Annotated in this window: 109 protein-coding genes and 1 tRNA gene (1 of these 110 only partly in view); 61 read left to right on the forward strand and 49 right to left on the reverse strand. The window is 69.7% G+C overall.

Annotation, left to right across the window (positions count from 1 at the left end):
• The first annotated feature begins 299 nt into the window (after positions 1 to 299).
• From rnr to BLP95_RS07095, 9 genes are all read left to right on the forward strand, one after another.
• Positions 300 to 2,708, forward strand: a complete 2,409-nt coding sequence (gene rnr / locus BLP95_RS07055; protein WP_089677706.1) for a ribonuclease R — start codon at positions 300 to 302, stop codon at positions 2,706 to 2,708.
• Between the two features lie 54 nt (positions 2,709 to 2,762).
• Complete coding sequence (gene rlmB, locus BLP95_RS07060) at positions 2,763 to 3,557, forward strand: 23S rRNA (guanosine(2251)-2'-O)-methyltransferase RlmB (RefSeq protein WP_089677708.1); 795 nt, start codon at positions 2,763 to 2,765, stop codon at positions 3,555 to 3,557.
• Positions 3,558 to 3,702: 145 nt separating this feature from the next.
• Positions 3,703 to 4,071 carry a 30S ribosomal protein S6 gene (rpsF, locus tag BLP95_RS07065; RefSeq protein ID WP_023004507.1) on the forward strand — a complete coding sequence of 123 codons (369 nt, stop codon included), beginning with the start codon at positions 3,703 to 3,705 and terminating at the stop codon, positions 4,069 to 4,071.
• A gap of 34 nt (positions 4,072 to 4,105) precedes the next feature.
• Positions 4,106 to 4,333 (forward strand): 30S ribosomal protein S18, encoded by a 228-nt coding sequence (rpsR, locus tag BLP95_RS07070; protein ID WP_023004506.1) that lies wholly within the window; start codon positions 4,106 to 4,108, stop codon positions 4,331 to 4,333.
• Positions 4,334 to 4,345: 12 nt separating this feature from the next.
• Entirely contained in the window at positions 4,346 to 5,197 is an 852-nt protein-coding gene (locus BLP95_RS07075; protein WP_089677711.1) for a hypothetical protein, read from the forward strand.
• 15 nt (positions 5,198 to 5,212) lie between these two features.
• The gene (rplI, locus tag BLP95_RS07080; RefSeq protein WP_023004504.1) at positions 5,213 to 5,659 is read left to right on the forward strand and encodes a 50S ribosomal protein L9; all 447 of its coding nucleotides are present in this window, start codon (positions 5,213 to 5,215) and stop codon (positions 5,657 to 5,659) included.
• A 136-nt stretch (positions 5,660 to 5,795) separates the two neighbouring features.
• Positions 5,796 to 7,184 (forward strand): replicative DNA helicase, encoded by a 1,389-nt coding sequence (dnaB, locus tag BLP95_RS07085; RefSeq protein WP_089677712.1) that lies wholly within the window; start codon positions 5,796 to 5,798, stop codon positions 7,182 to 7,184.
• Between the two features lie 75 nt (positions 7,185 to 7,259).
• Positions 7,260 to 7,553 (forward strand): hypothetical protein, encoded by a 294-nt coding sequence (locus BLP95_RS07090; protein ID WP_023004502.1) that lies wholly within the window; start codon positions 7,260 to 7,262, stop codon positions 7,551 to 7,553.
• Between the two features lie 119 nt (positions 7,554 to 7,672).
• Entirely contained in the window at positions 7,673 to 7,975 is a 303-nt protein-coding gene (locus BLP95_RS07095) for a DUF6482 family protein (protein WP_089677714.1), read from the forward strand.
• A gap of 73 nt (positions 7,976 to 8,048) precedes the next feature.
• Here BLP95_RS07095 and BLP95_RS07100 read toward each other — a convergent pair whose 3' ends face one another.
• Both BLP95_RS07100 and BLP95_RS07105 read right to left on the reverse strand, forming a co-directional pair.
• Complete coding sequence (locus BLP95_RS07100; protein ID WP_089677716.1) at positions 8,049 to 8,453, reverse strand: thiol-disulfide oxidoreductase DCC family protein; 405 nt, start codon at positions 8,451 to 8,453, stop codon at positions 8,049 to 8,051.
• Positions 8,450 to 10,060, reverse strand: a complete 1,611-nt coding sequence (locus BLP95_RS07105; RefSeq protein WP_089677718.1) for a cryptochrome/photolyase family protein — start codon at positions 10,058 to 10,060, stop codon at positions 8,450 to 8,452. Before BLP95_RS07105 ends, BLP95_RS07100 begins: the two co-directional genes overlap by 4 nt.
• A 123-nt stretch (positions 10,061 to 10,183) precedes the next feature.
• Between BLP95_RS07105 and hemH the strand changes: the two genes are divergently transcribed.
• Positions 10,184 to 11,272 carry a ferrochelatase gene (gene hemH / locus BLP95_RS07110; protein WP_245678705.1) on the forward strand — a complete coding sequence of 363 codons (1,089 nt, stop codon included), beginning with the start codon at positions 10,184 to 10,186 and terminating at the stop codon, positions 11,270 to 11,272.
• 61 nt (positions 11,273 to 11,333) lie between these two features.
• Here the strand turns inward: hemH and BLP95_RS07115 are convergent, their stop codons facing one another.
• From BLP95_RS07115 to BLP95_RS07140, 6 genes are read right to left on the reverse strand one after another with little or no spacing between them, the layout of a single operon-like run.
• Positions 11,334 to 11,726 (reverse strand): Na+/H+ antiporter subunit G, encoded by a 393-nt coding sequence (locus BLP95_RS07115; RefSeq protein ID WP_089677720.1) that lies wholly within the window; start codon positions 11,724 to 11,726, stop codon positions 11,334 to 11,336.
• Between the two features lie 8 nt (positions 11,727 to 11,734).
• Complete coding sequence (locus tag BLP95_RS07120; RefSeq protein WP_089677722.1) at positions 11,735 to 12,004, reverse strand: K+/H+ antiporter subunit F; 270 nt, start codon at positions 12,002 to 12,004, stop codon at positions 11,735 to 11,737.
• Complete coding sequence (locus BLP95_RS07125; RefSeq protein ID WP_089677724.1) at positions 11,998 to 12,495, reverse strand: Na+/H+ antiporter subunit E; 498 nt, start codon at positions 12,493 to 12,495, stop codon at positions 11,998 to 12,000. The genes BLP95_RS07120 and BLP95_RS07125 overlap by 7 nt, the downstream gene beginning before the upstream one ends.
• Entirely contained in the window at positions 12,492 to 14,000 is a 1,509-nt protein-coding gene (locus BLP95_RS07130; RefSeq protein WP_089677726.1) for a monovalent cation/H+ antiporter subunit D, read from the reverse strand. Before BLP95_RS07130 ends, BLP95_RS07125 begins: the two co-directional genes overlap by 4 nt.
• Entirely contained in the window at positions 13,997 to 14,341 is a 345-nt protein-coding gene (locus BLP95_RS07135; RefSeq protein WP_089677728.1) for a Na+/H+ antiporter subunit C, read from the reverse strand. The genes BLP95_RS07130 and BLP95_RS07135 overlap by 4 nt, the downstream gene beginning before the upstream one ends.
• Positions 14,341 to 17,163 carry a monovalent cation/H+ antiporter subunit A gene (locus BLP95_RS07140; protein WP_089677730.1) on the reverse strand — a complete coding sequence of 941 codons (2,823 nt, stop codon included), beginning with the start codon at positions 17,161 to 17,163 and terminating at the stop codon, positions 14,341 to 14,343. The genes BLP95_RS07135 and BLP95_RS07140 overlap by 1 nt, the downstream gene beginning before the upstream one ends.
• 220 nt (positions 17,164 to 17,383) lie before the next feature.
• Here BLP95_RS07140 and BLP95_RS07145 point away from each other — a divergent pair, with 220 nt between their 5' ends.
• The 12 genes from BLP95_RS07145 to rloA3 all read left to right on the forward strand — a co-directional run bounded on the left by BLP95_RS07145 (position 17,384) and on the right by rloA3 (position 27,232).
• Entirely contained in the window at positions 17,384 to 19,714 is a 2,331-nt protein-coding gene (locus BLP95_RS07145; RefSeq protein WP_089677732.1) for a putative monovalent cation/H+ antiporter subunit A, read from the forward strand.
• A complete protein-coding gene (locus BLP95_RS07150) occupies positions 19,707 to 20,144 on the forward strand; it encodes a Na+/H+ antiporter subunit B (RefSeq protein ID WP_089677734.1) in 438 nt (145 codons plus the stop codon). The genes BLP95_RS07145 and BLP95_RS07150 overlap by 8 nt, the downstream gene beginning before the upstream one ends.
• Before the next feature lie 9 nt (positions 20,145 to 20,153).
• Complete coding sequence (locus tag BLP95_RS07155; RefSeq protein WP_089677736.1) at positions 20,154 to 20,501, forward strand: Na+/H+ antiporter subunit C; 348 nt, start codon at positions 20,154 to 20,156, stop codon at positions 20,499 to 20,501.
• Positions 20,498 to 22,015 (forward strand): Na+/H+ antiporter subunit D, encoded by a 1,518-nt coding sequence (locus BLP95_RS07160; protein ID WP_089677738.1) that lies wholly within the window; start codon positions 20,498 to 20,500, stop codon positions 22,013 to 22,015. Before BLP95_RS07155 ends, BLP95_RS07160 begins: the two co-directional genes overlap by 4 nt.
• A complete protein-coding gene (locus BLP95_RS07165; protein ID WP_089677740.1) occupies positions 22,012 to 22,485 on the forward strand; it encodes a Na+/H+ antiporter subunit E in 474 nt (157 codons plus the stop codon). The genes BLP95_RS07160 and BLP95_RS07165 overlap by 4 nt, the downstream gene beginning before the upstream one ends.
• 31 nt (positions 22,486 to 22,516) lie before the next feature.
• Complete coding sequence (locus BLP95_RS07170) at positions 22,517 to 22,786, forward strand: monovalent cation/H+ antiporter complex subunit F (RefSeq protein ID WP_023006670.1); 270 nt, start codon at positions 22,517 to 22,519, stop codon at positions 22,784 to 22,786.
• Positions 22,779 to 23,177, forward strand: coding sequence for a monovalent cation/H(+) antiporter subunit G (gene mnhG, locus BLP95_RS07175; RefSeq protein ID WP_089677742.1), 399 nt, complete (start codon positions 22,779 to 22,781; stop codon positions 23,175 to 23,177). The genes BLP95_RS07170 and mnhG overlap by 8 nt, the downstream gene beginning before the upstream one ends.
• A gap of 129 nt (positions 23,178 to 23,306) precedes the next feature.
• The gene (locus BLP95_RS07180; RefSeq protein WP_089677744.1) at positions 23,307 to 23,459 is read left to right on the forward strand and encodes a DUF2256 domain-containing protein; all 153 of its coding nucleotides are present in this window, start codon (positions 23,307 to 23,309) and stop codon (positions 23,457 to 23,459) included.
• Positions 23,456 to 24,817 carry a DASH family cryptochrome gene (locus BLP95_RS07185; protein ID WP_089677747.1) on the forward strand — a complete coding sequence of 454 codons (1,362 nt, stop codon included), beginning with the start codon at positions 23,456 to 23,458 and terminating at the stop codon, positions 24,815 to 24,817. The genes BLP95_RS07180 and BLP95_RS07185 overlap by 4 nt, the downstream gene beginning before the upstream one ends.
• 9 nt (positions 24,818 to 24,826) lie before the next feature.
• Positions 24,827 to 25,306 carry a DUF3429 domain-containing protein gene (locus BLP95_RS07190; protein ID WP_089677749.1) on the forward strand — a complete coding sequence of 160 codons (480 nt, stop codon included), beginning with the start codon at positions 24,827 to 24,829 and terminating at the stop codon, positions 25,304 to 25,306.
• 80 nt (positions 25,307 to 25,386) lie between these two features.
• A complete protein-coding gene (locus BLP95_RS07195) occupies positions 25,387 to 26,655 on the forward strand; it encodes a lytic murein transglycosylase (protein WP_089678245.1) in 1,269 nt (422 codons plus the stop codon).
• A gap of 19 nt (positions 26,656 to 26,674) precedes the next feature.
• Positions 26,675 to 27,232, forward strand: a complete 558-nt coding sequence (rloA3, locus tag BLP95_RS07200; protein ID WP_089677751.1) for a retropepsin-like aspartic peptidase RloA3 — start codon at positions 26,675 to 26,677, stop codon at positions 27,230 to 27,232.
• 41 nt (positions 27,233 to 27,273) lie between these two features.
• Here the strand turns inward: rloA3 and BLP95_RS07205 are convergent, their stop codons facing one another.
• Complete coding sequence (locus tag BLP95_RS07205; RefSeq protein ID WP_089677752.1) at positions 27,274 to 27,987, reverse strand: 16S rRNA (uracil(1498)-N(3))-methyltransferase; 714 nt, start codon at positions 27,985 to 27,987, stop codon at positions 27,274 to 27,276.
• Positions 27,988 to 28,102: 115 nt separating this feature from the next.
• Here BLP95_RS07205 and phaR point away from each other — a divergent pair, with 115 nt between their 5' ends.
• From phaR to BLP95_RS07230, 5 genes are all read left to right on the forward strand, one after another.
• The gene (gene phaR, locus BLP95_RS07210) at positions 28,103 to 28,582 is read left to right on the forward strand and encodes a polyhydroxyalkanoate synthesis repressor PhaR (RefSeq protein ID WP_089677754.1); all 480 of its coding nucleotides are present in this window, start codon (positions 28,103 to 28,105) and stop codon (positions 28,580 to 28,582) included.
• 93 nt (positions 28,583 to 28,675) lie between these two features.
• Positions 28,676 to 29,980, forward strand: a complete 1,305-nt coding sequence (gene purD, locus BLP95_RS07215; RefSeq protein WP_089677756.1) for a phosphoribosylamine--glycine ligase — start codon at positions 28,676 to 28,678, stop codon at positions 29,978 to 29,980.
• Positions 29,981 to 30,024: 44 nt separating this feature from the next.
• Entirely contained in the window at positions 30,025 to 30,465 is a 441-nt protein-coding gene (locus tag BLP95_RS07220; protein WP_089677759.1) for an acyl-CoA thioesterase, read from the forward strand.
• The gene (locus BLP95_RS07225; protein WP_089677760.1) at positions 30,465 to 31,337 is read left to right on the forward strand and encodes a phosphoribulokinase; all 873 of its coding nucleotides are present in this window, start codon (positions 30,465 to 30,467) and stop codon (positions 31,335 to 31,337) included. Before BLP95_RS07220 ends, BLP95_RS07225 begins: the two co-directional genes overlap by 1 nt.
• A 29-nt stretch (positions 31,338 to 31,366) precedes the next feature.
• The gene (locus tag BLP95_RS07230; RefSeq protein ID WP_089677762.1) at positions 31,367 to 31,708 is read left to right on the forward strand and encodes a histidine triad nucleotide-binding protein; all 342 of its coding nucleotides are present in this window, start codon (positions 31,367 to 31,369) and stop codon (positions 31,706 to 31,708) included.
• Between the two features lie 124 nt (positions 31,709 to 31,832).
• Here the strand turns inward: BLP95_RS07230 and BLP95_RS07235 are convergent, their stop codons facing one another.
• The 3 genes from BLP95_RS07235 to BLP95_RS07245 form a co-directional block, all read right to left on the reverse strand.
• Complete coding sequence (locus tag BLP95_RS07235) at positions 31,833 to 32,252, reverse strand: OsmC family protein (protein ID WP_023006681.1); 420 nt, start codon at positions 32,250 to 32,252, stop codon at positions 31,833 to 31,835.
• A 122-nt stretch (positions 32,253 to 32,374) separates the two neighbouring features.
• Positions 32,375 to 33,055, reverse strand: a complete 681-nt coding sequence (gene murU / locus BLP95_RS07240) for an N-acetylmuramate alpha-1-phosphate uridylyltransferase MurU (protein ID WP_089677764.1) — start codon at positions 33,053 to 33,055, stop codon at positions 32,375 to 32,377.
• Positions 33,052 to 34,074: an aminoglycoside phosphotransferase family protein gene (locus BLP95_RS07245; protein WP_089677766.1), complete on the reverse strand. Its 1,023-nt coding sequence runs from the start codon at positions 34,072 to 34,074 to the stop codon at positions 33,052 to 33,054. Before BLP95_RS07245 ends, murU begins: the two co-directional genes overlap by 4 nt.
• A 134-nt stretch (positions 34,075 to 34,208) precedes the next feature.
• Between BLP95_RS07245 and BLP95_RS07250 the strand changes: the two genes are divergently transcribed.
• The 8 genes from BLP95_RS07250 (at position 34,209) to BLP95_RS07285 (ending at position 42,030) form a co-directional block, all read left to right on the forward strand.
• Entirely contained in the window at positions 34,209 to 36,638 is a 2,430-nt protein-coding gene (locus BLP95_RS07250; protein ID WP_089677769.1) for an LPS-assembly protein LptD, read from the forward strand.
• Between the two features lie 44 nt (positions 36,639 to 36,682).
• Entirely contained in the window at positions 36,683 to 37,339 is a 657-nt protein-coding gene (locus BLP95_RS07255) for a SurA N-terminal domain-containing protein (protein ID WP_089677771.1), read from the forward strand.
• Entirely contained in the window at positions 37,339 to 38,385 is a 1,047-nt protein-coding gene (gene pdxA / locus BLP95_RS07260; RefSeq protein WP_089677773.1) for a 4-hydroxythreonine-4-phosphate dehydrogenase PdxA, read from the forward strand. The genes BLP95_RS07255 and pdxA overlap by 1 nt, the downstream gene beginning before the upstream one ends.
• Positions 38,386 to 38,405: 20 nt before the next feature.
• The gene (rsmA, locus tag BLP95_RS07265; protein ID WP_089677776.1) at positions 38,406 to 39,218 is read left to right on the forward strand and encodes a 16S rRNA (adenine(1518)-N(6)/adenine(1519)-N(6))-dimethyltransferase RsmA; all 813 of its coding nucleotides are present in this window, start codon (positions 38,406 to 38,408) and stop codon (positions 39,216 to 39,218) included.
• A complete protein-coding gene (apaG, locus tag BLP95_RS07270; protein WP_089677778.1) occupies positions 39,215 to 39,610 on the forward strand; it encodes a Co2+/Mg2+ efflux protein ApaG in 396 nt (131 codons plus the stop codon). Before rsmA ends, apaG begins: the two co-directional genes overlap by 4 nt.
• 48 nt (positions 39,611 to 39,658) lie before the next feature.
• The gene (locus BLP95_RS07275) at positions 39,659 to 40,489 is read left to right on the forward strand and encodes a symmetrical bis(5'-nucleosyl)-tetraphosphatase (protein ID WP_089677780.1); all 831 of its coding nucleotides are present in this window, start codon (positions 39,659 to 39,661) and stop codon (positions 40,487 to 40,489) included.
• Positions 40,490 to 40,570: 81 nt separating this feature from the next.
• Positions 40,571 to 40,891: a thiosulfate sulfurtransferase GlpE gene (gene glpE / locus BLP95_RS07280; protein WP_089677782.1), complete on the forward strand. Its 321-nt coding sequence runs from the start codon at positions 40,571 to 40,573 to the stop codon at positions 40,889 to 40,891.
• A gap of 2 nt (positions 40,892 to 40,893) precedes the next feature.
• Positions 40,894 to 42,030: a tRNA nucleotidyltransferase/poly(A) polymerase-related protein gene (locus BLP95_RS07285; RefSeq protein WP_089677784.1), complete on the forward strand. Its 1,137-nt coding sequence runs from the start codon at positions 40,894 to 40,896 to the stop codon at positions 42,028 to 42,030.
• Between the two features lie 71 nt (positions 42,031 to 42,101).
• Here the strand turns inward: BLP95_RS07285 and folK are convergent, their stop codons facing one another.
• Positions 42,102 to 42,620 carry a 2-amino-4-hydroxy-6-hydroxymethyldihydropteridine diphosphokinase gene (gene folK, locus BLP95_RS07290; RefSeq protein ID WP_031218422.1) on the reverse strand — a complete coding sequence of 173 codons (519 nt, stop codon included), beginning with the start codon at positions 42,618 to 42,620 and terminating at the stop codon, positions 42,102 to 42,104.
• Positions 42,620 to 42,985 carry a dihydroneopterin aldolase gene (folB, locus tag BLP95_RS07295; RefSeq protein WP_023006693.1) on the reverse strand — a complete coding sequence of 122 codons (366 nt, stop codon included), beginning with the start codon at positions 42,983 to 42,985 and terminating at the stop codon, positions 42,620 to 42,622. The genes folK and folB overlap by 1 nt, the downstream gene beginning before the upstream one ends.
• Positions 42,986 to 43,117: 132 nt before the next feature.
• Here folB and plsY point away from each other — a divergent pair, with 132 nt between their 5' ends.
• Entirely contained in the window at positions 43,118 to 43,705 is a 588-nt protein-coding gene (plsY, locus tag BLP95_RS07300; RefSeq protein WP_425402546.1) for a glycerol-3-phosphate 1-O-acyltransferase PlsY, read from the forward strand.
• Positions 43,706 to 43,736: 31 nt separating this feature from the next.
• Here the strand turns inward: plsY and tsaD are convergent, their stop codons facing one another.
• The gene (gene tsaD / locus BLP95_RS07305) at positions 43,737 to 44,765 is read right to left on the reverse strand and encodes a tRNA (adenosine(37)-N6)-threonylcarbamoyltransferase complex transferase subunit TsaD (protein WP_089677785.1); all 1,029 of its coding nucleotides are present in this window, start codon (positions 44,763 to 44,765) and stop codon (positions 43,737 to 43,739) included.
• Positions 44,766 to 45,023: 258 nt separating this feature from the next.
• On the opposite strand from tsaD, the gene rpsU reads away from it, so the two are divergent.
• Complete coding sequence (gene rpsU / locus BLP95_RS07310) at positions 45,024 to 45,239, forward strand: 30S ribosomal protein S21 (protein ID WP_016416934.1); 216 nt, start codon at positions 45,024 to 45,026, stop codon at positions 45,237 to 45,239.
• 148 nt (positions 45,240 to 45,387) lie between these two features.
• Positions 45,388 to 47,235: a DNA primase gene (dnaG, locus tag BLP95_RS07315; protein WP_089677787.1), complete on the forward strand. Its 1,848-nt coding sequence runs from the start codon at positions 45,388 to 45,390 to the stop codon at positions 47,233 to 47,235.
• Positions 47,236 to 47,256: 21 nt separating this feature from the next.
• On the opposite strand, the gene BLP95_RS16700 is transcribed toward dnaG, so the two are convergent.
• Positions 47,257 to 47,448 carry a hypothetical protein gene (locus tag BLP95_RS16700; protein ID WP_143004411.1) on the reverse strand — a complete coding sequence of 64 codons (192 nt, stop codon included), beginning with the start codon at positions 47,446 to 47,448 and terminating at the stop codon, positions 47,257 to 47,259.
• Between the two features lie 25 nt (positions 47,449 to 47,473).
• Between BLP95_RS16700 and rpoD the strand changes: the two genes are divergently transcribed.
• Entirely contained in the window at positions 47,474 to 49,306 is a 1,833-nt protein-coding gene (gene rpoD / locus BLP95_RS07320) for an RNA polymerase sigma factor RpoD (protein WP_089677789.1), read from the forward strand.
• A gap of 98 nt (positions 49,307 to 49,404) precedes the next feature.
• On the opposite strand, the gene BLP95_RS07325 is transcribed toward rpoD, so the two are convergent.
• Complete coding sequence (locus BLP95_RS07325) at positions 49,405 to 50,055, reverse strand: hypothetical protein (protein WP_089677791.1); 651 nt, start codon at positions 50,053 to 50,055, stop codon at positions 49,405 to 49,407.
• 276 nt (positions 50,056 to 50,331) lie between these two features.
• Between BLP95_RS07325 and BLP95_RS07330 the strand changes: the two genes are divergently transcribed.
• The 5 genes from BLP95_RS07330 (at position 50,332) to BLP95_RS07350 (ending at position 55,100) form a co-directional block, all read left to right on the forward strand.
• Positions 50,332 to 51,108: an ABC transporter ATP-binding protein gene (locus BLP95_RS07330; RefSeq protein ID WP_089677792.1), complete on the forward strand. Its 777-nt coding sequence runs from the start codon at positions 50,332 to 50,334 to the stop codon at positions 51,106 to 51,108.
• A complete protein-coding gene (locus BLP95_RS07335) occupies positions 51,105 to 51,863 on the forward strand; it encodes an ABC transporter ATP-binding protein (protein WP_425402547.1) in 759 nt (252 codons plus the stop codon). The genes BLP95_RS07330 and BLP95_RS07335 overlap by 4 nt, the downstream gene beginning before the upstream one ends.
• An 85-nt stretch (positions 51,864 to 51,948) precedes the next feature.
• On the forward strand, positions 51,949 to 53,169 hold the full coding sequence (locus tag BLP95_RS07340) for an ABC transporter substrate-binding protein (protein WP_089677794.1): 1,221 nt from the start codon (positions 51,949 to 51,951) through the stop codon (positions 53,167 to 53,169).
• Positions 53,170 to 53,224: 55 nt separating this feature from the next.
• The gene (locus BLP95_RS07345) at positions 53,225 to 54,112 is read left to right on the forward strand and encodes a branched-chain amino acid ABC transporter permease (RefSeq protein WP_089677796.1); all 888 of its coding nucleotides are present in this window, start codon (positions 53,225 to 53,227) and stop codon (positions 54,110 to 54,112) included.
• Positions 54,113 to 54,116: 4 nt separating this feature from the next.
• The gene (locus BLP95_RS07350) at positions 54,117 to 55,100 is read left to right on the forward strand and encodes a branched-chain amino acid ABC transporter permease (protein ID WP_089677798.1); all 984 of its coding nucleotides are present in this window, start codon (positions 54,117 to 54,119) and stop codon (positions 55,098 to 55,100) included.
• Between the two features lie 7 nt (positions 55,101 to 55,107).
• Here BLP95_RS07350 and BLP95_RS07355 read toward each other — a convergent pair whose 3' ends face one another.
• A complete protein-coding gene (locus tag BLP95_RS07355) occupies positions 55,108 to 56,052 on the reverse strand; it encodes a LysR family transcriptional regulator (RefSeq protein ID WP_089677800.1) in 945 nt (314 codons plus the stop codon).
• Between the two features lie 307 nt (positions 56,053 to 56,359).
• Between BLP95_RS07355 and BLP95_RS07360 the strand changes: the two genes are divergently transcribed.
• The 5 genes from BLP95_RS07360 (at position 56,360) to fdhF (ending at position 63,877) form a co-directional block, all read left to right on the forward strand.
• Entirely contained in the window at positions 56,360 to 57,469 is a 1,110-nt protein-coding gene (locus tag BLP95_RS07360; RefSeq protein ID WP_089677802.1) for an S-(hydroxymethyl)glutathione dehydrogenase/class III alcohol dehydrogenase, read from the forward strand.
• Positions 57,470 to 57,615: 146 nt separating this feature from the next.
• Positions 57,616 to 58,473, forward strand: a complete 858-nt coding sequence (gene fghA, locus BLP95_RS07365; RefSeq protein WP_089677803.1) for an S-formylglutathione hydrolase — start codon at positions 57,616 to 57,618, stop codon at positions 58,471 to 58,473.
• 110 nt (positions 58,474 to 58,583) lie between these two features.
• A complete protein-coding gene (gene mtgA, locus BLP95_RS07370) occupies positions 58,584 to 59,288 on the forward strand; it encodes a monofunctional biosynthetic peptidoglycan transglycosylase (RefSeq protein WP_089677805.1) in 705 nt (234 codons plus the stop codon).
• Positions 59,289 to 59,321: 33 nt separating this feature from the next.
• Positions 59,322 to 61,037: an NADH-ubiquinone oxidoreductase-F iron-sulfur binding region domain-containing protein gene (locus BLP95_RS07375; RefSeq protein ID WP_089677807.1), complete on the forward strand. Its 1,716-nt coding sequence runs from the start codon at positions 59,322 to 59,324 to the stop codon at positions 61,035 to 61,037.
• 11 nt (positions 61,038 to 61,048) lie between these two features.
• Positions 61,049 to 63,877 carry a formate dehydrogenase subunit alpha gene (gene fdhF, locus BLP95_RS07380; protein ID WP_089677808.1) on the forward strand — a complete coding sequence of 943 codons (2,829 nt, stop codon included), beginning with the start codon at positions 61,049 to 61,051 and terminating at the stop codon, positions 63,875 to 63,877.
• On the opposite strand, the gene BLP95_RS07385 is transcribed toward fdhF, so the two are convergent.
• Complete coding sequence (locus BLP95_RS07385) at positions 63,840 to 64,760, reverse strand: DMT family transporter (protein ID WP_245678707.1); 921 nt, start codon at positions 64,758 to 64,760, stop codon at positions 63,840 to 63,842. The genes fdhF and BLP95_RS07385 overlap by 38 nt on opposite strands.
• Before the next feature lie 444 nt (positions 64,761 to 65,204).
• Here BLP95_RS07385 and dctP point away from each other — a divergent pair, with 444 nt between their 5' ends.
• From dctP to BLP95_RS07410, 5 genes are all read left to right on the forward strand, one after another.
• Positions 65,205 to 66,362: a TRAP transporter substrate-binding protein DctP gene (gene dctP, locus BLP95_RS07390; protein ID WP_245678708.1), complete on the forward strand. Its 1,158-nt coding sequence runs from the start codon at positions 65,205 to 65,207 to the stop codon at positions 66,360 to 66,362.
• A gap of 135 nt (positions 66,363 to 66,497) precedes the next feature.
• On the forward strand, positions 66,498 to 68,693 hold the full coding sequence (locus BLP95_RS07395; RefSeq protein WP_089677812.1) for a TRAP transporter large permease subunit: 2,196 nt from the start codon (positions 66,498 to 66,500) through the stop codon (positions 68,691 to 68,693).
• 147 nt (positions 68,694 to 68,840) lie between these two features.
• The gene (locus BLP95_RS07400; RefSeq protein ID WP_089677813.1) at positions 68,841 to 69,227 is read left to right on the forward strand and encodes a DUF4168 domain-containing protein; all 387 of its coding nucleotides are present in this window, start codon (positions 68,841 to 68,843) and stop codon (positions 69,225 to 69,227) included.
• A gap of 143 nt (positions 69,228 to 69,370) precedes the next feature.
• Positions 69,371 to 71,284 carry a DUF294 nucleotidyltransferase-like domain-containing protein gene (locus BLP95_RS07405; protein ID WP_089677815.1) on the forward strand — a complete coding sequence of 638 codons (1,914 nt, stop codon included), beginning with the start codon at positions 69,371 to 69,373 and terminating at the stop codon, positions 71,282 to 71,284.
• A complete protein-coding gene (locus BLP95_RS07410; RefSeq protein WP_089677817.1) occupies positions 71,285 to 72,004 on the forward strand; it encodes a 3'-5' exonuclease in 720 nt (239 codons plus the stop codon). It abuts the gene before it with no gap.
• Between the two features lie 99 nt (positions 72,005 to 72,103).
• On the opposite strand, the gene BLP95_RS07415 is transcribed toward BLP95_RS07410, so the two are convergent.
• The 8 genes from BLP95_RS07415 to BLP95_RS07450 all read right to left on the reverse strand — a co-directional run bounded on the left by BLP95_RS07415 (position 72,104) and on the right by BLP95_RS07450 (position 82,186).
• Positions 72,104 to 73,777: a BCCT family transporter gene (locus BLP95_RS07415; protein WP_089677819.1), complete on the reverse strand. Its 1,674-nt coding sequence runs from the start codon at positions 73,775 to 73,777 to the stop codon at positions 72,104 to 72,106.
• Positions 73,778 to 73,860: 83 nt separating this feature from the next.
• Entirely contained in the window at positions 73,861 to 74,289 is a 429-nt protein-coding gene (locus BLP95_RS07420; RefSeq protein WP_089677821.1) for a universal stress protein, read from the reverse strand.
• 303 nt (positions 74,290 to 74,592) lie between these two features.
• Positions 74,593 to 75,468: a glycine betaine ABC transporter substrate-binding protein gene (locus tag BLP95_RS07425; protein ID WP_089677823.1), complete on the reverse strand. Its 876-nt coding sequence runs from the start codon at positions 75,466 to 75,468 to the stop codon at positions 74,593 to 74,595.
• A gap of 101 nt (positions 75,469 to 75,569) precedes the next feature.
• The gene (locus tag BLP95_RS07430) at positions 75,570 to 76,403 is read right to left on the reverse strand and encodes an ABC transporter permease (protein WP_089678253.1); all 834 of its coding nucleotides are present in this window, start codon (positions 76,401 to 76,403) and stop codon (positions 75,570 to 75,572) included.
• A gap of 5 nt (positions 76,404 to 76,408) precedes the next feature.
• The gene (locus tag BLP95_RS07435) at positions 76,409 to 77,659 is read right to left on the reverse strand and encodes a quaternary amine ABC transporter ATP-binding protein (protein ID WP_089677825.1); all 1,251 of its coding nucleotides are present in this window, start codon (positions 77,657 to 77,659) and stop codon (positions 76,409 to 76,411) included.
• Between the two features lie 192 nt (positions 77,660 to 77,851).
• Complete coding sequence (locus tag BLP95_RS07440) at positions 77,852 to 79,006, reverse strand: PQQ-dependent sugar dehydrogenase (protein WP_089677827.1); 1,155 nt, start codon at positions 79,004 to 79,006, stop codon at positions 77,852 to 77,854.
• 78 nt (positions 79,007 to 79,084) lie between these two features.
• The gene (locus tag BLP95_RS07445) at positions 79,085 to 79,963 is read right to left on the reverse strand and encodes an AEC family transporter (protein WP_089677829.1); all 879 of its coding nucleotides are present in this window, start codon (positions 79,961 to 79,963) and stop codon (positions 79,085 to 79,087) included.
• A gap of 84 nt (positions 79,964 to 80,047) precedes the next feature.
• Positions 80,048 to 82,186: a TonB-dependent receptor domain-containing protein gene (locus tag BLP95_RS07450; protein ID WP_089677830.1), complete on the reverse strand. Its 2,139-nt coding sequence runs from the start codon at positions 82,184 to 82,186 to the stop codon at positions 80,048 to 80,050.
• A gap of 201 nt (positions 82,187 to 82,387) precedes the next feature.
• On the opposite strand from BLP95_RS07450, the gene BLP95_RS07455 reads away from it, so the two are divergent.
• Entirely contained in the window at positions 82,388 to 84,208 is a 1,821-nt protein-coding gene (locus BLP95_RS07455) for an ABC transporter ATP-binding protein (protein ID WP_089677832.1), read from the forward strand.
• Positions 84,201 to 85,175 (forward strand): bile acid:sodium symporter, encoded by a 975-nt coding sequence (locus tag BLP95_RS07460; protein ID WP_089677834.1) that lies wholly within the window; start codon positions 84,201 to 84,203, stop codon positions 85,173 to 85,175. Before BLP95_RS07455 ends, BLP95_RS07460 begins: the two co-directional genes overlap by 8 nt.
• 1 nt (position 85,176) lies before the next feature.
• Here the strand turns inward: BLP95_RS07460 and BLP95_RS07465 are convergent, their stop codons facing one another.
• Positions 85,177 to 86,211, reverse strand: a complete 1,035-nt coding sequence (locus tag BLP95_RS07465; RefSeq protein WP_089677836.1) for a CNNM domain-containing protein — start codon at positions 86,209 to 86,211, stop codon at positions 85,177 to 85,179.
• A 153-nt stretch (positions 86,212 to 86,364) separates the two neighbouring features.
• Between BLP95_RS07465 and BLP95_RS07470 the strand changes: the two genes are divergently transcribed.
• Positions 86,365 to 86,441: transfer RNA gene (locus BLP95_RS07470), tRNA-Ile, on the forward strand.
• Positions 86,442 to 86,697: 256 nt separating this feature from the next.
• On the opposite strand, the gene BLP95_RS07475 is transcribed toward BLP95_RS07470, so the two are convergent.
• Positions 86,698 to 86,970: a hypothetical protein gene (locus BLP95_RS07475; protein ID WP_089677838.1), complete on the reverse strand. Its 273-nt coding sequence runs from the start codon at positions 86,968 to 86,970 to the stop codon at positions 86,698 to 86,700.
• A gap of 498 nt (positions 86,971 to 87,468) precedes the next feature.
• On the opposite strand from BLP95_RS07475, the gene BLP95_RS07480 reads away from it, so the two are divergent.
• Entirely contained in the window at positions 87,469 to 87,747 is a 279-nt protein-coding gene (locus BLP95_RS07480; protein ID WP_089677840.1) for a hypothetical protein, read from the forward strand.
• A gap of 17 nt (positions 87,748 to 87,764) precedes the next feature.
• Here BLP95_RS07480 and BLP95_RS07485 read toward each other — a convergent pair whose 3' ends face one another.
• The 5 genes from BLP95_RS07485 to BLP95_RS07505 form a co-directional block, all read right to left on the reverse strand.
• On the reverse strand, positions 87,765 to 88,562 hold the full coding sequence (locus BLP95_RS07485; RefSeq protein ID WP_089677842.1) for a ribonuclease H family protein: 798 nt from the start codon (positions 88,560 to 88,562) through the stop codon (positions 87,765 to 87,767).
• A 68-nt stretch (positions 88,563 to 88,630) separates the two neighbouring features.
• Positions 88,631 to 89,830: a chromate efflux transporter gene (gene chrA / locus BLP95_RS07490; protein WP_089677845.1), complete on the reverse strand. Its 1,200-nt coding sequence runs from the start codon at positions 89,828 to 89,830 to the stop codon at positions 88,631 to 88,633.
• Positions 89,831 to 89,924: 94 nt separating this feature from the next.
• Positions 89,925 to 90,245, reverse strand: coding sequence for an AzlD family protein (locus BLP95_RS07495; RefSeq protein WP_089677847.1), 321 nt, complete (start codon positions 90,243 to 90,245; stop codon positions 89,925 to 89,927).
• On the reverse strand, positions 90,242 to 90,949 hold the full coding sequence (locus BLP95_RS07500; RefSeq protein ID WP_089677849.1) for an AzlC family ABC transporter permease: 708 nt from the start codon (positions 90,947 to 90,949) through the stop codon (positions 90,242 to 90,244). The genes BLP95_RS07495 and BLP95_RS07500 overlap by 4 nt, the downstream gene beginning before the upstream one ends.
• A 30-nt stretch (positions 90,950 to 90,979) precedes the next feature.
• A complete protein-coding gene (locus BLP95_RS07505; RefSeq protein WP_089677851.1) occupies positions 90,980 to 91,174 on the reverse strand; it encodes a hypothetical protein in 195 nt (64 codons plus the stop codon).
• Positions 91,175 to 91,576: 402 nt separating this feature from the next.
• On the opposite strand from BLP95_RS07505, the gene BLP95_RS07510 reads away from it, so the two are divergent.
• Positions 91,577 to 92,248, forward strand: a complete 672-nt coding sequence (locus BLP95_RS07510; protein WP_089677853.1) for a cupin domain-containing protein — start codon at positions 91,577 to 91,579, stop codon at positions 92,246 to 92,248.
• Here BLP95_RS07510 and BLP95_RS07515 read toward each other — a convergent pair.
• The gene (locus BLP95_RS07515) at positions 92,208 to 93,131 is read right to left on the reverse strand and encodes a LysR family transcriptional regulator (protein WP_089677855.1); all 924 of its coding nucleotides are present in this window, start codon (positions 93,129 to 93,131) and stop codon (positions 92,208 to 92,210) included. The genes BLP95_RS07510 and BLP95_RS07515 overlap by 41 nt on opposite strands.
• 158 nt (positions 93,132 to 93,289) lie before the next feature.
• Here BLP95_RS07515 and BLP95_RS07520 point away from each other — a divergent pair, with 158 nt between their 5' ends.
• Both BLP95_RS07520 and BLP95_RS07525 read left to right on the forward strand, forming a co-directional pair.
• Positions 93,290 to 93,502 (forward strand): DUF3311 domain-containing protein, encoded by a 213-nt coding sequence (locus BLP95_RS07520; protein WP_089677857.1) that lies wholly within the window; start codon positions 93,290 to 93,292, stop codon positions 93,500 to 93,502.
• Positions 93,495 to 94,949: a sodium:solute symporter family protein gene (locus BLP95_RS07525; RefSeq protein ID WP_089677858.1), complete on the forward strand. Its 1,455-nt coding sequence runs from the start codon at positions 93,495 to 93,497 to the stop codon at positions 94,947 to 94,949. Before BLP95_RS07520 ends, BLP95_RS07525 begins: the two co-directional genes overlap by 8 nt.
• An 87-nt stretch (positions 94,950 to 95,036) precedes the next feature.
• On the opposite strand, the gene BLP95_RS07530 is transcribed toward BLP95_RS07525, so the two are convergent.
• From BLP95_RS07530 to BLP95_RS07595, 14 genes are all read right to left on the reverse strand, one after another.
• On the reverse strand, positions 95,037 to 96,416 hold the full coding sequence (locus tag BLP95_RS07530; RefSeq protein WP_089677860.1) for an L-serine ammonia-lyase: 1,380 nt from the start codon (positions 96,414 to 96,416) through the stop codon (positions 95,037 to 95,039).
• Positions 96,417 to 96,452: 36 nt separating this feature from the next.
• Positions 96,453 to 97,691, reverse strand: a complete 1,239-nt coding sequence (gene sstT, locus BLP95_RS07535; protein WP_089677862.1) for a serine/threonine transporter SstT — start codon at positions 97,689 to 97,691, stop codon at positions 96,453 to 96,455.
• Between the two features lie 133 nt (positions 97,692 to 97,824).
• Positions 97,825 to 98,940: a glycine cleavage system aminomethyltransferase GcvT gene (gene gcvT / locus BLP95_RS07540; protein WP_089677864.1), complete on the reverse strand. Its 1,116-nt coding sequence runs from the start codon at positions 98,938 to 98,940 to the stop codon at positions 97,825 to 97,827.
• A gap of 274 nt (positions 98,941 to 99,214) precedes the next feature.
• On the reverse strand, positions 99,215 to 99,529 hold the full coding sequence (locus BLP95_RS07545) for a monooxygenase (protein ID WP_089677866.1): 315 nt from the start codon (positions 99,527 to 99,529) through the stop codon (positions 99,215 to 99,217).
• Between the two features lie 32 nt (positions 99,530 to 99,561).
• Complete coding sequence (locus BLP95_RS07550) at positions 99,562 to 99,804, reverse strand: hypothetical protein (protein WP_089677867.1); 243 nt, start codon at positions 99,802 to 99,804, stop codon at positions 99,562 to 99,564.
• A 72-nt stretch (positions 99,805 to 99,876) separates the two neighbouring features.
• Positions 99,877 to 100,809: a hydroxymethylglutaryl-CoA lyase gene (locus BLP95_RS07555; RefSeq protein WP_089677869.1), complete on the reverse strand. Its 933-nt coding sequence runs from the start codon at positions 100,807 to 100,809 to the stop codon at positions 99,877 to 99,879.
• The gene (locus tag BLP95_RS07560) at positions 100,806 to 102,761 is read right to left on the reverse strand and encodes an aconitate hydratase (RefSeq protein ID WP_089677870.1); all 1,956 of its coding nucleotides are present in this window, start codon (positions 102,759 to 102,761) and stop codon (positions 100,806 to 100,808) included. Before BLP95_RS07560 ends, BLP95_RS07555 begins: the two co-directional genes overlap by 4 nt.
• Positions 102,754 to 103,275, reverse strand: coding sequence for a TRAP transporter small permease subunit (locus BLP95_RS07565; protein WP_089677872.1), 522 nt, complete (start codon positions 103,273 to 103,275; stop codon positions 102,754 to 102,756). The genes BLP95_RS07560 and BLP95_RS07565 overlap by 8 nt, the downstream gene beginning before the upstream one ends.
• An 11-nt stretch (positions 103,276 to 103,286) precedes the next feature.
• On the reverse strand, positions 103,287 to 104,333 hold the full coding sequence (locus BLP95_RS07570; RefSeq protein WP_089677873.1) for a TRAP transporter substrate-binding protein: 1,047 nt from the start codon (positions 104,331 to 104,333) through the stop codon (positions 103,287 to 103,289).
• Positions 104,334 to 104,423: 90 nt separating this feature from the next.
• Positions 104,424 to 105,713, reverse strand: a complete 1,290-nt coding sequence (locus BLP95_RS07575; RefSeq protein ID WP_089677876.1) for a TRAP transporter large permease — start codon at positions 105,711 to 105,713, stop codon at positions 104,424 to 104,426.
• A 10-nt stretch (positions 105,714 to 105,723) separates the two neighbouring features.
• Positions 105,724 to 106,914, reverse strand: coding sequence for a CaiB/BaiF CoA transferase family protein (locus tag BLP95_RS07580; protein ID WP_245678709.1), 1,191 nt, complete (start codon positions 106,912 to 106,914; stop codon positions 105,724 to 105,726).
• 54 nt (positions 106,915 to 106,968) lie between these two features.
• Positions 106,969 to 107,679, reverse strand: coding sequence for a GntR family transcriptional regulator (locus BLP95_RS07585; RefSeq protein WP_089677879.1), 711 nt, complete (start codon positions 107,677 to 107,679; stop codon positions 106,969 to 106,971).
• 228 nt (positions 107,680 to 107,907) lie between these two features.
• A complete protein-coding gene (locus BLP95_RS07590) occupies positions 107,908 to 109,641 on the reverse strand; it encodes an isocitrate/isopropylmalate family dehydrogenase (protein WP_089677882.1) in 1,734 nt (577 codons plus the stop codon).
• 290 nt (positions 109,642 to 109,931) lie between these two features.
• On the reverse strand, positions 109,932 to 110,358 hold the final stretch of the coding sequence (locus BLP95_RS07595; RefSeq protein ID WP_089677884.1) for a threonine ammonia-lyase. Its footprint extends 821 nt past the window's final position; the window shows 427 of its 1,248 coding nt (coding positions 822-1,248); its start codon lies beyond the right edge, outside the window — the gene reads right to left on this strand; its stop codon occupies positions 109,932 to 109,934.

Raw genomic sequence — 110,358 nt, forward strand, 5'->3', positions numbered from 1 at the left:
AGAGGACTTGAACCTCCACGTCCGTAAGGACACTAGCACCTGAAGCTAGCGCGTCTACCAATTCCGCCATCTGGGCAGGCGACGCGTATGGTACTCGATTCTCGGCACTTTGCAAGAGGGGCGGGCGGGGAGCGAGCAACTTTTTGCCCCGCGCGGGAGTCCGCCATGGTTGGGTGGCCGCGCCCGCGGCGCTATACTGGCGCCATGACCAACGAATCCCCAAGCGACACCCTGTTCCCGCGGCGCCCGAGCGCCCCCCTCCCCATGTCGTCCGCGACCCTGCCAAGGATGCTCTGCGCATGACCCACTGGACGCTCAGCGACGATCCGCACGCGGAACGCGAAGCCCACAAGTACGACAAGCCCGCCCCCAGCCGCGAGTACCTGCTCGCCCGCCTGGAGGAGGTCGGCAAGCCGATCACCCACGAGAAGATGAGCCGCCTGCTCGGCCTCGACGACGAGGAGCTGCAGGAGGCGGTACGCCGCCGCCTGGCGGCCATGGAACGCGACGGCCAGGTGCTGCGCAACCGCGCCGGCGCCTACGCGCTGATCGACAAGCTCGACCTGATCAAGGGCAAGGTGCTCGGCCACCGCGACGGCTTCGGCTTCCTGCTGCGCGACGACGGCAAGAAGCCCGACCTGGTGCTGCCGCCCCGGCAGATGCGCCGGGTCTTCCATGGCGACCACGTGCTGGCGCGCATCAGCGGCCGCGACCGCCGCGGCCGTGACGAGGCCACCATCGCCGAGGTGCTGGCGCGCAACACCCAGACCATCGTCGGCGTCTACCGCGAGAACACCCCCGAATTCGGGGTCCTGATCCCGGAGAACGCCCGCATCACCCAGGAGATCATCATCCCCCACAGCGCCTGCGGCGGGGCGAAGGATGGCCAGGTGATCTCGGCGCGCATCGTCAAGCAGCCCGAGACCCGGGTGCAGCCGGTGGGTGAGGTGATCGAGGTGCTCGGCGAGCGCATGGACCCGGGGATGGAGATCGACATCGCCATCCGCAGCTACGAGATCCCCGCCGAGTTCCCGCCCGAGGTGCACGACCAGATCGGCGAGATGTCCGCCGAGGTGGCCGAGGCCGACAAGGCCAACCGCATCGACCTGCGCCACCTGCCGCTGGTCACCATCGACGACGAGAGCGCCAAGGACTTCGACGACGCCGTGTGCGCCTGGAAGACCAAGTCGGGGAGCTGGAAGCTGCTGGTGGCGATCGCCGATGTCTCCCACTACGTGCGCCCCGGCACCCCCCTCGACCAGGAGGCGATCCGCCGCGGCAACTCGGTCTACTTCCCGGGGCAGGTGGTGCCGATGCTGCCGGAGCTGCTCTCCAACGGCCTCTGCTCGCTCAACCCGGCGGTCGACCGCCTGGCGCTGGTGTGCGAGATGAACATCTCCAAGAACGGCGCCATCAGCCGCTACCGCTTCTTTGAAGCGGTGTTCCAGTCCCATGCGCGACTCACCTACAACAAGGTGGCGGCGATCCTCGATGACGAGGGCGAGCACGGCGACGCCCTGCGCGAGGAGTATCGCGAGCTGGTGGGACCGCTCAAGGACCTGCATGGCCTCTACAGGCTGCTGCGCGAGGCCCGCGAGGCCCGCGGCGCCATCGACTTCGAGACCACCGAGACCGCCATCGTCTTCAACGACGAGCGCAAGATCGAGAAGATCGTGCCGCGCAGCCGCAACGACGCCCACAAGCTGATCGAGGAGTGCATGCTGGCGGCCAACGTGGCCACCGCGCGCTTCCTCGACAAGCATGACCTGCCGGCCCTCTATCGCATCCACGAGAAGCCCTCGCCGGAGCGCCTCGACAAGCTGCGCCTCTTCCTTGCCGAGCTGGGGCTCTCCCTGGGCGGCGGCGACGACCCGAGCCCCCAGGACTACCAGGAGCTGGCCGAGGTCATCCGCGACCGCCCCGACGCCGACGTCATCCAGACGGTGATGCTGCGCTCCATGAGCCGTGCGGTCTACTCGCCCCAGAACGACGGCCACTTCGGCCTGGCCTATCCGGCCTATGCCCACTTCACCTCGCCGATCCGCCGCTACCCCGACCTGATCGTGCACCGCGCCATCCGCTCGGTGATCCGTGGCCCGCGCCAGACCAACACCGTGCTGCGCGCCGACGGGGCCCCGGTGGAGCCGCCCAGCCGCTGGGCGCCCTACACCTTCGAGCAGATGCTCGAGCTCGGCGAGCACTGCTCGATGACCGAGCGGCGCGCCGACGACGCCACCCGCGACGTCGAGGACTGGCTCAAGTGCGAGTTCATGTCCGACAAGCTCGGCGAGGTCTACGACGGCACCATCGCCTCGGTGACCCAGTTCGGCATCTTCGTGCGGCTCGACGAGGTGTACGTGGAGGGGCTGGTGCACGTCACCTCGTTGCCCTCCGACTACTACCACTACGAGCCGGAGAAGCATCGTCTCAAGGGCGAGCGCTCGGGGATGAGCTACCGCCTCGGCGACGGCGTCACCGTGCAGGTGGCCCGGGTCGACCTGGACGAGCGCAAGATCGACTTCGCCCTGGCCGACGACAAGCCCCGTCCCAAGCGCGCGCCGCGCCGCCGCCGGGCGGTGGACGCCGCCCCCGACAAGGGGCGCGCCCGCGCCGGCGGCAAGCCGCCCAAGGCCGAGGCGGCCAGCGAGGAGGGCGCCGACAAGGGCGGACGCAAGCGTGGCGGGCGTCGGCGCCGCAGCCGGCGCTGACCCGCGGCGGCGGGCCACCCGGCCCGCCCGGGATTCCTGACGAAAGCGAGCGACATGAAGCAGAAGCGAAGCCGCCGGCCGCCCACGGGCAAGCCGGCCGTCCCCGGTGGGCTGGAGAGCGTGTTCGGCGTGCACGCCGTGCGTGCCCTCATCGAGCGCGGCGAGACGCCCCGCGAGCTGTGGGTCCAGGAGGGCAGTGCCGGCGAGCGGCTGGCCGAGCTGGTGGAGGCCGCCCGCGCCGGCGGCGCCCGGGTGCAGCGTCGCCCCCGCGACGAGCTCGACCGCCTGGCCCAGGGCGCCGCCCACCAGGGCATCGTCGCCTTCGCCGCGCCGCTCGCCTTCGCCGCCGAGAGCGAGCTGTGGTTCCGGCTGGAGGCCTGGCCCGGTGAGGCGCCCCCCCTGCTGCTGGTGCTGGACGGCGTCACCGACGTGCACAACTTCGGCGCCTGCCTGCGCAGCGCCGATGCCGCCGGGGTGGACGGGGTGATCGTGCCCAAGGACAAGGCCGCCCCGCTCAACGCCACGGTGCGCAAGGTGGCCTGCGGCGCCGCCGAGAGCGTGCCGGTCTACCAGGTCACCAACCTGGCCCGTGCCCTGGCCAGGCTCAAGGCGCTCGGCGTCTGGGTCACCGGCACCGCCGGCGAGGCCGAGGCGCTGGTCTTCGAGGCCGACCTCGCAGGGCCCACGGCGCTGGTGATGGGGGCCGAGGGCAAGGGGCTCCGGCGCCTGACCCGCGAGGCCTGCGACCATCTGGTCAAGCTGCCCATGGTCGGCAGCGTGTCGAGCCTCAACGTCTCGGTGGCCACCGGCATCTGCCTGTTCGAGGCCGTGCGCCAGCGCCGCGGCTGATACGCTTGCGCACCAGGCCCACACTCTTTAGAATGCTTGCGCCCGTTCGTCCCTCGAGCGGGCGTTCGTGTTTCTTCTATCACCTCCTTGCTTCCCCGGAGCGCCGAGTCCTCCCGTGGAAGCTGCCAAACCGCAAGGAGATCCCATGCGTCACTACGAGATCGTGTTCATGGTCCACCCGGACCAGAGCGAGCAGGTTCCCGCCATGGTCGAGCGCTACACCGGCCTCGTCACCGAGAACGGCGGCACCGTGCATCGTCTCGAGGATTGGGGCCGTCGTCACCTGGCCTACCCGATCAACAAGATCCACAAGGCTCACTACGTGCTGATGAACGTCGAGTGCAGCGGCGAGACCCTCGACGAGATCGAGAACATCTTCCGCTTCAACGACGCCATCATTCGCAGCCTGGTGGTGCGCTGCAAGGAAGCCGTCACCGAGGCCTCGCCGATGATGAAGCCGGTGGAAGAGAAGCGCGCGCGCCGCGACGAGAAGCCCCGCGCCGAGTCCGCCTGATACCACCCCATCGCACGTCTGAAGGAGTCTTCACATGGCACGCTTTTTCCGTCGCCGCAAGTTCTGCCGTTTCACCGCCGAGGGCGTGAAGCAGATCGACTACAAGGATCTGGACACCCTCAAGGCCTACATCACCGAGACCGGCAAGATCGTTCCCAGCCGCATCACCGGTACCAAGGCCCGCTACCAGCGTCAGCTGGCGACCGCCGTCAAGCGCGCCCGCTACCTGGCGCTGCTGCCCTACACCGATAGCCACCAGTAAGCGCCAGGCACGATGCTGACGATCGCCCGCTGGGTGATGCGCGGCACGCCCCACGCCGTCGGCGGGGCCGTGGTCGCCACCCTGATCCCCTGGCTGTTCTGGCTGGGGGCCGCCATCGCGGCCCTGGTCACCCTGCGTCGCGGGCTCTCCCCGGCGCTGCCGGTGATCGTGGCCGCCGCCGTGCCCTCGGGCTGGTGGTGGATGCAGGGGGATGTCATCCCGCTGGCCAGCGTGCTGCTGGTCACCTTGATGGCGGTGGTGCTGCGCGCCCGCCTGCGCTGGAGCGAGGCGTTAATCGCCGGCGCCCTGGCCGGGGCGGTGATGATCCAGCTGGGCATCTTCCTGCCGCCCCAGGGGACCGGCCAGATGCTTGCCGAGCTGCGCCAGGCCTCCCCCGAGGTGGAGCGCCTGCTCGCCGAGCTGACCCGCCAGGGGCTCGACACCGAGCAGCTGGCGGCGCTGCTGATCGGCGGGGTCACCGGCCTGATGGTGCTGATCGCCGCCGTGGCCTGCCTGGCCCTGGCGCGCAGCTGGCAGGCGGGGCTCTACAACCCCGGGGGCTTCCGAGAGGAGTTCCACGCCCTGCGCCTCTCGCCACGTGAGCTCGCCGTGCTGGTGGTGCTCGGGGTGGTCGGCGCCGTGCTGGGGCTGCCCGGGCTCGGCATGCTGCTGTGGGTGCCGCTGCTGGTCGCCGGCATCGCGCTGGTGCATGGTTTTATCGGACTGAAAGGGATGAACGGGCTGTGGCTGGTCGCCTTCTACCTGCTGCTGATCACCACCTGGCCCATGATTCTGATCGTGCTGCTGCTGGCCTTCATCGACGTCTTCGCGGACATCCGCGGGCGTCTGGCCAGCCGCGACTGACAAGAGGTTTACGAGATGGAAGTCATTCTGCTCGACAAGATTGGCAAGCTGGGCGGCCTGGGTGACCAGGTTACCGTCAAGCCCGGCTACGGCCGCAACTACCTGGTGCCCTACGGCCTCGCCGTGCCGGCCACCAAGGACAACATCGAGGCCTTCGAGGCCCAGCGTGCCGAGCTCGAGGCCCAGGCCGCCGAGCGCAAGGCCGAGGCCGAGGCGCGTGCCGCCCAGCTGAACGAGATCGAGCTCTCCCTGGTCGCCAAGGCCGGCGACGAGGGCAAGCTGTTCGGCTCCATCGGTCCCCGCGACCTGGCCGAGGCCATCTCCTCGGCCGGCATCGAGGTGGCCAAGAGCGAGGTGCGCATGCCCGAAGGTCCGCTGCGTGCCACCGGTGAGTACGACATCCAGCTGCACCTGCATGCGGAAGTCGACGCCACCGTGCGCGTGGTGGTCGTGGCCGAGTAAGCCGCGTCCGCAGCGCCTGACGAGGGGCGCGGGGAGAGATCCCCGCGCCCCTCGTCATGTTGGGGGAAGAGTCATGGGGCGATGGGGCCGACTGGGGTAGAATGGCCTCCCCGCAACGCCCAGGGTGATTCAGCGCATGTCCGAGATCCTCGAGCACGACCAGGAAACCGCCGCCCTCAAGGTGCCGCCCCATTCGCTGGAGGCGGAGCAGTCGGTGCTGGGCGGGCTGATGCTCGACAACCAGGCGTGGGACAACGTCGCCGACCGCCTGGTGGCCGACGACTTCTATCGCTACGAGCACCGCCTGATCTTCAACGTCATGGCGGAGCTCGCCGAGGGCGCCAGGCCGCTGGACGTGGTGACCCTCTCCGAGGCGCTGGAGAGGCGTGACCAGCTGGATACCGTGGGTGGGCTGGCCTATCTCGCCGAGCTGGCACGCAACACCCCCTCGGCCAGCAACATCCGCGCCTACGCCGACATCGTTCGCGAGCGTGCCACCCTGCGCAAGCTGATCCGCGCCGCCAGCCAGATCGCCGACGGTGCCTTCAGCCCCCAGGGGCGCCCCGCCGACGAGCTGGTGGACGAGGCCGAGCGGCTGGTGTTCCAGATCAGCGAGGAGCGGCCCAAGTCGGGCGGCCCGGTGGGCATGAGCGAGCTACTCGCCAAGGCGGTGGACCGCATCGACGAGCTGTTCAACATGCAGGGGGAGATGACCGGCCTCTCCACCGGCTTCCGTGACCTCGACGAGATGACCTCGGGGCTGCAGCCCTCGGACCTGGTGATCATCGCCGGGCGACCCTCGATGGGCAAGACCACCTTCGCCATGAACCTGGTCGAGCACGCGGTGATCGCCAGCGACAAGCCGGTGATGGTGTTCTCCATGGAGATGCCCGCCGAGTCGCTGATGCTGCGCATGCTCTCCTCGCTGGGGCGCATCGACCAGACCCGGGTGCGTACCGGCCAGCTGGAGGACGAGGACTGGCCGCGCCTGACCTCGGCGGTCAACCTGCTCAAGGACAAGCAGCTGTTCATCGACGACACCGCCGCGCTCTCGCCCAACGAGATGCGCTCGCGGATCCGCCGGGTGGTGCGCGAGCACGGCAATCTGGCGCTGATCATGATCGACTACCTGCAGCTGATGCAGATCCCTGGCTTCTCCGAGAACCGCACCGGCGAGATCTCCGAGATCTCGCGCTCGCTCAAGGGGCTGGCCAAGGAGTTCGGCTGCCCGGTGGTGGCGCTCTCGCAGCTCAACCGCTCGCTGGAGCAGCGCCCCAACAAGCGCCCGGTGATGTCGGACCTGCGCGAGTCGGGCGCCATCGAGCAGGATGCCGACATCATCGGCTTCGTCTATCGCGACGAGGTCTACAATCCGGATAACCCCGACAACCAGGGGCTCGCCGAGGTGATCATCGGCAAGCAGCGTAACGGCCCCATCGGTACCGTGCACATGGCCTTCATCGGCAAGTACACCCGCTTCGAGGACCTGGCGCCGGACAGCTACGGCGACACCTTCGGCGAGTGAGCGCGGCGCGGCTTGAGCCTGCGAGGCAGGGCCGTATAATCCCCACCCCTCGAACCCGGACAGGAAGGAGGCAGCATGGCAGGCGGATTTCGGCGCGGCAATCGACGCCGCACCCCCAAGCTGGAGGCGCGCGGCGAGCTCCAGTCGGTGGAGCGCGAGGGCCCGTTCAAGGAGTGGCTGGGCATGCCCGACCTCTACCGCTACCAGCTGGTGGTGGAGGGCGAGACCTACAGCTACCAGACCGAGGACGCCGAGCTGCCGGTGGCGGTGGGCGACCGCGTGGTGTTCCGCTACAAGGAGACCAAGGCCGGCAAGTGGGTCGATCGCAACTCCCTGGGCAAGGCGATCGACCCCTCCGACTACCAGTAGCGCCAGGAACTCCCCGGGGTGGCGGGGGTCACATTCCCGACACGCAGCCGTCACCGCCGCGTCATCGGGCGGCCTCAGGCTGCAGGGAATGTCACCTGCCAGATACCCCGGAGGGATCCATGGAATTTCACGAGCTCAAGGCCTTCGTGGCCCATCACGACAACTACGAGATCCGCGTCATCGGCCATGCCGGCAGCCGCTTCTACCAGGTGGAGCTGGAGGACATCGAGGGGCAGCGCCATATGCTGACCCGCCGCGGCAAGCCGGTGCTGTTCCGCGCCCTGGACGACGTCTATGTGGAGCTCAAGGGCGCCGGCATCCACCGCGCCTACCTGGTGCAGCAGGTGCCCCACGACGAGGTGATCGGCCGTGAGGCCCACTACCAGGACCCGCTGACCTCGCGCATGCCGCTGGTCTTCTAGCACGTCGCGGCGAGGTTCACCCCGAGGGCTCGGTGCCCCGCCTCATGCGCGGGGCCTCGTGTTCCGACGCCGGCTATTCCCCCCGCCGCCGGCCCCTGCGCGCCAGCCAGCGCCCCAGGCGTACCCGGCGCCTGGCGAACCAGCGATACCCCGCGTCCATCGGCCCCGCCACTCCCGGCAGGGTGCTCAGCCAAACCAGCCGCCGATAGCCCAGCACCGCGTAGAGCGCGCGGCTGGCGTCCATGCCGATGAACCAGCGCCCCGCGGCGTCGCGCAGGTGCAGCCGCCCCATCATCGCCTCGAAGGAGCTCCCCAGCGCCGCGGCGTCGAACCCCGGTGCCTGGATATCCACCAGTGCCACGCGCGCCCGGCGTGGATGGCGGGCTAGCCAGGCCACCTCGCGCTGGCACAAAGGGCAGTGGCCGTCGTGGTAGAGCGTGACCGGCGGCGTGGCGGCGAGGGCGTCGCGTCGGCTCATGGGGTCTCCTCCGAGGGCACGCTGACGTAGCCGGCCAGATGGCGGCGGCGCTCCGGCTCGTCGCCCGCCTGGCGCCAGGCCGAGCTGCGCGGCAGCGCCGCCAGGAAGGCCTCCGCCTGCTCGCGCATGGCCGAGCGCTTCGCGTCGCCCATCCTGGCCAGCGAGCCGTAGATCAGCTTCATGCGCGGGTTAGCCGAGAGGGTCTCGGCGTGGCGCTCCAGGAAGCGCCAGTAGAGGCTGTTGAGGGGGCAGGCGTCGGGGCCGGTGACCCGCCTGGGGTCGTAGCGGCAGTGGCGGCAGTGGTCCGACATGCGGTCGATGTACTTGCCCGAGGCGCAGTAGGGCTTGGAGCCCATCAGGCCGCCGTCGGCGTGCAGCACCATCCCCAGGGTGTTGGGCAGCTCCACCCATTCGCAGGCGTCGGCGTAGACCGCCAGGTACCAGTCGCACAGCGCCTCGGGAGAGACGTCGCAGAGCAGCGCCACGTTGCCGGTGACCATCAGCCGCTGGATATGGTGGGCGTAGGCGTTGTCGCGGGTCATCTCGATGGCGCGCGACAGGCAGCGCAGCTCGGTGTCGCCGCTCCAGTAGCAGGCCGGCAGGTCGCCCTCGGCGTTCAGGGCGTTGCCCCGCTTGTAGTCGGGCATGCGCGTCCAGTAGAGGCCGCGCACATACTCCCGCCAGCCCAGGATCTGGCGGATAAAGCCCTCCACCGAGTTGAGCGGGGCGCGCCCCTCGCGATACTCCCGCTCCGCCGCCTCGCATACCTCGCGGGACGAGAGCAGACCCAGGTTGAGCGCCGCCGAGAGGCGCGAGTGGAAGAGGAAGGGGGCGTCGTCGCGGATGGCGTCCTGGTAGCGGCCGAAGTCGGGCAGCAGCCGGGCGAGGAAGTGGCGCAGGTCCACCAGCGCCTGGCGTCGGGTCACCGGCCAGTGGAAGCCCTCGAGGCGTCCGAAGTGCTCGCCGAAGTGCTCCGCCACCAGCGCGAGGACCTCCTCGGTGACGGCATCCCGACGGTGGCGGGGCGGCTCAGGGATCTCGAGTGCCTCCGGCAGCGGTTCACGGTTGTCGTGGTCGTAGTTCCACCGCCCGCCGGCGGGCTGGCCATCCTCCATCAGCAGGCCGGTCCGGCGTCGCTGCTGCCGGTAGAAGTGCTCCATCCGCGGGGCCTTGCGCCCCTGCATCCAGGCGCCGAAGTCCGCCGGGGTGGTGAAGAAGCGGTCATCCTCGAGCAGGCGCCAGGGCAGGGCGGCATGCTCGCGCTCCCGCATCGCCTGCCACAGCCGCCACTCGCCGGGGCGCACCGCGCGGATCTCGTCGCAGCCGTAGAGGGCCGCCAGGCGCTCCGCCTCCGGGACCAGCGCCTGGGCGTTGTCGGGGTCATCCAGGGCGCTGTAGTGGACGCACAGGCCCCGTTCGCGCAGCGCCTGGGCGAAGTGGCGCATGGCGGAGAGCATCAGCGCGATCTTCTGGGGGTGGTGGGGCACGTAGCGCCCCTCGGCGGCCACCTCGCAGAGTGCCACCACGGCGTCCTCGGGCAGGTCGCGCAGGCTGGCAAGCGCCGGGGTGAGCTGGTCGCCGAGCACCAGGACCAGGGGGCGTGGCATGGGCTGACCTCAAGCTGTACAAATTTGTCTGATAGTACAACTTCATCCCGCCGGGGGCGAGGAGGCTGGTACACTAGCATCTCCCCAAGCAGTGCCCGAGCAGCGACCCAAGGAGCCCCGCCCATGACCACCCCGACCCAGGATTCGGCTCGCCCCGAGATGGACCGCCCCGGCGAGGGCCGCCTGGTCCATGCCCCATCCGATCATCCCGCCATCCCCCGTGCCCGGGTCGGGGTGGTGCTGGTCAACCTGGGCACCCCGGACGCCACCGACTACTGGTCCATGCGTCGCTACCTCAGCGAGTTCCTCTCCGACAAGCGGGTGGTGGACTACCCCAGCTGGAAGTGGCAACCGCTGCTGCAGCTGATCATCCTCGCGCGGCGGCCCTTCAAGTCCGGCGAGGCCTATCGTGGCATCTGGAACACCGAGAAGGACGAGAGCCCGCTGCTTACCATCACCCGGGAGCAGACCCGCAAGGTGGCCGAGGGGCTCGAGGCGCGCCATGGCGAGCGGGTGATGGTCGACTTCGCCATGCGCTACGGCAACCCCTCCACCGATAGCGTGCTCAGGCGCCTGCAGGCGGCGGGCTGCGAGAAGATCCTGTTCTTCCCGCTCTATCCCCAGTACGCCTCGCCCACCACCGCCACCGCCAACGACCATGCCTTCCGTACCCTGATGAAGCTCAAGTGGCAGCCGGCGATCCGTACCGTACCCGCCTACTTCGAGCACCCCCGCTATGTCGAGGCCCTGGCCCGCTCGGTACGTGAGGCGTATGACGCCGCCGAGACGCCGCCGGAAGTGCTGGTGGCCTCCTACCACGGCGTGCCCAAGCGCTTCCTGATGGAGGGCGACCCCTACCACTGCCAGTGCCAGAAGACCACGCGACTGCTGCGCGAGGCGCTGGGCTGGGAGGGCGACGCCATCCAGACCGCCTTCCAGTCGCAGTTCGGGCCCGAGGAGTGGGTGGGGCCCCAGACGGTGGAGCATGTGGCCGAGCTGGCCCGCCAGGGCAAGAAGCATATCGCGGTGGTCTCGCCGGCCTTCTCCGCCGACTGCGTCGAGACCCTGGAGGAGATCCAGGAGGAGATCCGCGATGCCTTCCTCGAGGCGGGCGGCGAGACCTTCACCTATGTGCCCTGCCTCAACGACCGCGACGACCATATCGACGCCCTGCTCGCCATCATCGACAACGAGCTGGGTGGCTGGGTATAGGACACGGCCCCTGCCGGCACGCCATAGCGATCGGGCCCGCCATCGGCGGGCCCGAGGCGTGTCAGCCATGGCCGCGGTCGGGGTGGGGTACCGGCTTCTCGCCGACCTCCTCGGGGCGCAGCTCCACCGGACGCCCGGCGGTCTTCTCCACGTGCTTCAGCTTGAGGTGCAGGCCGGTCTTGGCCAGCAGGTGGGCGCTCACCGGGGCGGTGATGAACAGGAACAGGGTGATCAGCATCTCTTGGATGTCCGGCTTGCCCTCGGTGACCCAGAAGTAGAGCATCGAGGCCACCAGCATGCAGCCGATCCCCAGGGTGGTGGCCTTGGTGGGGCCGTGCAGGCGCATGTAGAAGTCGGGCAGGTGGGCCATGCCCAGCGAGCCGATGAACACGAAGGCGCCGCCGGCGATCAGCAGCAGCGAGATCACGCCCTCCAAGATCACGTAGAACGTCATGACGCCTCCTATTCGATGATGTCGCCGCGCAGCAGGTACTTGCATACCGCCACGGTGCTGATGAAGCCGAGCATGGCGATCAGCAGGGCCGACTCGAAGTAGGTCTTGGTGTTGAGCCACAGCCCCAGCAGCCCGATCAGCGCGATGGAGTTGATGTACATGGTGTCCAGCGCCAGCAGGCGGTCGGGCATGTCGGGGCCGACGGCCAGGCGGTAGACGTTGAGCGCCAGGGCCGCGATGACCAGCGCCAGGGTGGTGAACAGGGCGACGTCTAGCATTCGTAGATCTCCTTCAGGGGGCGCTCGTAGCGCTCGCGGATGGTCGCGATCAGCGCCTCGTCGTCCTCCACGTCCAGGGCGTGGATCAGCAGCGACTTGCCGTCCAGCCGCAGGTTGGCCGACACCGTGCCCGGCGTCAGGCTGATGGTGTTGGCCAGCAGGGTGATGGTGAAGCGATTCTCCAGCATCAGCGGGTACTCCACGAAGTGGGGCCGCAGGCGCCGCCAGGGATTGATGATCAGCCAGGCCACCTGGACGTTGGCGACGATGATGTCGCCCAGCACCCGCAGCACGAAACGCAGCAGCAGCCGTGGCTTCTTCACGTGGGGCTGGGCGTCCCAGAAGCGGTGGGTCACCAGCGGTATCGCCACCGCCAGGGCGCCGCCCAGCAGGATATGGCCGAAGGCCACGCTGCGCACCATCAGCAGCCAGACGACCAGCAGCAGGATCGACAGCAGCGGGGTGGGCAGCCAGGGACGAGGCGTGATCATGGGGCGTCTCCCTCGGGGGTCAGCAGGGCGCGGGTCACCGCCTCGGGGCGTGCCAGCTGCTCGGCGGTGGCGTCGGTGTAGTCGGTGAGGGGCCCGGCGAGGAGGACCAGCAGCGGCGAGGCGCCGATCAGCCAGGCCACGCCGAACCACTGGCGGGGCGGCAGGCGCTGGCCGTCCGCCTCGCCGCTGCTGCGCCAGAACAGCGTCGAGCCGGCCCGGGAGAGGGCGACGATGGCGGCCAGCCCCGAGAGCAGCAGGACCGGCCACAGCCAGGCGCGCTGGCCGCCCTCGGCGGCGACCAGCAGCAGCGCCTTGCCGATCGCCCCGGAGAGTGGCGGCATGCCGGCCACCGCCACCGCGCCGGCGAAGAACAGCAGCGCCAGCCAGCGCCCCTGGCGCAGCGGCCGGCCCTTGACGATGCGGGTGCCCGCCTTGCCGCGCTGGGCGCCGATCATCTCGGCCAGCAGGAAGAGGCCGCCGGTGACCAGGGTGGTGTGGATCAGGTAGTAGAGCAGGGCCGAGACCGCCGCCGGGGAACCGATGCCGATGCCCGCCAGCAGGGTGCCCACCGAGACCAGCACCAGGTAGGCCACCAGCAGGCGCAGGTCGCGCGCCGCCAGGGTGCCGGCGCCGGCGGCCACCAGAGTGGCCAGCGCGAACCACCACACCCAGCCCTGCTCCAGGTCGGCCAGGGCGCCGGCGTCCTCGCCGAACACCAGCGAGTAGACCCGCAGGATGGCGTAGATGCCGACCTTGGTCATGATGGCGAACAGCGCCGCCACCGGTGCCGGCGCCGCCGCATAGGCCCTGGGCAGCCAGAAGTAGAGCGGCAGGATCGCCGCCTTGAGGCCGAACACCACCAGCAGCATCAGCGCGCCGGCCACCACCAGCCCCTCGCGCTCGGCGGGAAGCCCGGCGAGGCGCGTGGCCATGTCGGCCATGTTGAGGGTGCCGGTGGCGCCATAGAGGATGCCCACGCTGATCAAGAACAGCGACGAGCCCGCCAGGTTGAGCACCACGTAGTGGACCCCGGCCATGATGCGATCGCGGCCGCCGCCGTGCAGCAGCAGGGCGTAGGAGGCGAGCAGCAGCACCTCGAAGAACACGAAGAGGTTGAACAGGTCGCCGGTCAGGAAGGCGCCGTTGAGGCCCATCAGCTGCCACTGGAAGAGGCCGTGGAAGTTGCTGCCACGCTCGTCGTCGCCGGCGCAGGCGAACACCACCGCGCCCAGGGCGAGCACGGCGGTGAGCAGCACCATCAGCGCCGAGAGGCGGTCGAGCACCAGCACGATGCCGAAGGGGGGCTGCCAGTCGCCAAGGGCGTAGTAGGTCACCTCGCCGCCGGCAGCCCGGGCCACCAGGGCGACGCCCACCAGCAGCAGGGCCAGGGTGGCGCCGACGCCCACCAGGCGCTTGACGCGCACGCTGCCCTGGCGCTGGAACAGCAGCAGCAGGCCGGCGACCAGCGGCAGCACCACCGGCAGCACGATCAGGTGAGACATCATCGGCGACCCTCCCCGGCCTCATGCTTGCGGCCGTCGACGTGGTCGTTGCCCGCCTCGCTGCGCGCCCGCATGGCGAGGATCACCACGAAGGCGGTCATCGCGAAGCCGATGACGATGGCGGTCAGCACCAGGGCCTGGGGCAGGGGGTCGGCGTAGTCGCCGGCACCATTCACCAGGGCGGCGCCGTCGGTGGTCAGCCCGCCCATGGAGAACAGGAAGAGGTTCACGGCATAGGAGAGCAGGGTCAGGCCCACCACCACCGGGAAGGTACGGGCGCGCAGGGTCAGGTAGAGCCCGCAGGCGGTTAGCACGCCGGTGGTGATGGCGTAGAGGCTTTCCATCAGGAGGACTCCTTGGGAGTGTCGGAGGGCGGCGCGGCGGCGGACTCCTTGGCCGGACGGTGGGGGGTGGTGACCTTGCCCAGGTTGGCCAGGATCATCAGGGTGGCCCCCACCACGGCGAGGTAGACGCCGAGGTCGAAGAGCATGGCGGTGGCCAGCTCGAACTTGCCCACCAGCGGCAGTGAGAAGTAGCCGAACGACGAGGTCAGGAAGGGGTAGCCGAACAGCCAGCTGCCCAGCCCCGTGAGGGTGGCGATGCCGACGCCGGCCACCGCCACCGGCTGGTAGGGGAAGTCCAGGCGCCGCTGGGCCCACTCCACGCCGCGCGCCATGTAGAGCAGGATCAGCGCCACCGCGGTGACCAGGCCGGCGATGAAGCCGCCGCCCGGCTGGTTGTGGCCGCGCAGGAAGATGAAGGCCGAGACCAGAAGCGCCAGCGGCAGCAGGGCCATGGAGATGGAGGTGAGGATCGCCGGGTAGCGGTCCGGCGACCACACCCGTCCCTCGCCGTCGCTGTGGGGCATGAACACCCGCAGGCGGTTGAGCAGCTTGAAGATCGCCAGGCCGGCCAGCGCCAGCACGGTGATCTCGCCCAGGGTATCGAAGCCGCGGAAGTCGACCAAGATGACGTTGACCACGTTGTGGCCGCCGCCGCCGGGCACGCTGTTCTCCAGGAAGAAGCCCGAGATGGAGGCGTTGTCGCGGGTCAGCACCGCGTAGTTGAGGCTCGCCACCACCAGCCCCAGGGTCCCGGCCAGCACCACATCGCGCAGGTTGCGGCGGTTGGAGGACTCGGTGGGGGTCTTCTGGGGCAGGAAGAACAGCGCCAGCATCAGCAGGATCATGGTCACCACCTCCACCGAGAGCTGGGTCAGCGCCAGGTCGGGGGCGGAGAAGCGGGCGAAGGTGAGCGACACCACCAGGCCCACCACCGAGAGCATGATCAGCGAGATCAGGCGGTAGCGGTGGGTCACCGCGGTGGCGATGCCGCCGAACACCAGCAGGGCGGCGCCCAGCAGCACCACGCCGTCGATGGGCTGGTTGCCCAGTGCGCCGGTCAGTCCGCTCATGCGCGACAGTCCCAGGCCGCCCATCACCAGGGAGGCGACCAGCAGCCAGGTCATGTAGCGCTGCAGCGAGCCGCCCTCGAAGCGAGCGAGGCCCGTCCCGGCACGAGACGCCAGGCGCTGCACCGCGCCCTCGAACACCAGCCGGGCGTCGACGGGACGGAAGCCGCGATGGAAGTGGCGCAGGTCGGCATGGCGCCAGTAGGCCGCCGCCCCGGCGACCAGCGCCACCACGCTCATCCCCAGCGGCAGGTTGACGCCGTGCCAGATCGCCAGGTGGAACGCGAAGTCCTCGCCCAGCACCGCCGCCACGGCCAGGCCCAGCAGCCCCTCGGCCAGCACCGGCGCCAGACCCACCAGCACGCACAGCACCACCAGCAGCTCCACCGGGGCTCGCATCAGCCACGGCGGCTCGTGGGGTGCCTTCGGCGGCGACTGCCTGGCGGGCTTGAAGAACACCGCATGCACCAGGCGCAGGGAGTAGGCCACCGAGAGGATGCCACCGATCGTCGCCAGCACCGGCAGTACCCAGCTGAGCCCCGCCAGTACCGGCGTCTCCAGGGTCTCGGTGAAGAACATCTCCTTGGAGATGAAGCCGTTGAGCAGCGGCACCCCGGCCATGGCCGCCCCGGCCAGGCTGGTCAGCAGGGCGGTGACCGGCATGGCCGTCTTCAGGCCGCCCAGGCGGCCAAGCTCGCGGGTGCCGGCCTCGTGGTCGATGATGCCGGCGCTCATGAACAGCGCCGCCTTGAAGGTGGCGTGGTTGAGGATATGGAAGAGCGCGGCGAGCACCGCCATGGGGCTGCCGATGCCCAGCAGCACCGTGATCAGCCCCAGGTGGCTCACCGTGGAGAAGGCCAGGATGCCCTTGAGGTCGGTCTTGAGCAGGGCGAACCAGGCGCCGTAGAGCAGGGTCGCCATGCCCACCAGAGAGACCACCACCGACCACAGCTCGCTGCCGGCGATGGCGGGGTGGAGGCGCGCCATCAGGAAGATGCCCGCCTTGACCATGGTCGCCGAGTGCAGGTAGGCGGAGACCGGGGTCGGTGCGGCCATGGCGTGGGGCAGCCAGAACTGGAAGGGGAACTGGGCCGACTTGGTGAAGGCCCCCAGCAGCACCAGCGCCAGCATGATCGGGTAGCGCGGATCGGCCAGTATCGCCTCGCCACCGGCCAGGACGTCGTCCATGGCGTAGCTGCCCACCATGTCGCCCAGCAGCAGCAGGCCGGCGAGCAGCGCCAGGCCGCCGGCGCCGGTCACGGTCAGCGCCATGCGCGCCCCCTTGCGGGCGTCGCTGCGATGGGACCAGAAGCCGATCAGCAGGAAGGAGGAGAGGCTGGTCAGCTCCCAATAGAGCCACAGCAGGATCAGGTTGTCGGCCATCACGATGCCGACCATGGAGGCCATGAACAGGATCAGGTAGGCGTAGAAGCGCCCGAAGGGCTCCTCCGGCGCCAGGTAGAAGTGGGCATAGAGCAGGATCAGCAGGCCGATGCCCAGGATCAGCAGGTTGAAGAGCAGCGAGAGGCCATCCAGGCGGAAGGCCAGCTCGAGCCCCAGGGTGGGTATCCAGGGGACGGAGGCGCGCAGCGCCTCGCCGGCGGAGAGGGCCGGCAGCTGGGCCAGCATCAGCACCAGCGCCAGCGCCGGCAGCGCGGCGCTGGCCAGGGAGCAGTAGCGCCGGCCGCGACGGGCCGTGGCGATCGGCACCAGCATGCCCGCCAGCGGCAGCAGGGCTATCCACATCAGTGTCATCGGTCGCTCATCCTGCGAGGGTGATAGAGGGGGAGGGGCGCAGGATGCCCGCTGGGCCGGGGGATGCAAGCGACATCGGGTCGCATCCCGTCCCTGGGGCGCTGGCCCGTCCACGGCGATGCCGTTCATCCTAACGCAAAGCGTTCTTTCTCGCCCTATCCTTGAGTTTCAACACCTTGTGTGGCTAATGTGATCCGGTCGACCGACGGGAGGGCGCACGATGCAACTCGCCGTGCTGGGAGGTTTCGTGGTGGCGGCGCTGGTGCCGCTGCTGCACCAGTGGTTCGGGACGCGCACCGCACGGGTGCTGGCACTGCTGCCGGCGGCCATCGCCGCCTGGTTGCTGGCCCAGTGGCCGGTCATCGCCGCGGGCGAGACCCTGTGGCTCGAGTGGGCCTGGGTGCCGGGCCTCGATATCACCCTGACCTTCCTGATCGACGGTCTGGCGTGGCTCTTCGCCATGCTGATCTCGGTGATCGGCACCCTGGTGCTGCTCTACGCCGGCGACTACCTGCACGGCCACCGCGACCTGCCGCGCTTCCTGGTGGTGATCACCGCCTTCATGATGTCGATGCTGGGCCTGGTGCTGGCCGACAACCTGGTCGCCCTGTTCGTGTTCTGGGAGCTGACCAGCATCACCTCCTACCTGCTGATCGGCTTCAACCACACCGACCTTGCCGCCCGCAAGTCGGCCCAGCAGGGGCTCTTTGTCACCGTGGGCGGTGGCCTGGCGCTGCTCGCCGGCTTCGCCATGCTGGCCCTGGCCGGCGACAGCTGGTCGCTGGCCGAGCTCACCACGCAGGGCGAGGCGCTCAAGGCCCACGCCCTCTACACGCCGCTGCTGATCTGCGTGCTGCTGGGCGCCTTCACCAAGTCGGCCCAGTTCCCCTTCCACTTCTGGCTGCCCAACGCCATGGCCGCGCCGACCCCGGTCTCGGCCTACCTGCACTCGGCGACCATGGTCAAGGCCGGGGTCTACCTGCTGGCGCGGCTGCATCCCGCGCTGGGCGGCACCGAGCCCTGGGTGATCACCCTCTCCCTGGTGGGGGCGCTGACCATGGCCACCGGTGCCTTCCTGGCGATCCAGCACACCAACGTCAAGAAGCTGCTGGCCTACTCCACGGTGATGGCGCTGGGCACCCTGACGATGCTGCTGGGCATCGGCAGCGAGTACGCGCTGACCGCCTTCGTGGTCTTCCTGCTCGCCCACTCCCTCTACAAGGGCGCGCTGTTCATGGTCGCGGGCATCCTCGACCACGAGGCCGGGACCAAGGACGTCACCGCCATGGGCGGGCTGCGCCACCTGATGCCGCGTACCGCCCTGGTCGCCGCGGTGGCGGCGCTGTCGCTGGCCGGGCTGCCGCCGCTGCTGGGCTTCCTCGGCAAGGAGCTGATGCTGGAGGCGGTGCTGGGGGCGTCCCACTACCGCGGGGTGATCCTGCTGCTGGCCTTCGTCGCCGCCTTCCTGACCCTGGCGGTGGCGGCCATCGTCGCCCTGCGCCCCTTCTTCGGGCCGGTGCGCGAGACGCCCCGGGTGCCCCATGAGGCCCCGGCCGGCATGCTCGTCGGTCCCGCCCTGCTGGCCACGCTGTCGCTGCTCTTCGGCCTGGTGCCGGGGCTGCTCGACCCGCTGGTCGACGCCACCCTGGCGGGGCTCGGGGTGCCCGAAGCCGAGACGCACCTGGCGCTGTGGCACGGCATCAACCTGCCGCTGCTGCTCTCCTTGGCGAGCCTGGCGCTGGGGGGCCTGGTGGCCCGCCGCTGGGATCGCCTGCGCGGCCAGCTGGCGCGCCTCGAGCCGCTGATGGCGCGCGGCCCGGAGGCGGGCTACGAGGCCTTGATGGCCGGCATGGTGCGCCTCGCCGAGTGGCAGACCCGCTTCCTGCAGAACGGCTACATCCGTAACTATCTGGTGATGACCCTGCTGGTGCTGGTGGGGCTGGTGGGCCACGCCCTGCTGGTGCGCCACACGCCGAGCCTCTCCTTCGCGCTGGACGTCTACCTCCACGAGGCGATGGTGGCGGGGCTGATGGTGGCCGGGGCGGTCGCCGCCTGCGTGATGCGCTCGCGGCTGGCGGCGGTGGCCGCGGTGGGGGTGATGGGCTTCTCCATCGCCCTGACCTTCGTGCTGTTCAGCGCACCGGACCTGGCCATCACCCAGCTGCTGGTGGAGACCCTCACGGTGATCCTGCTGGTGCTGGTGCTGTTCCGGCTGCCGCGCTTCGCGACCCTCTCCACCCCGGCGGAGCGGCTGCGCGACCTGGCGGTGGCGGGGCTCTCCGGCGGGCTGGTGACGCTGCTGATGCTCGCCGTGCTCTCCGGCGAGCGGTTGCCGCGCATCTCCGACTACATGGTCGCCAACAGCCAGCCGCTGGGCCACGGCCACAACATCGTCAACGTCATCCTGGTGGACTTCCGCGCCCTGGACACCCTGGGCGAGATGTTCGTGCTGGCGCTGGCGGCCATCGGCGTCTATGCGATGCTGCGTTTCCACGCCGAGGCGTACGAGGCCAGGGATGCCGCCAACACCCGGAGGAGCGACGATGGTTAGATCGGGCACCTTGATCCTCAATGTGGCGGCGCGGCTGCTGCTGCCGCTGCAGCTGCTGTTCTCGCTGTTTCTGCTGCTGCGCGGCCACGACGAGCCGGGTGGCGGCTTCATCGCCGGGCTGGTCGCCGCGGGGGGCTTCGCCCTCTACCTGTTCGCCTACGGGCGGCGCGCCCTGGGCGCCATGCTAAAGGTCTCGCCGCGGGACCTGGTGGGGGTCGGCCTGCTGCTGGGGGTGGCCTCCACGCTGCCGGCCTGGTGGCATGGCCAGCCCTTCTTCACCGCCCAGTGGTGGACCATCCCGGTGATCGACTTCAAGGCCTCGACGCCGCTGATCTTCGATATCGGGGTCTACCTGGTGGTGCTGGGCTCGGTGCTCACCGCCATCACCGCCCTGGTCAAGACCGACCATGAAGAGGACGCCAGACGCTGAGGAGGTGTCATGGAACCCTTGCTGGCCGTGGCGATCGGCACGCTGTTTGCCGCCGCCATCTACATGATGCTGCGCCGCTCCATCGTCAAGCTGGTGATCGGCCTGATGCTGCTCTCCAATGCCGCCAACCTGCTGATCTTCGCCACCGCCGGCCTGACCCGAGGCGCGCCGCCGCTGGTCCCGGAGGGGCTCACCGCCCCCGAGGGAGTGGTGGCCGACCCGCTGCCCCAGGCGCTGGTGCTCACCGCCATCGTCATCGCCTTCGGGGTGCTGTCGTTCGCCGTGGTGCTGGTGCGGCGTGCCTGGGAGATCGTGCGCGCCGATGACCTGGACCGGATGAAGGAAACCGACACGTGAACCCCGAGATCGCCCTGCCCATCCTGATCCCGCTGATGTCGGGGGCCGTGTCGCTGGTGTTCTGGCGCTCGCGGCTGATGCAGCGGCTGGTCGCCGTGGGCGGCACCGCGGCCCTGCTGCTGACCAGTGTCTGGCTGCTCGCCTCGGTGAACCGCGAGGGCATCCTGGTGATGCACATGGGGGGCTGGACGGCGCCCTTCGGCATCAGCCTGGTGGCCGACCTGCTGGGCGCCATCATGGTGGTGCTCACTGGCATCATCGGCTTCGCGGTGGCCCTCTACTCGCTGGCCACCGCCGGGCGCGGCCACGAGGCCTACGGCTACTTCCCGCTGATGCACCTGCTGCTGGCCGGGGTGGCCGGCGCCTTCCTCACCGGCGACATCTTCAACCTCTACGTGTGGTTCGAGGTGATGCTGGTGGCCTCCTTCGCGCTGCTGATCCTCGGCAGCGAGAAGCCGCAGATGGAGGGGGCGATCAAGTACGTGACTCTGAACCTGCTCTCTTCGGTGATCTTCCTGATCGCCGTGGGGCTGCTCTACGGCATGGTGGGCACCCTCAACATGGCCGATATCGCCCGGCGCCTGGCCGAGGTGGAGGAGCAGGGCATGGTCGACGCCCTGGCGATGATGTTCATGGTTGCCTTCGGCATCAAGGCGGCGGCCTTCCCGCTGTTCTTCTGGCTGCCGGCCTCCTACCACACCCCGCCGGTGGCGGTGTCGGCACTGTTCGCGGGGCTGCTGACCAAGGTCGGGGTCTATGCGCTGTTCCGGGTGTTCACGCTGATCTTCCACCACAGCCCCGGCTATACCCACGAGATCCTGCTGTGGGGGGCGGGACTGACCATGCTCACCGGGGTGCTGGGCGCGGCGGCCCAGTTCGAGTTCCGCCGTATCCTGTCGTTCCATATCGTCAGCCAGATCGGCTACATGATCCTGGGGCTGGCGCTGTTCACGCCGCTGGCGATCATCGGCGGGGTCTTCTACATCATGCACCACATCATCGTGAAGACGAACCTCTTCCTGGTCAGCGGGATCGTCCATCGGCTGCGTGGCAGCTACCAGCTCAAGCGTCTGGGCGGCTTCTATCGCAGCCATCCGTGGCTCGCCGTGCTGTTCCTGATTCCGGCGCTGTCGCTGGCCGGCATCCCGCCTCTCTCGGGGTTCCTGGCCAAGTTCATCGTGATCCGCGCCGGCATCGAGGCCGAGGCCTACGGGGTCACCGCCATCGCCCTGCTGGTGGGACTGCTGACCCTCTACTCGATGATCAAGATCTGGGCCGAGGTGTTCTGGAAGTCGGTGCCGCCGGAGGGGGATGTCGACCCCTACCCCGAGGTGCGCCAGCGCGAGCTGTGGCTGATGGTGGCGCCGGTGGCGGGGCTGGCGCTGTGTACCCTGTTCATCGGCCTCTACCCGGCGCCGATCCACGCCCTGGCCGAGGCCTCGGCGGCCCAGCTGCTGGACCCCGAGGGCTACATCCGGGCGGTGCTGGGCGCCCAGGGGGAGGGAACGCCATGATCGGTGCGGCCTGGAACCTGCTGCTGGGGGGCGCCTGGGTGGTGCTCACCGGCGACTTCAGCGGCCTCAACCTGCTCGCCGGCCTGGTCTTCGGCTACTTGGTGCTGGCGTTGATCCAGCCCCAGGTGCCGGCGCTTTCCGGCTATGCCCAGCGCTTGCCGCGGCTGCTGGCCTTCATCGGCTTCTTCCTCAAGGAGCTGGTGATGGCCAACCTCAAGGTGGCCTTCGATATCGTCACCCCGCCCTGGTACATGAAGCCCGGGGTGATCGCCATGCCGCTCCAGGCCCGCAGCGAGTTCGAGATCGCCCTGGTCGCCAACCTCATCTCGCTGACCCCGGGAACCCTGAGCCTGGATGTCTCCGACGACCGCCGGGTGCTCTATATCCACGCCATGTTCCTGGACGACGAGGAGGCGCTGCGGCGCGACCTGGCGGAGCTGGAGCGCCGCGCCCTGGAGCTGTTCCATTGATTCCCCTGTCGAGCCCGAGAGGAGGGTGTCCATGTCGCCCATCATCCTGCTGAGCCTGGCGCTGATGGCGCTCGCCCTGTGCCTGGCCTTCGTGCGCCTGTTCCGGGGCCCCAGCCTGCCCGACCGGGTGGTGGCCCTGGAGCTCTTCTCGTCGATCCTGGTGGGCATCATCGGAGTGGTGGCCATCGCCACCGACGTCGCCAGCCTGCTCGACGTGGCCATCGTCATGGCGCTGATGGCCTTCATGGCCGCGATCGGCTTCGCGCGCTTCCTGGAGCGGGGAGGGCCGCGCGATGACTGAATTGCTCACCGAGCTGCTGATCCTGGTCGGGGCCGTGTTCATGCTGCTGGCGGCGCTGGGGGTGGTGCGCCTGCCCGACCTGCTCACCCGCATGCACGCCACCACCAAGGCGGCCACCCTGGGCGCCACCCTGATCATGCTGGCGGTGGCCCTCCACTTCGCCCAGGTGGCGGTGGTGGCCCGCGCCCTGGGGGTGATCCTGTTCATCCTGATGACCGCCCCGGTGGCCGCCCATGTGATCGGCCGTGCCGGCTACTTCGTCGGCTCGCGGCTGTGGGAGGGCACGCTCAAGGACGAGCTCAAGCCCAACTACGACCCCCTCACCCACGAGCTCAAGAGCGGCCGCGAGGATCAGGGCAAGCCTCGCCCCGACGAGTCCGACGCCCCCTGATCACGCGCCTTGCCAGCGCCATGAGGCCGCCCGCGGGCGGCCTCCTGCGTTGCGGGCAGGTGGTTGGTTTTATTTGTACAGAAGCTGTACTAATATTTGTATTGTGTTAATGATTGCCGAGGCATCGCCATGCACCGCAAGCCCCACCTGCCGCAGAAGCCCTGCCGGCACTGTGCTCGGCCCTTCGCCTGGCGGCGCAAGTGGGCGCGCTGCTGGGAGGAGGTGCGCTTCTGCAGCGAGCGCTGCCGTCGCGAGGCCCGCCGCGGCGGAGCGGCGTCGTGAGCCGCGTGCTGGTGTGGCTGCGCGCCGACCTGCGCCTGGCCGACAACCCCCTGCTGCGCTTCGAGTCGCCGCCCGAGGCCATGCTCTGCGTCCATGTGCTGGATCGCCGCTGGCTCGAGCCGGAGCCCGCGAGTCGGCCCCGCATCGGTCCGGCGCGTCTGCGCTTCCTGTGGGAGAGCCTGATCGCCCTGCGCGGTGAGCTGCTCAGCCGCGGCAGCGACCTGCTGGTGCGGGTGGGGGACCCGGTGGCGGAGGTCGCCGAACTGGTCGAGCGTCACGCCATCGACGAGGTACGGGTGCGCCGCGACGCCGGCTGGGAGGAGAGCCGCGGCGTGGCCCGCCTGGCCGAACGGCTGGGAAGGGGCGTGAGCCTGTGGCACCCGGACGGCGGCATGCTGCTGGACGAGGCGCACCTGCCCACCCCGATCGAGGGGATGCCGCCGAGCTTCTCCGCCTTCCGGCGCCGCGCCGAGCGCGACTGGGCGGTACCTGCCGCCATGCCCGCCCCGGTGACCCTGCCGCCCTGGCCGGAGGGCGCCTCCCGTGGGCTGCCGCCGCTTGCCCGGGTGTGCGGCGAGGCCGCCGACTGGTCGCCGGATGATCGCGGCGAGTTCCGCTTCGCCGGTGGCGAGGCGGCGGGGCAGGAGCGGCTGGAGCACTTCCTGGCGCGGGGCGGGCCCGGCCACTATAAGCGCACGCGCAACGCCCTGATGGGTTCGGACTTCTCCACCCGTCTTTCGCCCTGGCTGGCCCACGGCTGCCTCTCGGCGCGCCAGGTCCATGATGCCGTCCGCGCCTGGGAGGCCGCGCATGGCGCCAGCGACTCCAGCTACTGGGTGACCTTCGAGCTGCTGTGGCGCGACTACTTCCACTGGGCGGCGCGCCAGGAGGGGGCGGCGCTGTTCGGTCGCCGGCCGCTGCCCGACGGGGACGCGGCCTTCGCGGCCTGGCGAGAGGGGCGTACCGGGATGCCGCTGGTGGATGCCGCCATGGGCGAGCTCGCCGCCACCGGCTGGCTCTCCAACCGTGCGCGGCAGAACGTGGCGAGCTACCTCGTCCATGCGCTGGGCGGCGACTGGCGTCTCGGCGCGGCCTGGTTCGAGCACTGCCTGGTGGATTACGATGCGGCCAGCAACTGGGGCAACTGGCGCTATGTGGCCGGGGTCGGGCGCGACACCCGCGGCCAGCGTTTCGACACCTTGTGGCAGGCCGAGCATTACGACCCCGAGGGTGAGTACCTGGCCCGCTGGCAGCCGGCGCTGGCCGAGCTCCCCTGCGAAGGTCGTCACCGCCCCTGGCGCCAGGCCCCCGAGCGCTTCCCGCCGCCCCTCGGCGGGCTCCCCGCCACCGACGCCTGAGGAGGTCCCATGCCGCTTCCCGGTCTCGCCACCGACGCCCACGGGCGTACCTCGCGCCTGCCGCTGCTGCTGGGGCTGGCCGGGCTGATCCCGTTCGTGGCGTGCGCCGCGGCCGCCTGGCTGGCGCCGGTGGCCTGGCAGGTGGTCGCCATCAATGCCTTCCTCGCCTACGCCGCGGTGATCCTCTCCTTCCTGGGCGGCATCCAGTGGGGGGTGGCGATGTCGCTGGAGGCCGCCGGTGGTCCCGGTTTCCGGGCCCGGCTGGTGCTCAGCATGGCCCCCAGTCTGATCGCCTGGCCGTCATTGTTGCTGCATCCGGCGACCGGGGCCTGGGTGCTGGCACTGGGCTTCGTGGTGGTGCGCCTGCACGAGCTGGGGCGCGACAGCCGCGAGCTGCTGCCGAGCTGGTTCCAGTCGTTGCGCCACCTGCTGACCACGGTGGTGCTGGCCTGCCATGGCGCGGTGATCTGGCGGCTCGCCGGTGCCTGACGGGGCTGGTCGCGGGGCGCCAACTGCGCGATGATCGCGACTCGTTGCCCGTTTCGCCAAGGAGAGCCCCCATGCAACGGATGACCCTGACCTGCTGCCTGGCCCTCGCCCTGCTGGCCGGCTGCCAGAGCGGCCCGGCCCGCGAGGCGCAGGCCGCCGATGACGCCGTCTCGGCACCCGCCGAGGCCGCCACCGAGGCTAACGCCGTCGCCGACGAGAGGCCGGCCGCCGGCGAGAGCTTCGACGCCTGGCTGTCACGCTTTCGCCGCGAGGCCCGCGCCGAGGGCATCTCGGCGGCGACCCTGGAGCGGGCCCTGGCCTCGCTGCGCTATCGCCCCCGGGTGATCGAGCTCGACCGCTCCCAGCCCGAGTTCGTGCGTCCCATCTGGCAGTACCTCGACAGTGCCGTCTCCGCCCGGCGGGTCACCTCCGGTCGCCAGCGCCTGGCCGAACACCGTGACACGGCGCGGCGCATGGAGGCGCGCTACGGGGTGCCGGCGGAGGTGATCGTCGCCATCTGGGGCATCGAGAGCAACTATGGCGGCAACTTCGGCGACTTCTCCACCCTCGAGGCGCTGGCCACCCTGGCCTACGACGGCCGTCGCCGCGACTTCGCCCGCGGCGAGCTGCTCGCCGCCCTGCGCATCATCGAGGCCGGCGACATCGCCCCCGAGCGCATGCTGGGCTCCTGGGCCGGCGCCATGGGCCATACCCAGTTCATCCCCTCGAGCTTCGCGGCCTACGCCGTGGATGGCGACGGCGATGGCCGACGCGACATCTGGGGCAGCATCCCCGACGTCATGGCCTCCACCGCCAACTACCTGGCGCGGGCCGGCTGGCAGGAGGGGCAACCCTGGGGCGTCGAGGTGACGCTGCCCGAGGGGTTCGACTACGCCCAGACCGAGCTCTCCCACCGCCGCCCCGCCCGGGAGTGGGCCGCGCTGGGGGTGCGCCCCGTGGGCGGCGGCACCCTGCCGGCCTTCGATGCCGCCGCGGTAATCACCCCGGCCGGGGCGGCCGGCCCCGCCTTCCTGGTGGGTCCCAACTTCCGCGCCATCCTGCGCTACAACAACGCCACCAGCTACGCCCTGGCGGTGGGCAGCCTGGCCGACGAGATCGCCGGCCGCGAGGGCATCGTCGGGGGCTGGCCCCGCGACGAGCAGCCCCTGGCGCGCACCCAGGTGCGCGAGATGCAGCGCGAGCTCAACGCCCGCGGCTTCGAGGTGGGCACCCCGGACGGCATCCTGGGGCCCAATACCCGGCGTGGCCTGCGCGAGTACCAGGCAGCGATCGGCGAGGTGCCGGACGGCTTCGCCACCCGTCGGCTGCTGGAGCGCCTGACCCGATGACTTCATCAAGGAGACGAGGATGACGATGCGATGCAAGGCCTGGGCCCTGGCGGCCGCCCTGCTGGCCGGCGCCGCGCCGGCCCTGGCCGAGGAGAAGGTATTCGGTTGGGTGGAGAAGGCCCTCGTCGAGCCCTGGGGCGTGGAGGTGAAGGCCAAGCTGGACAGCGGCGCGCTGACCTCGTCGCTGGACGCCCGTGACATCGAGCGCTTCGAGCGCGACGGCGACCGCTGGGTGCGCTTCCGCCTCAAGCTGGAGGACGAGGAGAGCGGCGAGGTGTTCAGCGAGCGCCTGGAGCTGCCGCTCTACCGCAGCCTCAGGCTGCGCGGTGCCGGCGGCACCGACCGTCGCCCGGTGGTGCTGATGAAGGTGTGCCTCGGCGATACCATCTATGAGGAGCAGTTCAGCCTGCGCGACCGCGGCGACATGAACTACCCGCTGTTGCTCGGCCGGCGCACCATCGGTCACCTGGGCCTGCTCGACGTGCGTGAGACCTTCCTCAGCGAGCCGCGCTGCGACGACGACTCGCCGCTGGTGGAGCACGACCCGGAAGAGGAGGAGGTCGTCGAGGAGCCCTGACCCACGGCCTGACTCCCGGTGAGTACCGGCGCAGAGCCGGCCTAGAAGAGCCGCGCCAGCAGAGCGGTGACCGCCGTCTCCACCCGCAGGATGCGTGGCCCCAGGTGGATGCCCTCGCACCCCGCCGCGAGCAGCCGCTCCACCTCCCAGGGGATGAAGCCCCCCTCGGGGCCCACCAGCAGCAGCGTCGGCTCGTCGAGCCCCCGCGGGCAGGTCGCGGGCATGCCTGGGTGGGCCAGCAGGCCCCGCCGACCCTCGAGCAGCCCGGGCAGGGTGTCCTCCACGAAGGGGCGAAAGCCCCGCGCCAGGGTGACCTCCGGCAGCTGGGTGTCGCGGGCCTGCTCCAGGCCCAGCACCAGGTGCTGGCGGATCTTCTCCGCCTCGAGCTCCGGCGACATCCAGTAGCTCTTCTCCACCCGTCGGGTGTGCAGCAGGGTGATGCGCTTCACCCCCAGGGCGGTGACGTGCTCCAGGGTGCGCGCCAGCATGCGCGGGCGTGGCAGCGCCAGCACCAGGTGCACCGGCAGCGCCGGCGGCGGCGCCTGGTCGAGCCCCTCCAGGGCGAAGGTGGCCGCCTGCGCGTCGAGGGAGAGCAGCTCCCCCCGGCCGATGGCGCCGTCCACCACGCCGACGGTCAGGCGGTCCCCCGGGGCGGCGCGGTGCACCTCGCGCAGGTGGCGCAGGCGACGCGGGTCGGTCACCCGGGCAAGGCCCTGATGCGCGATATCGTCGGGGGCTAGCAGGATCAGGTTCATCGGAGACTCGCCGCGTTGGTAATCGAAAGGGGGCTATGCCTTGCATGGCCGGTGTCGCGGTGCACAATGGTCCCACAGGGGCAGTCGTCCCCCATGCCGAATGAGGAGCAGCGCCGTGCGCGTGATTCGCAAGTATGCCAACCGCAGGCTCTATGATACCCAACAGAGCCGCTATGTGACCCTCGAGGACCTGCGCCAGCTGGTGCTCGACAGCGAGCCCTTCCGCGTCGAGGATGCCAAGAGCGGCGAGGACCTGACCCGCACCATCCTGCTCTCCATCATCATCGAGCAGGAGCAGGCCGACGGCGACGCCGAGGTCTTCTCCAACGACCTGCTGGCCCAGTTCATCCGCGTCTATGACATGGCCCAGCCGCTGCCCCTGGCACGCTACCTGGAGCAGGGCACCCGACTGATGATGGAGCAGCAGCAGCGCATGCAGGACCAGTGGCAGCAGGCCATGCGCCACTCGCCCATGGAGTTGATGCGCGAGCTCGCCGAGGAGAACATGAAGTTCTGGCAGCAGACCATCGGCCAGGCCACCGGCGCCGGCAGCCAGGAGGGCAGCAAGGACAAGGAGGGCGACGGCAAGGGCTGAGCCGGCCGTCACGCATCCGCCCCGGCTTTCTGACATAATGCCGCCTCGATTCGAAACGCCGCCCCGGCGGCCAGCAGCATGAAGGTGGATAGGATGAAGGTGCTGATCATCGGCGGCGGTGGCCGCGAACACGCCCTGGCCTGGAAGGTCGCCCAGTCACCCGCGGTGACGCTCACCTATGTGGCGCCGGGCAATGCCGGCACCGCGCGGGAGCCGGGCCTGACCAACGTCGACATCGCCGCCGACGACCTCGAGGGGCTGGTGGCCTTCGCCCGCGAGGCGGCCGTCGACCTCACCATCGTCGGTCCCGAGGCGCCGCTGGTGCTCGGCGTGGTGGACCGTTTCCGCGAGGCCGGCCTGACGATCTTCGGGCCCACCGCCGGCGCCGCCCAGCTCGAGGGCTCCAAGGCCTTCACCAAGGACTTCCTGGCCCGTCACGCCATCCCTACCGCCGAGTACCGCACCTTCACCGCCGTGGCCCCGGCCCTCGATTACCTGCGCGAGCAGGGTGCCCCCATCGTGATCAAGGCCGACGGCCTGGCCGCCGGCAAGGGCGTGATCGTCGCCATGACCCTCGCCGAGGCCGAGGCCGCGGTGCGCGACATGCTCGAGGCCAACGCCTTCGGCGATGCCGGAGCGCGGGTGGTGATCGAGGAGTTCCTCGATGGCGAGGAGGCGAGCTTCATCGTCATGGTGGATGGCGAGACGGTGCTGCCCATGGCCACCAGCCAGGACCACAAGCGGGTCGGGGAGGGCGACAGCGGTCCCAACACCGGCGGCATGGGGGCCTACTCGCCGGCGCCGGTGGTCACCGACGAGGTGCACGAGCGCATCATGGCGCGGGTGATCCGGCCCACGGTGGAAGGCATGGCCGCCGAGGGCTACCCCTACACCGGCTTCCTCTACGCCGGGCTGATGATCGACGCCGCGGGCAACCCCAAGGTGATCGAGTACAACTGCCGCTTCGGCGACCCCGAGACCCAGCCGATCATGCTGCGGCTGAATTCCGACCTCGCCGAGCTCTGCCTGGCCGGGGCGCGGGGTGAGCTCGCCGGCCACACCTGCGAGTGGGACACCCGCGCCGCGGTGGGCGTGGTGCTGGCGGCCGGCGGCTACCCGGGCAGCTACCGCAAGGGCGATGCCATCGAGGGCATCGAGGCCGCCGAGGCCACCGGCTGCAAGGTGTTCCACGCCGGCACCGCCGAGCAGGGGGGGGAGCAAGAGCCCCAGCTGGTGACCGCCGGCGGGCGGGTGCTCTGCGTCACCGCCCTGGGCGAGGGGGTGGCGGCCGCCGCCGCCAACGCCTACCGCGGCGTCGACGCCATCCGCTGGGAGGGCTCCTTCTGCCGCCGTGACATCGCCCACCGGGCGATCGCCCGGGAGCGCGGCGAGCGCTGAGCCAGGCCACGGCTCACCATAACAAGACCCACAAGGAGGCGAGCATGGAGCGCGTCAGGCTCGAGTTTCCCGAGGCGGCCATCGTCCACCGCCAGCCGCTGACGGTGCGCGTCACCGACATGAACTACGGCCGCCACCTGGGCCACGATGCCCTGGTGTCGCTGCTTCACGAGGCACGCATCCAGGCCCTGGCCGCGCTGGGGCTCAGCGAGTGGGACCTGGGCGGCTATCCCAGCGTGGTGGCGGATCTCGCGGTGCAGTACCAGTCCGAGGCGCGCTGGCCCGATGCCCTGGTGGTGGAGACGGCGATCCCCGCCCCGCAAGGCAAGGCGCTGACCGTCTTCCAGCGGGTGGTCCATGCCGAGGGCGGCCGCCCGGTGGCCACGGCGCGCCTCAACCTGCTGCTGGTGAACCCCGCCAGCGGCCGGCCGGTGGCGGTGCCCGAGGCGGTGAAGGCGGCCCTCGCCGTGGCGGGAGGGGCCTGATGTCCCGTGAGTATCCGATCATCGCCGTGACCGGCTCCTCCGGGGCCGGCACCACCACGGTGAAGCGTACCTTCGAGCGCATGTTCGCCCGCGAGGATGTGCACGCCGCCTTCGTCGACGGCGACGCCTTCCATCGCTACACCCGCGAGGAGCTCGGGCGGATCTTCCGCGAGGAGCCGGAGCGCAAGGACGAGCTCTCCCACTTCGCGGTGGAGGCCAACCTGCTCGAGGAGCTGGAGACGCTGTTCCATGAATACGGCGAGGGTGGCAGCGGCACCTATCGCCACTACATCCATGCCGAGGACAAGCAGATGATCGAGGCCGGCTACCGGGTCGGCACCTTCACCGAGTGGCAGCCGCTGCCCTACGGCACCGACCTGCTGTTCTACGAGGGGCTCCACGGCGGCCTGGTCACGCCGGAGCACGACATCGCCCGTCACGTCGACCTGCTGGTGGGGGTGGCGCCCACCATGAACCTGGAGTGGATCCAGAAGATCGATCGTGACACCAAGCTGCGCGGCTACTCCCAGGAGGCGGTGATCGACACCATCCTGGGGCGCATGGGTGACTATGTGCGCTATATCCAGCCACAGTTCTCGCGCACCCATATCAACTTCCAGCGGGTACCCACGGTGGACACCTCCAACCCCTTCGAGGTGCAGGACATCCCCACCGACGCCGAGTCCTTCGCGGTGATCCGCTTCCGTGACCCGGCCACGGTGGACTTCCCCTACCTGCTGGCGATGATCCAGGATGCCTTCATGAGCCGTCCCCATACCCTGGTGGTGCCCGGCGCCCGGGTGTCGCTGGCCATGGAGCTGATCCTGGGACCGCTGGTGCGCCACCTGCTGGCCCAGCGGCGCTTCCGTTGACCGCGACCCTGCCCACAAGGAGGCCCGAGATGGAGTGCCTGTTCTGCAAGATCATCAATCGCGAGATCCCCGCCGAGATCGTCCATGAGGATGACCAGGTGGTGGCCTTCGAGGACATCAACCCCCAGGCACCCACCCACCTTCTCATCATCCCCCGCCAGCATATCGCCACCCTCAACGACCTCGAGGAGGGGGATGCGGCGCTGGTGGGACGGCTGCAGCTCACCGCCGCACGCCTGGCCAGGGAGCGGGGCTTCGCCGAGGAGGGCTATCGGGTGGTGATGAACTGCAATGACCAGGGCGGGCAGACCGTCTATCATATCCACATGCACCTGATGGGCGGCCGACGCTTTACCTGGCCGGCTGGGTAGTCGGCATTCCTGCGGGCAACCGCGCGATCGACGGTGTTCGGCGCATCGGGTGCATCCCGCCTACCGACAAGACGACGGCGCCACCCTCCCGGGTGGCGCCGTCGTGCCTTGATACCGCGACGCGCTACGCCTCCACGATGGTGTAGGAGTGAGTCACCTCGACCCCGCCCTTGACCAGCATGATGGAGGCGCTGCAGTACTTCTCGGCGGAGAGCTCCACGGCGCGCGCCACCTGCTTCTCCTTGAGTCCCTTGCCGGTGACGGTGAAGTGGACATGGATCCTGGTGAACACGCTGGGGGTGGCATCGGCGCGCTCGGCCTCGATGCTCGCCACGCAGTCGCTGACCTCGGCCCGGGCCTTCTCCAGGATATTGAGGATATCGAAGGAGGTGCAGCCGCCCATGCCCATCAGCAGCAGCTCCATGGGGCGCGGGCCGGTGTTGCGGCCGCCGTGGTCGGGCGGCCCGTCGATGACCACGCTGTGGCCGCTTCCCGATTCGGCGACGAACTGACGGCCGTCGGTCCATTTCACGGTGGCTTTCATGTCTCGAGAGTCCTTGTCGTTCGCTGGATATGTCGCCGGGGCGGTGCCCGGCGCCCCTGGCGGTGTGCCTTTCGACGCAGCGGTGAAAACGATGAGCAGCATACCAGCTGCATCGTATGGGCTCAGCTGCGAGGGAAACCCGGGCTCAGTTCCCTGTCCAGTGCGTCGAGCCTTGCCGGCGTGCCCACGTCCACCCAGCGGCCACGGTGGTGGTGTCCTGCCACGCGCCCCTCGGCCATGGCGCGACGCAGCAGCGGCGCCAGGGCGAAGGCGCCTGGGGGTTCGCCGGCCACCAGCGCCGGGTCGAGCAGGCCGATGCCGGCGTAGGTGAGGCGTGGCTCGCCGTCGGCTCGGACGCGGCCGGCGGCGTCGAGGTGGAAGTCCCCTGCCGGGTGGTGGTCGGGGTTGTCCACCAGCACCAGCCGGGCCAGGTCGTGATCCTCGAGGTCGGACAGGCCGGCCGGGTCGAGGTCGCACCAGACGTCGCCATTGATCAAGAGGAAGGGGGCATCACCCAGCAGCGGTAGCGCCTGGCGGATGCCGCCGCCGGTCTCCAGCGGCGTCGCCTCGCGGCTCCAGGCGATGCGTATCCCGTGGTCGGCGCCATCGCCCAGCGCCGCGATGATCTGCTCGGCGCGGTAGCTGACGTTGATCACGATCTCGGTGATGCCCGCCGCGCACAGGCGCTCCAGGTGGTGGACGATCAGCGGTCGCCCTCCCACCGGCAGCAGCGGCTTGGGGCAGCGGTCGGTGAGCGGGCGCATGCGGGTGCCGAGGCCTGCGGCGAGGATCATCGCCTTCATGCCGCCTCCTCCAGGCGCGCCAGCAGGGCAGGGCGGAAGGTCTCGGTGAGCCAGGCCCGGAAGGCATCGTGGCCGGCGAGGCCCGCCAGGCTCTCCTCCAGGTGGGCGAGGAAGTGGGGCAGGCGCTCCAGGTAGCCGCGCTTGTGGTCGCGCAGGGTCAGGCGGCAGAAGATGCCCAGCACCTTGAGCGAACGCTGGGCGGCCATGGCGTCGGCCCAGGCCAGGAAGGTGGCCTCGCCGGTGCTCGCGGGCAGGCGGCCGTCGGCCACGGCGCGGCGGCGGAAGGCCTCGACCATGTCGGCGAAGGCCTCTCTGGCGAGGCGGCGGTAGCGCCCGCGCAGCAGCGAGACCAGGTCGTAGGTGACGGGGCCGGCCACCGCGTCCTGGAAGTCGATCAACACCAGCGCGTCGCCGCGCACCATCAGGTTCATGGCGTCGAAGTCGCGGTGCACCGTCACCACCGGCTGGGCCAGGGCCGACTCCACCAGGGCCTGGCGCAGCGCGGCCCAGCCCGGCGGCGGCGCGAGCCCCAGCCACTCGCCCAGGCACCAGTCGGGGAAGAGGTCGAGCTCGCGGCCGAGCAGGGCGGCGTCATAGCGCGGCAGCTCATCGGGTCCGGCGCGGTTCTGCAGCTCATGGATCAGCGCGATGGCGCGCCCGAGCCAGGCCCGCTGGCCGGCGGCGTCGTCGAAGCACTGCTGCAGCGGGGTGTCGCCGAGGTCCTCGAGCTCCAGGAATCCTGCCGCCAGGTCGTCGGCATGGAGGTGCGGCACCGGCAGCCCGGCGGCCTCCCAGCGCCGCGCGATGGCCACGAAGGGACGGGAGTCCTCCTGCTCGGGCGGCGCGTCCATCAGCATGCGGGTGCTGGCATCGGGCAGGGTCAGGCGGAAGTAGCGGCGGAAGCTGGCGTCGCCGGCGGCCAGGCGCAGGTCGAGGGCCTCGGGGGCCAGGCCGTGGCGCTCGGCGGCCCAGCAGGCGAGCCGTTCGCGGCGTGAGGCGTTGTGGGCGGCGTCGGTCATGGGGCTCCTGGAGGTGGCCGGTTGACGGTGGTGGGCGGGCGCCGCATGCTGGGCGCTGCATCGCTGGCGCCGGCAGCACAGGCCGACGGCGGCCTGTATAATAGCGTTTCACCCCGCCGAGGACATCGACCAAGATGGGCAAGCGACTCTCATGGATGACCCTGGCAGGCCTGGCGGCCACCACGCTCGCCGGCGGACCGCTGCTGGCGGCGCCCCCCGAGCCCCTTACCGCCGAGCGCCTCGACTTCGAGCCCTGGGGCAGCGAGCAGCCGGCGGATGCGCTGTGCCGCGGCCGCTACGTGATGCCCGCCTATCGCCTGCCGCCCCCCGAGCCCGGCAAGGTCGCCAGCGAGTCCCGGAGCGCCAGCTACGGCGAGGATGGCGAGACCCTGCTGCGCGGCGAGGTGGTGCTGCGCCGTGACGACGCCCAGCTCGAGACCCCCCAGGTGCGGGTGCCGGCCAGCCGTGAGCGCGCCTTCGCCGAGGGGCCCATGGCGCTGCGTGACCGGGGCCTGCTGGTGCGCGGCGACGCCGGCGAGCTCTCGCTGGTCAGCGATGCCGCCAGCATCGATCAGGCCCACTACGTCTTCCATGATCGCCACCTGCGCGGCGATGCCCAGCGCCTGGCGCGCCTGGAGGATGGCCGCTACCGGCTCACCTCGGCCGCCTTCACCACCTGCGATCCCGGCGACAACCTCTGGCGCCTGGTGGGGGGTGACGTGGTGCTCGACCGCGAGAGCGGCTTCGGCACCGCCCGGCATGCCCGCCTGGAGGTGAAGGACGTGCCGGTCTTCTACTGGCCCTGGGTACGCTTCCCCATCGACGACCGTCGCCATACCGGCTTCCTGTGGCCGGCGGTGGGCTTCTCCACCGACTCCCTGGACTACGCCCAGCCCTTCTACTGGAACATCGCCCCCCACCACGACGCGACCCTCACCCCGCGCTGGATCAGCGATCGCGGCCTGCTGCTGGGGGGCCAGTACCGCTACCTCTTCGCCGAGTCGGCCGGGCAGGTCGAGGGCGCCTGGCTCGGCAGCGACGACGGTGGCGACGGCGACAACCCCTATGACCCGGCGCGCCGCTACCAGGGCGAGGATCGCTGGTACCTCGACTACCGCCACGCCGGCACCCTGAGCCCGCGCAGCCGCTACCGGCTGCGCTACGGGGCGGCCAGCGATGGCCGCTACTTCGACGACTTCGGCAGCGACTTCGCCGAGCAGAACACCTCGGCCATGGAGCGCCTGGCCCAGGTCGACTACCGCGGCGACACCTGGCGCCTGGACGCCCGTGCCCAGGGCTTCCAGAAGCTCGACGACCCGCTGCTCGACCGCGACAAGCCCTTCTACCGCCTACCCAGCCTCAGCGCCGCGGCGCGCTGGCGCCAGGCGAGCGGCTTCTACCAGCAGTGGAACTCCAACTACAGCTATTTCTGGCGCGACGTGGAGGAAGACGAAATCCCGTTGGAGCGGGAGGCGGCCACCGGCTCGCGGCTGCATCTGTCGCCGGCCCTGGGCTGGCGCCTCGACGAGAGCTGGGGCCACCTGGAGCCGCGCCTGGAGTGGCTGGGCACCGCCTACGACCTGGACTACGGCGAGCGCGACACCGACCGCGACACCTCGCTGACCCGCAGCGTGCCGGTCAGCTCCGTGGACGCCGGCCTGGTGTTCGAGCGCGAGCTCGACCTGGGCGGGCGCGGCTACCGCCAGACCCTGGAACCCCGCGCCAACTACGCCTATGTGCCGGCCCGCGACCAGAGTGACTTCCCCGACTTCGACACCAGCGAGCGCGCCTTCTCCTGGGGCCAGCTGTGGTCGCCGCACCGTTTTTCGGGCAGCGACCGGGTGGGCGACCTCAACCGCCTCTCCCTGGGGGTGGAGTCGCGGCTGCTGGAGGACGACAGCGGCCGCCAGCGGCTCTCCCTGGGGCTGGGCCAGGCGCTCTACTTCGAGGACCGCACCATCGACATGGCGGGTGATCCCGACACCCTGCCGACCAACGGCGCGAACTTCTACCGCGCCACCCGGGATCGCTCGCCGCTGGTCACCCGACTCGACTGGCGGCTCACCGACCGCTGGCGCACCGGCTGGCAGTGGCTCTACGACGACCACCTGGAACGCACCGAGCGCGCCGGGGTCGACCTCCAGTACCGTTCGCCCGCGGGGCATGCGTTGAACCTCGGCTACCGCTGGGAGCTCGAGGGCTTCGACCCCTCGCTGGATCGCAGCGACGACGACTTCCGGACCTACGATCGCGAGGAGTACGACGTCTCCTTCGCCTGGAAGGCCGGCCAGCGTGTCGACCTGATCGGCCGCCTGCTCTACGACAACACCAACGACCGCGCCCTGGAGCAGCTCGCCGGGGTGCAGTGGAACGACTGCTGCTACGGTGTGCAGCTGGTGTGGCGCGAGTGGATCGACGACAACGACACCGGCTTCGTGGCCGATGACTTCACCGACCGCGGGGTCTTCCTGCGCTTCGTGTTCAAGGGCCTCGGCGGCGTCGGCCGCGAGGCGGACAGCTACTTCGAACAGGCCATCCCCGGCTACCGCAGTACCGCCTTCTGAGCCGGATGGCAGAGCACCCGACAACGATGAGAGGACCGCACAACATGCGCACCCGCCGCACCCCCCTGCTGGCCACCGGCCTGGCCATGGCCCTGGGCCTCGCCACCCTGCCCGTCGGGGTCCAGGCCCAGGAGTTCCCGTCCACCCAGCGTGAGGCCCTGGATCGCATCGTGGCGGTGGTCAACGAGGGGGCGATCATGCGGAGCCAGCTCGAGGATCGCCTTGCCCAGGTGCGCAGCCAGATGGGCGCGCAGCAGCAGGAGCTGCCGCCCGCCGGGGCCCTGCGTCGGCAGGTGCTGGAGCAGATGATCCTCGAGGAGATCCAGCTGCAGATGGCCGAGGAGGCCGGGCTCACGGTGGATGATACCGAGCTCAACCGTCAGGTGCGCGGCATCGCCGAGCGCAACGGCATGAGCCTGGAGCAGTTCGCCGACGCCCTGGAGGCCGATGGCCTGACACTCGCCAGCGTGCGCGAGGAGATCCGCCGCGAGCTGACCCTGCGTCAGCTGCAGCAGCGCCGTGTGGGCAGCCGGGTCAACCTCTCCGAGCGCGAGGTGGAGCGGGTGATGGAGCAGGAGGGGCTCGGGCGCGAGCAGGCCCAGCAGCGGCTCTTCCAGCGCCGCGCCAACGAGGAGCTCGACGCCTGGCTGCAGGAGATCCGCTCCCAGGCCTTCGTCGACAACCGGCTCGACGCGCGCTGATGACGGCGCAGGCCCCGGTGCTGGCGCTGACCTGCGGCGAGCCGGCCGGCATCGGACCGGAGCTCTTGCTGATGCTGGCCGCGGAAGGGGTGGCCGGCGCCCGGCCGGTGGCGGTGGGCGACCCCGGCCTGCTCGCCGAGCGCGCCGCGGCCCTGGGCCTGTCGGTGGAGCTCGTCGAGCTTTCCCCCGGCGAGGCGGTGCCCGATGCCACTCCCGGCCGGCTGCCGGTGTGGCCGGTGGCCCTGCGCACACCGTCGCGCCCCGGCGTGCTGGCGCGCGCCAACGCCGACCACGTGCTGGAGACCCTGGACGTGGCGATCCGCGCCTGCCGCGAGGGCCATGCCGCCGGGATGGTCACCGCGCCGCTGCACAAGGGGGTGATCATCGAGGCGGGCCATGCCGGCTTCACCGGCCATACCGAGTACCTGCGCGATGCCTGCGGGGTCGAGGAGGTGGTGATGATGCTCGCCACCGACGCCGCCCTGCACGCCGAGCGGCCCGGCTGGGCGGGCGGGCGCTCGCTGCGGGTGGCGCTCGCCACCACCCACCTGCCGCTGTGCCGGGTGGCCGACGCCATCACCGCCGAGGGGCTGACCCGGGTGCTGCGCATCCTCGATGGCGACCTGCGCCGCCGGTTCGGCATCGCCGCGCCGCGCATCGCGGTGTGCGGGCTCAACCCCCACGCCGGCGAGGACGGGCACCTGGGGCGCGAGGAGCTCGAGGTGATCACCCCGACCCTGGCGGCGCTGCGCGCCGAGGGGCTCGCCCTTGACGGCCCGCTCCCCGCGGATACCCTGTTCACCCCGCGCCACCTGGAAGGGGTCGACGCGGTGCTGGCCATGTACCATGACCAGGGCCTGCCGGTGCTCAAGTACGCCGGCTTCGGGCGTGCCGCCAATGTCACCCTGGGGCTGCCGCTGGTGCGCACCTCGGTGGATCACGGCACCGCCCTGGACCTGGCCGGCACCGGCCGCGCCGACCCCGGGAGCCTGCGGGTCGCCGTGGCGCTGGCCGCCGAGATGGCCGGCCGTGGCCCCACCCAATAGTGATAGAAGGACACCCTTGAATGGCATCTCGCCCCCCGGTCCACCGGGCCCGCAAGCGCTTCGGCCAGAACTTCCTGCGCGACCCGGGCGTCATCTCGCGCATCGTGCGGGCCATCGCGCCGCGCCCCGGCGAGCGGATCGTCGAGATCGGCCCCGGCCAGGGGGCGCTCACCGAGCCGCTGCTGGAGGCCGCCAGCGGCCGCCTGGAGGTGATCGAGCTCGACCGTGACCTGATCCCCGGGCTGCGGGTGCAGTTCTTCACCTACCCCGACTTCGTGATCCACGAAGGCGACGCCCTCAAGGTAGACTTCCGCGCCCTGCGCGGCGAGGGCGCGCCGCTCCGGGTGGTGGGCAACCTGCCCTACAACATCTCCACCCCGCTGATCGCCCACCTGCTGGAGGCGGGCGACGCCATCGCCGACATGCACTTCATGCTGCAGAAGGAGGTGGTGGAGCGCCTGGCCGCCGTGCCGGGCGGCGCCGACTGGGGGCGGCTCTCGGTGATGGCCCAGTACCGCTGCCGGGTGGAGTCGCTGTTCGTGGTGCCGCCGGAGGCCTTCGTGCCGCGACCCAAGGTGGATTCCGCCATCGTGCGCCTCACCCCCCACGCCGCGCTGCCCCACCCGGCCCGCGACGAGGCCCTGCTGGCGGCGGTGGTCAAGCAGGCCTTCGGCCAGCGCCGCAAGACCCTGCGCAACAACCTCAAGGGGCGCATCTCCGCCGAGGCGCTCGAGGCGCTGGGCATCGATCCCGGCCGCCGGCCCCAGACCCTCGACGTGGCCGAGTTCGTGCGCATCGCCAACCACCTGGCGGATGCGGAGGAGGCCTCATGAGCGAGGCGCTGGCGGGCCCCGTCGACGGGGTGAGCGTGGAGGTGGCGCCGGAGTTCCGGCCCGACGAGTCGTCTCCCGCCGAGGGGCGTTACGTGTTCAGCTACACGGTGACGGTGCACAACGCCTCGCGTCACAGCATCCAGCTGATGGCGCGCCACTGGACCATCACCCAGGGCAGCGGCAAGGTCCAGGACGTGCGCGGCAAGGGGGTGGTCGGCCAGCAGCCGGTGATCGGCCCCGGGCAGCGCTTCCGCTACACCAGCCGTGCCATCCTCGATGGCCCGGTGGGGGTGATGCAGGGCGAGTACACCTGCGTCGACACCGCCACCCAGCGCCCCTTCGAGGTGCCCATCGCCCCCTTCCGTCTGGCCTGTCCCAACCAGGTCCACTGACGCCGCCCGACCGCGCCACAAGCGCCGCGCCAAAGAACAGGAGAGCCCATGACCACCTATGCCATCGGCGACCTCCAGGGCTGCCATGCCGAGTTCGTCGAGCTGCTCGAGGCCCTCGACTTCGATCCCCGTCGCGACCGGCTGTGGCTGGCCGGCGACCTGGTCAACCGCGGCCCCGGGTCGCTGGACTGCCTGCGCGAGGTCGAGGCGCTGGGCGATGCCGCCCTGACGGTGCTCGGCAACCATGACCTGCACCTGCTGGCGGTGGCCCGGGGCGGGGCTCGGCTCAATCGCAAGGACACCCTGGACGCCATCCTCGCCGCCCCCGATCGCGAGCGGCTGCTCGACTGGCTGCAGGCCCGCCCGCTGACGGTGCGCGAGACACTGGCCGGCCGCGACACCCTGATGACCCACGCCGGCCTGCTGCCCCGCTGGTCCCTGGCCTGGGCCGAGGCGCTCGGCGTCGAGGTGGAGGCGGTGCTGAGTGGTGAGCGTGGCGGTGCCTTCCTCGAGCGCATGTACGGCAACGCCCCGGCGCTGTGGCGCGACGACCTCGACGGCATCGACCGCCTGCGCGCCATCGTCAACGTCTTCACCCGCATGCGCTTCATCGACGCCGAGGGGCGCCTGGACTTCGCCGCCAAGGAGGGGCTCGACAGCGCCCCGGCGGGCTACGCCCCCTGGTTCCGTTTCCCCCGCGACGACGATGCCCGGCTGATCTTCGGCCACTGGGCCGCCCTCCAGGGCGAGACCCCGGGCAGCCGCGTCGACGCCCAGGCCCTGGACACCGGCTGCGTCTGGGGCGGCAGCCTTACCGCCCTCGACCTGGAGAGCGGCGAGCGGATCTCGGTGCCGAGCCATCGGCGCCGGGCCTGCTAGGCTCTTTAGCTGGCGACACACAACTCATCGACACCCAACCGGGTCGGCCCCCCAGCCGACCGACTCCCTGACGAGGCGCCCATGAACTTCCAGCATCTCGATATCGCCACCCTCGCGGCCTGGCTCGAGGCGGGCGAGGAGCTCGCGCTGGTGGATATCCGCGACCCCCTGAGCTTCGCCCAGGGCCATATCCCCGCCAGCCGCCGGCTCGACAACGACAGCGTCTCCGGCTTCCTCGACGAGACCCCCGCCAAGCGGCCGGTGGTGGTTGTCTGCTACCACGGCCACTCCAGCCAGCAGGCCGCCGCCTGGCTGGCCGGCCAGGGCCTCGAGGCCGTCTATAGCCTCGACGGCGGCTTCACCGAGTGGCAGCTGCGCCATCCCGATCGGGTGGAGGCCTGAGCATGGCCCGCGACCCCGCCGTGGTGGGGCTCGCCGTCTACCGCGTGGGCGGGGCGGTGCGCGACGCCCGCCTGGGCTGGCCGGTCACCGACACCGACTGGGTGGTGGTGGGGGCGACCCCGGAGACGCTGCGCCGTCGTGGCTTCAAGCCGGTGGGGCGCGACTTCCCGGTGTTCCTGCACCCCGAGACCCACGAGGAGTACGCCCTGGCGCGCACCGAGCGCAAGGCGGGCCACGGCTACACCGGCTTCGTGGTCCACGCCAGCCCCGAGGTGACCCTGGAGGAGGACCTGGCGCGCCGCGACCTGACCATCAACGCCATGGCCGAGAGCCCGGAAGGGACCCTGGTGGACCCCTATGGCGGCCTGGCCGACCTGGAGGCGCGGGTGCTGCGCCATGTCTCGCCGGCCTTCGTCGAGGACCCGCTGCGGGTGCTGCGCACCGCGCGCTTCCTGGCCCGCTACGCGGGGCTCGGCTTCACCATCGCCGAGGAGACCCGGGGGCTGATGCGCGAGCTGGTGGCGAGCGGCGAGCTGGGTCATCTGGTGCCCGAGCGGGTGTGGGCAGAGACCGAGCGGGCCCTGGCCGAGCCCTGGCCCGAGGTCTACTTCCAGGCGCTCCACGACTGCGGCGCCCTGGCGGTGCTGATGCCGGCGCTGGCGGCGGATGGCGAGGTGCTGGACGAGGCGCTGGGCCGGCTGCATCGTCTGCCCGAGGAGGGGGAGGGCGAGGCGCTGGCGTGCTGGCGCTGGGCGCGGTTGGTGGAGCACCTCGAGGACGCGGACCGGCGTGAGCTGGCCGAGCGGCTGCGTCAGCCCAAGGCCTTCCTGGCCCTGGCGCGGCAGGTCGCCAGGACCCGCGAGCTGGTGGCCTCGGCGCGACTGGCGCCCCTCGACGGGGCCCGTATCCTGGCCTGGCTGGATGGCATCGACGCCTGGCGGCGCGGCGAGCGGGTGGCGCCGCTGATCAGCCTGGTGAGCCTGGAGGCCCCCGAACTGGCCGAGGCGCTGGCCGTGGCCTGGCGCCTGGCGGCCCAGGTACTGCCGGCGGCGCTGGTGGCGGAGGGGTTCAAGGGGCGCGAGCTGGGCGAGGAGCTCGCCCGGCGCCGCCGTGAGGCGATCGACGCCGCCCTGGGGTAGAGACAGGCCTGTCGCCGGGAAAGCCTTGAGCGAGCGGTGTTCCCTTGCGATCGCCCTGGGAGAGGGGCGGGTCAGTCGGGATGCGAGATCTCGCGCCCGGCCCAGGTGAAGGCCACCGGCCACAGGCGCTGCTCGCCGGCGTCGAAGGCGCGCCACAGGTCGGCGTAGGTCTCGCCGCTCGCGGGGTGGCGCGCCGTGGGCAGCAGCTCGGCCAGCGGCTGGAGCACGAAGGCGTGCCGGGTGATTTCGTCGCGGGGCAGCATGACCCCGTCGTGCTCGCCGGTGAGCTCGCCCACGGTGAGCAGGTCGACGTCCAGGGTGCGGGGGCTGAACTTGGGGCTGTCGGCACGGCGGCCGTTGGCGAACTCCAGGCGCTTGCACCAGGCCTGCAGCTCGCCCACCGAGGCCTCGCTGTCGAAGGCCGCCACCAGGTTATAGAAGTTGCGCCCATCCTCGAAGCCCACCGGCTCACTCTCGAACACCCGGGAGACCACGAGGCCCTGGAAGTCCGCCGCCAGGGCGTCCAGGCAGACGCGCACATGGCGCTCGCGCTCGATGTTGCTGCCGATGCTTACCGTGACCCGCGCCATCATGTCGTCTCCGGCCGCTGGCCGCGTTCGATCCGTACCCCCACCGCGGCGGCGGCCGCCACGGCGCCGGGCTTGCGCACGCTCAGCCGCAGCCAGGGAATGCCGAACTCGTCGCGCAGTGTCTCGGCCAGGTGCTCGGCGAAGGTCTCCACCAGGGCGAAGGCGTGCGCGGCGGCGAAGGCCTGGATGCGCTCGCTGATGGCGGCGTAGTCCAGCGTCAGGGCGATATCGTCGTCGGCCGCCGCCGGGCGGATGTCGGTGGCCAGCGCCAGGTCGAGCACCAGGCGCTGGGTGATGGTGCGCTCCCAGTCATAGACCCCGATGACGGTGTCGACGGCGAGGGACTCGATCAGCACTAGGTCCATGGCGGCTTCCGGGCGGGTCAGGGAATGGGGCGGGATTGTACGCGAGCCACGCCGCGCCGAACACCTTGGCGGCTGGGCAGCCCGGGGAGGGGCTGTCAGAATGGCCGGGTTCCTGTCGCAGGAGGGTCGGCCGTGGAGGCGCCACTGATCACGCTGCTGCCGCTGGCGCTGCTGGGCTACCTCAGCGGCAGCTGGCTCGGCGCGCTCACCGTCTGCCGGCTGGCTGGCGTCGGCGACCCCCGCCTGGCGGGCTCCTGCAACCCGGGGTTCTCCAACGTGCTGCGCCTACACGGGCGGCGCCTGGCGCTGGCCACCCTGCTGGTGGATGCCGCCAAGGGCATGCCGGTGCTGCTGCTGGCGATCCTGCTGGGAATGCCCCCCTGGGCCCAGGGCCTGGTGGGGCTGGCGGTCCTGCTGGGCCACAGCTACCCGCTCTGGCACCGCTTCCGGGGTGGCAAGGCGGTGGCCAGCGCCTTCGGGGTGATGCTGGTGCTGACGCCGGGGGTGGCGCTGGTATGCGCCGCACTCTGGTCGCTGCTGGCCTGGCGGGTGCGCACCGCCGCGGTGGCCTCGCTGGCCAGCGCCGCCATGGCGCCGCTGGCCAGCCTGTGGCTGGCGCCGGACTTCGTGATCGTGGTGATCGCCTTCACCCTGTTGGTGCTGGGGCGCCATGTGCTCAATATCCAGCGCTTGGGCCGCGGCGACGAGCCACACCTCTAAGCTAGAAGCGCGTCGCTGCGTTCCTGGAAGCTTACGGCTGCCGCAGGGTATCCATCGGCCAGCGCGGTACCGCTTTCATCACGCCCTGCTCGTCGCGCTCGCCGGCCAGCAGCCGCTGCGCCCCCACATAGGCGATCATGGCGCCGTTGTCGGTGCAGAAGCGCCCGCGTGGGTAGTAGGCGCGGGCCGCGCGCCTGGCGCACTCGCGCTCCAGCCGCTCGCGCAGGCGGGTGTTGGCGCTGACCCCGCCGGCCACCACCAGCCGCTTGAGGCCGGTCTGGTCCAGGGCGCGGCGGCACTTGATCACCAGGGTATCCACCACCGCCTCCTCGAAGGCGCGGGCCACGTCGGCGCGCGCCTGGTCGTCCAGGGCGCCTTCGGCCTCCAGCGTGCGGATGGCGGTGAGGGTGTGGGTCTTGAGGCCCGAGAAGCTGAAGTCCAGCCCCGGGCGGTCGGTCATCGGCCGCGGGAAGCGCAGGCGCCCGGGGTCGCCATGCTCGGCCAGGCGTGCCACCTGGGGGCCGCCGGGGTAGTCGAGGCCGAGCATCTTGGCCGCCTTGTCGAAGGCCTCGCCGGCGGCGTCGTCCACCGACTCGCCGAGCAGGGTGTAGCGCCCGAGGGCGCGTACCTCCACCAGCTGGGTATGGCCACCGGAGACCAGCAGGGCCACGAAGGGGAACTCGGGGCGATCCTGCTCCAGCATCGGGGCCAGCAGGTGGCCCTCCATATGGTGGACGCCGAGCACCGGGATCCCCAGGGCGCGGGCCATGCCGTGGGCGGTGGCGGCGCCCACCATCAGCGCGCCCACCAGGCCGGGGCCGGCGGTGTAGGCGATGGCGTCCAGCCCGTGGCGGCCTAGGTCCGCCTCGTCGAGCACCTGCTGGATCAGCGGCAGCAGGCGGCGGGTATGGTCGCGGGAGGCGAGCTCCGGTACCACGCCGCCGTATTCGGCGTGCATGGCGACCTGGCTGTAGAGGGCGTCGGCCAGCAGGCCGCGCTCGGTGTCGAAGAGGGCGACGCCGGTCTCGTCGCAGGAGGTCTCGATGCCCAGTACGCGCATGGTTCGGCTCGGTGGTGAAATCGGGCCGCCATTCTACCCGCCATGGGCGCGGAAAGCATTTGCAAAGGCCCGGTGCGGGGTCTAGACTGTCGTGCGCTGCAAGACTGGGTCGTGCACCCAGGGGCGGCATCCCGCGACCGATTGCCTCGTTTTCCGGCGCGCCACGGCGTTCCGGACGTTATTTCGTCGCGAAACGTGCCACCCGCAGGGGTGTGCGTACTAACCGAACTCTAGTTACCTAAGGTAGGTGAGTGCTTAATGCCTTCTGTCAAAGTACGTGATAACGAGCCGTTTGACGTCGCACTGCGTCGCTTCAAGCGTTCCTGCGAAAAAGCCGGTGTTCTCTCCGAGGTGCGTCGTCGCGAGCACTACGAGAAGCCGACCGCGGAGCGCAAGCGCAAGGCGGCCGCTGCCGTCAAGCGTCACGCCAAGAAGCTCCAGCGTGAGCGCAAGCGTTTCGAACGGCTCTATTGATCCGTACTGGAGACGCCGGGCCCCAGGCCCGTCGATCTCAGGAGGACGCCAAGCGGCCGCCATCCGGTGGCCGCTTGTTTTTTCGGGGTGACGGCCGAGGCCGCCACCCGCTGTGATCGCAGCGCCGATGCCGAGGTGATCCCGCTTCATGGCCGGACAGATTCCCCAGCGCTTCATCGATGACCTGCTGGCCCGCGTCGACGTGGTCGAGGTGGTGGGCGAGCGGGTCAAGCTGAAGAAGGCCGGGCGCAACTATTCGGGCCTGTGTCCCTTCCACCAGGAGAAGAGCCCCTCGTTCACCGTCAGCGCCGACAAGCAGTTCTATCACTGCTTCGGCTGCGGCGCCCACGGCAACGCCCTGCGCTTCCTGATGGAGTACGACAAGCTGCGCTTCCCCGAGGCGGTGGAGCAGCTGGCCGGGCGCCTGGGGCTCGAGGTGCCCCGGGAGGGGGCCGACGACCCGCGTGCCCAGGCCCGCGAGCGCAAGCGCAAGGCGGGGGTCAACCTTCTGGAGCTCTCGGCCAGCTACTTCCGCGAGCGGCTGAAGATGCCCGAGGCGCAGGGGGCGCGCGCCTATCTGGAGGGGCGCGGCCTGGCGCCGGAGGTGATCGACACCTTCGCCATCGGCTACGCCTCGGCGGGCTGGGAGCACCTCAAGCGCCACCTCGGCGAGCGCGGCATTGGCGAGGCGGTGCAGGTGGAGTACGGCCTGCTGGTGCAGCGCGAGGAGAGCGGGCGTACCTACGACCGCTTCCGCGACCGGGTGATGTTCCCGATCCGCGACATCAAGGGGCGCACCATCGGCTTCGGTGGTCGGGTGTTGGGCGATGCCAAGCCCAAGTACCTCAACTCCCCCGAGACCCCGGTGTTCCACAAGGGGCGCGAGCTCTACGGCCTCTACGAGGCCCGCCAGGCGGACCACCGCCTGGAGCGGGTGGTGATCGTCGAGGGCTACATGGACGTGGTGGCCCTGGCCCAGTTCGGCATCCGCAACGCGGTGGCCACCCTGGGCACCGCCACCACGGAGGAGCACCTGTCGCGGCTGTTCCGCCTGGTCAATGAGGTGGTGTTCTGCTTCGACGGCGATCGCGCCGGTCGCCAGGCCGCCCGGCGGGCGCTGGAGACGGTGCTGCCGCTGATGATCGACGGCCGCCAGGCGCGCTTCCTGTTCCTGCCCGAGGGGGAGGACCCGGACACCCTGGTGCGTCGCGAGGGCGCCGAGGCCTTCCAGGATCGCATCACCTGCGCCAGCCCGCTGTCGGAGTTCCTCTTCGACCAGGCGGCGGCGGGGCGCGACCTGGCGCGGCTCGAGGAGCGCGAGCGCTACGCCAGCCAGGTGCTCAAGGCGATCGGCCGGCTGCCCGAAGGGGTGCTGCGCTCGCTGATGCTCAGCGAACTGTCGCGGCGCACCGGCGTGGAGGCGGCCAACTTCTCGGCGCTGTTGGCGAAGGCCGAGGGCGCCCCTGGGGCGGGCGCGCCTTCGGGCGTCGGCCAGCAGAACCGGGAGGCTGGCAGGCCGCGCGAGGCGCCGCCGGGCCCCGGCGAGGCGCGGGGAGCGGCGACAGGCCGCACCGGGGCGCTGGGCCTCGCGGCGCGTGCCCTGCAGCTGTTGGTGCACGAGCCGGCGCTGGTCGAGGGGCTGCCCGAGGAGGATGACTGGTGCCCGGAGGAGGACCCCGACGGGGCCCTGTGCCGCGAGGTGATCCGCCTGCTGCGCGCCGGGGGCTACCGCAGCCCCCAGGTGCTGCTGGCGCACTTCCACGGCACCCCGGAGGGGGAGCGCCTGGCGGCGCTGGCACGGCGTGAGCTGCTGATCCCGCGGACGGCGCGGCGTGCCGAGCTGGAGGGATTGGTGGGGCACTTCCGGCGCCATCGCCGCCGGCGCTCGCCCCAGGAGGAGATCGACGCGCTGCTGGCCAGGGAGAGGGCGGGGGAACGGCTGTCGCGGGAGGAGAAGCAGCGCCTGATGGCGCTGATCACCGAACTGCACCGCTGACCGGGAGGTCAAAACGACAGTTCACATTGGCGCCGAGGTTGATTTCTCTCCTACCATCCCCACATAGGGATGAGCGCTCGGCACCGGCGTAACCTGACAACCTAACACACCTGAATGACCGCGCAAATAGATCGAACTGGCAGAAAGGTGCTTTCTGCCGCTATACTGTTCGGCTTCACGAGTTTTCTCCACCCAGCGCTTCAGGTGCTTCATTCTTCTTCGTCGAGATAGGGTTTCTATGGCTGGAAATGCGCAGCAGCAGTCGCGTCTGAAGGAGTTGATCGCGCGCGGCAAGGAACAGGGCTTCCTGACCTATGCCGAGGTCAACGACCATCTGCCCGAGGATATCGCCGACCCGGATCAGGTGGAAGACATCATCGGCATGATCAACGACATGGGCATCAGCGTCGTCGAGGAAGCCCCCGATGAAGACACCCTGATGATGTCGGATCACTCCACCGACGAGTCGGCGGCCGAGGAGGCCGTGGCGGCGTTGGCCGCCGTGGAGAGCGACGTCGGCCGTACCACCGACCCGGTGCGCATGTACATGCGCGAGATGGGCACGGTCGAGCTGCTGACCCGCGAGGGCGAGATCGAGATCGCCAAGCGCATCGAGGAGGGCACCCGCGAGGTGATGTCGGCGCTGGCCTACCTGCCCGGCGCGGTGGACTCCATCCTCGACGCCTACGACGCCACCCAGGACGAGGAGGCCCCCGGCCGCCTCTCCGACCTCTTCTCCGGCTTCATCGACCCCGACGAGGGCATTCCCGGCGTGGCCGAGGCGGAGGCACCCGAGGAGGAGCCCCAGGCATCGGACGATGACGACGAGGATGGCGAGGCCGAGGAGGAGAGCACCGGCGGTCCCGATCCCGAGGAGGCGCGTGCCCGCTTCGAGCAGATCCGCGAGCAGAACGCCGCCGCCAAGGCCGCCATCGAGGCCCATGGTCGGCACGCCAAGCCTGCCCAGGAGGAGCTCGCGCGCCTGGCCGAGCTGTTCTCGCCGATCAAGCTGGTGCCCAAGCACTTCGAGCGCCTGGTGAACCAGGTGCGCATCAGCGTCGAGCAGGTGCGCGCCCAGGAGAAGGCGGTGATGCAGCTGTGCGTCAAGAAGGCGCGCGTCCCGCGCAAGACCTTCATCAAGGCCTTCCCGGGGCATGAGTCCGATCCCGAGTGGCTCGACGCCTTCGCCGCGGAGCATCCCAAGTACGCCGACCGCCTGTCACCGCTGCGCACCGACATCCAGCGCGCCCAGCGCAAGATCGCCTTCGAGGAGGAGATGGTTCGCCTGCCGGTGCAGGAGATCAAGGAGGTCAACCGCCGCCTCTCCATCGGCGAGGCCAAGGCGCGCCGGGCCAAGAAGGAGATGGTCGAGGCCAACCTGCGCCTGGTGATCTCCATCGCCAAGAAGTACACCAACCGCGGGCTGCAGTTCCTGGACCTGATCCAGGAGGGCAACATCGGCCTGATGAAGGCGGTGGACAAGTTCGAGTACCGCCGCGGCTACAAGTTCTCCACCTACGCCACCTGGTGGATCCGCCAGGCGATCACCCGCTCCATCGCCGACCAGGCGCGCACCATCCGTATCCCGGTGCACATGATCGAGACCATCAACAAGCTCAACCGGGTCTCCCGGCAGATGCTCCAGGAGATGGGCCGCGAGCCCACCCCCGAGGAGCTCGGCGAGCGTCTCGAGATGCCCGAGGACAAGGTGCGCAAGGTGCTCAAGATCGCCAAGGAGCCGATCTCCATGGAGACCCCCATCGGTGACGACGACGACTCGCACCTGGGTGACTTCATCGAGGACGCGACCATGATCCTGCCCATCGACTCCGCCACCGGCGAGGGGCTGATCGAGGCCACCCGCAACGTGCTCGGCGGCCTGACCGCGCGCGAGGCGAAGGTGCTGCGCATGCGTTTCGGCATCGACATGAACACCGACCACACCCTCGAGGAGGTCGGCAAGCAGTTCGACGTCACCCGCGAGCGGATCCGCCAGATCGAGGCCAAGGCTCTGCGCAAGCTGCGCCACCCCAGCCGCTCCGAGCCGCTGCGCTCCTTCCTCGACGAGTAGGGTGCGCCGGCTCCGGCCGGCGCTGGCGCCATGAAGAAGCCCCGACAGGCCAGGCCTGTCGGGGCTTCTTGTGTTGTCGGCGGCCGTGCGCCGGAGGCTCAGCCCGCCTTGCGCGCGAGCGCCCAGCGGCGGGCCAGCAGCAGCAGCTCGATCACCGCGATCAACAGCAGGGCATAGCCGAACAGCTCCACCACCTCCTCGGCGGCGCTCTTGAAATCACGCAGGTAGTGCTCCTGCAGGATGGCGCGCCACATGTCCTGGCGCCCGTAGAGCCGCGAGAAGACGTAGGTGGTGAGGAAGCCCGCGGCGAACAGGCCGAAGGAGAAGCTGTTGGCGTAGGCGGCGAATTCGGCAACGAACCGCCGGCGGCGGCGGATCACCACGGCCAGGATCGGCAGCAGCGTCAGGCTGACCAGTAGCTGCCAGGCGCCATCGAAGACGTGGGTGTCCAGGTGGACGTCCTGCTCGCGGATCAGCGAGGCGACCAGCAGGCCGAACATCAGCAGGGCGACGAGGCGCAGCTCGCGCAGCGCGAGCAGCACGTAGAGCAGCAGGGCCGAGGCGATGGCCAGGAGGGCCGTCTGGGCCAGCTCGGTCAGGCCCCGCTCGGAGAAGTGGTCGGCGGGGAAGTGGAGGGCCTCGAGGTAGACGCCCTGGGCCAGGGCGCCCACCAGCAGGATATAGAGCGTGGCGCGCAGGCAGGTGGCCCCGAAGCCGATCGGCCAGGAGGCGGGAGGAGGAGATGACATGGTGAAGGGTCCGGCTTGACGTGTAAGCGCATCATTTTACCGGGCTTTGTGCGCCGCGGCGAACCCGGGTGGCGACTTGTTTGCAAGCTATTGATATTTCGGGTGTCTACACCATTAGTCGAGTTTGCACCTTGGGCCTATTGCCCCGCCGCGGGCTCTTCTCTAGCTTACGTTAACGTAAAGTGCTGGCGCGATGCCGGCGCCGTCCGAAGCGGATGGCACAACAACGACAACAAGCACCACGGCGGGTCCCACGGGGCCCCGAGAGGACGATCCATGACCCAGGAGTTCATACTGGAGACTCGCGGGTTGACCAAGGAGTTTCGCGGCTTTACCGCCGTGGACGACGTCAACCTGCAGGTTCAGGAGGGGCACATCCATGCCCTGATCGGCCCCAACGGGGCCGGCAAGACCACCGTCTTCAACCTGCTCACCAAGTTCCTGCCGCCGACCCGCGGCGAGATCCGCTATCGCGGCAAGCCCATCACGCGCATGAAGGCCAACGAGATCGCGCGCCTGGGCCTGGTGCGCTCCTTCCAGATCTCCGCGGTGTTCGGCCACATGACCGCGCTGGAGAACGTGCGGGTGGCGCTGCAGCGCAAGCTGGGCACCTCCTTCCACTTCTGGAAGCCCGAGAGCAGCCTCGATCACCTCAACGCGCGCGCCCTGGAGCTGCTCGACCAGGTGGGCCTCGCCGAGTACGCCGACGTGCTCACCGTGGAGATGCCCTACGGCCGCAAGCGCGCCCTGGAGGTCGCCACCACCCTGGCGCTCGAGCCCACGGTGATGCTGCTGGATGAGCCGACCCAGGGCATGGGCGCCGAGGACGTCGACCGCATCGTCGAGCTGATCCGCCGCGTCTCGAAGGGGCGCACCGTGCTGATGGTGGAGCACAACCTCAGCGTGGTCAGCCGGCTGTGCGACCGCATCACCGTGCTGGCCCGCGGCAGCGTGCTGGCCGAGGGCGACTACCAGGCGGTGTCGAAGAATCCCCAGGTGCGCGAGGCCTACATGGGCAGCGACGCGGCCGCGGAAGAGGAGGCCAGCGCATGAGTCAGGCAGCCGAGGCCCTGCGCGAGACCCGCGCGGCCACTCCCCAGCACGACGGCGCCGAGATGCTGCGGGTCAGCGACCTGCACGCCTTCTACGGCGAGTCGCATATCCTCCACGGCGTCGACTTCGACGTGAAGCGTGGCGAGCTGGTGACCCTGCTCGGCCGCAACGGCGCCGGGCGCAGCACCACCCTCAAGGCGATCATGAACATGGTCGGCCGGCGCACCGGCTCGATCATGATCAACGGCAACGAGACCCTCGGCATGAAGCCCCACCGCATCCCGCGGCTGGGCATCGGCTACTGCCCCGAGGAGCGCGGCATCTTCTCGAGCCTCGATGTCGAGGAGAACCTGCTGCTGCCGCCCACGGTGCGCTCCGACGGCATGAGCCTCGACGAGATCTACGCCATGTTCCCGAACCTCTACGAGCGGCGTCGCAGCCAGGGCACGCGGCTCTCCGGCGGCGAGCAGCAGATGCTGGCCATGGCGCGCATCCTGCGTACCGGAGCGCGGCTGCTGCTGCTCGACGAGATCACCGAAGGCCTGGCCCCGGTCATCGTGCAGGCGCTCGGCGAGGTGCTGGTCAAGCTCAAGGAGCATGGCATGACCATCGTGCTGGTGGAGCAGAACTTCCGCTTCGCCGCCCCGCTGGCCGACCGTCACTTCGTGATGGAACACGGTCGCATCATCGAGGAGATCAGTGCCGCCGAGCTGCCCTCGCGGCGTGACCACCTCAACGCCCTGCTGGGGGTGTGACGGCGCGCCCGTCGCCCGGCAGTTTCACCACCGCCAACCGTATCGACAACAACAAACCGCCCCTCTGTGGGCCACGGAGTCAACCATGAGCTTCCATCGCAAGACACTCGCCACCGGTATTGCCCTGGCCACCGCCACCCTGATGGCCAGCGGCGCCCAGGCCCAGATGAGCGACGATGCCGTGCGCATCGGCTACCTCGCCGACATGTCCGGCACCTACCGTGACCTCGCCGGTCCCGGCGGCCTCGCGGCCCTGGAGATGGCCATCGAGGACTTCGGCGGCGAGGTCAACGGCGCCCCCATCGAGGTGTTCAGCGCCGATGACCGCAACAGCGCCGACGTGGGTGCCAACACCGTGCGCGAGTGGTTCGATACCCGCAACGTCGACCTGGTCGCCGGCCTGGTGGCCTCCTCGGTCTCCATCGCCGCCACCAAGGTGATCGAGGAGAACGACGGCCTGGGCATCGTCTCCGGTTCCGCCGCCTCCAGCATCACCAACGAGCACTGCACGCCGAACCACATCCACTGGGTCTATGACACCTACCCGCTGGCCAACGGCACCGCCAAGGCGGTGGTGGAGCAGGGCGGTGATACCTGGTTCATGCTCACCGCCGACTACGCCTTCGGCCACGCCCTGGAGGGCGACGTGACCAAGGTGGTGGAGGAGAACGGCGGCGAGATCGTCGGTGGCGTGCGCCATCCCTTCCCGACCAGCGACTTCTCCTCCTACATCCTCCAGGCCCAGGGCTCCGGGGCCAAGATCGTCGGCCTGGCCAACGCCGGCGCCGATACCGTCAACGCCATCACCACCGCCAGCCAGTTCGGCCTGACCCAGTCCGGCCAGCAGCTCGCCGGCCTGCTGATCTTCCTCAACGACGTCCACTCCATGGGCCTCGAGGCCACCCAGAACCTGCTGCTCACCACCGGCTGGTACTGGGACATGGACGACCAGGCGCGCGAGTGGGCCGACCGCTACTTCGAGCGTGTCGGCACGCGGCCGACCATGGTCCAGGCGGGCATCTACTCCAGCACCATGCACTACCTGGAGACCGTGGCCGAGGCCGGCACCGACGACCCGGAGACCATCCGCGCGGCCATGGCCGAGCGCCCGGTGGAGGACTTCTTCTCGCGCAACGGCCGCATCCGCGAGGATGGCCGCATGGTCCACGACATGTACCTGGCACGGGTGAAGACCCCGGAGGAGTCCACCGGCGAGTGGGACGTCTACGAGATCCTCGCCACCATCCCCGCCGAGGAGGCCTACCGCCCGCTTTCCGAGAGCCAGTGTGACCTGGTCAACAACTGAGCGGATGCGGCATGGCGGCGGCTTCGGCCGCCGCCCCTGACGGGAGGTCCATGACATGACGATGATTTTCGGGGTGCCGTTGATGGTGTTCATGGGCCAGCTGATGCTGGGCCTGATCAACGGTGCCTTCTATGCCCTGCTCAGCCTGGGGCTGGCGGTGATCTTCGGCCTGCTGAAGATCGTCAACTTCGCTCACGGCGCGCAGTACATGCTGGGTGCCTTCGCCGCCCTGTTGGGGCTGCAGTACCTGGGCATCAACTACTGGGTGGCACTGCTGCTGGTGCCGCTGGTGGTGGGCGGCCTGGGTGCGCTGATCGAGCGCTTCATCCTGCGTCGCATCGCCCACCTCGACCATCTCTACGGGCTGCTGCTCACCTTCGGCCTGGCGCTGATCTTCGAGGGCACCCTGATCAACTTCTTCGGCGTCTCGGGCTCCAGCTACCCGACGCCGGCCGCCCTCGAGGGTGGCCATAACCTGGGCTTCATGTTCCTGCCCACCTATCGTGCCTGGGTGCTGGTGGCGGCCCTCGGCGTCTGCCTGGCCACCTGGTTCATCATCGAGCGCACCCGGCTCGGCGCCTACCTGCGCGCCGGCACCGAGAACCCGGCGCTGATGCAGGCCTTCGGGGTCAACGTGCCCCAGCTGATCACCCTGACCTACGGCTTCGGGGTGGCGCTCGCCGCCTTCGCCGGGGTGCTGGCCGCCCCGCTCTATCCGGTGTCACCGACCATGGGCTCGAGCCTGTTGATCGTGGTCTTCGCCGTGGTGGTGATCGGCGGCATGGGCTCGATCCTCGGCGCCATCCTCACCGGTCTTGGCATGGGCCTGATCGAGGGCCTGACCAAGGTGTACTACCCCGAGGCCGCCAACACCGTGATCTTCCTGGTGATGGTGGTGGTCCTGATGCTGCGTCCCGCGGGACTCTTCGGCAAGGAGGCATGACGCCATGTCGGCAACCCAGACCCTGACCCCGGCCATGCAGCGCCGCCGCCAGGCCAAGCTGCGCCGCAACACCCTCTACCTGGTGTTGATCGCCATCGGCCTGGCCGCCCCCTTCGTGGCCTACCCGGTGTTCCTGATGAAGGTGCTGTGCTTCGCGCTGTTCGCCTGTGCCTTCAACCTGCTGCTCGGCTTCGCCGGCCTGCTCTCCTTCGGGCACGCCGCCTTCCTGGCCACCGGCGGCTACTTCACCGGCATCATGCTGGCTAGCTACCCGGGGCTCACCCCGGAGCTCGGCATCCTGATCGGCACCTTCGCCGCGGTGGTGCTGGGGACCCTGTTCGGCGCCCTGGCGATCCGCCGCCAGGGGATCTACTTCGCCATGGTGACCCTGGCGCTGGCGCAGATGATGTTCTTCTTCTTCGTCCAGGCGCCCTTCACCGGCGGCGAGGATGGCCTGCACGGCGTGCCGCGTGGGGCGCTGTTCGGCCTCATCGACCTGAACAGCAACCTCAACATGTACTACTTCGTGTTCGCGGTGTTCCTGATCGGCTTCGCCATCATCCACCGCGCCGTGCACTCGCCCTACGGCCAGGTGCTCAAGGCGATCCGCGAGAACGAGCCGCGGGCGGTGTCGCTGGGCTACAACGTCGACGCCTACAAGCTGCTGGCCTTCGTGCTCTCCGCCGGCCTGGCCGGCCTGGCGGGCGCCACCAAGACGGTGGTCTTCCAGCTCGCCTCGCTCACCGATGCCCACTGGCACATGTCCGGCGAGGTGATCCTGATGACCCTGCTGGGCGGCGTCGGCACCCTGTTCGGCCCGCTGGTGGGGGCCGGGCTGGTGGTCAGCCTGCAGACCCAGCTGGCGCAGTCGCCCCTGGGTAACTGGGTGAGCGTGATCCTCGGCGCCATCTTCGTGATCTGCGTGCTGAGCTTCCGAAGCGGCATCGTCGGCGAGATCCAGAAGATCGTCAGGAAGAACTTCAAGTAGCAGAACGTCACGTAAGGCGCGTCGCGCCATCGTCCACCGAGGCGCCCTGCGGGGCGCCTCGTCGTTGCAGGCCGGGAAGGCGCTCCGGCAGGCGCGCCACCAGGTAGTCCAGGAAGCGGTGCAGCTTGGGGGAGCGCTGGCGGTGGCGGGGGAAGACCGCCCACACTGCGGTGTCGGCGTGGCGGTAGGCATCGAGCACCGAGACCAGGGCGCCGCTGGCCAGGTGCTCCTCGACGTAGTAGTCCGGCAGCTGGGCCAGCCCCAGCCCCTTGAGGGCCGCATCCAGCAGCGCCGGCCCCGAGTTGGCGCGCCAGCCGCCCTCCACGCGCACCTCACGGCGCACCCCGTCCACGGCGAAGCGCCAGTGGTCGCGGCTGCCGATCAGGCAGCGGTGGCGGGAGAGCTCGGCCAGGGCATGGGGCTGGGAGATATGGGTGAAGTAGGCCGGCGCCCCCACCACGTACTCGCGGCGCTCGCACAGGCGTCGGGCCACCAGGCTGGAGTCCTCCAGCCGGCCCATGCGGATCGCCACGTCGAAGCCCTCGTCGATGATGTCCACCCGCCGGTTGGTGAAGTGCAGGCGCACCTCCAGCTGCGGGTGCTCCAGCAGGAAGTCGTTGACCAGCGGGGCGATGTAGCGCTCGCCGAAGGTGGTGGCCGAGGTCAGCGCCAGCCGCCCCTGGGGGCGCTCCTGGAGGTCGCCGATCGCCACCTCGGCCTCGCGGAAGCCGTCGAACAGCTGGCGGCAGTGGCGGTAGTAGAGCGCGCCGGCGTCGGTCAGGTGGATCTGGCGGGTGGTGCGGTAGAGCAGGGCGGTGCCCAGCCGCTGCTCCAGCTGGGCCACCAGCCGGCTGACGTGGGAAGGCGACACGGAGAGTTCCCGCGCCGCGGCGACGAAGGTGCCCAGCCGTACCACCTCGACGAAGGCCTCGATGCGATCCCAGCGCTGCATGCCACCTCCGATGACGATTGTTGCTATGTGGCAATAATGTCGTGCCTTTGGTGCAGTTTATCTCGGATGGCGATCTTGCCTAGACTGTAAACAACAATTTCTACTCTGGCTCTCTTGATACCGTCTCCAGCGAGGGCGCCGGGGGCAGGCCGAAGAGGAGGTCCTACGCCAGGGATGGCGTCGGTAGCGCCCAGGGATGGGTTTACAGCGCCTCCTCGTCGGTCCGGCGCCCCGGGGCCTGCCGCCGGATCAGCCCCGAGCGGTGTCATTCGGTCCAGAGTTCTCATACCAAGCGAGGAGATCGATCATGAAGTCACGCGCCGCCGTCGCTCTGGAAGCGGGCAAGCCCCTGGAACTCGTCGAGATCGACGTCGAAGGCCCCAAGGCCGGCGAGGTGCTGGTGAAGATGGCCGCCACCAGCGTCTGCCACACCGACGCCTACACCCTCTCCGGTGCCGACCCGGAAGGTAACTTCCCGGCGGTGCTGGGCCACGAGGGGGCCGGCGTCGTCCAGGAGGTGGGGGAGGGCGTCACCAGCGTGCGCCCCGGCGATCACGTCATCCCGCTCTATACCGCCGAGTGTGGCCAGTGCAAGTTCTGTCTCTCCGGCAAGACCAACCTGTGCGGTGCCGTCCGTGCCACCCAGGGCAAGGGCGTGATGCCGGATGGCACCAGCCGCTTCTCCCTGGACGGCAGGATGCTGCACCACTACATGGGTACCTCCACCTTCAGCGAGTACACCGTGCTGCCCGAGGTCTCCCTGGCGGTGGTCTCCAGGGAGGCGCCCATGGACAAGATCTGCCTGCTGGGCTGCGGCGTGACCACCGGCATCGGCGCGGTGATGAACACCGCCAAGGTCGAGCCCGGCGCCACCGTCGCCGTGTTCGGCCTGGGCGCCATCGGCCTCGCGGTGATCCAGGGCGCGGTGATGGCCAAGGCGAGCCGCATCATCGCCATCGACGTCAATCCGGAGAAGTTCAAGCTCGCCGAGCAGTTCGGCGCCACCGACTTCGTCAATCCCAAGGAGTACGGCGACCCCATCCAGCAGGTGATCGTCGACCTCACCGATGGCGGCGTCGACTACTCCTTCGAGTGCATCGGCAACGTGAACGTCATGCGTCAGGCGCTGGAGTGCTGTCACAAGGGCTGGGGCGAGTCGATCATCATCGGTGTTGCCGGTGCCGGCGAGGAGATCAGCACCCGTCCGTTCCAGCTGGTGACCGGCCGGGTCTGGAAGGGCTCCGCCTTCGGCGGCGTGAAGGGCCGTACGGAGCTGCCGGGCTACGTGGAGCAGTACATGAACGGCGAGATCAATATCGACGACTTCATCACCCACGACATGCCTTTCGAAAAGATCAACGAGGCCTTCGAGCTGCTGCACAAGGGCGAGAGCATTCGTACCGTGCTGCACTATTGATCGATACGCGCTCGATGCTGCGCGTGATTGATTGGTACGCGCCCGTTACCGCGCGTGGTGATTGATAGGCGTCCGATGCTGAGGCATCGGGCGCCACTTTGTCGATCGGCGGCCGGAAGTTCCCGGCCGACAAGGAGAGTGAATTCATGACCATGACCGAGAACCTCGAACTGGTATCGGCCAACAAGAGCTTCGGCGGCTGGCACAAGCGCTACCGCCATCGCTCCCGGGCGCTGGATTGCGAGATGATCTTCGCCATCTACCTGCCGCCCCAGGCCGAGACCGAGCGGGTGCCGCTGCTGTGGTGGCTCTCCGGGCTCACCTGCACCGACGAGAACTTCATGCAGAAGGCCGGCGCCCAGCGACTCGCCGCGGAACTCGGCATCGCCATCGTCTGCCCGGACACCAGCCCGCGGGGCACCGACCTGCCCGGCGAGCATGACAGCTACGACTTCGGCTCCGGCGCCGGCTTCTACGTCAACGCCACCCGGGAGCCCTGGAAGCGGCACTACCGCATGTACGACTACGTCACCGAGGAACTCCCCTCGGTGGTGCGCCAGCACTTTCCGGTCAACGGCCGCGAGTCGATCAGCGGCCACTCCATGGGCGGCCACGGGGCCCTGGTGATGGCGCTGCGCCGCCCGGGCCACTACCGCTCGGTGTCGGCCTTCGCGCCCATCGTCAATCCCACCGAGTGCCCCTGGGGGCAGAAGGCCTTCTCCGGCTACCTGGGCGAGGATCGTGGCAAGTGGACCCAGTACGACGCCTGCGAGCTGGTGGCCCGCGGCGCCTCCAGCCAGCCGCTGTTCATCGACCAGGGCGAGGCCGACGACTTCCTCGAGGAGCAGCTGCGCCCCGAGCGCCTCGAGGCGGTGTGCGCCGAGCATGACCATCCGCTGACCCTGCGTCGCCAGCCCGGCTACGACCACAGCTACTACTTCATCGCCAGCTTCATCGAGGACCACCTGCGCTACCACGCCGAGCGGCTGCACAGGAAGCGCTGAGCCCCGCGCCTCCCCCCGCTGCCTCCCGGGCCCTATACTGGCCGCAGGCTAACGCGGGCCCGGGATCAGGGCCCACGACGCGGGGAGAGACGCATGCGACGAGGTCGGCGATGATCGCCAGGTGGAGACGACGACTGTGGGGCTGGCTATGGCGGGCGGCACTGGGCTTCGTGGCGCTCTCGGTGCTGCTGGTGCTGCTGTTCCGCCAGGCGCCGGTGTTCGGCTCCATGGTGATGGTGGAGCGCAAGGTGCACGCCTGGGTGGCCGGCGAGCCCCTCGACATCCAGCACCGCTGGCGGCCCTGGGGCGAGCTCTCCGACCATGCCAAGCTGGCGGTGATCGCCGCCGAGGACCAGCGCTTCCTGGAGCACCACGGCTTCGACCTGGTGGAGATCCGCCGCGCCTGGCAGGCGAGCCGCAACGGCGGCCGCCTGCGCGGGGCCAGCACCCTCAGCCAGCAGACCGCCAAGAACCTTTTCCTGTGGACCGGGCGCAGCTGGGTGCGCAAGGGGCTCGAGGCCTGGTTCACCCTGCTGATCGAGGCGCTGTGGCCCAAGCAGCGCATCCTCGAGGTCTACCTCAACATCGCCGAGTGGGATAGCGGCGTGTTCGGCCTGGAGGCCGCGGCACGACACTACTTCGGCGTCTCGGCGGGGCAGCTGAGCGCGGCCCAGGCCAGCCGCCTGGCGGCGATCCTGCCCGACCCGCGGGGACGCGACGCGGCGCGGCCCAGCGCCGCGGTGGCCGAGCGCAGCGCCTGGATCCGTCGGCAGATGAACAACCTGGGCGGCGTCGCCTACCTCGAGCGCTTCTAGGCCCGCCCTCATGACAATAACGACGAGGACGCCATGACCGTGCAGAGCCCCCCCTCCAAGCGTCGCCGCGGCCGCCCGCGTGGCCGCGAGCTGGCGCCGCTGGCGCTGAGCGGGCTGCGCGCCCTGCTCGGCGACGAACGCGCCGACCCGACGCTGCGCCGCCGCGACCGGCTGATCGAGCACCTCCATGCTCTCCAGGACGCCCACGGCCACCTGGCCATGGCCGAGCTGCGGGCGCTGGCCAGCTACATGGGCCTGCCCATGGCGGCCATCTTTGAAACCGCCACCTTCTACGCCCACTTCGACGTGGTCCACGACGACCAGGCGCCACCCCCGGCCCTCACCGTGCGGGTGTGCGACTCGCTCTCCTGCCGCCTGGCCGGTGCCGAGGCGCTGCATGCGCGGCTGGCGGCGGGGGCCGACCCCGCCGAGGTGCGGGTGCTGCGGGCGCCGTGCATGGGACGCTGCGACACCGCGCCGGTGGCGGCGGTACGGCACCACCATGTGCGCTACGCCACCGCCGAGGGGGTCGAGGCGGTGGTGGATACCGGCCACGTGCATCCCGAGGCGATCCTCTGGCAGCGCCTGGCCGACTACCGCGCCGCCGGCGGCTACCGGCTGCTGGCGGCGTGCCGCGAGGGCAGCGTCACCGTCGAGGCCCTCAGCGAGGAGCTCGAGCGCGCCGGGCTGCGCGGCCTGGGTGGCGCCGGCTTCCCCACCTTCCGCAAGTGGCAGGCGGTGCGCGCCGAGCCGGGCCCCCGCTACGCGGTGATCAACGCCGACGAGGGCGAGCCCGGCACCTTCAAGGATCGCTTCTACCTGGAGCGCGAGCCACATCGCTGCCTGGAGGGCGCCCTGGTCGGCGCCTGGTCGGTGGAGGCTCGTGCGCTCTATATCTACCTGCGCGACGAGTACCCCGGCCTGCACCGGGTGCTGGCCGAGGCGATCGCCGAGCTCGAGGCCGCGGGCCTTGCCGAACCGGGCTATATCGTGCTGCGCCGCGGGGCCGGCGCCTATATCTGCGGCGAGGAGTCGGCGCTGATCGAGTCCCTGGAGGGCAAGCCCGGCAAGCCGCGCCACCGCCCGCCCTTCGTCGCCCAGCGCGGCCTCTTCGACCGCCCCACCCTGGTCAACAACGTCGAGACCGCCTACTGGATCCCGCTGATCCACGAGCAGGGCGCCGACAGGTTCGCCGGCCAGGGCCGCCATGGCCGCAAGGGGTTGCGCAGCTTCTCGGTCTCGGGTCGGGTGGCGCGCCCCGGGGTGCATCTGGCCCCGGCCGGCATCACCCTGAACGAGCTGATCGAGGAGCACTGCGGCGGCATGGCCGAGGGGCACCGCCTGCTGGGCTACCTGCCCGGCGGCGCCTCCGGGGGCATCCTGCCGGCCGGCAAGGCGGACATCCCGCTGGACTTCGATACGCTTCAGGAGCACGGCTGCTTCATCGGCTCGGCGGCGGTCATCGTGCTCTCCGACCAGGATGACCTGCGCGAGGTGGCCACCAGCCTGCTGGCCTTCTTCGCCGACGAGTCCTGCGGCCAGTGCACGCCCTGCCGGGTGGGCACCGAGAAGATGCTGACCCTGCTGGAGCGCGAGCACTGGGACGTGGCGATGCTGGAGCGCCTCTCCCGGGTGATGGCGGATGCCTCCATCTGTGGCCTGGGCCAGGCGGCCCCCAACCCGGTGCTGAGCCTGCTGCGCGACTTCCGTGGCGAGCTCGAGGCCCGCCAGCTGATCGCCAGAGGCTAGGGAGACCGACCATGACCCAAGAGACCTTCACCCTGACCCTGGACGGCGTCGAGGTCGACGCCCGTCCCGGCGAGACCCTCTGGCAGGTGGCCCGGCGCGCCGGCGAGACCATTCCCCACCTCTGCTTCAAGGATGCCCCCGGCTACCGCGCCGACGGCAACTGCCGCGCCTGCATGGTGGAGGTCGAGGGCGAGCGGGTGCTGGCGGCGAGCTGCATCCGCGAGGCGGCCCCCGGCATGGTGGTCAAGAGCGCCGACTCCGCGCGGGCGCGGGAGGCGCGGGAAGGCGTCATGGAACTGCTGCTGGCCGACCAGCCGGCGCGCGAGGCGAGCCCCGACCGCTCGAGCCACCTCTGGTCCATGGCCGACCGGCTGGCCATCGACGCCGGCGCGGTACGCGAGCGGCTGCCCGCCCGGGCGGAGCGTGAGGCGCCCACGGTGCACCATGTCGCCGAACGCTCCGCCGCGCTGCCCCATGCCCACGGCCATGACGCCAGCCACTCGGCGATGAGCGTCAACCTGGACGCCTGCATCGAATGCGGCCTCTGTGTGCGCGCCTGCCGCGAGGTGCAGGCCAACGACGTCATCGGCCTGGCGCATCGTGGTGCCGCCGCCAAGGTCGTCTTCGACTTCGACGACCCCATGGGGGAGAGCACCTGCGTGGCCTGCGGCGAGTGCGTCCAGGCCTGTCCCACCGGGGCACTGATGCCCGCCACCCTGATCGACGAGGCGGGTCGAGGCGACTCCGCCGCGGCCGACCGCCGGGTCGACTCCATCTGCCCCTACTGCGGGGTGGGCTGCCAGCTCACCTACCACGTCAAGGACGAGCAGATCCTCTTCGTGGAGGGCCGCAACGGCCCCTCCAACCAGGGGCGGCTGTGCGTCAAGGGGCGCTTCGGCTTCGACTACCCCGGGCATCCGGCGCGCCTCACCCGGCCGCTGATCCGCCGGCCGGGGGTGCCCAAGGGCCTCGATCCCGACTTCGACCCGGCCCGGCCCCTCACCCACTTCCGCGAGGCGAGCTGGGAGGAGGCGCTGGATCTCGCCGCGCGCGGCCTCGTCGAGCTCAAGGCGACCCAGGGCCCCGACGCCCTGGCCGGCTTCGGCAGCGCCAAGTGCTCCAACGAGGAGGCCTGGCTGTTCCAGAAGCTGGTGCGCGTAGGCTTCGGCTCCAACCACGTCGACCACTGCACGCGGCTCTGCCACGCCAGCTCCGTGGCGGCGCTGATGGAGTGCCTGGGCTCCGGGGCGGTCACCGCCTCGTTCATGCAGGCGCTTCAGGCCGAGGTGGTGATCCTCACCGGCTGCAACCCCGCGGTGAACCACCCGGTGGCGGCCACCTACTTCAAGCAGGCGGCGAGAAACGGCACCAAGCTGATCATCCTCGACCCCCGCGGCCAGGCGCTGGACGCCTACGCCTGGCGCAGCCTGCGCTTCTCGCCGGGCGGCGACGTGGCGCTCTTCAACGCCATGCTCAACGTCATCATCGGCGAGGGGCTGTATGACCCGGCCTATATCGATGCCCATACCGAGGGCTTCGCGGCGCTCAAGGCCGGCGTCGTCGACATGACCCCGGAGGCGATGAGCCCGCTGTGCGGCGTGGCCCCCGAGGCCATCCGCGAGGTCGCGCGGGCCTACGCCGGCGCCGAGCGGGCGATGATCTTCTGGGGCATGGGCATCTCCCAGCATGTCCACGGCACCGACAACGCCCGCTGCCTGATCTCGCTGGCGCTGGCCTGCGGCCACACCGGTCGCCCCGGCACCGGCCTGCATCCGCTGCGCGGCCAGAACAACGTCCAGGGCGCCTCCGATGCCGGGCTGATCCCGATGGTGCTGCCCGACTACCAGCCGGTAGGCGACGCCCAGCTGCGCGCCGCCTTCGAGGCGCTGTGGGGCACCGAGCTCGCCCCCGACCCGGGGCTCACCGTGGTGGAGATCATGGACGCCATCCTGGCCGGGCAGATCCGCGGGATGTACATCCTCGGCGAGAACCCGGCGATGTCCGACCCCGACCTGAACCACGCCCGGGCGGCACTCGCGGCCCTGGAGCACCTGGTGGTGCAGGACCTCTTCGTCACCGAGACCGCCCAGTTCGCCGATGTCATCCTGCCCGCCGCCGCCTGGTCCGAGAAGACCGGCACGGTCACCAATACCAACCGCCAGGTGCAGCTGGGCCGCGCGGCGCTGGCGCCCCCGGGGGAGGCGAAGCCCGACTGGTGGATCATCCAGCAGATGGCCCGGCGCTTCGGGCTGGGCTGGGACTATGCCCATCCCCGGGAGGTGTTCGCCGAGATGAAGCGGGGCATGCACTCGCTCGACCACATCACCTGGGAGCGGCTGGAGCGCGAGGGCTCGGTGACCTATCCCTGCCCGGCGGACGATGCCCCGGGCCAGGACGTGGTCTTCGCCGACGCCTTCCCCCGGGCCGGCGGGCGGGCGAGGTTCTCGCCCACCCGGCCGCTGCCGCCGGACGAGCCGGTGGACGCCGCCTATCCCGTGGTGCTCACCACCGGACGTCTGCTCGAGCACTGGCACACCGGGGCCATGACCCGGCGCAGCCGGGTGCTCGACGAACGCGAGCCCGAGGCGGCGGCTTTCCTGGCGCCGGCGGAGCTGGGGCGGCTGGGCGTGGCGCCGGGGGGGGCGGTGCGCATCGCCACCCGGCGCGGCGCCATCACCCTGACGGCCCGGGTCGACCCGGGCATGCCCGAGGGCATGGTGTTCGTGCCCTTCGCCTTCGTTGAAGCGGCGGCCAACCTGCTCACCAACCCGGCGCTGGATCCCGACGGCAAGATTCCGGAGTTCAAGTACGCGGCCTGCCGGCTGTCGCCGGCGTCCTGACCACCAGCACCACCCCGGCGATGGCGATGGCCATGCCGGCGAGCGATATCGGCGGCAGCGCCTCGTCGAACAGCCACCAGGCCTGCAGGGCGGTGACCGGCGGCACCAGGTAGAAGAGGCTCGCCACCCGCGAGGCCTCGCCGCGCCGGATCAGTGCCATCAGCAGAAGGATGGCGCTGATCGACAGCACCAATACCAGCCAGCCCAGGGTCAGGGCGAAGGTGGTGGACCACTCGACCTCGCGGCTCTCGACCAGCAGGGCACCCAGCCCCAGCGCCGCGGCCGCCGCCAGGTACTGCACCACGGTGCCGGAGAGCAGTGGCATGCCGGTGCAGTAGCGCTTCTGGTAGAGGGTGCCGCCGGAGATGCCTAACAGCGCCACCAGCACCGCGCCCAGCGCCCCCAGGCCGAAGCCCTGGAAGAGCGCCTCGCCGGGATCCAGCTTGCCGCCCAGCACCAGCGCCACCCCGATGAGCCCCAGGGCCAACCCCAGCCACTGGCGCGTCGCCAGCCGCTCGCCGAGCAGCGGGCCGGCGAGCCCCGCGGTCAGCAGCGGCTGCAGCCCCACCAGCAGCGAGGCGAGCCCCGCCGGCATGCCCAGGTAGATGCCGTAGAAGACCCCGCCCAGGTAGGCGCCGTGCACCAGCAGGCCGGAGACCGCGATATGCCCCCAGAGCCGCGCTCCCCTTGGCCATTCACCGGAGAGCCAGTGGGCCAGTGGCACCAGCAGCGCCAGGGTCAGCACGAAGCGGATGAACAGGAAGGTGAAGGGCTCAGCGTAGGGCAGGCCGAACTTGGCACCGATGAAGCCGGTGCTCCACAGCGCCACGAACAGCAGCGGCATGGCGGCGAGCCATAGGCGGTGGGGGAGGTGCGGGGTCATGGGGGCATCCTTGCGAGGCAAAGCCCGCATCATGGCCCCCGCGGGGGCGCCTTGCCAACCGGCCAACCGCCGCAGACGTCGGCAGTGGGGTATCGGGTGGCCCGCCGGTGCTCGTGCTTTGGTCGTAGGGCGTGGCGCGAGTGGATAACTGGTCAGACCAGATTTTTTCCATTCTATCCAGCGTCTTGGTGCTCGAGGAGGCACATTGGTCTGGCCAGGTGGCGGTCGGATGCGTTGAAAGGGGGCGTTGGCCCGGGGAGCGCTTTTCGCTAGTTTTCAATCGTGAAGCGCCGATGCGCTGACGCCGCGCCGAGGGAAGCGAGCGCGATGCCGTCTCCGGTGGTCCTGCCGCCGAGTCGCGGCAACCCGGTCCAGGGAAGACAACAACAAGATCCCGTCGTGATCCCCGCGGGGAAGCGACCATCGCCATCTGGAGTCCATGCCATGCAAGACGACAAGCAGCCGTCACGCATCCTCACCTCCCCCGATGAGGCGCCCGCCCGTCGCGAACCCTCCCGCCGCCGCTTCCTGAAGGCTGCCGCCGCCGGCTCCGCCGCCGCCGTGGCCGCCCCCTGGATCGGCAACGCCCAGGCCCAGGAGGGGATCCGCATCCGCATGCAGTCCTCCTGGCAGCCGGGCACCACCGGCTACCGGATCTTCGAGGAGTGGGCCAAGGGGGTCTCCGAGGCGACCAGCGGTGAGGTCAACATCGAGCCGTTCCCGGCCGGCGCCGTGGCCGGTGCCTTCGAGGTCGCCGACGCCGTGCGCAACGGGGTGCTCGACGGCCAGAACTGGTTCACCGTCTACTGGCCCGGCAAGATGCCCGCCGGCGTCTTCCTGACCGCCTATCCCATGGGCCTCTCCGTGCCCCACCAGTGGGACATGATGTTCGGCGCCTACGGCGGCTTCGGCATCGCCAAGGACCTCTACCGCAAGCAGGGCCAGGAGCTGCTGGGCTACGTCCACCATGACCTCAACCTGATCCACTCCAAGGTGCCGCTGCGCAGCTTCGATGACTTCAAGGGGGTCAAGATCCGCATGCCCGGCGGCATCGTCGCCGAGACCTTCGCCTCCATCGGCGCCCAGACCACCCTGCTGCCCGGCTCCGAGGTCTACCCGGCGCTGGAGAAGGGCACCATCGACGCGGCCGACTACACCGGCGCCGCGGTCAACTTCGAGCTCGGCTTCTGGCAGGTCGCCGACTACATCATCATGGGGCCGCCCTCCACGCCCTGCCTGCACCAGGCCGTCGACCTGATGGATATCGCCGTCAACCGTCGCGTCTTCGAGCGCATGTCGCCGCAGACCCAGGACCTGATGCACGATCTGGTGGCGGCCTACTCCCGCGAGCACTATGCGGCGATCCAGAAGGCCAACGCCGAGGCCTGGCCCAAGTACCGCGAGAAGGGCGTGGAGATCATCCACCTCTCTGAGGACGACGCCAGCCGCTTCCGCGATGCCGCCATCCCGCTTTGGTTCAAGTGGGCCAACAAGGACCCGGATGCCGCGCGCATGTTCAAGGCGCACCTCGACACCATGATGGACCCGGCGGTGGCGCTGATCACCGAGGAAGACATCAAGGACTACGAGCTCAACCTCTAAGCCGCCAGCCCCGGGCCGGTGGCCGTCCCTGGACGGTCACCGGCCCGGCCGGTGATATCCCATGCATCCCGCCAACCCCTGACTCATTGATCCGTTGCCATCGCCGGGAAGTGATGGCGCAACGGAGGAGTGTCCATGAACCTCGATATCGAATTCGTCCTTCCCCACTGGCTCTACTGGTCCGTGCTGGCCCTGCTGCCGCTGGTGGTGATGTTCTTCGTCGACCGCAGCTTCCGCCGCGGCGCCGTGGTCAGCGGTGGCGATACCGCCGAGATCCCCGGCGAGGCCCCGGTGGAGCGCTACCACCCGCCGGGCAACCTGCTCACCGCCGGCGTCGACCGCATCTCCGGCTTCTTCGGCCGCTACGTCGCCTACTGGTCGCTGATCGCGCCCTTCGCCTTCGCCTACGAGGTGCTGGTGCGCTATGCCTTCAACTCGCCGACCAACTGGGTCCACGAGTCGATGACCCTGATGTTCGGCATGCAGTACCTGATCGCCGGCGCCTTCGCCCTGCGCGAGGGCGGCCACGTACGCGTGGACATCCTCTACCAGCGCGCCCGGCCGCTGACCAAGGCGGCCCTGGACCTGCTGACCTCGGTGTTCTTCTTCATCTTCACCATCGGCCTGATGGTGACCGGCTGGAAGTTCTTCTCCCAGGCGGTGAGCGACAAGTACTTCTTCGGCTCCAGCTACGCCAACGAGACCTCCTTCACCGAGTGGGCCATTCAGTTCTACCCGGTGAAGTTCATGCTGTTCTTCGGCGCCCTGCTGCTGCTGCTGCAGGGGATCGCCCAGCTGATCCGCGACTTCCAGGCCTTCCGCCATCACCGTGCCAGCGAGCGCCACGGGCGCGGCTTCGCCCACCTGCTGGTGGTGCTGGGCGTGCTGCTGGGCGCCTGGGTGGTGTTCGAGATGGTCAACATCGCCGTCACCGACTACCAGAGCCTGGCCGGCAGCCTCGAGAACAGCCTGAGCAGCGTCGGCATCGGCGGCCTGACCCTGGTGATGTTCGGCACCCTGATGGTGGTGCTGGTGGCAGGCCTGCCGCTGGCCTTCGTCACCGGCGGCCTGGGTGTGGCCTTCCTCTACCTGGTCGGCGACCAGAACATGCTCAACCTGATGCCCTCGCGCATCTTCCCGATGATGACCAACTACCAGCTCTCGGCCATCCCGCTGTTCATCTTCATGGCCTCGGTGCTGGAGAAGGCGGGGATCATCGAGGAGCTGTTCGACGTCGTCTACAAGTGGATGGGCGGTCTCAAGGCGGGCCTGGCCATCGCCACCATCATCGCCTCGACGCTGCTCGCCGCCATGGTCGGCGTGATCGGCGCGGCGGTGGTGACCATGGGCCTGATCGCCCTGCCGGCGATGCTCAAGCGCAACTACAACCCCGAGATCGCGCTGGGCTCGATCATGGCCGGCGGTACCCTGGGCATCCTGATCCCGCCCTCGATCCTGGCCATCATCTACGGCGTCATCGCCCAGCAGTCGGTGGGTGAGCTCTACCTCGGCTCGCTGATCCCCGGCCTGCTGCTGGCCGGCATGTACGCCGGCTACTGCTGGCTGCGCGGCACCCTGAACGTCAAGATGGCGCCGCCCATGCCGGTGGAGGACCGCGTCGACATGGGCGAGAAGCTGCGCCTGCTGCGCAACATGCTGGCGCCCATCGTGCTGGTGATCCTGGTGCTGGGCATCATCTTCACCGGCATCGCCACCCCGGTGGAGGCCGCCGGCATCGGCACCTTCGGCGCCCTGGTGGTAGCCGCGATGCACCGGCGCCTGACCTGGGCCAACCTGCACGCCGCCTGCATGACCACCCTGGTCGCCTCGGCGATGGTGATGTGGATCATCTTCGGTGCCAGCATCTTCGTCGGCTTCTACATCCTGCAGGGCGGCCAGACCTTCGTGCAGGAGCTGATCTCCGGCGCGGGCCTCGGCCCCTACGCAGTGCTGGCGCTGATGATGGTGCTGCTGGTGGCGCTGGGCATGTTCCTCGACTGGGTGGGCATCCTGCTGCTGGCGGTGCCGATCTTCGTGCCGCTGATCAAGGGCATGGCCTTCGACGGCGTCTTCGGCCTGCCGGGGGTCGACCCCGCCGACGTCTCGCTGTGGTTCGGGGTCATCTACCTGGTCAACATGCAGATGTCCTTCCTTAGCCCGCCGTTCGGCTATGCGCTCTTCTACATCAAGGGGGTGTGCCCGCCGCATATCACCATGGCGCAGATCTTCCGCTCCTCCTTCCCCTTCCTGGGACTGCAGGCGCTGGGGCTGCTGCTGGTGATCCTGTTCCCGGCGCTGGTCACCTGGCTGCCCAACCTGGCCTACGGCTGACGGGACGAGCCACCACCGACGAGGGCGCCTGCGGGCGCCCTCGTTACATTCCGACACAAGGTCGCCTGAACTCCCCCGGGCGCAGGTCGTCTCAGGGGGGCACATTCACGACGCACCACCCACGACGCAACACCCTTGGAGGTTTCGATGAAACGGATGACCGCCCTGTTCTCCGCCGCCCTGCTCAGCGCCGGCCTGATCACGGCCACCGCCCATGCCCAGGAGGACGCGGCCACCCAGTCCGCCGACCAGGCCCAGGCCACCGCCCCGGCCCAGGACTTCTCCGACGCCCAGCTCCAGCAGTTCGCCGATGCCTCCAAGGAGATCGCCGTGCTGTCCCAGGACTACACCAAGCGCCTGCAGGAGGCCGAAGGCGAGGAGGCCCAGCAGGAGGTGCGCATGGAGGCCAACGAGGAGATGGTCAAGGTGGTCGAGGAGAGCGGCCTAGACGTCGACACCTTCAACGCCATCGGCCAGGCCATCCAGCAGGACCCCGAGCTGATGCAGCGTGTTCAGGAGATGGCCCAGTCGTAAGCTGATGCCGCGACACGGCCGACTCCCATCGGCATTCGACGGCCACCCTGCGGGGTGGCCGTCGTCGTGTGGGGCAGGGCGCTTTACAGCGCACCGGCAAGCTTCCAGACTTGGCGCAAACGGCCAGGCTGCGGAGGGAACCCATGGAACCGGAATGGCTGGAGATACGCCAGCACATGGGGCGCTTCCCGCCCTTCGATACCCTCTCCGACGAGCGGCTCGACGAGATCGCCGGTCAGGTCGAGGTGGCCTACTACCGTGCCGAGAGCGATATCCACGTGCTTGACCAGGAGATCGACGCCCTGGGCTATGTGCGCAGCGGGGCGGTGGAGGTGATGCGCCGCAACGGTGACCTCTACGACCGCCGCGGCGAGGGCGACATCTTCGGCCACTTCAGCCTGCTGCGGAACCACAAGGTGCGCTTCCCGGTGCGTGCCCTGGAAGACAGCCTGATCTACTTCATCCCCGACGCGGTCTTCCAGCGCCTGTGCGAGGAGGACGAGGCCTTCGCCGACTTCGTCGAGCTGGAACGTCCGCGCCTCGAGTCGGCGGTGGAGCACCACAAGCAGCAGAACGACATGATGATCACCCGGGTGCGCAAGCTGCTCACCCGCTACCCGCTGATGCTGGAGGCGAGCACCACCCTGCAGGAGGCCGCCCGCCTGATCGGCGACTTCGGCGCCTCGGCGGTATTGGTGCTGGATGCCCCCGGCGACAACCCCCGCTACACCTTCCGCGACAGCGAGGAGCGTGGCTGGCAGGTGCGCGGCATCCTCACCGACAGCGACTTCCGCCGCACGGTGGCGGAGGGGCGGCCGCCGGAGACGCCTCTCGGCGAGGTGGTGAGTCACTACCTGGTGGCGATCCAGTCCGACGAGTCGGTGCACGAGGCGATGCTCACCATGCTGCGCAACAACATCCACCACCTGCCGGTGATGCACCGTCGCCGGCCAGTGGGCATCGTCCACCTCTCCGACATCATCCGCTACGAGACCCACTCCAGCCTCTACCTGGTCAGCAATATCTACAGCCAGTCCACCGCCGAGGGGCTCGCCAAGCTGGCGCCGGACGTGCGCGCCGCCTTCGTGCGCATGGTGGAGGACGGCGCCGATTCGCGGATGATCGGCAGTGCCCTCTCCACCATCGGGCGCAGCTTCACCCGGCGGCTGCTGGAGCTGGCCGAGGAGGAGCTGGGCCCGCCGCCGGTCCCCTACTGCTTCATGGCCATGGGCTCCATGGCGCGCAACGAGCAGACCCTGGTCACCGACCAGGACAACGCCCTGGTGCTCTCCGACGACTTCGACCCCGAGGCCCACGACGACTACTTCCTGGCCCTGGCCAGACGGGTCAGCGACGGCCTCGACGCCTGCGGCTACCCCTACTGCACGGGCGATATCATGGCCACCAACCCGCGCTGGCGCCAGCCGCTGTCGGTATGGAAGGGCTACTTCGCCGACTGGGTGCGCGACCCCACCCCGGAGCGCCTGCTGCACAGCTCGATCTTCTTCGACCTCGACGCGGTCTACGGCGAGAACCCTTTCGTGGAGCAGCTCCAGGACCAGGTGGCCGAGCAGGCGCCCAAGAGCAAGCTGTTCCTCGCCGCCATGGCGCGCAACGCCCTCAACCGCACCCCGCCGCTGGGCTTCTTCCGCACCTTCGTGATGGAGAAGGATGGCAAGCACAACAACTCCATCAACCTCAAGCGCCGCGGCACCGCCCCGCTCACCGACCTGATCCGCGTCCACGCCCTGGCCTGCGGCTCCCGCGCCCAGAACAGCTTCGAGCGCCTCGACGACATCGACCGTACCCAGCTGCTGGCGCCGGGGGTGAGCGACAAGCTGCGCCACGCCCTGGAGTTCCTGACCATGTCGCGGATCCGTCACCAGGTGATCGACATCCAGCACGAGCGCACCCCGGACAACAACATCGAGCCGGAGAACGTCAGCGACAGCGAGCGCCACACCCTCAAGGATGCCTTCCAGGTGCTGAGCAACGCCCAGAAGTTCCTCAAGTTCCGCTATCCGCTGCCGGCCGCCGCCGAGCGGAGGCGGCGCTAGGTGGCCCTGCGTCGTTCGCGGGCGCCGGCGCCGGGCTGGCCGGAGTACCTGGCCGATCGCGCCGGACGGGTCAGCTATCCGCCGTTGCAGGCCTTCTTCGCCGCCGGCTGTCCGGCCCCCGACACCCCCATCGCCGAGGCGCCGCTGGTGGCGCTGGATATCGAGACCACCGGCCTCGACCCGCGCCGCCACGCCATCGTCAGCATCGGCGCGGTGCCCTTCAGCCTGGCGCGCATCCCGCTGCGCCAGGCGCGTTACTGGCTGCTCAAGCCCTATCGCGAGCTCACCGCCACCTCGGTGACCCTGCACCACATCACCCATCAGGAAGTGGAGAACGCCCCGGACCTGGTGGAGGTGCTGCCCGAGGTGCTTGGCCTGCTCCAGGGGCGCCTGGCGGTGGTGCACTATCGCCATATCGAGCGCGGCTTCATCGACGCGGCCCTCCAGCATCGACTGGGGGAGGGGATGCGCTTCCCGGTGATCGACACCATGTCGCTGGAGGCGCGGCTCCATCGCCAGTCGCCCTGGGCGCGCCTGCGTCGCTGGCTGGGACGCCCGCCGGTGTCGATCCGCCTGCAGGCGAGCCGCGACCGCTACGGCCTGCCGTCCTACCAGGGCCACCACGCCCTGGTGGACGCCCTGGCCACCGCCGAGCTGCTGCAGGCCCAGGTGGCCACGCGCTTCACGCCGCAGACGCCGGTCTCGGCGCTGTGGAGCTGACCCCGCGTCGATGTGGTCACCTAACGCAGCGAGGCGGCCCGCAGGCCGCCTCGCTGGGTCTTGCCGGCGGCTCGTCGCGAGCCGCCGTCTGTCGGCCGGTCACTTGGCCTTGGGTTCGCTCATCAGTCCCTTGACGATGGCGTAGCAGCCCACCAGCAGCACGATGGTGAACGGCAGGCCGGTGGTCAGCGCCGCCGTCTGCAGCGCGGCGAGGCCGCCACCCAGCAGCAGGGCGATGGCCAGTGCCCCCTCGATCAGCGCCCAGAACACGCGCTGGGGCTTGGGGGCATCCACCTTGCCGCCGGCGGTGATGGAGTCGATCACCAGCGAACCGGAGTCCGAGGAGGTGATGAAGAACACGATCACCAGCACGATGCCGACGAAGGAGGTGATGGCGGTCAGCGGCAGGTGCTCCAGCATGGTGAAGAGCTGCAGCTCCAGGGCGGCGTCCTGCACGTCGGTGATGCCGTCGCTGATCACCTGGTCGATGGCGGTGGTGCCGAAGGCGGTCATCCACACCACCGAGGCGAGGGTCGGCACCACCAGCACGGCGATCAGGAACTCACGCACGGTGCGCCCGCGGCTGACCCGCGCGATGAACATGCCGACGAAGGGGGACCAGGCGATCCACCAGGCCCAGTAGAAGGCCGTCCAGCCCTGGCTGAAGTTGGCGTCCTCACGCCCGAAGGGCATGGAGAGCGCCGGCAGGTGCTTGACGTAGCCGAGCAGGTTCTCGAACACGCCGGTGGCGATCATCAGGGTGGGGCCCACGGCGATCACGAACACCAGCAGCAGCAGGGCGAGGCCCATGTTGAGCTGCGACAGGCGCTGCACGCCCTTGTCGACGCCGAGCAGGATCGAGCCCAGCGCCACCACGGTGATGCCAAGGATCAGCAGGATCAGGGTGGCGTTGGTGTCGGGGACGCCGAACAGGTAGTTGAGGCCCGCCGACGCCTGGGTCGCTCCCAGCCCCAGCGAGGTGGTCAGGCCGAACAGGGTGGCGAACACCGCCAGGATGTCGATCACGTGCCCCGGCCAGCCCCAGACACGCTCGCCCAGGATCGGGTAGAAGATCGAGCGCATGGTCAGCGGCAGGCCCTTGTTGAAGGCGAAGATCGCCAGGGCCAGGCCGACGATGGCGTAGGCGCCCCAAGGGTGCAGGCCCCAGTGGAAGATGGTGGCGGCCATGCCCAGCGAGATGGCGCCGGCCTGGTCACCCTCGGCGGCGCCCAGCGGGGCCCAGTCGGTGCGCACGCCATCCTCGCCCATGCTGATGCCACCTAGCGAGGTACCGTAGTGGCCCAGCGGCTCCGAGACGCCGTAGAACATCAGGCCGATGCCCATGCCGGCGGCGAACAGCATCGCGAACCAGCCGGCGTAGCCGAAGTCCGGCGTGGCGTTGGCCCCGCCGATGCGTACCCGTCCCATGGGGGTGAAGATCAGCACCAGCGCGAGGATCACGAAGACGTTGGCACCGAGCAGGAAGACCCAGCTCAGCTTGGTGGTCAGGAAGCTGAACATGCTGTTGAAGATCGGCTCCATCTGGGCCTGCATGGCCAGCGTGAGGATCACAAACAGCAGGATCACGATGGAGGAGAACATGAAGACCTTGCCGTGCAGGTCCACGTCGATCCCCATCGGCGAGGCGGTGATGTTGTCCTGGCCGATCACGTAGTCCGTGTCGATCAGGTTGGCGGCCCCCTCCGGGGCCGGAATTCCCTGGGAACCGGCATCCGGCTCCTGGGGCTTGTCGTCGTTGGTCGGATTGGCCACGAGACGTCTCCCTTGCGTTTATCGATTGACGATCGACTTGCTCTTCTGGGGTTCTGTCGTTACGAGGTTCTGTCGTGCCGGGGTCAGTCGCCGGCGCCCGGGCGCACCAGGAATACCGAGGCCTTGGTGTGGGTGGCCACCTTGCCGCCGTGGGACGGCATGATGACGTCCACATGCTTGGGCGGGTGGGTCGGCATCACCACCAGGTCGGCGCCTACCTCGTCGATGGCCTTGATGAGGTCGTCATCGAGGTCGGCGATGGGGTCGGGACTGACGATGGTGTGGGTGCTCACCGGTTGGCCATGGACCTCGGCGCGTTCCTGGGCGAAGGCCTTCAGCTTCTGGGTGAACTCCTCCGGGGTGCGGGCGACGCTGCCCGGGGTGTTGGCGGTGATGCCCACGTAGCACACCTCGGCGCCATAGTGCTGGGCCAGATCGGCCACCGTCTGCAGGGCGGGCTCGATCACCTTCAGGTGCGCCAGGTCGACCGGAACCATGATCTTGCGATACATCGCGCATCTCCTCGTGGTGGCGAATAGGGGGGCGAGGCGATCGGCGAAACGGGCAGCATCGGCAGCCCGTCGCGCCGCGTCCTGATCAAGAATGGACCTATTGAGCGTAGACGCTGGTCGGCGACGCCACTTCAACGCATCCGCAATCTTGTACGCGAACTGTACACCATGTGGCGGACATCTGCCGAACGCAAACCTGTCCGGGCACAGTTCATCACGCCCAGCATGCGGCCCAACACGCGACGGGGGAGCCACCCGGTGGCTCCCCCGTCAGGGCGCGGCGAGCGCCGCGCGACAGCCGGATCAGCTGGCGGCGTCGAGCCACTCCTGCACCTGCTCCTGGTTCTCCTCGACCCACTGCTTGGCGTTCTCGTAGGGGTCGGCGTCCTCTTCCTGGTTCATGAGCATGACCTCGCCCATGTCCTCGGCGGTCCAGGCGAAGGCGTCCAGGATGGCGTAGGCCTCCGGCATCTCCTCCTTGAGACCCTGGCGGACGATGGTGTGGATCTGCTCGGCGCCGCCGTAGACGTTCTTCGGGTCCTCGAGGTACTTGAGGTCCCAGCGGGCAAACATCCAGTGCGGGGTCCAGCCGGTGACCGCGATCGCCTCCTCGTTGTCGATGGCCGTCTTGAGCGCTGCGCTCATGGTGGCACCGCTGCCGGTCTGCAGGTCGAGGTCGAGCTCATAGGCGTCGATGACGTCCTCGGTCAGGCGCATGATGCCGGCGCCCGGATCGATACCCACGATCTTGCCGTCGAAGTCGTCGGCGTACTCGTTGAGGTCCGCGATGCTCTCGACTTCCACGTAGCTGGGGACCACCAGGCCCAGCTTGGTGCCGTCGAGGTTGACCCCGGTATCGACCAGCTGGTCCTCGAGCTGGGCGTAGTAGTCCTCGTGGGTGGTGGGCAGCCAGCCGGCGAGCAGGGCGTCGGTGTCGCCGGAGGCGACCGACTGCCACATGGCAGCGGCGGAGAGCGAGGAGGTTTCCACCTCGTAGCCGGCCTGCTCGAGCACGGCCCGCATGACGTTGGTGGAGGCCACGGTGGAGGACCACTCGACGTAGGCCAGGTGGACGGTGCCCTTGTCCTGCGCCTGGGCGGCGCCGGCGGTCAGGGCGGCGCCGGTGGCCAGCGCGAGGCCGGCGAGACGGATACGACGGTACAGCGGATGCTTCTTCATCGGGTACCTCTTTTCCAAGTGTTCAGTGCAACACCATGCAGACCATGGTGATGGTTTTCAAGGAACGCCCTCAACGGGCGCCCCTGGTTCCGCGTATGCGCTTAGGACTTGCGCTGCTTGCGAAGTGACTGGGTCAGGCGGTCGAGGAGCATGGCCAGGATCACCACGGCGATGCCCGCCTCGAAGCCGTCGCCCGGGCGCAGGCGCTGGATGGCGCGCCATACCTCGCTGCCCAGGCCGTCGGCACCGATCATGGCGGCGATCACCACCATGGAGAGGGCCAGCATGATGGTCTGGTTGATGCCCGCCATCACCGTGGGCAAGGAGAGCGGCAGCTGCACCTTGACCAGCTTCTGGCCGCGGGTGGCGCCATAGGCGTCGGCGGCCTCGATCAGCTCGCCCGGCACCTGGCGGATGCCCAGGGTGGTGAAGCGGATCGCCGGCGGCATGGAGAAGATCACCGTGGCGAAGATCGCCGACACCGAGCCGATACCGAAGAAGGGGATCGCCGGGATCAGGTAGACGAAGGCCGGCATGGTCTGCATGAAGTCGAGCACCGGCATGATCATCCGGTAGAGCCGCTCGGAGAGCGCCGCGGCGATGCCCACCGGCAGGGCGATCACCACCGCCACCAGGGTGGCGATCACCACCAGGGTGAGGGTCTCGATCATCGGGTCCCACAGGCCCAGGTTCCAGATCAGTGCCATGCCGGCGGCGGCGCCGATCGCCAGGCGCATGTTGGCGACCCACCAGCACAGGCCGACGATGATCAGCAGCAGGCCCCAGGGCGGCAGCCACATCAGGGCATCGTTGAGGCCATCGATGCCGGTCTGGGTCACCTGGGAGATGCCGCGGGTGACCATGGAGTACTCGCTGGTCAGCCAGTCGAGGCCGCCCTCGATCCACTGGCCGAGGGGAATGCTTGGAATCTCGATCGCCATCACTGTTCTCCTGCCGCTGCGGTCTCGGTGTCTGCGTCTGCCGTGGTGTTCTCCTCTGCGGCCCGGGCCAGCTGGTCGAGCACGGCGCCCTTGACCACCACGCCGAGCAGGCGCTCGTCGTCATCCACCACCGCGATGGGGAAGCTCTTCTCGCTGAACATGGCGAAGAGGTTGTGCAGCGGTTCCTGGGGCCCGACCTTGCGGAAGTCCTGAGTCATGGCCGCACCGATGGTGTCGGCACCCTCCCGGGCCGCCTGTTCCGCGGCGTCGACCTCGAGCAGCCCCATCAGGGTGCGGTCACGGCGGGTCACGTAGATGGAGTCGAGGTTGTGCTCGTGCATCTTGCGCAGGGTGGTACGTGGGCCATCGCCCTCGCGAGCCACGGCGCGTACCTTGCGCATGGCGTGTTCGGCGGTAAGGATCTTGGACATGTCCACGCCTTCCACGAAGCGCTTCACGTAGTCATCCGCCGGGTGGGTGAGGATCTGCTCCGGGGTGCCGATCTGCACGATCTCGCCATCCTTGAGCAGGATGATGCGGTCGGCGATGTTGAGCGCCTCGTCAAGGTCGTGGGTGATGAACACCGTGGTCTTCTGCATGCGGCTCTGCAGCTCCTGCAGCTCCTGCTGCATGTCGCCGCGGATCAGCGGGTCCAGCGCCGAGAAGGCCTCGTCCATCAGCAGCACAGTGGAGTCGTTGGCCAGCGCCCGGGCCAGGCCGACGCGCTGCTGCATGCCCCCGGAGAGCTGGTTGGGGTAGGCGTCCTCCCAGCCGTCCAGCCCCACCTGCTTGAGGGCCTTGCGCGCGATCTCGGCGCGCTCGGCGCGCTCCACGCCGCGGATCTCCAGGCCGAACTCGGCGTTCTGCTGAACCGTGCGGTGGGGGAACAGCGCGAAGTTCTGGAACACCATGGAGAAGTGGCGACGACGGCACTCGAGCAGCGCCTTGTCGTCCAGTTGGGGGATGTCCTCGCCGTCGATGACGATCTCGCCCTCGGTGGGCTCGATCAGACGGTTGAGACAGCGGATCAGGGTCGACTTACCCGAGCCGGACAGCCCCATGATCACCAGCAGCTCGCCCTCGTAGACGTCGAAGTCGATGTTGGAGAGGCCCAGCGTCTGGCCGGTCTTGTCGAGGATCTCGGGGCGCTTAAGCCCCTGGTCGCGCAGTTCGAGCGCCTTCTTCGGGTTGTTGCCGAAGACCTTGCTCAGGTTGCGCACCCGTATCTTGACGTTTCGTTTCTCGTTCATTGGCTCTGCCTTTATGTCAGCCCCTGGCATGGCGCGTGGGCACGATGATGCCTGCCTGCGCCGCCTAGCTTGGCATGCGGGAGCGTTGACGGTTGCGAAAGGTCCTTTACCCTACGTTTTTTTGAATGGATGTTCAAACAAAAATCCCGACGCCAGGACGTCGGGATTCGCAGACAGGCCGGGGAGACTACGTCATTCGTCGGCGCGTGTCAGCCGGTAGAGGGCGCCGTCGGGGGCGTCCTGGAGCAGGTAGAGGGCGCCGTCCGGCCCCTGGCGCACGTCGCGGATGCGCCCGATCTGCCCCTCGAGGAGCACCTCGCGCTCGACCACCGCGTCGCCGTCCAGCACCAGGCGCACCAGCCGCTCGCTGGCCAGGCCGCCGGCCAGCAGTTGGCCCTGCCAGGCGGGGAAGGTGTCGCCGCTGACCTCGGTGAGCCCCGAGGGCGCGAAGCGCCCCGCGAAGACGTGTACCGGGTCGCGCATGCCGGGCGCGCTGTCGCGGCCGATGGGTTCGTTGGTGGCGTAGTCGTTGCCGCGGCTGACCACCGGCCAGCCGTAGTTCTCGCCGCCCACCAGGCGGTTGAGCTCGTCGCCGGTGCGCGGGCCGTGCTCGGTGGACCAGGCGCTGCCGTCGGCGGCGACCGTGAGCCCCTGGGGATTGCGGTTGCCCAGGGTGTAGAGCTCGTCGAGCACCGCCGGGTCACCGACGAAGGGGTTGTCCTCGGGCACGCCGCCGCTCTGCGTCAGGCGCAGCACGCTGCCGGCGTGGTCGCCGCCATCCTGGGCCCGGGAGGGATCGCGGCCGCGGTCGCCGATGCTCATCAGCAGGGTGCCGTCGGGCAGCCAGGCGAGCCGCGAGCCGTAGTGGCGGCCAGGGGCGGAGAAGCGGTCCTGCACGAACAGCGTCTCGACCTCCTCGAGGGCATCCTCGCTGAGGCGCCCTCGGGAGAGGGTGGTGGCGCTGCCGCCGTCCCCGGCCTGGCTCCAGGTGAAGTAGAGCCAGTCGTCCTCGCCCTCGCCGCTGCCGAAGCCGGGATGCAGGGCCAGGTCGAGCAGGCCGCCCTGGCCCCGGGTGCTCACCTCGGGCACGCCGTCGAGCCGGGTGATCCCACCATCCGCGTCGATGCGCGCCAGGCGTCCGGGGCGTTCGCTGACCAGGATGTCGCCGCCCGGCAGGAAGGCCAGCGACCAGGGGTGCTCGAGCCCGGTGGCGAGGCGCTCCAGGCGCAGCGTGTGGTGGTCGGTCTCGAGGCGTTCGATCAGCGTCTCGGCGGCGGTGGCCTGGCCGCCGAGGGTGAGTCCGCCCAGCAGCAGCGCGGTGGGCAGTCGGCGCAGGATGTCCGGCATGGCGTGTCCCCTCGTCTGGTGGTCAAGATAGGGACTTCGTCAGAGAAGCGGTGTTCCCCGTCACCATGGCGCGACGCGCTACATCAGCCAGGCCAGCAGCAGCGGCAGGTAGAGCAGCGAGAGCAGGGTCGAGCAGAACACCAGGCTCGCCACGTACTCCGGCTCGCGCCGCGCCTTCTGGGCGAAGAGGTAGTTGAACACGGCCACCGGCATGCTCATCTGCAGGATCAGGATGCCCTGGGCCAGGGGCGGCAGGTCGAGCAGGCTGCCGATGCCCCAGGCCAGCGCCGCGGCCACCGGGATGCGCAGCAGGCTGAAGCCGATGCCCGAGCGCAGGCTGCGTACCTGGATGCTCGCCAGCGAGACGCCCAGGGTGATCAGCATCAGCGGCACGGTGAAGCCCGAGATCAGGTCGACGCTGTTGGCAAGCCACTGGGGCAGGGCGGTGTCGGTGAGCAGCAGGACCAGCGAGATGGCGATGGCATAGACGGTGGGGGTGCGCGCCAGGGTGCGCAGCGGGTTGCCGCCGCGGCTGGCCATCACCGAGCCCAGGGTGAACTGGAACAGCGACACCGTGACCATCACCGTGATGCCGTAGGCGAAGCCGGCGCTGCCGAAGGCGTAGAGCACCACCGGCAGCCCCATGTTGCCGGTGTTGGGGTACATCGCGGGAGCCAGCAGCACCCGCCACTCCTTGCCCAGCAGGCGCGCCAGCGGCCAGGTCATCGCCGCCATGGCGCTGATCACCAGGGCCGTGGCCAGCATGGTGCGCCCGAAGCTGCCGGCGTCGATCTCGGCGCCGGAGAGCGAGGCGATCACCAGCGCCGGAGTGCCGATGTTGAACACCAGGCGGGTGACGAACTCCACCGGGTAGGGCTGGCCCAGGCGGATCCAGGTGAAGCCCAGGCCGGCGCCGGTGAGCACCGGCGCCATCACGGCGAAGAGTTCGGCAAGCATGCGGTCGTCCCTGAGGAAAAGAGCGGGCGACTATTGTCGGAAGCCGCGGCCGACCTGGCAAGGCGGCCGCCGGTTCACAACCCCTCAGAACTCGTATCGCGCGGAGAGCCAGAGGCGGCGACCTTCCTCGCTGTTGGCGTAGACGTTGCCGTACTCCGCGCCACCGTCGTAGGCGCGGTAGTCGACGAAGTCCTTGTCGAACAGGTTCTGGACGGTGGCGCTGACGGTGAAGGCGTCGGAGACCCGGTAGCTGCCGCCCAGATGGAAGAGGGCATAGGACTCGAAGTCGCCCAGGTCGTCGAAGGAGGGGGCGCCGCGTACCCGCTCGCGGTTGCGGTAGCGCTCGCTGCGGTACTCGCCGGAGAGCCAGGTACTCAGCCTGTCGGTGGCCTGCCAGCGCAGGGTGGCGTTGACCGCATGCTCCGGGGTATCGGTCAGCGGCTCGCCCTTCTGCTCACCGCTCTTCTGCTCGCTGTCGGTATAGGTGTAGTTGGCGCTCAGGTTGACGCGCTCTGCGAGTTGGATGCGGGTGGCGAGCTCGATGCCCCGGGTCTCGGCCTCGTCGATATTGATGTCCTGGGCGTAAGTGCCTTCCGGGATCCGCGGGTCGCCGCTGACGGTGATATCGGGGCCGGCGGCGATCTTGTCATCGAAGCGGTTGTGGAACAGCGTGGCGCTGGCCATGAAGCCCTCGCCATTGTCGTAGAGGGCAGCGAGCTCGCTGCTGGTGCTGGTCTCCGGCTGCAGGTCGGGGTTGCCGATGGTCAGGACGGTGCCCTGGCCGGTCACGCCGTTGATGCCATCATGCAGGTCATTGAGCGACGGCGTCTTATAGCCGCGGCTAACGCCACCCTTCAGGGTCCAGTCGTCGCTGGCGCTCCATACCAGGTAGCCGCGCGGGCTGAACTGGCTGCCGAAGGCGTCGTGGTGGTCGTAGCGCCCGCCCAGGGTCAGCGCCCAGTCATCGGCCAACCACCACTCGTCCTCGGCGAACAGCGCCCAGGTAGTCTGGGAAAACTCCTCGGTGGCCAGCCCATCGGTGAGCTCGGAATCCATCCACTGGCCGCCGACCGTCGCCATGTGGTCGCCCAGCGGCATCACGAACTTGCTGTCGAGCACGGTGTTGGTGGTCTCGAGCTCGCGGGCATCGCCGCCGACGATCCCGGGGAAGCCGGCATAGGGCTGCCCGAGGGTGCCGGGGATGGTGCGGCCCAGCGTCTCGGTGGTGTTATGCATCAGGCTGGATTCCCAGGTACCGGCGGCGAAGCGCCCGGTGTGGCCGATGGCGAGCTGGTCACGCTCGAAGCGCAGCTCGTCGCTGTAGCCGTTAGCCTCGCCCGGGGCGGGCTCGCAGCTGCGGGTGCGGCCGTCCAGGGTGCCCAGCTGACAGTCATCGTTGGCATATGTCTGGCGGCTGGTCTCGCCGTCGAGCCACAGCTCGTGATCCTGATGCGGGGTCAGGGTGAGCCTGGCGCCCAGGCTGTAGACGTCGCCTTCCACGGGGCTCGGGCCACGCTGGCTGACCGGGACCTCGGTGCCGTCCGCCTCGGTGTAGGTCAGGGTCGAGGCATCACGCTCATGGAAGCGGCCGCGCACCTGCAGGCCCAGGGTCTCCTCGACCAGCGGGCCGCTGGCATAGAGGCTGGTCTCGCGACTGTCGCCGAACTCGTCGTGTTCGTTGAGGGTGGTTTCGGCCTGTACCGAGCCGCTCCACGTGTCGCCCACCTTGCGGGTGATGATATTGATCACCCCGCCCATGGCATCGGAGCCGTAGAGGGTCGACATCGGGCCGCGGATCACCTCGATGCGCTCGATCGCCGAGACCGGCGGAAAGAAGCTGGTGGCGGTCTCACCGAAGCCGTTGGGCGTGACGCTGCCGGCGGTGTTCTGGCGTCGGCCGTCGATCAGGATCAGGGTGTAGTCGCTGGGCAGGCCGCGGATGCTGATGTTGCGTCCGCCGGTCTTGCCCACCTGGCCGCCCACGTCGACGCCTTCCACGTCGCGCAAGGCGTCGGCGATGCTGGTGACGCGCTTTTCTTCCAGCTCCTGGCGGCTGATCACCGAGATGCTGGCCGGTGCCTCGGCCAGGGCCTGCTCGTAGCCCGCGGCGGTGACCACGATGTCGTCCAGCTGCTGGCCCTGCTGGGCCAGGGTGGCAAGGGAGGAGGAGGCGGCGGCCAGCGCCACGGCGCCGGCCAGGGCATTGGGGGCAAAGCGGTTCATGTCGATCCTTGAATGAGTTTGATTATCAAGAGCGCAAGGATTCTAGTCGACAATGTGAAGCAAATGATAGTATTTCTCACAAATTTATTCGCCGCCTACCATTTGCGGCGCTGGTAAACCGCCCCGGCCACCGCAGAGGGGCAGGGTGGAGCGCGCCGCCGGGCGTCGCTATCCTGCCCGGGCCAACCACAAGGACTCGCCATGACCACCACCCCGGCCACCCCCAGCAGCTTCCAGGCGCTGGTGCGCCTGCTGCGCTACGCCCGCGGCTACCGCCGGCGCATCCTCGCCGCCAGCGCCTGCTCGATCATCAACAAGCTGTTCGATATCGCCCCCGAGATCCTGATCGGCGTGGCCATCGACGTGGTGGTCAACCAGGAGGCGAGCTTCGTGGCGCGCCTCGGCTTCACCTCGGCTCAGGAGCAGATATTCATTCTGGCGATCCTGACCTTCTTTATCTGGGCCGGCGAGTCGCTGTTCGAGTACCTCTACAAGATCCTGTGGCGCAACCTCGCCCAGCGCCTCCAGGCCGACATGCGCCTGGATACCTACGAGCATGCCCAGCGCCTGGACATGGCCTTCTTCGAATCGAAGAGCTCCGGCCAGCTGGTCGCCACCATGAACGACGATATCAACCAGCTGGAGCGCTTCCTGGATGGCGGCGCCAATGCCCTGATCCAGGTGGGGGTCACCGTGGTGGCGGTGGGGGCGGTGTTTTTCGTCATCTCGCCGCTGATCGCGCTGCTCGCCTTCACCCCGATCCCGCTGATCGTGTGGGGCGCCTTCTACTTCCAGCGCAAGGCGGGCCCGCTCTACGCCGATGTGCGCGAGAAGGTAGGCGACCTGGCCAGCCGGCTGGCCAACAACCTGGCCGGCATCGCCACCATCAAGAGCTTCACCAGCGAGGCCCGCGAGGCGGCGAGGCTGCGCGAGGTGAGCGAGGCCTACGTGGAGGCCAACCGGCGCGCCATCCAGGTCAGCTCCGCCTTCATCCCGGTGATCCGCATGGCGATCCTGGCCGGCTTCCTGGCCACCTTCACCGTGGGCGGCATGCTGGCGCTCAGGGGCGAGCTCAACGTGGGCGCCTACGGCGTGCTGGTGTTCCTCACCCAGCGCCTGCTGTGGCCGCTGACGGGCCTGGCCGAGGTGATCGACCTGTTCGAGCGCGCCATGGCCAGCACCCGGCGCATCCTCGACCTGCTGGCGGTGCCGATCCGCGTCCGCGACGACGCCAGCGCGCCGCTGGCCGAGCCCTTGCGGGGCGCGGTCAGCTTCGCGGGCGTGAGCTTCCGTTACGCGCAAGGCGGAGGGGGCGTGGAGGACATCAGCCTCGAGGTGCCGGCGGGCCATACCCTGGCCCTGGTGGGCGCCACCGGCTCCGGCAAGTCGACCCTGATCAAGCTGCTGCTGCGCTTCTACGACCCTGACGCCGGGGGCATACGTATCGACGGCCAGGCGATCGATGCGGTGAGCCTCGCCTCGCTGCGCGGCGCCATCGGCCTGGTCAGCCAGGACGTCTACCTCTTCGAGGGCACGGTGCGCGACAACATCGCCTACGGGAAGCCGGAGGCCGAAGAGGCGGAGGTGATCGAGGCGGCCAGGACCGCCGAGGCATGGAGCTTCATCCAGGCGCTGCCCCAGGGGCTCGATACCCCGGTGGGCGAGCGCGGCGTGCGCCTCTCCGGCGGCCAGCGCCAGCGCCTCTCGCTGGCCCGGGCGCTGCTCAAGGACCCGCCGATCCTGGTGCTGGACGAGGCCACCAGCGCCGTGGACAACGAGACCGAGGCCGCCATCCAGCGCTCCCTGGCGCGCATCGGCCACGGCCGCACCGTGATCATGATCGCCCACCGCCTCTCCACCATCGTCCACGCCGACGAGATCGTGGTGATCGAGGGCGGCCGGGTCACCGAGCGCGGCACCCACGCCACCCTGCTGGCGGCCGACGGCCGCTACGCCGCCCAGTGGCGGGTACAGACCGGGGCGCTGCTGGCCGCCGCCGAGGGAGCCACCCCCAGTGCGTGAGGCGCTGGAACGCCACCAGGTGTGGGTCTACCTGGCGGCGCTCCTGGCCGGCCTTGCCCTTGGCGGGCTACGCCCCGCGGCAGCCGCCGGCCTGGAGGGCGGGCTCTGGCCGCTGCTCGGCCTGTTGCTCTATGCCACCTTCACCCAGGTGCCGCTGGGCCGCCTCGGCCTGGCGGCGCGGGACTGGCGCTTCGCCGGCGCCCTGGTGCTCGGCAACTTCCTGCTGCTGCCGCTGCTCGTCGGCAGCCTGGTGGTGGCGCTGCCAATGGCGCCGGCCGTCAAGCTCGGCGTGCTGATGGTGCTTCTGGTGCCCTGCACCGACTGGTTCATCACCTTCAGCCACCTGGGGCGCGGCGACGCCGGGCGTGCCATCGCCGCCACGCCGCTGCTGCTGGCGCTGCAGCTGGTGACGCTGCCGAGCTACCTGTGGCTCTTCCTGGGGGCGGAGTGGTTGAGCCTCGCCATCGGCGGGCCGCTACTGGGGGCCTTCGCCGGGCTGATCCTGGTGCCGCTGGCGGCGGCCTGGCTGACCCGGCGGCTGGCAAGCCGCCGGGCGGGGGCGCATCGCCTGGTGGCCGGGCTGGGCTGGCTGCCGGTGCCGCTGCTCGCCGCGGTTCTGCTGCTGGTGGCAGCGACCCAGGTCGCCGGCATGGCGGGGGTGAGCGGGGTGGTGCTCCAGGTGCTGCCGCTCTTCATCGGCTACCTGACGCTGGCCGCGCTGCTGGGCGTGGGGCTGGGGCGGCTGTTCGGGCTCTCGCCGCCAGCGGCGCGCACTCTGACCTTCAGCCTCGGCACCCGCAACTCCTTCGTGATGCTGCCCATCGCCCTGGCGCTGCCCCAGGGCTGGCAGGCCGCGGTGGTGGTCATCGTCGTCCAGTCGCTGGTGGAGCTGTTCGGCATGCTCGCCTACCTGCGGCTGGTGCCCTGCCGGCTGATCCCCGACCGCCCGGGCACCCCGCCGGGCTGAGCTACTCCTCTGCCGGCCTGTCCTGTGCCTTCTTGAGCGACTTGGTCCAGCGCTGGCGGGCGTACTTGCGCAGGTTGGCGACGTTGTCGGTCTCGTCGACGATGTCCTGGCCGAGGATGGTCTCGATGACATCCTCCAGGGTGATCAGCCCCACCCAGGTGCCGAGGTCGTCATAGACCACGCACAGGTGCTGGCGGTCGTGGACCATCGCCATGAACACCTGCTCGACGCTCTCGCCGTCCAGCACCGTCTTGATCGGGTGCATCAGCGTCTTGAGGTCGACGTCGTCCTCGGCGTTGTAGGTGTCGGCCCGGTGCACATAGCCCAGCGCCTGCTCGCCGCCATCCATCACCGGGAAGCGGGTGAAGGGCGAGTCGCCGCACGCCGCGTCGAACTCCTTCACCGTCATGCCGGCCCGCGCCGTCACCGAGACGGTGCGCGGGGTCATCACGCTCCTCACGGTGATGTCGTGCAGGTTGAGGATGTTGACGATGACCCGGGTCTCCTCGGGGTCCAGCGCCTTCTCCTCCTGGCCGATCTGCGCCAGCGCCTTGATCTCGCCGCGCATGTCGGTGTCCATGGCGTCCTTGCCGATGCGCCGGGTGATCTGCTCCGACATCCAGATGAAGGGCTTCAGGCTCCACACCATGACCTTGAGGGTGGTGGCCAGCATGCCGGAAAGCTGGCGCCAGTAGGTGGCGCCGATGGTCTTGGGGATGATCTCGGAGACGAACAGGATCAGCAGCGTCATCAGCGCCGAGGCGATCCCCAGCCAGGCCTCGCCGAATACCACCGTGACCTGGGCGCCGACGCCGGTGGCGCCCACCGTGTGGGCGATGGTGTTGAGCGTGAGGATCGCCGCCAGCGGCTGGTCGATGTTGCGCTTCAGGTCGTTGAGCCTGGCGTGCAGCCGGGGGTTGGTCTCGCGCACCTGCGCCACGTAGCTCGGCGTCATCGAGAGCAGCGCCGCCTCGAGCAGCGAGCAGAGGAAGGAGACGCCGATGGAGAGGACAGCGAAGGCAATCAGCAGGAACATGAGGTCTCGCTGGGTGGCCAGGGGAATGCCGCCTTCGGCGGCCCCGGCATCTTCGCCGAAGGGCCGACTTCCCCGCAAGCCGCGCGGCTATGGCCTCAACCATCGGCATTCGCTATCATACGTCGCGGCGCCGTCCTGGCGCTCCCGCCGAAGGGGCCTATAGCTCAGTTGGTTAGAGCAGGGGACTCATAATCCCTTGGTCGCAGGTTCGAGTCCTGCTGGGCCCACCAAAAGACAACTTATGACGTTATTGCGGTTTTTTGTGGATGTACGCCTACGCCATTAACTCAAGACCCGCCGGGTGCCAGCACATGTCCTTTTGAGTTCGACCGCCGTGCCGTCTTCCGCAACAGCCACCTACGAGTGTCTGTTCGCATTTTCTTCTGCATGTCTCTGCACGATGGCGCGCATCCTTGGCGCTCCAGCCCCTCGCTACTTGGCGGCCTCGGCCCGACCTGGGAGCGAGGGGCAGGCCCTTGTCCCGGATCAGCGCCGTCGGTTTCGGGGACTGCGTTCCGGCGTGGGTTCCTGTATCGGCTCGTGAAGTTCTACTGACCCGGTGTCGAAGACGGCCATGGCCTCGTCCAGGCTGGTGGCTACCGCATTCCACGGCAAGGGCGAGCCGGCGAAGTGGCAGTGGTAGAGGGCCTCGTCGTCGATCTCGACACGATGTATGTCATTGCCCTGGTTGTCCTGCCACCAGTCGGCATGGATATGCTGCCAATGGGAAGTGAGCGGGGCGCGAAAGGCAGTGTTCATGATCGCCGTCCTTTCTTGGGCACGAGGCGCGACGCGAGACATGACGGCTTCGTGAAAGGGTAGGTAGAACTCCAGGGAGTTGCCGCTCTCGGTGATGCTTCGACGGTCACGGTGGTCACTACCCTTTCCGCGCCTTAGGCATAGTCCCCTTACGACACAGGTTAGTAGAAAAACGCTGTTTGTAAATATTTGTTACACTCTTTCTGTCGTCATCTTGCCGCCGGGGGAACGGCCTCGACCCCCCGGGGGCAGGGTGGCCGTGCTGAGCGGATATGACGGGTGCCACCTGGTCGCGACAAGGCCAGAAGTGTAGGATTACTGATAGCAAGCTACTGATCATGCTCCGCGACCCTGAGATGGGGTGCGATGTTCTGTGACTCACCCCATAACAAGAATCGCCCTGCCTCCCCTGACACAGCACCACGGCCTGCGACGTCGCCGGTGCGGTTTCACCGCGTCCGCAGACTCGGAACATGCCTTGTCAGAGGAGACCTTCCCATGCCTCGCCCCACGCGCCCGGATACCGGCACCGCCATGCACGCCCTGATCCGCGAGATCCGTACCCGCGTTCCCTTCGCCACCCCGGGGGCGAGCCTGTGTCGAGGGCCCTGCCGGGGCTGCTCGAAGAAGCTGCTGGAGTTCCTGGATACCGAGCTCGAGGAGTGGGAGGACCGTATGGAAGAGGGCGAGGTGCCGCGCTTCGGTGACCTCAAGCGACTGGAGAAGCTGGCCACCAAGGTGATGGCGGCGCTGCGCCGGAATGGCCTCGTCGCCTGAGCTTCTCCCGAGACGGCTCAGCCCCGTCTCAACTTGAGGACATCCGCGATGCTTTCGTCGACCGGGTAGCGAACGAAGTCGCGCTCCTTCCGGTCGGCGGCATACATCGCCATGCGGTCGGCCAGTTCGTTGCCCTCCACCCCGGCATGCCCCTTGACGTGGGCGATGGTCACCTTCGACTTCAGGCCTTCGTAGAGCGCGTAGGTGGGCTGGATGATCTCGGGGTTCTTGATCGCCTGGCCATCGGCCTTCTTCCAGCCGCGCCGCTTCCAGCCGCTGGCCCACTTGGTGATGGCATTGATGGTGTAGGTGGAGTCGCAGTGGATGCGCACGGAGGCGCCTTTGGCGATCTCCTGCTGGGCGACCAGCAGGGCCTGGCGCAGGGCGTTGAGCTCCGCCGTGTTGTTGGTGCCCGCGGGGTTGTAGAGGCCGTACCACAGCTCCGCAAGCTTGCCGTCACGGTAGATCGCCATGCCGGAGCCGGCATCGCCGGGGTTGGGCTCGCAGGCGCCGTCGCAGTAGATCTCGGTGTCGTAGCGCTTGCCCGGGGCGGCGGAGGGGCCCGCCGGCGTGGGCGTCTTGCGGTGTGCCGGCCGTTTCGCGGGCGCATCCGAGCCCTCTCCCTGCCTGGCGGGCGCCGCTGCGACCGGGCCCTTGGAGAAGGCCGCTTCGGCCGCTTCCCGGGAGGGGAAGGACTTGAAGCGTGCCTTGGGGTAGCCCTTCACCTGGCGGCTGCACTCCTCCCAGGTGGTGAAGATGCCGGTCTGGCGGCCGACCCAGACGACATAGAACTTGGGGCCCTTGCTGGCTGCCATGGCCTGCTCCTTGGCAATAATTCGGCTCGCCATGATACATGACTCGCCCCTTCACGGCGGCGCCTGCCTCACACCGAGATCAGCACCCCGCCACCCGCCAGCACGGCCACCACCGCCCAGGCGGGCAGCTTCCACACCGCGAGCAGCAGGAAGCCGCTGAGCGCCAGGGCGAACTCCCGGGGGCCGAGAATGGCGCTGGTCCACACCGGCTGGTAGAGCGCCGCCCCCAGGATGCCCACCACGGCGGCGTTGGCGCCGCGCATCAGCGCCTGGGCGCTGTCCCAGCGGCGGAACCGGTTCCAGTGGGGCAGCACCGCCACCAGCAGCAGCATGCCGGGCAGGAAGATCATCGCCAGCGCCAGGGCGGCGCCGAACAGGCTGGCGCCGAGTGGCTCCATGACGGCACCCAGATAGGCCGCGAAGGTGAACAGCGGCCCGGGGATCGCCTGGGCGGCGCCGTAACCGGCCAGGAAGTCGTCGGCACTCACCCAACCGGACTGCACCACCTCGGCCTCGAGCAGCGGCAGCACCACATGGCCGCCGCCGAACACCAGGGCGCCGGCGCGGTAGAAGGCATCCATCACCGCAAGCGTCAGCGAGGGCGTGGCCCAGGCCAGCAGCGGCAGGCCCACCAGCAGTGCGACGAAGGCGAGCCCCGCCAGGTGGCCGGCACGGCGAGAGACGGGCAGGGTCAGGGGGTGCGCCTCGCGCTCGGCGTGGCGTCGGCAGAACAGCATGCCGGCAACGGCACCGACCGTGATGGCGGCCACCTGGCCCAGCGGGCCGCTCACCAGCACCACGGTGAACACCGCGGCCAGGGCGATGCCGGCGCGGCGCCGGTCGGGGCAGAGGTTACGCGCCATGCCCCACACCGCATGGGCGACGATGGCCACGGCGGTGACCTTGAGGCCGTGGATCAGCCCCTGGCCGATGGGCCCCTCGAAGGCGGCGGCGCCCAGCGCGAAGAGCGAAAGCAGGATCGCCGAGGGCAGGGTGAAGGCCGTCCACGCCGCGAGTGCCCCCCAGGGGCCGCCGCGCATCAGCCCCAGGGCGAAGCCCACCTGGCTGCTGGCGGGGCCGGGCAGGAACTGGCACAGCGCCACCAGGTCGGCGTAGGCCTGCTCGGTGAGCCAGCGCCGGCGCTCCACGAACTCGCCGCGGAAGTAGCCGAGATGAGCGATGGGGCCGCCGAAGGAGGTCAGGCCCAGCAGCAGGAAGGCGCGGAATACCTCGCGAGTGCGGCCAGGGGTGGCGTGGTCGTCGCTCATGAGAGGCTCCTTCAGCCGGGTGGCAAGCCTGCCAGGCTGGGGGTAAGGCGTGACGATAGCGTGACGGCGCGCCGGGTGAGAAGGGGGCGGGCGATCATGCCCCGGGTAGGAACTGGCGGCACAGCGCCGCTACCAGGATGCCGCCGGCGATGGCGGGCAGCGGCTTCTTGAGCGTCAGCATGACCAGTGCGGTGGTGAGCAGGGCCAGGCGCGCGCCGGTGTCGCCGGTCACCGCCAGGGGCGCGAGCAGCGCCACCAGCACCGAGCCGGACATGGCGTGGATGAATTGCCTCACCCGGTAGCCGATGGGCACGAAGGACATCACGAAGACGCCGCCCCAGCGGGTCGCCAGGGTCACCAGCGCCATGGCCAGGATGATGAAGAGCGCGCCCAGGCCGCCGGTCTCGACACTCATTCCTGCTTCCCCCACACCAGGCCCACCAGCCCGCCGGCGATGGCACCCACCACCACGTGGCTGTTCTCCGGCAGGTAGTAGAAGGCGAGCAGCGAGGCGCCGGCGGCCACCGCCCAGATCAGCAGCATGCGCAGGTTCTTCTCGCCGCCCACCACCATAGCCAGCAGGAAGCAGCCCATCACCATGTCGAGCCCGAGGCGCGCGGGGTCCTGCACCGTGCCGCCGACGTGCAGGCCCAGCCAGGTGCCCAGCACCCAGAAGCCCCACAGCGCGATGCCGCCGCCCAGCATCAGCCCCAGCCCCGGCTGGCCGCGGTGGAAGGCCTGCATGGCCATGGCCCAGTTGGCGTCGGTGGCGACCAGCATGATGGCGTAGCGCCGCGCCGGCGGAAGCGGCTCGAGCCAGGGGTAGAGGGTGGCGCCCATGAGCAGGTGGCGGGCGTTGATGGCGAACACCGTCACCATCAGGGTGAAGAAGGGCACCTGGGGCCCCCACAGCTCCAGGGTGGCGAACTGCGCGGCGCCGGCGAACACCAGGGTGCTCATCAGCACGATGGCGGCATCGGTGAGACCCGCCTGGGTCGCCGCCAGGCCGAAGGCCACCCCGAACACGACCACGAACAGCGAGATCGGCAGCAGCGCCTTGAAGCCATCCCACACCAGCGCGCGGTCGAGGCGGTGGGGGGTCGCGTCCTTGCGGGTCATGCCGTGCTCCTCTGCGGGCTGTTCGTCGGGTCAGCCCTCGATACTAGCAGAGCGCGGCGCCGGTCGACGGTTGTCGTCCTGCCGGTGGAAGCGGCGGCGTGCGGCGCGACTACGGTCGGCGAGGATGGCGTCGTCGCGAAGCTCGGGGCGCACGATATCGTCCTGGCTCAGGTCGAGCACGGCGAGGCGAGAGCGGGCGGCGGTGGTCTGGGCAAGGCGTGTCATGTCGGTCTCCTATTCCCCTGTCTGGAGGTCGTGGTTCGGCAAGCGCCGACCCAGGGGAGTGGAGCCGTGCGCCGCTTTAGCTGCATTTCTATCCCGCCCGCAAGTTGGTGCTTAAATCGGCGGTGGCCTGAGGGCCAGATACACGAAACCCGCTTTGCAGGGGCTAAAGCGGGCTCTTGGCGTCGCTTTAGCGGCATTTGTAGAGCGCCCGCAAGCTGGGAGTCAAATCGGCGCCGGATTCACGGTACGGCGAGGCCGGGGTGGCTGTCAATCGCCGCCACGGCAGCCCGACTCGCGGTGATAGTGGCTGGCTATCGGCGGAAGAGACGCAGCGGCGCTTGCCGCGGCGCTGGAATCGGCCATCATGGGCGACCACTGTCCCCGAGCCCGAGAGGAGCGACCATGCGCATCAATGCCGATTTCACCCGGCGTGCCGCCGTCACGCCGGACCAGCACCAGTGGGTGGCCTCGCCCCAGGGCGGGGTCGAGCGGGTGATGCTCGACCGGGTGGGGGCCGAGAAGGCCCGCGCCACCAGCCTGGTCCGATACGCCCGGGGCTCCCACTTCCCGCCCCACGAGCATCCCGGCGGCGAGGAGATCCTGGTGCTCTCCGGCACCTTCTCCGACGAGAGCGGCGACTTCCCGGCCGGCTGGTACGTGCGCAACCCGCCGGGCTCCGCCCACCGCCCCGCCAGCGAGCCGGGCGCCACCATCTTCGTCAAGCTATGGCAGATGCCGCCGGAGGATCACCGTCAGGTGCGCGTCGACACTTACGACCCCGCCGCCTGGCGTCGCGAGGAGGAGGGGCGCGAGGTCTGCCCGCTGTTCGAGTCCGCCGCCGAGAGGGTCAGCCTGGAGCGCCTCGCGGCGGGCCAGGCGCTGCCGGTCGAGGCGACCCGGGGCGCGGAGCTGCTGGTGCTGGCCGGCGAGCTCGTCCTCGAGGATGACACCCTTACAGAAGGGAGCTGGTTGCGCCTGCCGCCCGGCGACACGCCGCGCCTGCTGGCCGGTGCCAAGGGCGTCACCTGCTACCTCAAGCGGGATCACCTGGGCGAGATTCGCGTGCCGGCGTGAAGCCCGCCTCCGCCAGCGCCACCAAGTTGTGCAGCGCCGGGGAGTCGTTGCCCGCCCGCCAGGCCAGCCACAGCGGCATGGCGCACTCGCGAAGCGCCTGCATGGCCACAAAGCGGATGCCGGGCATGGGGTGGCAGGCGCTGGCGGCGGGCACGATGGCCACGCCCAGCCCCGCGGCCACCATGCTGAGGATGGCGATGTTGTCGGCGCCGAACTGCACCACACGGGGATGGAAGTCCAGGCGCTGGAAGTGGGCCATCACCCGGTCGTAGTAGACCGGCGAGACGCTGCGGAAGCCCCAGATGAAGTCGGCCCGCTCGAGCTCCGCGAGCCGCCGGGGCGGCGACGCCGCCCAGGGGGAGTCGGCGGGTACCGCCAGGATCAGGTGGTCCCGCTGCAGCAGGCGGGTCTCCAGGCCCGGCTGGTCGCCGCTGTCCAGGTAGAGGATCCCGGCGTCCAGGGTGCCCGCGCGCAGTCGGTCCAACTGCGGCCCGGAGAGCAGCGGGAAGACCTCGAAGCCGACCTGCGGATAGCACTGGCGATAGCGACCCAGCAGGTCGGCCACCTCCGGCATCCACAGGTGGGTCACCGTCACCCCCAGGCCGAGCTTGCCGGTCAGTCCGCTGCCCAGCGCCGAGAGTCGCGCGCGCACCTGGATGCGTCGGTCGAGCAGCGTTATCGCCTCCTCGTAGAGGGCCTTTCCGGCCACCGTCAGCCGCACCCCCCGGGCGTGGCGCTCCAGCAACTGGGTGGCCAGGTCCTCCTCCAATAGTCGTATCTGGCGGGTCAGCGCCGGCTGGGCGACGTGCACCCGGCGACTGGCTGCGGAGATCGATCCGGTCTCGGCGACGGCCACGAAGTAGCTCAACTGGCGGAATTCCATGGGAGCGGGCCTGGACAGGGGGCGATGTCAGGCACTCTACCCATGCCGTAACAGCATGTCAGCTATCCAAAAGCGATATTTTTGCTATCGATTGCCCTGTTTCATAGTGGAAGAACAACCCACAACAAGTCTCGCCCCGCGCGAGCCGGAACGACCCCATGACCAAGACCTACCACCTGCTGACGGGGCTGCACTTCGCGCTGTGCACCCTGGCCATGATCTGGCCCGGCGCCCTGATCGCCAACCGCATCGAGCCCAGCGTGCTGGGCCTGCCCTTCCTGTTCTTCTGGTACACCCTGTGGATGCTGCTGCTGTTCGTGGGCATGTGGGTGGCCTTCGTGATCCGTCACGGAGGTGACCGCCATGAGTGATACCACGATCGTCATCGGCATCACCCTGGCCTACCTGCTGGTGGTGCTGGCGGTAGGGCTGCGTGCCCGGGGCCAGGCGAGCTCGAGCCTGGAGGGCTATGTCGCCGGCGGGCGCCACGTGGGCGTGGTGATCCTGTTCTTCATCCTCGGCGCCGAGATCTTCTCCGCCTTCGCCTTCCTCGGCACCCCGGGCTGGGCCTACCAGCACGGCGCGCCGGCCTTCTACATCCTCGCCTACCTGTCGCTGGTGCCCATCACCATCTGGGCGCTGGGGCCGCGGGTCGCCAAGCTGGGCCGCGAGCGCGGCTACCTGACCCAGGGCGACATGATCGCCGACCACTACCGCAGCAAGCCGCTGGGCATGCTGGCCGGGGTGATCGGCGTGGTGGCGCTGGTGCCCTACCTGACCATCCAGATCGCCGGCGCCGGGCTGCTGTTCCAGGCCGCCACCGACGGCGCGGTGCCCTTCTGGCTGGGCGGCCTTCTGGCCTTCCTGGTGGTGGCGGCCTATGTCTTCACCAGCGGCCTGAGCGGCATCGGCTGGACCAACCTGGTGCAGGGCGTGATGATGATCGCCATCGCCTGGTTCCTGGGCCTGGCCATCCCCGAGCGCCTCTACGGTGGGGTGGGGGAGATGTTCACCCAGCTCCAGCAGCAGGCGCCGGAGTACCTCACCATGCCCGGTGCCACCGGCATGGGCTGGGGCTACTTCAGCACCGCGGTGCTGGTCAGCGCCTTCGGCGGCGCCATGTGGCCGCACCTCTTCATGAAATTCTACTCCGCCGACAGCGGCAAGACCCTGCGCAAGGTCAGCGTCTTCTACCCGCTCTACGCCTACCTGCTGGTGCCGCTGCTGTTCATCGGCTTCGCCGGCATCCTGGCCTTCGCCGACTCTCCTCTGGAGCGCGCCGACACCGTGCTGCTGCAGATGGTGATGGACGTGGCCAACTTCTCGCCCTGGGTGATCGGCCTGATGCTCTCCGGCGCCCTGGCGGCGGCGATGTCCACCGGCGCCAACCTGGCCCATACCGCGGCCATCGTGCTGGTGCGCGACGTCATGGGGCCCACCGTGATGAAAGGTGCCAGCGAGAAGGCCACGGTGAGCGCCACCCGCTGGAGCGTGCTGGGGCTGTCGCTGGTGGCCTACCTGATCGCGCTGATGAACCCCGGCTCGCTGGTGATGATCCTGCTCACCGCCTATGGCCTGATCGTGCAGCTCTTTCCGATGGTGCTGGGCGCGCTCTTCCTGCCCAGGCTGCGTCGGGCCAGCGTGATGGCCGGCGCCCTGGCGGGCAGCCTGGCCTACCTGCTGATGGACTTCGTGTGGAGCTCGCCCCTGGGCTGGCACGCCGGCGTCTGGGCGATGCTGCTCAACGTGGCGGTGGTCGCCCTCTGGCAGCGGTTGCCTGCCCCCCAAGGTAACGGCCAGGCGGCCGGCGGCCGCTGATTCCCGAAGGAGACCATGATGCCATGCAGAAGGCCGACCCCGTGGGGTCGGCCTTCTGCGTTGTCTCCTGGGTGACGGGAGATGGACTCAGCACTCGATGGCGCTGACCGCGAGCCCGCCCTTGGAGGTCTCCTTGTACTTCTCCTGCATGTCGGCGCCGGTGTCACGCATGGTACGGATCACCTTGTCCAGCGAGATGAAGTGCTGACCGTCGCCGCGCAGCGCCATCTGGGTGGCGTTGATGGCCTTCACCGAGGCGATGGCGTTGCGCTCGATGCAGGGCACCTGGACGAGGCCGCCCACCGGGTCGCAGGTCAGCCCCAGGTTGTGCTCCAGGCCGATCTCGGCGGCGTTCTCGACCTGGTCGATGGTGCCGCCCATCACCTCGGTGAGGCCGGCGGCGGCCATGGCGCAGGCCGAGCCCACCTCGCCCTGGCAGCCCACCTCGGCGCCGGAGATGGAGGCGTTCTTCTTGCACAGGATGCCCACGGCGCCGGCGGCGAGCAGGAAGTCCACCACGTCGCGATCGCAGGCCCCCTTCCGGAACTGCATGTAGTAGTGCAGCACCGCCGGGATGATGCCCGCCGCGCCGTTGGTGGGGGCGGTGACCATGCGCCCGCCGGCGGCGTTCTCCTCGTTGACCGCCAGGGCGTAGAGGTTGACCCAGTCCATGGCCGACATGGTGGAGGCGATCAGCGAGTGGTCGTCGGTGCTGGCCAGCATGCGCTCGTGCAGGGCGCGGGCGCGGCGCTTGACGTTGAGCCCGCCGGGCAGCACGCCCTCGGCCTCGAGCCCCTTGGCGACGCAGGCCTGCATGGCCTGCCAGATCCGGCACAGCCCCTCGCGGATCTCCGCCTCGCTGCGCCACGCCTTCTCGTTCTCCAGCATCAGCTCGCTGATGCGCAGCTCGTGGTCACGGCACATGCGCAGCAGCTCGTCGGCGGTCTGGAAGTCATAGGGCAGCTCCGTGCGGTCGGTGTCCAGCGCCCCCTCGGCGGCCTGGGCCTCGTCGATGACGAAGCCGCCGCCCACCGAGTAGTAGGTGTTGCGGTAGAGCTCGTCGGCGTGGCCGTGGGCGACCAGGCGCATGGCGTTGGGGTGGCGCGGCAGGCTCTCCTCGAGCAGCTGCAGGTCGCGCGCCCAGATGAAGGGCACGCTGTGGCGGCCGGCCAGGCGCAGCGCCTCGGCCTCCTGCAGCTCCTCGATGGAGGGAGCGATGATGTCGGGGTCGATGCGGTCGGGCCGCTCGCCCATCAGGCCCATGATCACGGCGCGGTCGGTGCCGTGGCCGATGCCGGTGGCGGAGAGCGAGCCGTAGAGCTGCACCTCGACCCGGGCGACCCGGGTCAACAGGTCGCGGGCCTCGAGCTCGCCCACGAAGTCGCAGGCGGCCTGCATCGGCCCCACGGTATGCGAGCTGGAGGGCCCGATGCCGATCTTGAACAGGTCGAAGACGCTGATGGACATGGTCGTGAACCTCTTTGTTGTCTTGGCGACTCGGTACTATTGGGTCGCGACTCGCGCCTGCCGGCTCTCGGCGGCGCGGCAGGCGGCCGCGGTGAACAGCACGTCGGTGGAGGAGTTGAGCGCCGTCTCGGTGGAGTCCTGGACCACGCTGATCACGAAGCCGATCGCTACCACCTGCATCGCCACGTCGGTGGAGATGCCGAACAGGCTGGCGGCCATGGGGATCAGCAGCAGCGAGCCGCCGGCCACGCCGGAGACCCCGCAGGCGGCCAGTGCCGAGACCACGCACAGCAGCAGTGCGGTGGGGAAGTCCACCGGGATGCCCAGGGTGTGGGCCGCGGCCAGGGTGATCACCGAGATGGTGATCGCCGCGCCCGCCATGTTGATGGTGGCTCCCAGCGGGATGGAGATGGCGTAGGTATCGGGGTCCAGGTCGAGCTTCTCGCACAGCTCCATGTTGACCGGGATGTTGGCCGCCGAGCTGCGGGTGAAGAAGGCGGTGATGGCGCTGCCACGCAGGCAGGCGAACACCAGCGGGTAGGGGTTCGTGCGGGTCTGCCAGAAGACGATCAGCGGATTGGTGACCAGCGCCACGAACAGCATGCAGCCGACGATCACCCCCAGCAGCTGGCCGTACTCGAGCAGCGCGCCCAGGCCGGATTCGGCCAGGGTGTTGGCGACCAGGCCGAAGATGCCCAGCGGGGCGAAGCGGATCACCAGGTGGACGATGCCGGAGATGGCCGTGGAAAGGTCATTCAGGACGCCGCGGGTGGTCTCGCTGGCCTGGCGAAGCATCAGCCCCAGGCCGATGGCCCAGGCCAGGATGGCGATGAAGTTGGCCTCCATCAGGGCGCTGACCGGGTTGCTCACGGCATTGAGCAGCAGGTCGCGGAGGATCTCGATGATGCCACCCGGCGGGTTACCGCTGACCTCGGGCATGTCCAGTGTCAGGGTGGTGGGGAAGACGAAGCTGGCCACCACGGCCACCAGCGCCGCCACCAGGGTGCCGATGACATAGAGCAGCAGCACGCCGCGGATGTGGGTGGGCTGCCCCTGGCGGTGCCCGGCGATGGCCGCGGCCACCAGCACGAACACCAGGATCGGTGCCACGGCCTTGAGGGCGGAGACGAACAGCTGACCGAGCAGCGAGAACGAGGTGGCGAGCTCGGGGGCCAGCAGGGCGAGCAGCAGGCCGCAGACGATGCCGATGGCGATCTGGGTGATCAGACCCAGCCGTAGCAGCGGGCCGAAGAGGGCGTTCAGCGTGGAGGTCATCGAGGATCTCTCGGTGTTGGGGAAGTTGACATGCTGGGTGGCCGAGGCCGGATCGGGCGGCCTCGATCGTTTTGACCTGCTCCGGCGGGGTAGTGCCGGGGCAGGGTATTGCCCTTGCGTCGCGGCGGGGCGCTTACTTGCCGCGGTAGTAGCCCGGGGTGACGAAGGGGGTCTTGGTCACGGTCATCGGCAGGTGCTTGCCGCGTACCTCGGCGTAGACGGTGGTGCCCACCTCGGCGTTGGCGATGGTCACGTAGCCCATGGCCACGGGGGCGCCGACGCTGGGGCCGAAGCCGCCGGAGGTCACCTGACCGATGGCGTTGCCGTCGGCGTCGAGCAGCGGGGCGCCCTCGCGCACCGGGGCACGCCCCTCGCCGAGCAGGCCGACACGCTTGCGGCTGTGGTCCTTCTCGGCGACCTGATGCAGCACCAGGTCGGCGCCGGGGAAGCCGCCGGGGCGCTCGCCGTCGCGGCGACGCGGCTTGCCGATGGCCCAGATCAGGCCGGCCTCCACCGGGGTGGTGGTGGTGTCGATGTCGTGGCCGTAGAGGCACAGGCCGGCCTCCAGGCGCAGCGAGTCGCGGGCGCCCAGGCCGATCGCCTCGACCTCGGGCTCGGCCAGCAGGCGGCGGGCCAGGGCCTCGCTCTGCTCGGCGGCCACCGAGATCTCGAAGCCGTCCTCGCCGGTGTAGCCGCTGCGGCTGATCCACACCGGGATGCCGTCGATCTCGACGTGGCGGTGCTGCATGAAGACCATCTCGTTGGCCTCGGGGCAGAGGCGCGCCATCATCTCGGCGGTCTTCGGGCCCTGGATGGCGATCAGGCCACGGTCGAGCTCCTCGATGGTGTGGCCCTCGGGCAGGCCGCGGCGCAGGTGGGCGATGTCCTGGGCCTTGCAGGCGGCGTTGACCACCAGGTAGAGGTGGTCGCCGGCGTTGACCACCATCAGGTCGTCGAGGATGCCGCCCTCCTCGCTGGTGAACAGCGCATAGCGCTGCATGCCCTCGGGCAGGCCGACGATGTCCGCCGGTACCAGGGTCTCCAGCGCCTCGGCGGGGGAGGGGCCGCGCAGCAGCAGCTGACCCATGTGCGAGACGTCGAAGAGCCCGCAGGCCGTGCGCGTGTGCTCATGCTCCTTCTTCACGCCCAGCGGGTACTGCACCGGCATCTCGTAGCCGGCGAAGGGCACCAGCTTGGCGCCGAGTTCGACGTGCAGGTCATACAGGGGAGTGCGCTTCAGCTCGCTCATGGGGGCCTCCGGAATCAGGGGAATCGAAGCGGCTTGCCTCAAGGATAGCGGCAACCGGCGTCATGATGCCTAGAGTAGACGAAGTTTCCTATAAGAAACAATGGGGCCATGACAAGAAACCGCCGCCCGGTAGGCCGGGGGCGGCCGATATGCCGATCAATGGCTCAGGGAGCCGAGGTTGTCCCGCCAATGGAGGCGTGGTGGCGAGGCATCGAGGGGGCGTTCAGGCGGTCCGCGAGAGTGCCGGTTTTCCTATCGGAAACCGGCGTCCGGCTCAGCTGGCGTCGCCGAGGGGGCCGCCGTTGATCGCCGAGAGTGCCTCGTTGGCCTCGAGGATCTGTGCCTCGATGCCGGTGACGCCCATGCCTTCCAGGCGGGCGGTGTGCATCTGGCGGTAGGCCTCGGCGTCCTCGCGGGTGGCGAAGAGGTAGACGCCGCCGGCGCGCTGGCCGGCCTCGTCCTCGGTCCAGATCTTCCACAGCAGGCCGGGCTCGTCGTTGATGGAACGGGCCAGCGGCGTCATGGCCTCGACCATGGCCTCGCCGAAGGGTCCTGCGAAGGGGAAGTGGACCTGCAGAATCACGGCCATCGGGCGCTCCTTGTCATGGGGGTGGGGAAGGGTCAGACGACGTCCAGGGCATCGGTGCGGAAGAGGGTCGCCTCCTCGCCGGGCAGGGTGACGGAGAACTCGCCGCCGCCCAGGTAGCTGACCGGGTGCCCCTCGCGGGTGCGCAGGGCGGGCTCGCCGCTCACCGGCCCGGTGCGTGCCAGCTCACCGAGCTCCTTCACGCTGACCAGGATATCGATCATCACCTCGCGGCCCTGGTCGTCGAAGGCCATGACGGTGTGTTCGTGCTCGCTCATGGGGAGGCTCCGGCTGTCGTTGACTGCCCCCAGTATCGGCATTTCGGCGCCGCGATGCGAGCCCCGGCAGGCTCAGCCGAGGCGGTCGCGGGGCACCTGGCGCAGGTGGCTGGCGGTCTGGCCGCCGGGCAGGGCGGCGATCAGGTCGGCGGCGGCGAGCAGCCGCGGCAGGTCGATCCCGGTGGCCACGCCGCCGCCCTGCAGGGCGTAGAGCAGGTCCTCGGTGGCGGTGTTGCCGGTGGCGCCGGGGGCGAAGGGGCAGCCGCCGAGCCCGGCGCAGGCGCTGTCCACCGCGGTGGCGCCGTGGTGCACGGCGAACAGGGCGTTGGCGACGCCCATGCCGAAGGTGTCGTGGCCGTGGAAGGCCCAGTCGAGCCCGGGGCCGGCGTGACGCTCGCCCAGGCGGGTGAAGTGCTCCGCCACCTGGTAGGGGCTGGCACGCCCGGTGGTGTCGCACAGCGCCACCTCCAGCGGCAGGTCGCCGGCCAGCGCCAGTGCCTCGCCCAGCACGCGGTCGACCTGCTCCCAGCCGATGGTGCCCTCGAAGGGGCAGTCGAAGCTGGTGCCCAGGTCGAGCCGCAGCCGGGTGCCCTCGCTCTGGCGCAGCCGGGCGATCACCCGGCCGAGGTCGGCGAGGGACTCGTCGACGCCGCGGCGCACGTTGCTGCGGTTGTGGGACTCCGACACCGAGACCACGTAGACCACCTCGCGGATGCCGTGGTCGAGGGCCAGCTCGGCGCCGCGCAGGTTGGGCACCAGCGCCGAGAGGCGCAGCCCCGGGCGGTCGGCGAAGGCGGCGATAAGCTCGCCGGTGTCGGCCATCTGGGGGATCGCCTTGGGTCTCACGAAGGAGCCGATCTCCAGGCGGGTCACCCCGGCGTCCAGTAGCGCCTCGATGCAGCGCCGCTTGTCGGCGGTGGGCAGGGGCGTGGCGATCGACTGGAAGCCGTCGCGGGGGGCCACCTCGACGATCTCGACGCTCGCCGGCGGGGTCAGGGCGTTCATGCGGGGGTCTCCTCGGTATCCGGCTGGCGCCGGCGCAGCCAGTTGATCACCCCGCCGGCGGCGAGGATCGCCACCTGGCGCGGGCTCAGTTCGTGGGTCAGGGTCAGGGGCACGCCGTCGACGCTGGCGCGGATCTCGCCGCCGGCGGCGAGCTGGGCGGGCAGATCGTCGATGACCAGGGTCTGCCCCTCGGTGAGGCGCTCATGGTCGGCCGGGTCGGCGAAGGTCAGCGGCAGCACGCCGAAGCAGGGGAGGTTCTGCCAGTGGATGCGCGCGAAGCCCTTGGCCACCACCACCTGCAGGCCCAGCAGGCGCGGCACCAGGGCGGCGTTCTCGCGGCTCGAGCCCTGGCCGTAGTTGGCGCCGCCGACGATCACATGGCCGGCCTCGCCCTGCGCCCGGGCGCGGTCGACGTAGCCGGGGTCGACCGCCTCGAAGAGGTGCTCCGCCGAGGCGAAGACGTTGCTCCACAGCGGCAGCACCCGGGCGCCGGCGGGCATGATGTCGTCGGTGGAGACGTTGTCGCCCACCTTGAGCAGGATCGGCGCCGCGATGCGTTCGGGGAGCGGCGAGAGGGCCGGCAGCGGCGGGGTGTTGTCGGTGGCCAGCAGCGGCGGGCGGCCCAGCGCGGGTGGCGGCGGCGGCACGAACCAGTCGTCGTTGACCGCCATGTGCACCGGCTCTCGCACCCGGGGGTAGGCCATGTCGAGGGTGCGCGGGTCGGTGATCACCCCGTTGAGCGCCGAGGCGGCGGCGGTCTCGGGGCTGCACAGGAAGACGCTGTCCTCGCGGGTGCCGGAGCGTCCCGGGAAGTTGCGCGGCACGGTGCGCAGGCTGTTGCGCCCTGCCGCCGGCGCCTGGCCCATGCCGATGCAGCCGTTGCAGCCGGGCTGGTGCAGGCGGGCGCCGGCCTCCACCAGGGCGGCGAGGTGCCCCTCGTGGATCAGCGCGCTGAGTACCTGGCGGGTGGCGGGGTTGATGTCCAGCGAGACATCGTCGGCGACCCGCTTGCCCCACACGATCTCGGCGACCACGGCGATGTCACGATAGCCGGGGTTGCCCGAGGAGCCGATGTAGGCCTGGTAGAGCGGCTCGCCGGCGATCTCGGCCACCGGCACCACCCTGTCGGGGCTCGAGGGCAGGGCGATCAGCGGCTCCAGGGTCGAGAGATCGAGGTGCTCGTGGCGGTCGTAGCGGCAGCCCGGGTCGGCGGCGAGCGCACGCCAGTCGGCCTCGCGGCCGCGGGAGGCGAGGAAGGCCCGGGTCACCTCGTCGCTGGGGAAGACGCTCGCCGTCGCCCCCATCTCGGTGCCCATGTTGGCCAGCACGTGGCGGTCCATGGCGTCCAGGGCGGCGAGCCCCGGGCCGTGGTACTCGAGGATGCAGTTCTTGGCGCCGGCGACGCCATGGCGGCGCAGCAGCTCGAGGATGACGTCCTTGGCGCTCACCCAGTCGGGCAGCTCGCCCTCGAGATGGATGCCGACGATCGTTGGCATCGGCAGGTAGAGCGGCTCGCCGGCCATGGCCATGGCCACCTCGATGCCGCCGGCGCCGATGGCCAGCATGCCCAGGGCACCGGCGGCGGTGGTGTGGCTGTCGCAGCCCACCAGGCTCTGGCCGGGGATGCCGAAGCGCTCCATGTGCACCGGGTGGCTGATGCCGTTGCCGGGGCCGCTGTACCAGACGCCCAGGCGCTGGCAGGCGCTCTTCAGGAAGAGGTGGGCGTCGGCGTTGATGTTGTCCTGCTGGATCAGGGTGTGGTCGATGTACTGCACGCTGGGGGAGGTGGCCACCCGTTCGATCCCCATGGCATCGAGCTCGAGCATCACCAGGGTGCCGAGGATGTCCTGCAGCAGGGCCTGGTCCATGCGCAGGGCGATCTCCTCCCCGGGCACCATCTCGCCGCCTACCAGGTGCTCGCGGATCAGCTTGTGGCTCAGTGAATCAGCCATGGGCGGGGGCCTCCGGGTCGTGGCCATGGCGCAGGCGGAGCAGGGCGCAGGCGGCGTCGATCAGGAACTGCAGGCCCAGGGCCGCGAAGCCGATCGGCAGCAGGGCGTAGGGGTAGACCATGGGCGTGCCCAGCGAGCTGGAGACGCGCTCGCCGTACTCCAGCGCCTGCAGGGCCATGATGCCGCCGCGCCATGCCAGGATGGCGCAGAACACCATGCCCGCCAGGGCGGTGAGCAGGTCGATGGCGCCGCGCACGCGGGGCGGCAGCTGGTCCTTGAAGAAGGTGATGCGGATATGGGCGTCGTGGCGCTGGGCCTCGGCGGCGCCGAGCACGGCCAGGTAGACCAGCAGGAAGGAGTTGATCTCCAGGCTCCAGCTGGTCGGGGCCGCGAAGGCGTAGCGCATGATGGCGTCGTAGCAGATCGACGCCATCATGAACACCAGCACCGCCATCGACGTCCAGCGCAGGATGGCCAGCAGGCCGTCCCAGCCGCGCAGGACAGTTGCGGTCATGTCGCTCTCCCTCAGGCCTCGCCCAGGGCCAGCGCGATGGCGCGTTCGCCGACCTCCTCGCCGACCTCGCCCTTCCAGTGGTCCCACACCGCCTGGACGCCGGCGTTGAAGGTCTCGATGTCCTCCGCGGTGGGCTCGATGATCTCCACCCCGGCGGCCTCGACCTGGGGCCAGTACTCGTTGGGGTAGATGTCGTTGTTGCAGTGCTCGATGAAGTTGGCGTCGTACCAGTCGGCGGCCTGCTGCAGCACGGCACGCACATCGTCGTCGAGGCGATCCCAGGTATCGCGCAGCATGAAGGGCGCCACCGAGAACCCGGTGATCGGCAGCTGGTAGCAGTAGCGCAGCTGCTCCTGGAGGCTGCGGCCGATGACCGTGGAGATGTTGAAGATGCCAGCGTCCACGGTGCCCCGCTGCAGCGCCATGTAGGTCTCCGAGGAGGGGATGCGGGTGGCGCCCACGTTGTAGGGCTCGAAGGCCTGGGTGGCCTCGAAGCCGACGATGCGCACCTTCTTGCCGCGCACCTCGTCGAGGGTGCGGATGGGGCTCGCCTCGGTGCTCCACAGGTACTCCGGCTCGAGGATCCCGCCGCCGGAGGTGAGCATGTAGAGGTTCTCCTCGGCCAGCACCTCGTTGATCAGCTCCATCAGCGGGCTGCCCTGGCGCAGGCGCTCCGGGTGGCGGTAGAGCTCGCCCACCACCCCGGGCAGGCCGGTAATGCCGAGGATCGGGATCGAGCGGGTGATGTAGGAGAAGGTGTGGAACATGAAGTCGATGCTGCGTGCGCGCAGCGCCGGCAGCTGCTCGTCCACCTTGAGCAGCTGGCCGGAGTCGTAGAACTCCACCGACAGCGCATCGCCACCGTTCTCCTTGAGCATCTCCACGAAGCGGTTGGAGCCGTAGGTGAGCGCCTTGTAGGAGTCGGGCAGGTAGGTGACGCCGGTGAGGGTGGTGGCGGCACGGCTGTGCGGGGCCAGCAGGCTCTGGGTACCGAACAGGGTGGCGCCGGCGGTGGCGAAGGTGCCGTACTTGAGGACCTGGCGACGGGACAGTGTCATGGTGAGTCTCCTGCTTGTTGTTGTGACGGCGTGTTGTGCCGGATGGATCGTTCACTGACGAGGGTGACGGACGTTGCTACCACACCGGGGCTACATCAGCCCCGGCAACCACAGGCTGATGCCGGGGAATAACACGAACAGCATCAGCACGAGGAACTGCACGGCGACGAAGGGCAGGGCGCTCTTGATGATCTCCTCCACCGAGAGCTCGGGACAGACCCCGCGCAGCGCATAGAGGTTGAGCCCCACCGGCGGGGTGACCACGGCGATCTCCAGGTTGAGCACCATGACGATGCCGAACCACAGCGGGTCGTAGCCCAGGGCGGTGATCAGCGGCAGCAGCACCGGGGTGGTTACCACGATCAGCGACACGGCATCCACGATCATGCCCAGCAGGATCAGCAGCAGCATCACCGCGACCAGGATCGCCCAGGCCGGCAGGCCGGTGGCGGTGAGGGCCTCGGTGAGCAGCTGCGGGACCCGCACCATGTTGAGGTAGTCGCCGAAGATCTTGGCGCAGCCGATGATCAGCAGGATGGCGCCGCTGATCCGAGCGGTGGTGCCCAGTATCTCCAGGAACTTCCGCCAGCTGAGGCTACGGAACACCAGGGTGGCGATCAGGAAGGCGCCGGCGGCGCCGATGCCGGCCGCCTCGCTGGGGGTGGCCAGGCCCGAGTAGATGGAGCCCAGCACCGCCACCACCAGCAGCGCGGCGTGCCAGATGTTGGCGAGACTGTGGAAGCGCTGCTTCCAGGTGAAACGCTCGTCGCTGGTCGGTGCCTCGGCCGGGTTGAGCCGCACCCGGAGATAGATGAACAGTGACAGCGCCAGTGCCAGCACGATGCCGGGCACGATGCCGCCGATGAACAGGTCGGCCACCGAGACGCTGGAGACCGCCCCGTAGATGATGAAGGGCACGCTGGGCGGGATCAGCATGGCCAGCGCCCCGGCGCTGACCACCGCGCCGGCGGCCAGCGAGCGGCTGTAGCCGCGCTGGAGCATCTGCGGCACGGCGATGGAGCCCACCGCGGCGACCCCGGCGAGGCTCACCCCCGAGACGGCGCCGAACATCGCCGAGGCGCCCACCGAGGAGATCGCCAGGCTGCCGCGCAGCCAGTTGAGCCAGCGCACCGCGGCGGTGAACAGGCTCGAGCCCACCGGGGTGGCGCCCAGGAAGTTACCCATCAGGATGAACAGTGGCAGGGCGATCAGCTCGAAGGCGTTGAGCTGGCCGAACAGCGACGAGGGCGCGAAGAAGAACGCCAGTGAGCCGCGCGCCATGTAGAGGCCGACCAGGCCGGAGAGGCCCAGCGCCAGGAAGATCGGGAAGCCGATGGCGATCAGCCCCATCAGCACGATCACGACGATGACGGGATCCATGGCGGCCTCCTCAGATCACGCCGTCGGCGCGCAGCGCGTCGATGGCCTCGGGGGCCAGCCCCAGCCAGCCGGCGAGCAGCGTCTCGGTGTGCTCGCCGAGTGCCGGACCCACCTCGCGGACGCGGCCGGGGGTGTCGGAGAGGCGCGGGAAGACGTTCTGCATGGGCAGCGGCTTGCCGTGTCGGTCGGGCACCTCGACGATCGCCTCGCGGGCCCGGAAGTGCGGGTCCTCGAGCATGTCCGGGGCGCGATAGACCAGCCCCGCCGGGACGCCGGCCTCGGCCAGGATGTCCACCACCTGCTGGGCGTCATGCTCGCGGGTCCAGGCGGCGACCAGGTCGTCGATGGCCGCCTGGTGCTCGCCGCGGGCGCGATGGGTGGCGAAGTCGGGGTGGTCGGCGAGGCGCGGCTGGCCCATCGCCTCGCAGAGGCGGCGGAACACGGTGTCCTGGTTGGCGCCGATGATCACGTCGCGGCCATCGCGGGCCGGGTAGGCGTTGGAGGGGGCGATCTTGGGCAGGAAGCTGCCGCTGCGCTCGCGCACCTTGCCGGCGCGGGCGTACTCGGGGATCAGGTTCTCCATCATCGCCAGCACCGACTCGAAGATCGAGCTGTCGACCACCTGGCCGAGCCCGCTGCGGTCGCGCTGGTGCAGCGCCATCATGGTGCCCAGGGCGGCGTGCAGCCCGGCCAGGGTATCGCCGATGGAGATGCCCACCCGCACGGGGGGGCGATCGGGGTGGCCGCTCAGGTAGCGCAGGCCGCCCATGGCCTCGCACACCGAGGCGAAGCCGGCCCGCGAGGCGTAGGGGCCGTCCTGGCCGAAGCCGGTGACACGCACCATCACCAGCCTGGGGTTGTGGCGCGACAGCTCGTCGAAGCCGAGCCCCCAGCGCTCCATGGTGCCGGGTCGGAAGTTCTCGATGATGACGTCGGCCTGCTCGGCCAGGCGCAGCAGCAGCTCCTGGCCGCGGGGCGTGCGCAGGTCCAGGGTCAGCGACTGCTTGTTGCGGCCGATGACGTTCCACCACAGCGGCTCGCCGCTGTCGCGGTCGGCCTCGCCCCACTGACGCATGGCGTCGCCCTTGCCGGGCGGCTCGACCTTGATGACCTGGGCACCGAAGTCGGCCAGCACCTGGCCGCAGTAGGGGCCGGCGATCAGCTGCCCGAGCTCGAGCACCTTGATGTCGTCGAGGGGCATGGCAGTTGAGGGGTCCTGGGGAGTCATTGTTGTTGTCTGCCTCTTGGGTTCGCTCTAGTGGTCGGGGGTCTGGTCGCCGCCGGGCTCGGGGGGGCGGACATGCAGCGCCTGGGCCGCCAACAGGTGGGCGCGCATCACATGTTCGGCCCACTCGGGGCTGCCGGCGTGGATGGCCTCGAGGATCTCGCGGTGGTGGCGCATGCTGCGGCGGAGGTTGTCGAGGTCGTAGTTGCCGAAGTTGCGGCGGATCACCGAGGTGCGCACCACGCTCTCCAGCACGCTGGCCAGGCGAAGGTTGTCGCTGGCCTCCACCAGCAGGCGGTGGAAGTCGTGGTTGAGGAAGGCGATCTCGTTGCGCACCGCGGGGTCTGCCTCGACCCGCTCCACCAGCGCCTCCATGCGACCGGCCAGCGCCTCCAGGCGGGCGAGCCGCTCGGCGTCGATGCGCCCGCCGGCCAGCCGTACCGCCATGGGTTCCAGCACCAGGCGCAGCTCGAACACCTCGCGGGCGTCCTTCTCCGTCCAGGCGACGACGCGGGCGCCGTGGTGGGGGATCGCCTCCAGCCAGCCCTCCGAGACCAGCTCGCGCAGCGCCTCGCGCACCGGCGTGCGGCTCACCGCCAGCTCGCGGGCGATGCTCGCCTCGCGCACGTACTCGTGGGCGCGGTAGTGGCCATCGAGGATTCGCTGCTTGATCACGTCGTGCACCTCGGCGGTGGCGGTGCGCGGGACCGGCGACAGCGATGCGGAAGCGGGTCGGGTCATGGGGGCTCCGTAGATTGCATGCAATCTGGAATATAGGCGGCGATTTGTGTGCCGTATCACTAGACATTGGTCGAATATTGCATGCAACTTTTAGGAGCAAGGGGCAAGGGGCAAGGGGCAAGGGGCAAGGCGCGAGAAAGGAGAGGCGTGAGGGGCGCCACGGCGACACCCAAAAGCAACGGGGCCTGCACCTGGCAGGCCCCGTCGGGTCGGGAGGGCAGCGGGGGCTCAGAGCCGGCTGGCGACAGCGTCCAGGAAGCCCTGCATGTCGACCAGGGTCTCGTTCTCCGGGGCGTTGGTCTTGCCCTTGAGGTCGCCGGTGATGATGCCGGCGTCGACGGTGTCGATCAGCGCCGCCTTGAGGCGGTGGGCGTAGTCGACCAGGGTGGCGTTCTCCTCGCGCTCGCCCAGGGTCTCCAGGGCATTGGCCACGGCGTAGAGCAGGGCGGAGGAGTTGAAGTGGGCCTCCTTGCCGTCGCTCTCCAGGTACCTCAGGTAGAGGTCGTGGGCGGTGCCGTGGGGCGCCTCGAACAGCATGGTGCCGTCCTTGCTCTCGATGATGGAGCTGGCGGTGGCCAGGCTGCCGCCCAGCGCGGCGGAGATGTCCGAGAAGATGTCGCCGTCCAGGTTCTGCGCCGGGTAGAGGGCGTTGCGGGGCGGGTCGGTGATCATCTTGATGAGCTGGCTGGAGGGCCGCATGATCATGAAGGAGGGCGGCGGGGTGCCGGCCTCGGCGAGCTCCCGGCGCACGTCGGTGATCACGGTGCTGAACACCTCGTCGTACTCCATGTATTCGCGCTTGAGGCCGAAGTAGACCTCCTTGCTCTTGCGCGAGGCGTCGCGGAACACCTGCAGCACCCAGTCCTTGATCGCCTCGTGGTCGTTGGACATCAGCAGGATGGGATCGCCCTTCTTCACGTGGCGGGCGTGCTTCTCCTCGCCGTCGACGATCACCTTGAGGATGCCGTCCTCGTCGGCGGGGGCGTTGAAGCTGCCGTACTGGTCGCCGCCGCCGGCGCTCATGCGCGAGATGGAGACCTGGGCCTTGCGGTCGGGGATGCCGAAGCGCTTGAGCTGCTCCACCAGCTTGAAGAGCTTGCGCCCGGTGGTGTTGTCCGGCACGCCCCACAGCGCCCGCTCGGGCGGGTTGGCGACGAGCCGCGCGGCCTGGGCGTCGATCAGCTCGTAGAAGTAGTTGAGGCCCAGGGCCTCGACCTGCTCGCGGTAGTGCTGCTCGAAGATCCCCTCGATGGCGGCGCGCATCACGCCGTCGTAGCCGGAGATCACGGTGTCCTTGAGGCCCAGGTAGATGTCGCGCTTCTCGTCGATGGCGCGCTGGAAGAAGCGGTGGGCCCAGGCCTTGACGTCCTCCAGGTCGTTGGTGGCGAGCAGCCAGGGGTCGCCCTTCTTGACCTCGCGGCGGTGCAGCTCCACCGGGTCGCCGCTGGCGCCCACGAACATCAGCTTGACGATGCCGGTGGCGCGGGAGAGCTCGTTGTAGCTCTCCTTGATGCCGCCCACCTCCATGGTCTCCACCTCGATGTCGCGGCCGACCCACTCGGGACGCTTGACCTGGAGGTTGCGGAACTCGATGTCCTCGCGGGTGATGTTGCCGCCGATGCCCTTGCGGATGGCGCCGTTGGGCGACTTGGTGGCCAGCGGATGCAGCTTGGTGCCGTCGAGGTCGGGGTGCTTGGCGAGCAGCTCGCCGAGCTGGGCACGGTTGACCGTCATGCCGGCGTTCTTGATGCCCACGCCGTGGCGCTTGAGGGCCTCGACGGCGTCGACTACCACCTGGCCGTTGGTGACCAGGCGGTTCTCCGCGGAGAGGTCGATCTCCACCAGCGGGATCTCCAGCCGGGAGGTCACGAAGGTGTCGAGAATCTTCTCGAAGGCTACCTGGGCCATCTCGTCACCGTGGAGGATGACCAGGGGGGCGTCGACTGTGATCTTGCTGCTCATCGCCTCGTCTCATTTTCAGCACGCTGGGAAGTGCGCCTAGGGTACGCCGGAAGGCCGGGAGGCGCCATGCTTCCAAGGGGGGAGGCAGGGCCATCGCCGATGGCAGCATCGCTCAAGGCTGTTCCGGCGACAGGCCCCGGGGCGCCGGACCGTCGATGGGGCGCTACGAGTACGTCCTTGTAGGCTACCTCGGCCATCCCTGGTCCTCGGACCCCCTCTCCGACCTGTCCCCGGCGCCTTTCGCTATCGCCCTGTCGGTAACCGCGATAGCCAGCAGTGGGAGAGGGCCTTTACCCCTCGCTGCCGGCCCATCGCTCGTCGGGGTGGACCTCGTTGGCGGGCAGCACCGGGTCGTAGCCATCCTGGCGCAGCGCCTCGATCACCTCCCGGGTGTGGTCGCTGCCCAGGGTCTCCAGGGTGGCCTCGACCTCGGTGGCGCGCAGCGAGAGGTCGGTGAAGGTGCGGTGATGGGCGATATGGATGACGTTGGCGTGGCACTCGGCCAGGCGCCGGGTCAGCTCGGCCAGGGCGCCGGGCACGTCGGGGATCGCCACGCGCACCCGCACGATGCGCCCGGAACGCACCAGGCCACGCTGGATCACCGAGGAGAGCGCCAGCATGTCGATGTTGCCGCCGCACAGGATCAGTCCCACCTTGCGCCCCCGGTAGCGTTCCGGGTCGGCCAGCACCGCGGCCAGGCCGGCGGCGCCGGCGCCC

Source organism: Halomonas shengliensis (assembly GCF_900104135.1).
GTDB classification, from domain to species: domain Bacteria; phylum Pseudomonadota; class Gammaproteobacteria; order Pseudomonadales; family Halomonadaceae; genus Halomonas; species Halomonas shengliensis.

Bases quoted from the DNA above. Each gene is read 5' to 3' on its own strand.
- rpoD (WP_089677789.1), top strand. From the start codon at position 47,474: ATGGCTGGAAATGCGCAGCAGCAGTCGCGTCTGAAGGAGTTGATCGCG.
- BLP95_RS07190 (WP_089677749.1), top strand. From the start codon at position 24,827: ATGCCGCTTCCCGGTCTCGCCACCGACGCCCACGGGCGTACCTCGCGC.
- BLP95_RS07550 (WP_089677867.1), bottom strand. From the start codon at position 99,804: ATGAGCGAGCACGAACACACCGTCATGGCCTTCGACGACCAGGGCCGC.
- BLP95_RS07545 (WP_089677866.1), bottom strand. From the start codon at position 99,529: ATGGCCGTGATTCTGCAGGTCCACTTCCCCTTCGCAGGACCCTTCGGC.
- purD (WP_089677756.1), top strand. From the start codon at position 28,676: ATGAAGGTGCTGATCATCGGCGGCGGTGGCCGCGAACACGCCCTGGCC.
- BLP95_RS07145 (WP_089677732.1), top strand. From the start codon at position 17,384: ATGCAACTCGCCGTGCTGGGAGGTTTCGTGGTGGCGGCGCTGGTGCCG.
- BLP95_RS07275 (WP_089677780.1), top strand. From the start codon at position 39,659: ATGACCACCTATGCCATCGGCGACCTCCAGGGCTGCCATGCCGAGTTC.
- BLP95_RS07515 (WP_089677855.1), bottom strand. From the start codon at position 93,131: ATGGAATTCCGCCAGTTGAGCTACTTCGTGGCCGTCGCCGAGACCGGA.
- fghA (WP_089677803.1), top strand. From the start codon at position 57,616: ATGACCATGACCGAGAACCTCGAACTGGTATCGGCCAACAAGAGCTTC.
- BLP95_RS07445 (WP_089677829.1), bottom strand. From the start codon at position 79,963: ATGCTTGCCGAACTCTTCGCCGTGATGGCGCCGGTGCTCACCGGCGCC.
- BLP95_RS07350 (WP_089677798.1), top strand. From the start codon at position 54,117: ATGTCGGCAACCCAGACCCTGACCCCGGCCATGCAGCGCCGCCGCCAG.
- BLP95_RS07400 (WP_089677813.1), top strand. From the start codon at position 68,841: ATGAAACGGATGACCGCCCTGTTCTCCGCCGCCCTGCTCAGCGCCGGC.
- BLP95_RS07235 (WP_023006681.1), bottom strand. From the start codon at position 32,252: ATGAAAGCCACCGTGAAATGGACCGACGGCCGTCAGTTCGTCGCCGAA.
- BLP95_RS07590 (WP_089677882.1), bottom strand. From the start codon at position 109,641: ATGAGCAGCAAGATCACAGTCGACGCCCCCCTGGTCATCCTCCACGGT.
- BLP95_RS07475 (WP_089677838.1), bottom strand. From the start codon at position 86,970: ATGAACACTGCCTTTCGCGCCCCGCTCACTTCCCATTGGCAGCATATC.
- BLP95_RS07155 (WP_089677736.1), top strand. From the start codon at position 20,154: ATGGAACCCTTGCTGGCCGTGGCGATCGGCACGCTGTTTGCCGCCGCC.
- BLP95_RS07355 (WP_089677800.1), bottom strand. From the start codon at position 56,052: ATGCAGCGCTGGGATCGCATCGAGGCCTTCGTCGAGGTGGTACGGCTG.
- BLP95_RS07485 (WP_089677842.1), bottom strand. From the start codon at position 88,562: ATGGCAGCCAGCAAGGGCCCCAAGTTCTATGTCGTCTGGGTCGGCCGC.
- BLP95_RS07585 (WP_089677879.1), bottom strand. From the start codon at position 107,679: ATGACCCGACCCGCTTCCGCATCGCTGTCGCCGGTCCCGCGCACCGCC.
- BLP95_RS07255 (WP_089677771.1), top strand. From the start codon at position 36,683: ATGCGCACCCGCCGCACCCCCCTGCTGGCCACCGGCCTGGCCATGGCC.
- BLP95_RS07565 (WP_089677872.1), bottom strand. From the start codon at position 103,275: ATGACCGCAACTGTCCTGCGCGGCTGGGACGGCCTGCTGGCCATCCTG.
- pdxA (WP_089677773.1), top strand. From the start codon at position 37,339: ATGACGGCGCAGGCCCCGGTGCTGGCGCTGACCTGCGGCGAGCCGGCC.
- BLP95_RS07435 (WP_089677825.1), bottom strand. From the start codon at position 77,659: ATGAACGAGAAACGAAACGTCAAGATACGGGTGCGCAACCTGAGCAAG.
- tsaD (WP_089677785.1), bottom strand. From the start codon at position 44,765: ATGCGCGTACTGGGCATCGAGACCTCCTGCGACGAGACCGGCGTCGCC.
- hemH (WP_245678705.1), top strand. From the start codon at position 10,184: ATGACCACCCCGACCCAGGATTCGGCTCGCCCCGAGATGGACCGCCCC.
- BLP95_RS07075 (WP_089677711.1), top strand. From the start codon at position 4,346: ATGCTGACGATCGCCCGCTGGGTGATGCGCGGCACGCCCCACGCCGTC.
- BLP95_RS07360 (WP_089677802.1), top strand. From the start codon at position 56,360: ATGAAGTCACGCGCCGCCGTCGCTCTGGAAGCGGGCAAGCCCCTGGAA.
- fdhF (WP_089677808.1), top strand. From the start codon at position 61,049: ATGACCCAAGAGACCTTCACCCTGACCCTGGACGGCGTCGAGGTCGAC.
- BLP95_RS07495 (WP_089677847.1), bottom strand. From the start codon at position 90,245: ATGAGTGTCGAGACCGGCGGCCTGGGCGCGCTCTTCATCATCCTGGCC.
- BLP95_RS07510 (WP_089677853.1), top strand. From the start codon at position 91,577: ATGCGCATCAATGCCGATTTCACCCGGCGTGCCGCCGTCACGCCGGAC.
- chrA (WP_089677845.1), bottom strand. From the start codon at position 89,830: ATGAGCGACGACCACGCCACCCCTGGCCGCACTCGCGAGGTATTCCGC.
- BLP95_RS07385 (WP_245678707.1), bottom strand. From the start codon at position 64,760: ATGACCCCGCACCTCCCCCACCGCCTATGGCTCGCCGCCATGCCGCTG.
- BLP95_RS07525 (WP_089677858.1), top strand. From the start codon at position 93,495: ATGAGTGATACCACGATCGTCATCGGCATCACCCTGGCCTACCTGCTG.
- BLP95_RS07560 (WP_089677870.1), bottom strand. From the start codon at position 102,761: ATGGCTGATTCACTGAGCCACAAGCTGATCCGCGAGCACCTGGTAGGC.
- BLP95_RS07285 (WP_089677784.1), top strand. From the start codon at position 40,894: ATGGCCCGCGACCCCGCCGTGGTGGGGCTCGCCGTCTACCGCGTGGGC.
- BLP95_RS07130 (WP_089677726.1), bottom strand. From the start codon at position 14,000: ATGATGTCTCACCTGATCGTGCTGCCGGTGGTGCTGCCGCTGGTCGCC.
- BLP95_RS07325 (WP_089677791.1), bottom strand. From the start codon at position 50,055: ATGTCATCTCCTCCTCCCGCCTCCTGGCCGATCGGCTTCGGGGCCACC.
- BLP95_RS07120 (WP_089677722.1), bottom strand. From the start codon at position 12,004: ATGCTAGACGTCGCCCTGTTCACCACCCTGGCGCTGGTCATCGCGGCC.
- BLP95_RS07125 (WP_089677724.1), bottom strand. From the start codon at position 12,495: ATGATCACGCCTCGTCCCTGGCTGCCCACCCCGCTGCTGTCGATCCTG.
- BLP95_RS07225 (WP_089677760.1), top strand. From the start codon at position 30,465: ATGTCCCGTGAGTATCCGATCATCGCCGTGACCGGCTCCTCCGGGGCC.
- BLP95_RS07170 (WP_023006670.1), top strand. From the start codon at position 22,517: ATGTCGCCCATCATCCTGCTGAGCCTGGCGCTGATGGCGCTCGCCCTG.
- dctP (WP_245678708.1), top strand. From the start codon at position 65,205: ATGCAAGACGACAAGCAGCCGTCACGCATCCTCACCTCCCCCGATGAG.
- BLP95_RS07465 (WP_089677836.1), bottom strand. From the start codon at position 86,211: ATGTTCCTGCTGATTGCCTTCGCTGTCCTCTCCATCGGCGTCTCCTTC.
- BLP95_RS07330 (WP_089677792.1), top strand. From the start codon at position 50,332: ATGACCCAGGAGTTCATACTGGAGACTCGCGGGTTGACCAAGGAGTTT.
- BLP95_RS07375 (WP_089677807.1), top strand. From the start codon at position 59,322: ATGACCGTGCAGAGCCCCCCCTCCAAGCGTCGCCGCGGCCGCCCGCGT.
- BLP95_RS07180 (WP_089677744.1), top strand. From the start codon at position 23,307: ATGCACCGCAAGCCCCACCTGCCGCAGAAGCCCTGCCGGCACTGTGCT.
- rlmB (WP_089677708.1), top strand. From the start codon at position 2,763: ATGAAGCAGAAGCGAAGCCGCCGGCCGCCCACGGGCAAGCCGGCCGTC.
- BLP95_RS07555 (WP_089677869.1), bottom strand. From the start codon at position 100,809: ATGAACGCCCTGACCCCGCCGGCGAGCGTCGAGATCGTCGAGGTGGCC.
- mnhG (WP_089677742.1), top strand. From the start codon at position 22,779: ATGACTGAATTGCTCACCGAGCTGCTGATCCTGGTCGGGGCCGTGTTC.
- BLP95_RS07450 (WP_089677830.1), bottom strand. From the start codon at position 82,186: ATGAACCGCTTTGCCCCCAATGCCCTGGCCGGCGCCGTGGCGCTGGCC.
- BLP95_RS07335 (WP_425402547.1), top strand. From the start codon at position 51,105: ATGAGTCAGGCAGCCGAGGCCCTGCGCGAGACCCGCGCGGCCACTCCC.
- folB (WP_023006693.1), bottom strand. From the start codon at position 42,985: ATGGACCTAGTGCTGATCGAGTCCCTCGCCGTCGACACCGTCATCGGG.
- rplI (WP_023004504.1), top strand. From the start codon at position 5,213: ATGGAAGTCATTCTGCTCGACAAGATTGGCAAGCTGGGCGGCCTGGGT.
- BLP95_RS07100 (WP_089677716.1), bottom strand. From the start codon at position 8,453: ATGAGCCGACGCGACGCCCTCGCCGCCACGCCGCCGGTCACGCTCTAC.
- BLP95_RS07115 (WP_089677720.1), bottom strand. From the start codon at position 11,726: ATGACGTTCTACGTGATCTTGGAGGGCGTGATCTCGCTGCTGCTGATC.
- BLP95_RS07395 (WP_089677812.1), top strand. From the start codon at position 66,498: ATGAACCTCGATATCGAATTCGTCCTTCCCCACTGGCTCTACTGGTCC.
- BLP95_RS07090 (WP_023004502.1), top strand. From the start codon at position 7,260: ATGGCAGGCGGATTTCGGCGCGGCAATCGACGCCGCACCCCCAAGCTG.
- BLP95_RS07150 (WP_089677734.1), top strand. From the start codon at position 19,707: ATGGTTAGATCGGGCACCTTGATCCTCAATGTGGCGGCGCGGCTGCTG.
- BLP95_RS07505 (WP_089677851.1), bottom strand. From the start codon at position 91,174: ATGACACGCCTTGCCCAGACCACCGCCGCCCGCTCTCGCCTCGCCGTG.
- BLP95_RS07220 (WP_089677759.1), top strand. From the start codon at position 30,025: ATGGAGCGCGTCAGGCTCGAGTTTCCCGAGGCGGCCATCGTCCACCGC.
- apaG (WP_089677778.1), top strand. From the start codon at position 39,215: ATGAGCGAGGCGCTGGCGGGCCCCGTCGACGGGGTGAGCGTGGAGGTG.
- BLP95_RS07230 (WP_089677762.1), top strand. From the start codon at position 31,367: ATGGAGTGCCTGTTCTGCAAGATCATCAATCGCGAGATCCCCGCCGAG.
- BLP95_RS07455 (WP_089677832.1), top strand. From the start codon at position 82,388: ATGACCACCACCCCGGCCACCCCCAGCAGCTTCCAGGCGCTGGTGCGC.
- BLP95_RS07245 (WP_089677766.1), bottom strand. From the start codon at position 34,074: ATGACCGACGCCGCCCACAACGCCTCACGCCGCGAACGGCTCGCCTGC.
- rpsR (WP_023004506.1), top strand. From the start codon at position 4,106: ATGGCACGCTTTTTCCGTCGCCGCAAGTTCTGCCGTTTCACCGCCGAG.
- gcvT (WP_089677864.1), bottom strand. From the start codon at position 98,940: ATGAGCGAGCTGAAGCGCACTCCCCTGTATGACCTGCACGTCGAACTC.
- rpsF (WP_023004507.1), top strand. From the start codon at position 3,703: ATGCGTCACTACGAGATCGTGTTCATGGTCCACCCGGACCAGAGCGAG.
- BLP95_RS07405 (WP_089677815.1), top strand. From the start codon at position 69,371: ATGGAACCGGAATGGCTGGAGATACGCCAGCACATGGGGCGCTTCCCG.
- BLP95_RS07440 (WP_089677827.1), bottom strand. From the start codon at position 79,006: ATGCCGGACATCCTGCGCCGACTGCCCACCGCGCTGCTGCTGGGCGGA.
- BLP95_RS07165 (WP_089677740.1), top strand. From the start codon at position 22,012: ATGATCGGTGCGGCCTGGAACCTGCTGCTGGGGGGCGCCTGGGTGGTG.
- rsmA (WP_089677776.1), top strand. From the start codon at position 38,406: ATGGCATCTCGCCCCCCGGTCCACCGGGCCCGCAAGCGCTTCGGCCAG.
- BLP95_RS07575 (WP_089677876.1), bottom strand. From the start codon at position 105,713: ATGGATCCCGTCATCGTCGTGATCGTGCTGATGGGGCTGATCGCCATC.
- BLP95_RS07250 (WP_089677769.1), top strand. From the start codon at position 34,209: ATGGGCAAGCGACTCTCATGGATGACCCTGGCAGGCCTGGCGGCCACC.
- sstT (WP_089677862.1), bottom strand. From the start codon at position 97,691: ATGACCTCCACGCTGAACGCCCTCTTCGGCCCGCTGCTACGGCTGGGT.
- rpsU (WP_016416934.1), top strand. From the start codon at position 45,024: ATGCCTTCTGTCAAAGTACGTGATAACGAGCCGTTTGACGTCGCACTG.
- BLP95_RS07480 (WP_089677840.1), top strand. From the start codon at position 87,469: ATGCCTCGCCCCACGCGCCCGGATACCGGCACCGCCATGCACGCCCTG.
- BLP95_RS07420 (WP_089677821.1), bottom strand. From the start codon at position 74,289: ATGTATCGCAAGATCATGGTTCCGGTCGACCTGGCGCACCTGAAGGTG.
- BLP95_RS07570 (WP_089677873.1), bottom strand. From the start codon at position 104,333: ATGACACTGTCCCGTCGCCAGGTCCTCAAGTACGGCACCTTCGCCACC.
- BLP95_RS07205 (WP_089677752.1), bottom strand. From the start codon at position 27,987: ATGAACCTGATCCTGCTAGCCCCCGACGATATCGCGCATCAGGGCCTT.
- BLP95_RS07340 (WP_089677794.1), top strand. From the start codon at position 51,949: ATGAGCTTCCATCGCAAGACACTCGCCACCGGTATTGCCCTGGCCACC.
- BLP95_RS07345 (WP_089677796.1), top strand. From the start codon at position 53,225: ATGACGATGATTTTCGGGGTGCCGTTGATGGTGTTCATGGGCCAGCTG.
- glpE (WP_089677782.1), top strand. From the start codon at position 40,571: ATGAACTTCCAGCATCTCGATATCGCCACCCTCGCGGCCTGGCTCGAG.
- folK (WP_031218422.1), bottom strand. From the start codon at position 42,620: ATGGCGCGGGTCACGGTAAGCATCGGCAGCAACATCGAGCGCGAGCGC.
- murU (WP_089677764.1), bottom strand. From the start codon at position 33,055: ATGAAGGCGATGATCCTCGCCGCAGGCCTCGGCACCCGCATGCGCCCG.
- BLP95_RS16700 (WP_143004411.1), bottom strand. From the start codon at position 47,448: ATGAAGCACCTGAAGCGCTGGGTGGAGAAAACTCGTGAAGCCGAACAG.
- BLP95_RS07195 (WP_089678245.1), top strand. From the start codon at position 25,387: ATGACCCTGACCTGCTGCCTGGCCCTCGCCCTGCTGGCCGGCTGCCAG.
- BLP95_RS07500 (WP_089677849.1), bottom strand. From the start codon at position 90,949: ATGACCCGCAAGGACGCGACCCCCCACCGCCTCGACCGCGCGCTGGTG.
- BLP95_RS07530 (WP_089677860.1), bottom strand. From the start codon at position 96,416: ATGTCCATCAGCGTCTTCGACCTGTTCAAGATCGGCATCGGGCCCTCC.
- rnr (WP_089677706.1), top strand. From the start codon at position 300: ATGACCCACTGGACGCTCAGCGACGATCCGCACGCGGAACGCGAAGCC.
- BLP95_RS07095 (WP_089677714.1), top strand. From the start codon at position 7,673: ATGGAATTTCACGAGCTCAAGGCCTTCGTGGCCCATCACGACAACTAC.
- dnaG (WP_089677787.1), top strand. From the start codon at position 45,388: ATGGCCGGACAGATTCCCCAGCGCTTCATCGATGACCTGCTGGCCCGC.
- mtgA (WP_089677805.1), top strand. From the start codon at position 58,584: ATGATCGCCAGGTGGAGACGACGACTGTGGGGCTGGCTATGGCGGGCG.
- BLP95_RS07140 (WP_089677730.1), bottom strand. From the start codon at position 17,163: ATGACACTGATGTGGATAGCCCTGCTGCCGCTGGCGGGCATGCTGGTG.
- BLP95_RS07425 (WP_089677823.1), bottom strand. From the start codon at position 75,468: ATGAAGAAGCATCCGCTGTACCGTCGTATCCGTCTCGCCGGCCTCGCG.
- dnaB (WP_089677712.1), top strand. From the start codon at position 5,796: ATGTCCGAGATCCTCGAGCACGACCAGGAAACCGCCGCCCTCAAGGTG.
- BLP95_RS07520 (WP_089677857.1), top strand. From the start codon at position 93,290: ATGACCAAGACCTACCACCTGCTGACGGGGCTGCACTTCGCGCTGTGC.
- rloA3 (WP_089677751.1), top strand. From the start codon at position 26,675: ATGACGATGCGATGCAAGGCCTGGGCCCTGGCGGCCGCCCTGCTGGCC.
- BLP95_RS07580 (WP_245678709.1), bottom strand. From the start codon at position 106,914: ATGCCCCTCGACGACATCAAGGTGCTCGAGCTCGGGCAGCTGATCGCC.
- BLP95_RS07105 (WP_089677718.1), bottom strand. From the start codon at position 10,060: ATGCCACGCCCCCTGGTCCTGGTGCTCGGCGACCAGCTCACCCCGGCG.
- BLP95_RS07135 (WP_089677728.1), bottom strand. From the start codon at position 14,341: ATGGAAAGCCTCTACGCCATCACCACCGGCGTGCTAACCGCCTGCGGG.